This is a genomic window from Streptomyces olivochromogenes (assembly GCF_001514115.1).
GTDB lineage: Bacteria > Actinomycetota > Actinomycetes > Streptomycetales > Streptomycetaceae > Streptomyces > Streptomyces olivochromogenes.
Genome location: NZ_KQ948452.1, coordinates 111,432 through 225,423 on the forward strand (window position 1 = coordinate 111,432; position 113,992 = coordinate 225,423).

98 protein-coding genes, 1 other RNA gene and 2 pseudogenes (1 of these 101 running past the window's edge) are annotated in these 113,992 nt (G+C 70.3%); 38 read left to right on the forward strand and 63 right to left on the reverse strand.

Going from position 1 to position 113,992, the window contains the following annotated elements; translation table 11 throughout:
- Positions 1–65: 65 nt before the first annotated feature.
- From AQJ27_RS06495 to AQJ27_RS06505, 3 genes are read left to right on the forward strand one after another with little or no spacing between them, the layout of a single operon-like run.
- Positions 66–923 carry a Nif3-like dinuclear metal center hexameric protein gene (locus tag AQJ27_RS06495; RefSeq protein WP_067363156.1) on the forward strand — a complete coding sequence of 286 codons (858 nt, stop codon included), beginning with the start codon at positions 66–68 and terminating at the stop codon, positions 921–923.
- Positions 920–1,663, forward strand: coding sequence for a zinc ribbon domain-containing protein (locus AQJ27_RS06500; RefSeq protein WP_067363159.1), 744 nt, complete (start codon positions 920–922; stop codon positions 1,661–1,663). The genes AQJ27_RS06495 and AQJ27_RS06500 overlap by 4 nt, the downstream gene beginning before the upstream one ends.
- A 12-nt stretch (positions 1,664–1,675) precedes the next feature.
- Entirely contained in the window at positions 1,676–2,944 is a 1,269-nt protein-coding gene (locus tag AQJ27_RS06505) for a bifunctional RNase H/acid phosphatase (RefSeq protein WP_067363161.1), read from the forward strand.
- Between the two features lie 111 nt (positions 2,945–3,055).
- Here the strand turns inward: AQJ27_RS06505 and AQJ27_RS06510 are convergent, their stop codons facing one another.
- Complete coding sequence (locus tag AQJ27_RS06510) at positions 3,056–3,865, reverse strand: helix-turn-helix domain-containing protein (protein ID WP_067363164.1); 810 nt, start codon at positions 3,863–3,865, stop codon at positions 3,056–3,058.
- A gap of 78 nt (positions 3,866–3,943) precedes the next feature.
- Here AQJ27_RS06510 and AQJ27_RS06515 point away from each other — a divergent pair, with 78 nt between their 5' ends.
- Positions 3,944–4,996: a zinc-dependent alcohol dehydrogenase family protein gene (locus tag AQJ27_RS06515; protein ID WP_235613457.1), complete on the forward strand. Its 1,053-nt coding sequence runs from the start codon at positions 3,944–3,946 to the stop codon at positions 4,994–4,996.
- On the opposite strand, the gene eda is transcribed toward AQJ27_RS06515, so the two are convergent.
- Both eda and yaaA read right to left on the reverse strand, forming a co-directional pair.
- Positions 4,980–5,630 (reverse strand): bifunctional 4-hydroxy-2-oxoglutarate aldolase/2-dehydro-3-deoxy-phosphogluconate aldolase, encoded by a 651-nt coding sequence (gene eda, locus AQJ27_RS06520; RefSeq protein WP_067363167.1) that lies wholly within the window; start codon positions 5,628–5,630, stop codon positions 4,980–4,982. The two genes, AQJ27_RS06515 and eda, sit on opposite strands and share 17 nt — an antisense overlap.
- Before the next feature lie 146 nt (positions 5,631–5,776).
- Positions 5,777–6,559 carry a peroxide stress protein YaaA gene (gene yaaA / locus AQJ27_RS06525; protein ID WP_067363170.1) on the reverse strand — a complete coding sequence of 261 codons (783 nt, stop codon included), beginning with the start codon at positions 6,557–6,559 and terminating at the stop codon, positions 5,777–5,779.
- Positions 6,560–6,752: 193 nt separating this feature from the next.
- Here yaaA and AQJ27_RS06530 point away from each other — a divergent pair, with 193 nt between their 5' ends.
- Positions 6,753–8,189 (forward strand): RNB domain-containing ribonuclease, encoded by a 1,437-nt coding sequence (locus tag AQJ27_RS06530; protein ID WP_067363173.1) that lies wholly within the window; start codon positions 6,753–6,755, stop codon positions 8,187–8,189.
- On the opposite strand, the gene AQJ27_RS06535 is transcribed toward AQJ27_RS06530, so the two are convergent.
- Both AQJ27_RS06535 and AQJ27_RS06540 read right to left on the reverse strand, forming a co-directional pair.
- The gene (locus AQJ27_RS06535; RefSeq protein ID WP_067363176.1) at positions 8,140–8,742 is read right to left on the reverse strand and encodes a hypothetical protein; all 603 of its coding nucleotides are present in this window, start codon (positions 8,740–8,742) and stop codon (positions 8,140–8,142) included. The two genes, AQJ27_RS06530 and AQJ27_RS06535, sit on opposite strands and share 50 nt — an antisense overlap.
- Positions 8,739–9,506 (reverse strand): MerR family transcriptional regulator, encoded by a 768-nt coding sequence (locus AQJ27_RS06540; RefSeq protein WP_067363179.1) that lies wholly within the window; start codon positions 9,504–9,506, stop codon positions 8,739–8,741. Before AQJ27_RS06540 ends, AQJ27_RS06535 begins: the two co-directional genes overlap by 4 nt.
- 111 nt (positions 9,507–9,617) lie before the next feature.
- Here AQJ27_RS06540 and AQJ27_RS06545 point away from each other — a divergent pair, with 111 nt between their 5' ends.
- From AQJ27_RS06545 to AQJ27_RS06570, 5 genes and pseudogenes are all read left to right on the forward strand, one after another.
- Complete coding sequence (locus tag AQJ27_RS06545) at positions 9,618–10,445, forward strand: AraC family transcriptional regulator (protein ID WP_067363181.1); 828 nt, start codon at positions 9,618–9,620, stop codon at positions 10,443–10,445.
- Between the two features lie 112 nt (positions 10,446–10,557).
- A pseudogene (locus tag AQJ27_RS60775) lies at positions 10,558–11,274 on the forward strand (DMT family transporter); the annotation flags it as partial.
- A 136-nt stretch (positions 11,275–11,410) separates the two neighbouring features.
- Positions 11,411–11,812, forward strand: an RNA gene (rnpB, locus tag AQJ27_RS06560) — RNase P RNA component class A.
- A 748-nt stretch (positions 11,813–12,560) separates the two neighbouring features.
- A complete protein-coding gene (locus AQJ27_RS06565) occupies positions 12,561–19,328 on the forward strand; it encodes a DUF3320 domain-containing protein (protein WP_235613456.1) in 6,768 nt (2,255 codons plus the stop codon).
- 225 nt (positions 19,329–19,553) lie between these two features.
- Complete coding sequence (locus tag AQJ27_RS06570; protein WP_067363189.1) at positions 19,554–21,440, forward strand: DUF2075 domain-containing protein; 1,887 nt, start codon at positions 19,554–19,556, stop codon at positions 21,438–21,440.
- Between the two features lie 91 nt (positions 21,441–21,531).
- Here AQJ27_RS06570 and AQJ27_RS58525 read toward each other — a convergent pair whose 3' ends face one another.
- Entirely contained in the window at positions 21,532–23,331 is a 1,800-nt protein-coding gene (locus AQJ27_RS58525; protein WP_235613455.1) for an HNH endonuclease, read from the reverse strand.
- A gap of 597 nt (positions 23,332–23,928) precedes the next feature.
- On the opposite strand from AQJ27_RS58525, the gene AQJ27_RS06585 reads away from it, so the two are divergent.
- Entirely contained in the window at positions 23,929–24,744 is an 816-nt protein-coding gene (locus AQJ27_RS06585; protein ID WP_067363196.1) for an SAM-dependent methyltransferase, read from the forward strand.
- Between the two features lie 299 nt (positions 24,745–25,043).
- Positions 25,044–25,583 carry an AMIN-like domain-containing (lipo)protein gene (locus AQJ27_RS06590; RefSeq protein ID WP_235613454.1) on the forward strand — a complete coding sequence of 180 codons (540 nt, stop codon included), beginning with the start codon at positions 25,044–25,046 and terminating at the stop codon, positions 25,581–25,583.
- A 282-nt stretch (positions 25,584–25,865) separates the two neighbouring features.
- On the opposite strand, the gene AQJ27_RS06595 is transcribed toward AQJ27_RS06590, so the two are convergent.
- The 13 genes from AQJ27_RS06595 to AQJ27_RS06655 all read right to left on the reverse strand — a co-directional run bounded on the left by AQJ27_RS06595 (position 25,866) and on the right by AQJ27_RS06655 (position 39,380).
- Complete coding sequence (locus AQJ27_RS06595; protein WP_067363199.1) at positions 25,866–26,669, reverse strand: hypothetical protein; 804 nt, start codon at positions 26,667–26,669, stop codon at positions 25,866–25,868.
- 48 nt (positions 26,670–26,717) lie between these two features.
- Positions 26,718–27,263: a hypothetical protein gene (locus AQJ27_RS06600; protein WP_425275187.1), complete on the reverse strand. Its 546-nt coding sequence runs from the start codon at positions 27,261–27,263 to the stop codon at positions 26,718–26,720.
- The gene (locus AQJ27_RS06605; RefSeq protein ID WP_067363202.1) at positions 27,260–28,549 is read right to left on the reverse strand and encodes an MCE family protein; all 1,290 of its coding nucleotides are present in this window, start codon (positions 28,547–28,549) and stop codon (positions 27,260–27,262) included. Before AQJ27_RS06605 ends, AQJ27_RS06600 begins: the two co-directional genes overlap by 4 nt.
- Complete coding sequence (locus tag AQJ27_RS06610; RefSeq protein ID WP_067363205.1) at positions 28,546–29,871, reverse strand: MCE family protein; 1,326 nt, start codon at positions 29,869–29,871, stop codon at positions 28,546–28,548. The genes AQJ27_RS06605 and AQJ27_RS06610 overlap by 4 nt, the downstream gene beginning before the upstream one ends.
- Positions 29,868–30,992 carry an MCE family protein gene (locus tag AQJ27_RS06615; protein ID WP_235613453.1) on the reverse strand — a complete coding sequence of 375 codons (1,125 nt, stop codon included), beginning with the start codon at positions 30,990–30,992 and terminating at the stop codon, positions 29,868–29,870. Before AQJ27_RS06615 ends, AQJ27_RS06610 begins: the two co-directional genes overlap by 4 nt.
- Positions 30,989–32,167 carry an MCE family protein gene (locus AQJ27_RS06620; RefSeq protein WP_235613452.1) on the reverse strand — a complete coding sequence of 393 codons (1,179 nt, stop codon included), beginning with the start codon at positions 32,165–32,167 and terminating at the stop codon, positions 30,989–30,991. Before AQJ27_RS06620 ends, AQJ27_RS06615 begins: the two co-directional genes overlap by 4 nt.
- Positions 32,164–33,228: an MCE family protein gene (locus tag AQJ27_RS06625; protein ID WP_067364696.1), complete on the reverse strand. Its 1,065-nt coding sequence runs from the start codon at positions 33,226–33,228 to the stop codon at positions 32,164–32,166. The genes AQJ27_RS06620 and AQJ27_RS06625 overlap by 4 nt, the downstream gene beginning before the upstream one ends.
- Before the next feature lie 14 nt (positions 33,229–33,242).
- Positions 33,243–34,487: an MCE family protein gene (locus tag AQJ27_RS06630; protein ID WP_067363208.1), complete on the reverse strand. Its 1,245-nt coding sequence runs from the start codon at positions 34,485–34,487 to the stop codon at positions 33,243–33,245.
- Positions 34,488–34,492: 5 nt separating this feature from the next.
- Positions 34,493–35,296 carry an MlaE family ABC transporter permease gene (locus tag AQJ27_RS06635; protein WP_067363210.1) on the reverse strand — a complete coding sequence of 268 codons (804 nt, stop codon included), beginning with the start codon at positions 35,294–35,296 and terminating at the stop codon, positions 34,493–34,495.
- A gap of 3 nt (positions 35,297–35,299) precedes the next feature.
- On the reverse strand, positions 35,300–36,070 hold the full coding sequence (locus AQJ27_RS06640; protein WP_060899959.1) for an MlaE family ABC transporter permease: 771 nt from the start codon (positions 36,068–36,070) through the stop codon (positions 35,300–35,302).
- Positions 36,067–37,011: an ABC transporter ATP-binding protein gene (locus AQJ27_RS06645; protein WP_067364685.1), complete on the reverse strand. Its 945-nt coding sequence runs from the start codon at positions 37,009–37,011 to the stop codon at positions 36,067–36,069. The genes AQJ27_RS06640 and AQJ27_RS06645 overlap by 4 nt, the downstream gene beginning before the upstream one ends.
- A gap of 212 nt (positions 37,012–37,223) precedes the next feature.
- Positions 37,224–38,267, reverse strand: a complete 1,044-nt coding sequence (locus tag AQJ27_RS06650; RefSeq protein ID WP_067363212.1) for a sigma-70 family RNA polymerase sigma factor — start codon at positions 38,265–38,267, stop codon at positions 37,224–37,226.
- Positions 38,268–38,321: 54 nt separating this feature from the next.
- Positions 38,322–39,380 (reverse strand): lytic transglycosylase domain-containing protein, encoded by a 1,059-nt coding sequence (locus tag AQJ27_RS06655; RefSeq protein WP_079064838.1) that lies wholly within the window; start codon positions 39,378–39,380, stop codon positions 38,322–38,324.
- A 780-nt stretch (positions 39,381–40,160) separates the two neighbouring features.
- Here AQJ27_RS06655 and AQJ27_RS06660 point away from each other — a divergent pair.
- Positions 40,161–41,801 carry an SWIM zinc finger family protein gene (locus AQJ27_RS06660; protein WP_067363218.1) on the forward strand — a complete coding sequence of 547 codons (1,641 nt, stop codon included), beginning with the start codon at positions 40,161–40,163 and terminating at the stop codon, positions 41,799–41,801.
- 54 nt (positions 41,802–41,855) lie between these two features.
- Here the strand turns inward: AQJ27_RS06660 and AQJ27_RS06665 are convergent, their stop codons facing one another.
- Together AQJ27_RS06665 and AQJ27_RS06670 are read right to left on the reverse strand one after the other, a co-directional pair.
- Positions 41,856–42,716 carry a helix-turn-helix transcriptional regulator gene (locus tag AQJ27_RS06665; protein ID WP_067363221.1) on the reverse strand — a complete coding sequence of 287 codons (861 nt, stop codon included), beginning with the start codon at positions 42,714–42,716 and terminating at the stop codon, positions 41,856–41,858.
- 55 nt (positions 42,717–42,771) lie between these two features.
- Positions 42,772–43,584 (reverse strand): LysR family transcriptional regulator, encoded by an 813-nt coding sequence (locus tag AQJ27_RS06670; protein ID WP_067363224.1) that lies wholly within the window; start codon positions 43,582–43,584, stop codon positions 42,772–42,774.
- Between the two features lie 118 nt (positions 43,585–43,702).
- Between AQJ27_RS06670 and AQJ27_RS06675 the strand changes: the two genes are divergently transcribed.
- Positions 43,703–44,593: an NmrA family NAD(P)-binding protein gene (locus AQJ27_RS06675; RefSeq protein WP_067363227.1), complete on the forward strand. Its 891-nt coding sequence runs from the start codon at positions 43,703–43,705 to the stop codon at positions 44,591–44,593.
- Between the two features lie 155 nt (positions 44,594–44,748).
- Here AQJ27_RS06675 and AQJ27_RS06680 read toward each other — a convergent pair whose 3' ends face one another.
- Together AQJ27_RS06680 and AQJ27_RS06685 are read right to left on the reverse strand one after the other, a co-directional pair.
- Positions 44,749–45,753, reverse strand: coding sequence for a Gfo/Idh/MocA family protein (locus tag AQJ27_RS06680; RefSeq protein WP_067363230.1), 1,005 nt, complete (start codon positions 45,751–45,753; stop codon positions 44,749–44,751).
- A 137-nt stretch (positions 45,754–45,890) separates the two neighbouring features.
- Complete coding sequence (locus tag AQJ27_RS06685) at positions 45,891–46,655, reverse strand: SDR family oxidoreductase (protein ID WP_067363233.1); 765 nt, start codon at positions 46,653–46,655, stop codon at positions 45,891–45,893.
- Between the two features lie 162 nt (positions 46,656–46,817).
- Here AQJ27_RS06685 and AQJ27_RS06690 point away from each other — a divergent pair, with 162 nt between their 5' ends.
- Positions 46,818–47,855: a LacI family DNA-binding transcriptional regulator gene (locus AQJ27_RS06690; protein ID WP_067363236.1), complete on the forward strand. Its 1,038-nt coding sequence runs from the start codon at positions 46,818–46,820 to the stop codon at positions 47,853–47,855.
- Between the two features lie 58 nt (positions 47,856–47,913).
- Here the strand turns inward: AQJ27_RS06690 and AQJ27_RS06695 are convergent, their stop codons facing one another.
- From AQJ27_RS06695 to AQJ27_RS06710, 4 genes are all read right to left on the reverse strand, one after another.
- Positions 47,914–48,579 carry a histidine phosphatase family protein gene (locus AQJ27_RS06695; protein WP_067363238.1) on the reverse strand — a complete coding sequence of 222 codons (666 nt, stop codon included), beginning with the start codon at positions 48,577–48,579 and terminating at the stop codon, positions 47,914–47,916.
- A 285-nt stretch (positions 48,580–48,864) separates the two neighbouring features.
- Positions 48,865–50,187, reverse strand: coding sequence for a hypothetical protein (locus tag AQJ27_RS06700; RefSeq protein ID WP_235613485.1), 1,323 nt, complete (start codon positions 50,185–50,187; stop codon positions 48,865–48,867).
- A 175-nt stretch (positions 50,188–50,362) separates the two neighbouring features.
- Positions 50,363–50,695: a MazG-like family protein gene (locus AQJ27_RS06705; protein ID WP_067363244.1), complete on the reverse strand. Its 333-nt coding sequence runs from the start codon at positions 50,693–50,695 to the stop codon at positions 50,363–50,365.
- A 62-nt stretch (positions 50,696–50,757) separates the two neighbouring features.
- Complete coding sequence (locus AQJ27_RS06710; protein ID WP_067363247.1) at positions 50,758–51,303, reverse strand: DoxX family protein; 546 nt, start codon at positions 51,301–51,303, stop codon at positions 50,758–50,760.
- 142 nt (positions 51,304–51,445) lie between these two features.
- Between AQJ27_RS06710 and AQJ27_RS06715 the strand changes: the two genes are divergently transcribed.
- Positions 51,446–51,772 carry a hypothetical protein gene (locus AQJ27_RS06715; RefSeq protein WP_067364708.1) on the forward strand — a complete coding sequence of 109 codons (327 nt, stop codon included), beginning with the start codon at positions 51,446–51,448 and terminating at the stop codon, positions 51,770–51,772.
- 115 nt (positions 51,773–51,887) lie between these two features.
- Here AQJ27_RS06715 and AQJ27_RS06720 read toward each other — a convergent pair whose 3' ends face one another.
- On the reverse strand, positions 51,888–52,601 hold the full coding sequence (locus tag AQJ27_RS06720; RefSeq protein WP_054230873.1) for an ABC transporter ATP-binding protein: 714 nt from the start codon (positions 52,599–52,601) through the stop codon (positions 51,888–51,890).
- A gap of 84 nt (positions 52,602–52,685) precedes the next feature.
- Positions 52,686–54,158, reverse strand: a complete 1,473-nt coding sequence (locus AQJ27_RS06725; protein WP_067363249.1) for an ABC transporter permease — start codon at positions 54,156–54,158, stop codon at positions 52,686–52,688.
- Between the two features lie 337 nt (positions 54,159–54,495).
- Between AQJ27_RS06725 and AQJ27_RS06730 the strand changes: the two genes are divergently transcribed.
- Positions 54,496–55,776, forward strand: a complete 1,281-nt coding sequence (locus tag AQJ27_RS06730) for a D-alanyl-D-alanine carboxypeptidase family protein (RefSeq protein WP_079064839.1) — start codon at positions 54,496–54,498, stop codon at positions 55,774–55,776.
- A gap of 287 nt (positions 55,777–56,063) precedes the next feature.
- Here AQJ27_RS06730 and AQJ27_RS06735 read toward each other — a convergent pair whose 3' ends face one another.
- Together AQJ27_RS06735 and AQJ27_RS06740 are read right to left on the reverse strand one after the other, a co-directional pair.
- On the reverse strand, positions 56,064–56,849 hold the full coding sequence (locus tag AQJ27_RS06735; protein ID WP_067363252.1) for an SDR family oxidoreductase: 786 nt from the start codon (positions 56,847–56,849) through the stop codon (positions 56,064–56,066).
- Between the two features lie 116 nt (positions 56,850–56,965).
- On the reverse strand, positions 56,966–57,973 hold the full coding sequence (locus tag AQJ27_RS06740; protein ID WP_067363255.1) for a Gfo/Idh/MocA family protein: 1,008 nt from the start codon (positions 57,971–57,973) through the stop codon (positions 56,966–56,968).
- 110 nt (positions 57,974–58,083) lie between these two features.
- Here AQJ27_RS06740 and AQJ27_RS06745 point away from each other — a divergent pair, with 110 nt between their 5' ends.
- The 3 genes from AQJ27_RS06745 to AQJ27_RS06755 all read left to right on the forward strand — a co-directional run bounded on the left by AQJ27_RS06745 (position 58,084) and on the right by AQJ27_RS06755 (position 61,822).
- Entirely contained in the window at positions 58,084–59,448 is a 1,365-nt protein-coding gene (locus tag AQJ27_RS06745) for a multidrug effflux MFS transporter (protein ID WP_067363258.1), read from the forward strand.
- A gap of 17 nt (positions 59,449–59,465) precedes the next feature.
- Entirely contained in the window at positions 59,466–60,575 is a 1,110-nt protein-coding gene (locus AQJ27_RS06750; RefSeq protein ID WP_235613451.1) for a serine hydrolase domain-containing protein, read from the forward strand.
- A 251-nt stretch (positions 60,576–60,826) separates the two neighbouring features.
- Entirely contained in the window at positions 60,827–61,822 is a 996-nt protein-coding gene (locus tag AQJ27_RS06755; RefSeq protein WP_067363264.1) for a small ribosomal subunit Rsm22 family protein, read from the forward strand.
- A gap of 82 nt (positions 61,823–61,904) precedes the next feature.
- Here AQJ27_RS06755 and ddaH read toward each other — a convergent pair whose 3' ends face one another.
- Positions 61,905–62,726 carry a dimethylargininase gene (gene ddaH, locus AQJ27_RS06760; RefSeq protein WP_341866063.1) on the reverse strand — a complete coding sequence of 274 codons (822 nt, stop codon included), beginning with the start codon at positions 62,724–62,726 and terminating at the stop codon, positions 61,905–61,907.
- A gap of 404 nt (positions 62,727–63,130) precedes the next feature.
- Between ddaH and AQJ27_RS06765 the strand changes: the two genes are divergently transcribed.
- Positions 63,131–63,796, forward strand: a complete 666-nt coding sequence (locus AQJ27_RS06765) for a TetR/AcrR family transcriptional regulator (protein ID WP_067363266.1) — start codon at positions 63,131–63,133, stop codon at positions 63,794–63,796.
- Between the two features lie 202 nt (positions 63,797–63,998).
- On the forward strand, positions 63,999–64,739 hold the full coding sequence (locus AQJ27_RS06770) for a bifunctional DNA primase/polymerase (protein WP_067363269.1): 741 nt from the start codon (positions 63,999–64,001) through the stop codon (positions 64,737–64,739).
- A gap of 70 nt (positions 64,740–64,809) precedes the next feature.
- Here the strand turns inward: AQJ27_RS06770 and AQJ27_RS06775 are convergent, their stop codons facing one another.
- The 7 genes from AQJ27_RS06775 to AQJ27_RS06805 form a co-directional block, all read right to left on the reverse strand.
- On the reverse strand, positions 64,810–65,823 hold the full coding sequence (locus AQJ27_RS06775; protein WP_067363272.1) for an SCO2278 family lipoprotein: 1,014 nt from the start codon (positions 65,821–65,823) through the stop codon (positions 64,810–64,812).
- Positions 65,780–66,655, reverse strand: coding sequence for an iron uptake transporter permease EfeU (gene efeU / locus AQJ27_RS06780; RefSeq protein WP_067363275.1), 876 nt, complete (start codon positions 66,653–66,655; stop codon positions 65,780–65,782). The genes AQJ27_RS06775 and efeU overlap by 44 nt, the downstream gene beginning before the upstream one ends.
- A 3-nt stretch (positions 66,656–66,658) precedes the next feature.
- Positions 66,659–67,936, reverse strand: a complete 1,278-nt coding sequence (gene efeB, locus AQJ27_RS06785; protein WP_067363278.1) for an iron uptake transporter deferrochelatase/peroxidase subunit — start codon at positions 67,934–67,936, stop codon at positions 66,659–66,661.
- A gap of 12 nt (positions 67,937–67,948) precedes the next feature.
- On the reverse strand, positions 67,949–69,085 hold the full coding sequence (gene efeO, locus AQJ27_RS06790; protein ID WP_067363280.1) for an iron uptake system protein EfeO: 1,137 nt from the start codon (positions 69,083–69,085) through the stop codon (positions 67,949–67,951).
- Positions 69,086–69,275: 190 nt separating this feature from the next.
- Positions 69,276–70,121 (reverse strand): heme ABC transporter ATP-binding protein, encoded by an 846-nt coding sequence (locus AQJ27_RS06795; protein ID WP_067363282.1) that lies wholly within the window; start codon positions 70,119–70,121, stop codon positions 69,276–69,278.
- Complete coding sequence (locus tag AQJ27_RS06800; RefSeq protein WP_067364714.1) at positions 70,118–71,158, reverse strand: FecCD family ABC transporter permease; 1,041 nt, start codon at positions 71,156–71,158, stop codon at positions 70,118–70,120. Before AQJ27_RS06800 ends, AQJ27_RS06795 begins: the two co-directional genes overlap by 4 nt.
- 137 nt (positions 71,159–71,295) lie before the next feature.
- Complete coding sequence (locus AQJ27_RS06805) at positions 71,296–72,327, reverse strand: heme/hemin ABC transporter substrate-binding protein (protein ID WP_067363285.1); 1,032 nt, start codon at positions 72,325–72,327, stop codon at positions 71,296–71,298.
- 202 nt (positions 72,328–72,529) lie between these two features.
- Between AQJ27_RS06805 and AQJ27_RS06810 the strand changes: the two genes are divergently transcribed.
- The 3 genes from AQJ27_RS06810 to AQJ27_RS06820 all read left to right on the forward strand — a co-directional run bounded on the left by AQJ27_RS06810 (position 72,530) and on the right by AQJ27_RS06820 (position 76,230).
- Positions 72,530–73,999, forward strand: a complete 1,470-nt coding sequence (locus tag AQJ27_RS06810) for an HtaA domain-containing protein (protein ID WP_067363288.1) — start codon at positions 72,530–72,532, stop codon at positions 73,997–73,999.
- 62 nt (positions 74,000–74,061) lie between these two features.
- The gene (locus tag AQJ27_RS06815) at positions 74,062–75,549 is read left to right on the forward strand and encodes an HtaA domain-containing protein (protein ID WP_067363291.1); all 1,488 of its coding nucleotides are present in this window, start codon (positions 74,062–74,064) and stop codon (positions 75,547–75,549) included.
- A gap of 33 nt (positions 75,550–75,582) precedes the next feature.
- A complete protein-coding gene (locus tag AQJ27_RS06820) occupies positions 75,583–76,230 on the forward strand; it encodes a PhzF family phenazine biosynthesis protein (RefSeq protein ID WP_067363295.1) in 648 nt (215 codons plus the stop codon).
- A 393-nt stretch (positions 76,231–76,623) separates the two neighbouring features.
- On the opposite strand, the gene AQJ27_RS06825 is transcribed toward AQJ27_RS06820, so the two are convergent.
- Positions 76,624–77,274, reverse strand: a complete 651-nt coding sequence (locus AQJ27_RS06825; RefSeq protein WP_067363298.1) for a biliverdin-producing heme oxygenase — start codon at positions 77,272–77,274, stop codon at positions 76,624–76,626.
- Between the two features lie 224 nt (positions 77,275–77,498).
- Positions 77,499–78,356: a type I methionyl aminopeptidase gene (gene map / locus AQJ27_RS06830; protein WP_067363301.1), complete on the reverse strand. Its 858-nt coding sequence runs from the start codon at positions 78,354–78,356 to the stop codon at positions 77,499–77,501.
- A 59-nt stretch (positions 78,357–78,415) separates the two neighbouring features.
- On the opposite strand from map, the gene AQJ27_RS06835 reads away from it, so the two are divergent.
- Positions 78,416–78,646 carry a hypothetical protein gene (locus AQJ27_RS06835; protein ID WP_067363304.1) on the forward strand — a complete coding sequence of 77 codons (231 nt, stop codon included), beginning with the start codon at positions 78,416–78,418 and terminating at the stop codon, positions 78,644–78,646.
- Between the two features lie 264 nt (positions 78,647–78,910).
- On the opposite strand, the gene AQJ27_RS06840 is transcribed toward AQJ27_RS06835, so the two are convergent.
- On the reverse strand, positions 78,911–79,513 hold the full coding sequence (locus AQJ27_RS06840) for a hypothetical protein (RefSeq protein WP_067363306.1): 603 nt from the start codon (positions 79,511–79,513) through the stop codon (positions 78,911–78,913).
- A gap of 80 nt (positions 79,514–79,593) precedes the next feature.
- Between AQJ27_RS06840 and AQJ27_RS06845 the strand changes: the two genes are divergently transcribed.
- The 3 genes from AQJ27_RS06845 to AQJ27_RS57265 all read left to right on the forward strand — a co-directional run bounded on the left by AQJ27_RS06845 (position 79,594) and on the right by AQJ27_RS57265 (position 81,774).
- A complete protein-coding gene (locus AQJ27_RS06845) occupies positions 79,594–80,700 on the forward strand; it encodes a sialidase family protein (protein WP_067363309.1) in 1,107 nt (368 codons plus the stop codon).
- A 47-nt stretch (positions 80,701–80,747) separates the two neighbouring features.
- Positions 80,748–81,452, forward strand: a complete 705-nt coding sequence (gene npdG / locus AQJ27_RS06850) for an NADPH-dependent F420 reductase (RefSeq protein WP_067363311.1) — start codon at positions 80,748–80,750, stop codon at positions 81,450–81,452.
- A gap of 154 nt (positions 81,453–81,606) precedes the next feature.
- The gene (locus tag AQJ27_RS57265) at positions 81,607–81,774 is read left to right on the forward strand and encodes a hypothetical protein (RefSeq protein ID WP_165854110.1); all 168 of its coding nucleotides are present in this window, start codon (positions 81,607–81,609) and stop codon (positions 81,772–81,774) included.
- Here the strand turns inward: AQJ27_RS57265 and AQJ27_RS06855 are convergent.
- Positions 81,767–82,567 (reverse strand): site-2 protease family protein, encoded by an 801-nt coding sequence (locus AQJ27_RS06855; protein WP_067363314.1) that lies wholly within the window; start codon positions 82,565–82,567, stop codon positions 81,767–81,769. The two genes, AQJ27_RS57265 and AQJ27_RS06855, sit on opposite strands and share 8 nt — an antisense overlap.
- Before the next feature lie 156 nt (positions 82,568–82,723).
- Between AQJ27_RS06855 and AQJ27_RS06860 the strand changes: the two genes are divergently transcribed.
- On the forward strand, positions 82,724–86,077 hold the full coding sequence (locus AQJ27_RS06860; RefSeq protein ID WP_067363317.1) for an AfsR/SARP family transcriptional regulator: 3,354 nt from the start codon (positions 82,724–82,726) through the stop codon (positions 86,075–86,077).
- A 52-nt stretch (positions 86,078–86,129) separates the two neighbouring features.
- On the opposite strand, the gene AQJ27_RS06865 is transcribed toward AQJ27_RS06860, so the two are convergent.
- The 3 genes from AQJ27_RS06865 to panB all read right to left on the reverse strand — a co-directional run bounded on the left by AQJ27_RS06865 (position 86,130) and on the right by panB (position 89,100).
- Complete coding sequence (locus tag AQJ27_RS06865; protein WP_067363320.1) at positions 86,130–86,954, reverse strand: ABC transporter permease; 825 nt, start codon at positions 86,952–86,954, stop codon at positions 86,130–86,132.
- Positions 86,951–87,979, reverse strand: coding sequence for an ATP-binding cassette domain-containing protein (locus tag AQJ27_RS06870; protein WP_067363323.1), 1,029 nt, complete (start codon positions 87,977–87,979; stop codon positions 86,951–86,953). Before AQJ27_RS06870 ends, AQJ27_RS06865 begins: the two co-directional genes overlap by 4 nt.
- Before the next feature lie 233 nt (positions 87,980–88,212).
- Positions 88,213–89,100, reverse strand: coding sequence for a 3-methyl-2-oxobutanoate hydroxymethyltransferase (gene panB, locus AQJ27_RS06875; RefSeq protein WP_067363327.1), 888 nt, complete (start codon positions 89,098–89,100; stop codon positions 88,213–88,215).
- A gap of 250 nt (positions 89,101–89,350) precedes the next feature.
- Between panB and AQJ27_RS06880 the strand changes: the two genes are divergently transcribed.
- From AQJ27_RS06880 to AQJ27_RS06895, 4 genes are all read left to right on the forward strand, one after another.
- The gene (locus tag AQJ27_RS06880; RefSeq protein WP_067363329.1) at positions 89,351–90,943 is read left to right on the forward strand and encodes an MFS transporter; all 1,593 of its coding nucleotides are present in this window, start codon (positions 89,351–89,353) and stop codon (positions 90,941–90,943) included.
- Positions 90,944–90,995: 52 nt separating this feature from the next.
- Positions 90,996–91,616, forward strand: a complete 621-nt coding sequence (locus AQJ27_RS06885) for a TetR/AcrR family transcriptional regulator (RefSeq protein WP_075026511.1) — start codon at positions 90,996–90,998, stop codon at positions 91,614–91,616.
- A 225-nt stretch (positions 91,617–91,841) separates the two neighbouring features.
- Positions 91,842–92,900, forward strand: coding sequence for an endonuclease/exonuclease/phosphatase family protein (locus AQJ27_RS06890; protein WP_079064841.1), 1,059 nt, complete (start codon positions 91,842–91,844; stop codon positions 92,898–92,900).
- Positions 92,901–93,090: 190 nt separating this feature from the next.
- Positions 93,091–94,314, forward strand: coding sequence for an MFS transporter (locus AQJ27_RS06895; RefSeq protein WP_067363331.1), 1,224 nt, complete (start codon positions 93,091–93,093; stop codon positions 94,312–94,314).
- 182 nt (positions 94,315–94,496) lie between these two features.
- On the opposite strand, the gene AQJ27_RS06900 is transcribed toward AQJ27_RS06895, so the two are convergent.
- From AQJ27_RS06900 to AQJ27_RS06915, 4 genes are all read right to left on the reverse strand, one after another.
- Positions 94,497–96,251 carry an NAD+ synthase gene (locus tag AQJ27_RS06900; protein ID WP_067363334.1) on the reverse strand — a complete coding sequence of 585 codons (1,755 nt, stop codon included), beginning with the start codon at positions 96,249–96,251 and terminating at the stop codon, positions 94,497–94,499.
- Positions 96,252–96,514: 263 nt separating this feature from the next.
- A complete protein-coding gene (locus tag AQJ27_RS06905; RefSeq protein ID WP_067363337.1) occupies positions 96,515–98,464 on the reverse strand; it encodes a S53 family peptidase in 1,950 nt (649 codons plus the stop codon).
- 606 nt (positions 98,465–99,070) lie between these two features.
- A complete protein-coding gene (locus AQJ27_RS06910; RefSeq protein WP_067363340.1) occupies positions 99,071–99,703 on the reverse strand; it encodes a DUF305 domain-containing protein in 633 nt (210 codons plus the stop codon).
- Positions 99,704–99,708: 5 nt separating this feature from the next.
- On the reverse strand, positions 99,709–100,377 hold the full coding sequence (locus tag AQJ27_RS06915) for a DUF3105 domain-containing protein (RefSeq protein ID WP_067363343.1): 669 nt from the start codon (positions 100,375–100,377) through the stop codon (positions 99,709–99,711).
- A gap of 193 nt (positions 100,378–100,570) precedes the next feature.
- Here AQJ27_RS06915 and AQJ27_RS06920 point away from each other — a divergent pair, with 193 nt between their 5' ends.
- Positions 100,571–101,032 carry an Rrf2 family transcriptional regulator gene (locus tag AQJ27_RS06920; RefSeq protein ID WP_067363346.1) on the forward strand — a complete coding sequence of 154 codons (462 nt, stop codon included), beginning with the start codon at positions 100,571–100,573 and terminating at the stop codon, positions 101,030–101,032.
- A 109-nt stretch (positions 101,033–101,141) separates the two neighbouring features.
- Here the strand turns inward: AQJ27_RS06920 and AQJ27_RS06925 are convergent, their stop codons facing one another.
- The gene (locus AQJ27_RS06925; RefSeq protein ID WP_067363349.1) at positions 101,142–102,332 is read right to left on the reverse strand and encodes a globin domain-containing protein; all 1,191 of its coding nucleotides are present in this window, start codon (positions 102,330–102,332) and stop codon (positions 101,142–101,144) included.
- A 350-nt stretch (positions 102,333–102,682) separates the two neighbouring features.
- Here AQJ27_RS06925 and glnA point away from each other — a divergent pair, with 350 nt between their 5' ends.
- Positions 102,683–104,044: a type I glutamate--ammonia ligase gene (gene glnA, locus AQJ27_RS06930; RefSeq protein ID WP_054230834.1), complete on the forward strand. Its 1,362-nt coding sequence runs from the start codon at positions 102,683–102,685 to the stop codon at positions 104,042–104,044.
- 75 nt (positions 104,045–104,119) lie between these two features.
- On the opposite strand, the pseudogene AQJ27_RS61200 reads toward glnA, so the two are convergent.
- The 3 genes and pseudogenes from AQJ27_RS61200 to AQJ27_RS51860 all read right to left on the reverse strand — a co-directional run.
- Positions 104,120–104,408: pseudogene (locus AQJ27_RS61200) on the reverse strand (site-specific integrase); the annotation flags it as partial.
- Positions 104,409–104,417: 9 nt separating this feature from the next.
- Positions 104,418–104,786 (reverse strand): GntR family transcriptional regulator, encoded by a 369-nt coding sequence (locus AQJ27_RS06935; RefSeq protein WP_067363351.1) that lies wholly within the window; start codon positions 104,784–104,786, stop codon positions 104,418–104,420.
- 71 nt (positions 104,787–104,857) lie between these two features.
- Entirely contained in the window at positions 104,858–105,241 is a 384-nt protein-coding gene (locus AQJ27_RS51860) for an NUDIX hydrolase (protein ID WP_235613510.1), read from the reverse strand.
- Between AQJ27_RS51860 and AQJ27_RS58535 the strand changes: the two genes are divergently transcribed.
- Entirely contained in the window at positions 105,221–105,427 is a 207-nt protein-coding gene (locus tag AQJ27_RS58535) for a hypothetical protein (protein ID WP_067363354.1), read from the forward strand. The two genes, AQJ27_RS51860 and AQJ27_RS58535, sit on opposite strands and share 21 nt — an antisense overlap.
- Here AQJ27_RS58535 and AQJ27_RS51865 read toward each other — a convergent pair.
- From AQJ27_RS51865 to AQJ27_RS06975, 9 genes are all read right to left on the reverse strand, one after another.
- Positions 105,418–106,803 carry a hypothetical protein gene (locus tag AQJ27_RS51865; RefSeq protein WP_235613506.1) on the reverse strand — a complete coding sequence of 462 codons (1,386 nt, stop codon included), beginning with the start codon at positions 106,801–106,803 and terminating at the stop codon, positions 105,418–105,420. The two genes, AQJ27_RS58535 and AQJ27_RS51865, sit on opposite strands and share 10 nt — an antisense overlap.
- Positions 106,804–107,232: 429 nt before the next feature.
- Positions 107,233–107,886: a sigma-70 family RNA polymerase sigma factor gene (locus AQJ27_RS06945; protein ID WP_067363357.1), complete on the reverse strand. Its 654-nt coding sequence runs from the start codon at positions 107,884–107,886 to the stop codon at positions 107,233–107,235.
- A 20-nt stretch (positions 107,887–107,906) separates the two neighbouring features.
- On the reverse strand, positions 107,907–108,884 hold the full coding sequence (locus tag AQJ27_RS06950; RefSeq protein ID WP_067363360.1) for a DMT family transporter: 978 nt from the start codon (positions 108,882–108,884) through the stop codon (positions 107,907–107,909).
- Complete coding sequence (locus AQJ27_RS06955; RefSeq protein WP_067363363.1) at positions 108,878–109,072, reverse strand: hypothetical protein; 195 nt, start codon at positions 109,070–109,072, stop codon at positions 108,878–108,880. The genes AQJ27_RS06950 and AQJ27_RS06955 overlap by 7 nt, the downstream gene beginning before the upstream one ends.
- A 36-nt stretch (positions 109,073–109,108) precedes the next feature.
- Complete coding sequence (locus AQJ27_RS06960) at positions 109,109–110,830, reverse strand: MFS transporter (RefSeq protein ID WP_067363366.1); 1,722 nt, start codon at positions 110,828–110,830, stop codon at positions 109,109–109,111.
- Positions 110,831–110,874: 44 nt separating this feature from the next.
- Positions 110,875–111,321, reverse strand: a complete 447-nt coding sequence (locus AQJ27_RS06965) for a MarR family winged helix-turn-helix transcriptional regulator (RefSeq protein ID WP_067363369.1) — start codon at positions 111,319–111,321, stop codon at positions 110,875–110,877.
- Between the two features lie 193 nt (positions 111,322–111,514).
- Positions 111,515–112,117 (reverse strand): hypothetical protein, encoded by a 603-nt coding sequence (locus tag AQJ27_RS51870; protein ID WP_235613505.1) that lies wholly within the window; start codon positions 112,115–112,117, stop codon positions 111,515–111,517.
- Between the two features lie 116 nt (positions 112,118–112,233).
- On the reverse strand, positions 112,234–112,818 hold the full coding sequence (locus AQJ27_RS06970; RefSeq protein WP_067363372.1) for a GNAT family N-acetyltransferase: 585 nt from the start codon (positions 112,816–112,818) through the stop codon (positions 112,234–112,236).
- Between the two features lie 164 nt (positions 112,819–112,982).
- On the reverse strand, positions 112,983–113,474 hold the full coding sequence (locus AQJ27_RS06975) for an FBP domain-containing protein (RefSeq protein ID WP_067364721.1): 492 nt from the start codon (positions 113,472–113,474) through the stop codon (positions 112,983–112,985).
- A 71-nt stretch (positions 113,475–113,545) separates the two neighbouring features.
- Here AQJ27_RS06975 and AQJ27_RS06980 point away from each other — a divergent pair, with 71 nt between their 5' ends.
- Positions 113,546–113,992, forward strand: partial view of a TetR/AcrR family transcriptional regulator gene (locus tag AQJ27_RS06980; protein WP_167552111.1) — the 5' portion only. The gene runs 204 nt beyond the window's last position; 447 of the gene's 651 nt are visible here — the first part of the coding sequence; its start codon is at positions 113,546–113,548; its stop codon lies beyond the right edge, outside the window.

Here is a 113,992-nt window from a genome sequence, read left to right on the forward strand (position 1 = left end):
GTCGCGCACCCCGGGACCGGTCCGCGACCGGTGGGGCACCGGCCCGAGCCAGGTAGCCTTTCCCCGTGCCCCGTCTGTCTGAAGTCATCGCCGCGCTCGACACCCTCTGGCCCCCCGAGAGGGCCGAGGGATGGGACGCGGTCGGCACCGTGTGCGGCGAGCCCGACCAGGAGATCACCCGCGTCCTGTTCGCCGTCGACCCCGTGCGGGAAATCGTCGACGAAGCGGTGAAGCTGGGCGCGAACCTGCTGGTCACCCACCATCCGCTCTATCTGCGCGGGACGACGACGGTCGCGGCCGACACCTTCAAGGGCCGGGTCGTGCACACCCTCATCAAGAACGACATCGCGCTGCATGTCGCCCACACCAACGCCGACCGCGCCGACCCGGGAGTCAGCGACGCCCTCGCCGGGGCGCTCGACCTCCGGGTCGTACGGCCGCTCGTACCGGACCCCACCGACCCCGAGGGCCGCCGCGGCCTCGGCCGCGTCTGTGAGCTGGACCACCCGCTGACCGTTCGTGAACTCGCCGCGCGCGCCGCCGGGCGACTGCCCGCCACCGCGCAGGGCATCCGCGTCGCCGGTGACCCCGAGGCCCTCGTACGGACCGTCGCGGTCAGCGGCGGCTCCGGCGACAGCCTCTTCGACGACGTGCGCGCCGCGGGCGTCGACGCCTTCCTCACCGCGGACCTGCGCCACCACCCGGCGTCGGAGGCCCGCGCCCACAGTCCTCTCGCGCTGCTCGACGCGGCGCACTGGGCCACCGAGTGGCCCTGGTGCGAGCTGGCCGCCGCCCAGCTCGACGAGATCTCCGACCGCAAGGGATGGGGCCTGCGGGTCCACGTCTCCAAGACGGTCACCGACCCCTGGACCGCCCACGCGGCGTCCACCGAAACACCTAACGCAATGGGAGCCCCCAACTGAACGCCGCGCCTGCCGACCAGATCCGACTTCTCGACGTCCAGGCCCTCGACGTACGCCTGCAGCAGCTCGCGCACAAGCGGAGGTCCCTTCCCGAGCACGCCGAGATCGAGTCGCTGAACAAGGACCTCACTCAGCTGCGCGACCTGCTCGTCGCCGCGCAGACCGAGGAGAGCGACTGCGCCCGCGAGCAGACCAAGGCCGAGCAGGACGTGGACCAGGTGCGCCAGCGTGCCAACCGCGACCAGCAGCGCCTGGACTCCGGCGCCGTCACCTCCCCCAAGGACCTGGAGAACCTCCAGCGCGAGATCACCTCCCTCGCCAAGCGGCAGGGTGACCTGGAGGACGTCGTCCTCGAGGTCATGGAGCGCCGCGAGTCCGCGCAGGAGCGGGTCGCCGAGCTGACCGAGCGGACCTCCTCCGTGCAGTCGAAGATCGACGACGCGACCGGCCGCCGGGACGCCGCCTTCGAGTCCCTCGACGGCGAGACCGCCTCGGTGACGAAGGAGCGCGAGGTCGTCTCGGCCTCCGTCCCCGCCGACCTGCTGAAGCTCTACGACAAGCTGCGCCAGCAGCAGGGCGGCGTCGGCGCCGCGCGGCTCTTCCAGCGCCGTTGCGAGGGCTGCCGTCTGGAGCTCAACATCACGGAGGTCAACGACGTGAAGGCGGCCTCCCCGGACACCGTGCTGCGCTGCGAGAACTGCCGCCGCATCCTGGTGCGTACGTCCGAGTCCGGTCTGTAAGGGGCGCGGGGCGTGCGGGAGTTCATCGTCGAGGCGGACGGCGGTTCCCGGGGCAACCCGGGACCCGCGGGGTACGGGGCCGTGGTCATCGACGCGGCCACCGGGGAGACACTGGCGGAGCGTGCCGAGTACATCGGCATCGCCACCAACAACGTCGCCGAGTACCGGGGCCTGGTGGCGGGCCTGCGCGCCGCCCACGAACTGGACCCGGCCGCGCGCGTCCGGGTCCGGATGGACTCCAAGCTCGTCGTCGAGCAGCTGTCCGGCCGCTGGAAGATCAAGCACCCGGACATGAAGCCCCTGGCCGCGGAGGCGGCCCGCGTCTTCCCGTCCGACCGGATCACCTACGAGTGGATGCCGCGCGAACAGAACAAGCACGCGGACCGACTGGCCAACGAGGCGATGGACGCGGGCAAGCGGGGCGAGCAGTGGTCTCCGTCGGAATCGACGGCGGAACTGCTGACGCCGGGTTCTGCAGCGCCCCGAAAGGGGCGCGGGGAACTGCGCGACCAGCCACACGCGGCCCGCACTTCCACGACTTCCGTCTCCACCCCGTCACCCCGCGGCGAAGCCGCGAAGTCCGAAGACGACGCACGGGCCGCGCACAACGTGGCCACCCCGGCACCGTCGACCGGCTGGGGCTCGGCCCCCGACATGGGCGCCCCCACCACCTTCGTGCTCCTGCGCCACGGCGAGACCCTGCTCACCCCCCAGAAGCGCTTCTCCGGCAGTGGCGGCACCGACCCGTCGCTCTCGGACGTGGGCCGGGAACAGGCCGAGCGCGTCGCCGCCGCGCTGGCCGCACGCGGCACCGTCCAGGCGATCGTGGCGTCGCCACTCACCCGTACCCGCCAGACCGCCGCCGCCGTCGCCGCCCGCCTGGGACTGGACGTCGCCATCGAGGACGGCCTGCGCGAGACGGACTTCGGCGCGTGGGAAGGCCTCACCTTCGGCGAGGTGCAGGAACGCTACCCCGACGACCTGAAGACCTGGCTCGCCTCCCCGAAGGCCGAACCGACCGGCGGCGGCGAGAGCTTCGCGGCGACCGCCCGCCGTATCGCCACCACCCGCGACAAGCTCATCGCCTCCTACGCGGGCCGCACCGTCCTCCTCGTCAGCCATGTCACCCCGATCAAGAGCCTCGTTCGGCTCGCGATCGGTGCCCCGCCGGAGTCCCTGTACCGGATGGAGCTGTCCGCGGCCTCCCTGTCGGCGGTGGCGTACTACGCGGATGGCAACGCCAGCCTGCGCCTCTTCAACGACACCTCTCACCTGCGCTGAGCGACCTGGACCGGGAGGCCACCTGCGCTGAGCGACCTGGACCGGGAGGCCACCTGCGCTGAGCGACCTGGACCCGGAGGTCACCCGCGCCGAGCGACCTGGACCCGGAGGTCACCCGCGCCGGGCGGCCCGGGTCCGCAGGATCTCGGCGGTCTCCCGGTCCGCCGGCAGGAACGCCTCCAGGTGGAGCTCGGCGAGCGTCACGTCGACCGCGGTCGCGAACGACGTCAGCGTGGTGAGCAGCCTCAACTCGCCCTCCGCACACCGCAGTCGCAGCGGCACGGCGAAACCGAGATAGTCGGCGCCGGGCTCACTCGCCGGTACGTAGTCCGCCAACTCCTCGGCCAGGGAGCCGAGTCGGGGATCGGGGCTGCGCACGGCACGGGCCCGCAGGTTCTCCACGATGTGCTGCCCCCACGCGTCCAGGTTCACCACCCGCGCGCCCATCCCGCGCGGATGCAGCGCGAGCCGCAGCACATTGACGGGCGGCGCGAGCAGCGCGGGGTCCGCGCCCTCGGTGAGCACGTCGAACGCCTCGTTCGCCGCGACGAGTTCACCCCGCGGCCCCGCCACCACCGCCGGATACGGCAGATGCCCTTCGAGAATGCTGTCCAACGCCTCCCGTACGGGCTTCAGCGCGACCGCGTCGAGCGGTGACTCCGCGAACGCGGGCGCGTAACCGGCCGCCAGCAGCAGCGAGTTGCGCTCCCGCAGCGTCAGGCCGAGCGACTCGGCGAGCCGGATCACGATCTCCCTGCCGGGCACCGACCGTCCGCGCTCGATGAAACTGACGTACCGCTGGGTCGTCCCCGCCCGTGAGGCGAGCTCCAGCTGACTGACCCGGCGCGCGGTGCGCCAGCGCAGCAGCTCCCGGGCGAAGGGCGGGGGTTCGGTCACCGAGGCGGCGGTGCTGATGGTCATGGCTCAGTTGTACGTCACGGGTACGACAGTCCCGCCATACCTCACGGGGAATTGAGCGGCGTACCCCGTCCGAGCAGCATGGACGCATCCACGGAGCACACCCAGGGAGCCGACATGCGCGCCTACCACCTCGAAACGCCCGGCACCGTCGACGGCATCGCCGCGCGCGAGACGGACCGCCCCGAGCCCGGCCCCCGCGACATCCTCGTCCGGGTCCGCGCCGTCTCCCTCAACAAGCGCGATCTGCTGATCCTGAACGGCACCTATCCGCTGAAGGCCGTGCCGGACGTGATCCCGCTGAGTGACGGAGCGGGCGAAGTCGTCGCGGTGGGCGCGGAGGTGACCCGGTTCGCGGTCGGGGACCGGGTGGCGAGCACGTACTTCCCGAAGTGGATCGACGGCCGGATCACGCCCGCGCTGATCGACCAGCCCGGCGCCACCCTGCCCGGCATGCTCACCGAGTACGCGCGCCTCGACGAGAACGCGGCGGTGCGGGTGCCCGAGCACCTCGGCTGGGAGGAGGCCGCCTGCCTGCCCTGCGCGGGCGTCACGGCCTGGCACGCGCTGACGGGCGGTGACGCGGTGGTCCCCGGCGAGACGGTGCTGACACTCGGCACGGGCGCGCTCTCGCTGTTCGCCGTGCAGTTCGCGAAGATGCTGGGCGCCGAGGTCGTCGCCACGACATCGAGCCCGGAGAAGGCCGAGCGACTCAAGGCCCTGGGCGCCGACCACATCGTGCGGTACGCCGACCACCCCGCGTGGGGACAGACGGTCCGCGACCTCACGGGCGGGCGCGGCGCGGACCTCGTCGTCGAGACCGTGGGCCCGGAGACGATCGAGCAGTCGGTCCGCGCCTCGGCGCTCTACGGCAGGATCGTCCTGGTCAGCGCCAACAGCCCGCGCAAGGCCTCCTTGGAGATCACGACGGACGCGCTCGCGTCGAGCCTGGTGACGATGCGGCGGCTCTTCGTCGGCAGCCGGACCCACTTCGAGTCCATGAACCGCGCCCTCGCCCTGCACGGCACCCGCCCGGTCGTCGACCGGGTCTTCGGCTTCGACGAGGTCCACGAGGCGTTCCGCCACTACGAGTCCGGCGTGGCCTTCGGCAAGGTCGTCATCCGCGTGGCCTGAGCGCGGCCGCCTCGCGCGCCAGGCTCTCCACGCGCGCCCAGTCCTTCGCGGCGATCGCGTCCTCGGGAAGCATCCACGTCCCGCCCACGCAGCCGACGTTGGGGAGGGCGAGATAGTCCGGCGCGTAGGTGGGGCCGATACCGCCCGTCGGGCAGAACCTGGCCTGCGGCAGCGGTCCGGCGAGCGACCTGAGGTACGCCGTGCCGCCCGCCGCCTGCGCCGGGAAGAACTTCATCTCCCGCACCCCGCGCTCCAGCAGCGCCACCACCTCCGAGGTCGTGGACACCCCCGGCAGGAACGGCACCCCGGACGCCTTCATGGCGTCGAGCAGTACGTCGGTCCAGCCGGGACTGACCAGGAAGCGGGCGCCCGCGGCCACGCACTCCGTCACCTGCCCGGGCGTGATGACGGTGCCCGCGCCGACCACCGCGCCCGGCACCCCGTCCGCGATCGCCCGGATGGCGTCGAGCGCGCACGGCGTCCGCAGGGTCACCTCAATCGCGGGCAGCCCACCCGCTACGAGTGCCGTGGCCAGGGGTACGGCGTCCGCGACCTCGTTCACCACGACGACGGGAACCACGGGGGCGAGATCCAGCACGGAGACGGCGGGAACCGAGGGCAGCGGTGAGCTCATGGGCTCATCGTGCCCGCGCTCTGCAACATGCGCAAAGAGCGTTGCATATGCTGCAACGCCTCCGGCCCTGGTGCACCCGGGCCGCTCCAGCGCACCTCGTTCAGCTCCAGCGCACCCCGTTCAGCTCCAGCGCACCCCGTTCAGCTCTAGTGCACCTCGTTCACCAGCACATCGAGCGCCCAGGCCGTCCCCGCCCGCGCGGGCGCCTGCACCTCCACCTCGTACCCCAGGTCCCGCAAGGTCTCCACCAGCTCCGCCGGATCGGCGGGCGCGGCGCCCGCCGCCAGCAGACTCCGTACGATCCGCCCCTTCGTCGCCTTGTTGAAGTGGCTGACCACCTTCCGGGTGGGCGCGTGCAGCACCCGGACCGTCGCCGTCCGCCCGGCCACCTCGCCCCTCGGCTTCCACGCACCGGTGTACGCCGAGGACCGCAGGTCGAGCACCAGCCCGTCGCCGGCCGCCTCGGGGAGCGCGGCGGCCATCGGCGTACGCCAGTGCGCGCCCAGCGCTCCGAGCCCCGGCAGCTTCACCCCCATCGAGCAGCGGTACGACGGGATCCTGTCCGTCACCCGGACCGCGCCCCACAGCCCGGAGAAGACCAGCAGCGAGCGGCTCGCGCGCCGCTTGGCCGCCGTGTCCAGCGAGGCCAGGTCCAAGGCGTCGTACAGCACCCCCGTGTAGATCTCCCCGGCCGGGCGCGCGCCCGAGGTGCGCAGCTGCGTGTTCTTGGCGATCTCGCCGCGCAGGCCCTCGCTCAGTCCGAGCACCTCGCGGGCCTTCTCCTCGTCGCCGGCGCACAGCTCGGCCAGCTCGTCGAGGACCGCCCGACGCGCCTCGGTGAGCCCGGGCAGGGACAGCGACTCCAGCTTCAGCGCGGTTCCCCGGCCGGAGGGTGCCTTGCCCTCGGAAGGCGGCAGCAGCACGAGCACGGTGGTGTTCTCCTAACGGTGGGTGTGGCCCGGCGCCAGCCTAAGGGGTCCTCCCGGACGCCGAACGCGCTCGGGGCGCCGCTCGTATGCCCGTCCACTCGGGGTGCTCCCCGTATGCCCGGCCGTTCGGGCGCCGCCTGGACGTCCGCCCGCTCGGGGTGCCGCCCAGAGGCACGCGACCTACGCTCGACCCATGCCGTGCCGCCACATCCGCGCCACCTGCGTACCGGGGGCTCCTCTGCAGGCCGCCCTGTCCGCCCTGCGGACCGGTCTCGGTGTGCCCGGGAGCTTCCCGCCCGGCGTACTGGAGGAGGCCGCCCGGCCACCTCGCCTGCCGGCCCACGACGCGACGGACATCCCCTTCCTCACCATCGACCCGCCGACATCCACCGACCTCGACCAGGCGATGCACCTGTCCCGCCGCGAGAACGGCCGCGGCTACCGCGTCCGGTACGCGATCGCCGACGTCGCCGCCTTCGTCGCCCCCGGCGGCGCCCTGGACACCGAGGCGCACCGCCGCGTGACGACCCTCTACTTCCCGGACGAGAAGGTCCCCCTCCATCCGACCCGGCTCTCCGAAGGCACCGCGAGCCTCCTGCCCGACCAGACCTGCCCGGCCGTGCTCTGGACGCTTGACCTGGACGCGGACGGCCGCACGGAGAGCGTCGACGTACGCCGGGCCCTCGTCCGCAGCCGCGCCAAGCTCGACTACGCGCACGTACAGAAGTCGATCGACGACGGCACGGCGGAGGAACCGCTCGCCCTCCTCAAGGAGATCGGGACGCTGCGCGAGCGTCTGGAGGCGGAGCGCGGCGGGATCTCGCTCAACGTCCCCGAGCAGGAGATCGTCGAGACGGACGGGACGTACGAACTCGTCTACCGCGCCCCGCTGCCCGCCGACGCCTGGAACGCGCAGATCTCCCTGCTCACCGGGATGGCGGCGGCCGACCTGATGCTCGCGCACGGCACCGGCGTCCTGCGCACGCTGCCCGCCGCCCCCGACGGCGCGGTCGGCCGCCTTCGCCGCACGGCCAGGGCCCTGCACATCGACTGGCCGCACCACGTCTCGTACGCGCGGCTCGTCCGCTCCCTCGACCCGCACCTGCCGCGCCACGCGGCCTTCCTCCAGGAGTGCACGACGCTGCTGCGCGGCGCGGGCTACACGGTGTTCCGGGGCGGCGCCCTCCCCGACGTCACCTCGCACGCCGCCGTGGCCGCGCCCTACGCCCACTGCACGGCCCCCCTGCGCCGGCTCGTCGACCGCTACGCCTCGGAACTCTGCCTGGCCGCCGCCGCGGACGAACCACCCCCCGACTGGGTCCTCACCGCCCTCGACACGCTCCCCAAGGAGATGGCCGAGGGCTCCCGACGCGCGGGCACCGTGGAACGCGAGTGCGTCGACATCGTCGAGGCCGCGCTCCTCAAGGACCGGGTCGGGGACATCTTCGACGGATGTGTGGTGGACGTGATGGAGCGTCAACCCACGGTCGGCACCGTCCAGTTGGAGTCACCCGCAGTCGTCGCCCGCATCGAGGGCGGTACCGGGACGCTGCCGCTGGGGGAGCGGTTGCGGGTCCGCCTCACCCAGGCCGACCTGGGGACGGCGAAGGTACGTTTCGCGCCCGCGTGAGGGCCCGTGCGAGTTCGTCGGGGTCGTCCGCGTGCAGCCGTACGAGACGGATCCGACGCTCCCGGCCCAGGAAGGTGAAGTGCGGTACGGGGGCGGCCAGTTCGATGGTCACGTCGGTCTGGGCGCCCACGGCGAGGTTCAGTTCGCCCTCGGCGGCCTCGTGCGTGGTGCGCAGCTCGCGGCGTACCACCGCGATGTCCGCCAGGGGGATCCGCAGGTCCACGTGCGCGCGGTCGCGCACGCGCAGGTGCGTGGAGTCGAGGATGTGCGGCCGCGTCACGCAGGCCGCGTACATGCCGACGACCATCAGCACGGTGTAGACGTCGAGGACGAGGACGACCGCGTGGACGACCGGCCACCCGCGCAGCAGCACCGCCATCCCGACCGTCTCGACGACGCACACGAAGGCGAGCCCCCCCATCATGGCGCCCAGGCCCCGCGCGTATCCGAAGGGGCGGCCGTCGCCCGTGCCGTGCGTCCGCCGGGTCACCCACAGCAACAGGCTCGCGAACAAGCGCAGTTCATGCCGCAGGAGTGCGCGCGCGATCCTCATCGCCCACGCTCCGTGAACATCCGCATCGCGCGCCGGATCGCCTCCGCCTGGGCCGGGGCGACGTCGGCGTACAGGGCGCGCAGAAAGCTGTCGTCGAGGCCGGGAGCGAGGTCGTTCTCCGAGAGCAGGGAATCGGGCAGGCAGTCGGCGAGTGCCCGGGCCGCCTCGTCCACGCGCGGGTCGGCCGGGTCGTCCGGGTCGGCGTCGGCGAGCGCGTCGAGGAGCGCGTACACCTCGTGCGCCCGTGCCACGGCGGCGGGCGTCTCGAAGGCGCTGCCCAGCGCCGCCATCAGCCGCTGCCGGCTCTCGGGCGAGGCCACGGTGTCGATCAGAGCGAGCACCTCGCGGTCCCTGGTGGCCATGGGGGACTCGGGGCCGTGCGCCATCCCCGTGAGCAGCGCGGCCAGTTCGGGAGAGACGGGGCCCTCGGCGGGCAGGTTCCCCTCCCGGTCCAGCAGGGCGCGCAGCCGGTCCCGCCGCTCCCGGATCGCCGCCTCCTGCCGGGCGAGATCGGCGTCGAGCTCCTCGAGCACCTCGGCGAGATCGCGCCCCGCGTCGTCCGCGAGCACGTCCCGCACCTCGGTGAGCCCCAGTCCCAGCTCGGTCAGCCGCCGGATCCGGGCGAGCACGACGGCGTGCCGCAGCGTGTAGTCCCGGTAGCCGTTGGGGCGCCGCTCGGGCTCCGGCAACAGTCCGAGATGGTGGTAATGCCGTACCGTCCGCGTGGTGACACCGACGGTGACGGCGAGTTCTCCGATCCTCATGCCCTCAGTAGAAACGTTGACGTTGCGGCAAGGTCAAGCGAGGAGATCCCCGGCGGCATGGAAACGCGGGCCGGCGGCGTTGCACCTTCGACGAGACCAGGGGAGGCGGCCATGGGGGCAGGACGTGAAGAGGCTCGCTGGACCCGGGCCACTGTCGGCCGTGACGGCCCGCCCCTCGACCTGCTGACCGCACACTTCGACCAGCACCGCTACGCGCCGCACGCCCACGCCGAGTTCACCATCGGAGTCTGCGTCGGCGGCTCCGAGATCATCGACTACCGGGGCGGCCGCATCCGCACCGGCCCCGGCTCGATCGTCGTCCTGGCTCCGGGCGAGATGCACACCGGCGGCCCGGCCGCCTGCGACGGCTACGCCTACCGGGCCCTGTACGCCGAGCCTTCCCTGCTCACCGAGGGAATCCTGGGCAGCCCCCCGCACTTCCGGGACCCCGTCCTCGACGACCCCGAACTGGCCGCCGCCCTGCGCACCGCCCACACGGACCTGAGCGCCTGCCCCGATCCCCTGGAGACCGAGTCCCGCCTCCCCTGGCTGCTGGCCGCCCTCGCCCGTCGCCACTCCACGGCCCGCCCGGCGTGTGACACGGTCCCGGGAGCGGCCCACATAGCCCACGCCGTACGCGACCGCCTCGCCGACGAACTCCAGGCACCCCCGTCACTCGCCTCCCTCGCCACCGACCTGGGCCTGTCCCGCTACCAGCTCCTGCGCGCCTTCCGTACGACGATGGGGATACCGCCGTACGCCTGGCTGGCCCAGTACCGGGTGAACCGGGCCCGCGCCCTGCTGGAGAGCGGCCTGCGCCCCGCCGAGGTCGCCCCGCTCGTCGGCTTCGCGGACCAGGCGCACCTGACGCGCTGGTTCCGCAGGGTGCTCGGGGTGACACCGGCGGCGTACCGAACGAGCGTGTCGCCGACGGCGTAGCGCAACAGCGTTCAAGACACCTGACCGCACGGCAGCCGAAACTCCCCCCATGACTGCACGCGGCTGGTTCCTGTTCTCCCTGATGGGAGTGGTCTGGGGCATCCCCTACCTGATGATCAAAGTGGCGGTGGACGGTGTGTCCCCGTCGACGGTGGTGTTCACGCGCTGCGCGGTGGGCGCGGCGTTGCTGCTCCCCTTCGCGATCCGCCAAGGGGGCCTTACCCGGACCGTACGAACGTACTGGCGCCCGATGCTGGCCTTCGCGTGCATCGAGATAATGATCCCTTGGTGGACCCTCACGGACGCCGAGCGCCACCTGTCCAGCTCCACGGCGGGCCTGCTGATCGCCGGGGTGCCGATCGTGGGCGTGGCCGCGGCCCGCCTCTTCGGCGACACCGAACGCCTCGGCGCCCGCAGGATGACCGGCCTGGCCCTCGGCCTGTCCGGCGTCGCGGTCCTCACCGTCCCGCACCTGACCGGCGGCGACGCCCGCTCACTGGCCGAGGTACTGCTGACGGTGGTCGGGTACGCGACCGCCCCCGTCATAGTCGCCCGCCACCTCAAGAACGTCCCCTCGCTCCACCTCACGGCCGCCTGCCTGACCCTGGCGGCCCTGGTCTACGCCCCCGCGGCAGCCGCCACCTGGCCCTCCTCGCCCCCCTCCCCGCAGGTCCTGGCCTCCCTCGCCGGCCTCGGCGTCATCTGCACCGCGGTCGCCTTCGTGGCCTTCCTCGAACTGATCAAGGAGGCGGGCCCGACGCGGGCGATGGTGATCACGTACGTCAACCCGGCCGTCGCGGTCGCCGCGGGCGCCGCCTTCCTGGACGAGAGCCTGACCCCCGGCGTCCTCGCGGCCTTCGCCCTCATCCTGGCCGGCTCTGTGCTCGCGACGGCGACGGCGAAGGCGACGTCAGCGGCCGGACCAAGACGCACCCCACGCCCGGTACCATGGTCCACACGGCAGACGAGCCGGGCGGACGGCCGCGTGGAGGTCCTTGTGGACCTTCCCGAGGAACGTCCGGGCTCCACAGGGCAAGGTGGTGGCTAACGGCCACCCGGGGTGACCCGCGGGACAGTGCCACAGAAAACAGACCGCCGGGGACCTCGGTCCTCGGTAAGGGTGAAACGGTGGTGTAAGAGACCACCAGCGCCTGAGGTGACTCAGGCGGCTAGGTAAACCCCACCTGGAGCAAGGTCAAAAGGAAACACCTCGGTGTTTCTGCGCGGACGATCGAGGGCTGCCCGCCCGAGTCCGCGGGTAGACCGCACGAGACCGGCGGCAACGCCGGTCCTAGATGGATGGCCGTCTCCCCGGCCGCCGCGAGGCGCCCGGGCGACAGAACCCGGCGTACAGCCCGACTCGTCTGCCATCGGGGCTCAGCCGGGATATTTGGTTGGTCACGGGATCTCGAATATGAGGTTGACCGCGGCTGTCCGAGGACCTGCTCGAAGGCTGCACTCGAACGGGTATTCGCCTTCGGCGGGTTCGGGCCGCTGAGGATGTCGATGACGCAAGACTTCTGCTGGGCAGTGCAGGGCAAGCTGAACCGATGCGTCGACCGTCGGGGCAAGGCCGCCACCAACGGCTTGGCCGTGTGAGTCGATCACACTGCCGGACTCGGCGGCGCTGCCACCTGCGGCGTGACGCGGCGGACCCGCTGAAGCCGCGCCCCAGCAGCGCGGGAGCGCCTCCACCCTCGAGCCGTCTCCGCTGTCGTCGACCGCCGGCCTCCGAGGACCTACTGCGAGGCGTTGCACGGCCCTGTGGCGGCTGTGTCCGATGGAGGACTTGAAGCAGCAGCCCGCGCTGGCCGGGCGGCTGTAGAGGTCGTGGGACCGGGCGATGGAATCGGTTGTGTGCCATTCGCTGTTCCGGAAGGGGCTGCTGGCCAGGCACACCGAGGCCTTGTGACCGCTGAGATAACCGTTCTGTAGTTAACGCTTCACGCATTGGTGAGCTGACCGTAGAATTCCGCATCCAGGGGGATCAGCGGGACTTGTGCGGCCACCAGGACAGTACGGACGTCCGTGGCCGCGCTTTGCGTTGGTGGCAGTGGGGACTGCCGTCGGCGCTGGTGCTCCGTCGGCCCAGAAGCGACAACATCGGGGACCAGCGTGACGAACTCGCGTGACTTCGGGGGCAGCCAGGAACTCGACCGCCTCAAGGCGATGCTCGAGAGCTGGCGCACCTCTCTGGTGGACCTGAGCGGCCGCAACCGGCTGCTCAATTTTCGCCACACCAAGTCGGCGACATTGGAGATCTCGACTCCATCCGCACAGGAGCTCATCAAGGGCCTGGCCCGCGGCTGGGACTTCGCGCCGCTCCCGGACGAGGAACCGGAGGCCGGTGAGGGCTTGCGATCCAGCGATGTGGTCCTCACGAAGAAGGACGACCGCACCGACGGAATCGTCACCCAGAAGACCACCGCGCCTTCCCTCCTGCGCGCGTTGAACAGCCTTCGCACCAAAGCGACGCAGGTCTTCAACGATTACGGTCTGTGGACCCTCAACCTTGGCGTCGGCATGCTCCGCTGGCGTGAGGACGGGGCTGAGACAGGCAGCGACGCACCCCTGGTCCTGATGCCGGTGGTCATTGAGCGCGCGCGCAACGGCAGGATCCGCATCAGAGCGAGCGACGACGAGGAACCGCGCCTCAACCCGGCCCTCAAGGTGAAGCTGGAGCAATTTCATATCGACTGGACGCCGGTCGGCGAACAGGATCCTTCGGACCTGCAGGCGGTGCTCTCCGCCGCGGCTCGCGCGGTGGCGGGCAAGGCCGGATGGCAGATCTCCGACCGTGTGGTGCTCGCACTCTTCGCCTCCCACAAGGAGTCGATGTACCAGGACCTGCTGGACAACGAGGATCGCGTCCTCGGCAGTGACCTCGTACGGGCGATGGCTCTCGGTCCGAACTCCGGCCTCGCCTCCGACCGTTTCGACTTCGAGGAGATCGAGCTAGAGCGGATTGACGAACTGAGCCCGCCCGAGGACAGTCCGCTGGTGCTCGACGCCGACGCCTCGCAGCGGCAGGCCGTCGCCGCGGCCGTGGCCGGACAGTCGTTCGTCCTGGACGGCCCGCCCGGCACCGGCAAGAGCCAGACGATCACGAACATGATCGCCGGTTTGATGCACGCGGGCCGCAGTGTGCTGTTCGTCAGTGAGAAGGCGGCGGCCCTCGATGTCGTCCTCGATCGGCTGAAGTCGGTCGGACTCGACTCGTACGCCCTTGCCCTCCACAGCCACAACACCAGCCGCAAAGCAGTGGCTCATGAGCTGGGACGGGCGCTCGCGGAGGAACCGCGCGCACCGCAGCTGTCACAGCAGACCCTGGCCCAGGCCAGAGAGCTGCGCCTCGTGCTCAGCGCCTATGCCGAAGCGATGAACGAGGTCCGCGACCCGCTGGGACGGACCCTGCACGACGTCCTTGGCCGGGTCGGCCGACTGTCCGAGGCGCCGGTGGCCTACCTGAGTCATGGTGAGGACACCCGCACGGGGGCAGAGGCGACGTTTCGCGCCGAGACGCTCAGTGGCGAGGATCTGCGCCTGATCGTCGAGGCGACGAAAGCCATCTCCCATACTTGGGAGGCGGTCGCCGATCCGTCGTTCCCCTGGCGTGATCTGCGGGCCGGCCTGCCCCATCCCCGCCCCGTGCTGGAGCAGGCCCAGGCGGCGCGGGATGCGCTCGCGACGGCGACCGAACGCTACCGGGATCTCGCGCCCGACGGAGTACCACTCACAGATCAGAGCGGAATCGACCGTCTGATCCTGCTCCTACGGCTGCTCGACGTGCGGAGTCCCGTGCCGGAAGCTTGGCTGACCACGGATGCCTTCGCCGATGAGGTGGACGACCGGGTCGACGCCTTCCTGGCAGAACTGCGCAAGGTGCAGCGCACGAGCACTGTCGTCCGAGCGACAGTGGGCGAGCGGTGGCAGGAACTGTCCACCAGGCTGACGGCTGCACCGGGGGAGGCCGAGAAGACGCTTTCCGCTATGGCGCCGCGAGGCCTCGACCTTGCCGGACTCACGGAGGAGCGAGCGCGACAGTTCGCCCGGGAATTCGATGCGACCGCGGGTGTGCTGGAGCGGACCCTGCAGAGCCTCACCCGAGTCAGCCAATTGGCCGGGCTCACGAATCCCAGCACCCCTGAGGAAGCACATCATCTGTGCGACGTGATCGCCGTGGCCGGCACCGAACACCGCCCTGTTGAGCAGTGGTTGGTCCCTGATGGCTCAGCGCGGGCAGAGGAGGCGGCGGTCCGGGGCGTTGCCGACGCACTGAGCGACTTCTTCGCACGACGGGACCAGGTGCTGGCCGCCCACGCTCTCGCGACGGACCACGCGGGCCCGGGGTGGGCCGAGCTGCGCCCGGAGCTGAGCTCGGAACGACCGGCCAATGAGCAAGCGCTCGCCGCACTGGATCCGCCGGGAGCCGACATTGCGTCGCTGACCGGACGCGAGGCCGCGGAGCTGGCCGAGCGGTTCGGCACGCTCGCCGACACCCTTGAGAGGGCCGCCGAGCACGCCGACTCGGTGGCCGAGCGACTCGGGTGCGACCGGCCGAAGGCGACGTCCGAGGCGGAGGACCTGGCCACGCTCGTGGAGCTGGCCACAGCCTCGGACCGCGCGCTCGAAGCATGGCTCGACCCCCGGGCACTTTCCGGTGTCCAGGCAGCCGTCGCGGAGATCTCCTCGGCCGCCGATGACCTGGCTGCCGCGGAGGAGGCGGCGCGCGACACCTTCCTGCCCGAGGTCGTTTCCACGCCCGAACTGCCCGAAGCGGTCCACCGGCTCCTGGAGGGGCGCCAGGGACTTGCCGGCATGATGTCCAGCGGCGTCCGGGCCGACCGGAAACTCGTGGCCCGGCTGACGCACGGCGGCTCGTGGCGTAGCGAGCTGTACGACAAACTGTCACTCGCCGACGCCTGGTGCGCCGCGTACCGGAAGCTGCGGTCGCTGGCCACGACCCACACCGAGCTGATCGGCCGCTATCGGGGCACGGCGTTGCCCGATGTACCGGCACTGCGCAAGGCACTCGCGCACGCCGAAGTGGTCCACGCACTCGCGCCGGAAACCGTTGCCGACCTTTACCGCCGGAGTCTGCTCGCCACTCACCTGGCCGACGGCCGAGAGCCGCAACGCGCACTCGTCGAGCTGGGAACGGTGCTGCGCAGCCATCTCGCCACGTGGCGAAGGGATTTGGGCAGCCCGTCGCTGGCACCGCATGCGGCCGATCTCACCAAGCAGCCGCTCGGCGACGACGCTCGCTGGCTGCGCGCCCACCTCGCCCCGTTGCAACAGGCCGTCGCGCTGTTGGACACCGTGGCGTCGGTCGGTCGCCGGGACCATGGCCCCGGTTCCGAGCACACGCTTGCCTCAGCGCGTACGGCGGTCGCAGCCGCGCACGCGGCGCAGAAGGAGACGGCTACGTTCGCTGCTCAGGCCGTAACCGACCGCAACCTTCTCGGCCCCTGGTACCGGGGACTCGACACGCAGGCGGACGATCTGCACGACGCCGCGCCCAACGGTGTGACGGGCTACGAGCCCGTCGGGCAGCTTCTGCGCCGCGGCCTTGACCTGACGCGACAGCAACCGGGCCCATACGCCACGGAGCAACAGCGCGATTTGCTGGGCCGGTACGTCCCCGGAGGGCACCCCCACACCGAAGCTTTGCAGGCCGCCCTGGACTCCGCCCGGCTGATCGCCCGCCTCGCATGCGACACGCTCTCGGAACCAGCGCGCCGGACAAGCCTCGTCGAGGTACTGGCCGACGGCCGGACCCAGCCGCGCGACCTCCTCACGCAGACGGACCAGATCCGCCGTGACCTGGACCTCTGGCAGGAGTACACCGGGCAGCCCCAAGTCGCGACGGTCGGCACAGCGCTTGCCGCCCGACCCCTCGAACGAGCGGCGAGCTGGCTCCACGCGCACGTGGAGCCCTTCGAGGACGCGGCCGACCTCATCCGCTCAACCGCCCGCGTCATGGACGAGGAGACAGGCCTCACCCTGTCTCGGGCCAGGGAAGCGGTGGCCGCCGTCGTCTCCGCCCGAGCCGCCGAGTCCTCTTTCATGGAGAACGACGCCACGCACCGTAACCTTCTCGGTTCCCTCTACCAGGGCATCGATACCGACCGTGATGCGATCCTGGATGCCCTGGACTGGGCCCAGAAGGTCCGTCGTACCGCACACGGCGGCCACTCCGCGCCCCTGCCGCGAGCGGCGGCCCGGCTGATGCTGGCCGCGTCGGCCGACCCGTCCGTCGCCGACCGCGCCGGCGACTGGCGTGGTCAGCGCGAGGCACTCGCCGGGTACTTCGAGCCTGGGCGGGCTGACGAGCTGCGACGCGAACTCGACGAGTCCCTCACCGCGGCTCAGTCCCTTCTGTCCCGCCTCGACCGCGACCCCTTCGGCCCGGAAGCATGGACCAGTTGCGCCGACGCACTGACCCTGCTGCGCCGCTACCACCTCGACGGGTTGCCTGACCAGCTGGCACGCCGCGAGGTCTCCGCCGAGGATTTTCCCGCCGCTATGGAACGCGCGGTGCTCACCGCGTGGGTCGAGTACCAGCTGTCCACCGATCCGAGGCTGAAGCCGATGCGGGCCGTGGAACGCGACCAGTTGGTGGAGCGCTTCCAGAGGGCTGACCAGGGCCTGGTGGCGGCGGCACACGCCGAGGTCATCGCCGCGTGCAACTCCCGCCGTCCTCGCCGGACATCGGTGGGCCAGGCCGCCGTGATCCGCCGTGAGGCCGAGAAACAGCGTCGTCACATGCCCGTACGGCTCCTGCTGCAGCAGACCCGCGACGTCGTACGGCTGGTCAAGCCCTGCTTCATGATGAGTCCGCTGACGGTCAGCCAGTTTCTGCCGTCAGACTTCGAGTTCGATGTCGTGGTCTTCGACGAGGCATCGCAAGTGCTGCCTCAGGATGCGGTGAACTCCGTCTACCGGGGCAAGGCCCTCATCGTGGCGGGCGACCAGAAGCAACTGCCGCCGACCTCGTTCTTCAGCGCGGGCGGCGACAGCGACGACGGCGACGAGTGGGACGAGGACGCCACCGACGGCTTCGAGTCCATTCTCGACATGTGCAAGGCCAGCGGAGTCCTGCGCGGGCTGCCCCTGCGCTGGCACTACCGAAGCCGGCACGAGAACCTGATCGCTTTCAGCAACCACGACTTCTACGACAACTCCATGGTCACGTTCCCGGGCGCGCTGGAACAGGGACCGGACATCGGAGTGGAGTTCATCAAGGCGGACGGCGTCTACGACCGCGGTGGGAGCAGCGACAACACCCTCGAGGCCGCCAAGGTGGCCCAGCGCGTCATCCACCACTTCGACACCCGCCCCGAGCACACCCTCGGCGTGGTCGCGCTGTCGAAGGCGCAGGCGGAGGCGATCGAGGAGGCGGTGCAGAAGGCGAGGGCCGCCCGCCCGGACCTCGACCACCACTTCACGGAGGGCCGACTCGACGGTTTCTTCGTCAAGAACCTCGAAACCGTCCAGGGCGACGAACGCGACGTCATCATCCTCTCCATCGGTTACGGTCCCGACCACCGCGGCAAACTGCTGTCGACGTTCGGCCCCATCAACAGGGAGGGCGGCTGGCGACGCCTCAACGTGGCCGTCACCCGCGCCCGGCGCCGCATGGAAGTCATCGCCTCCTTCCACGGAGGCGATCTGCCGGACAGCGCCAACAGGAGCGTGCAGCACCTCAAGCGGTACCTGCAGTACGCCCAGCACGGTCCTGCGATCCTCCAGACCGAGGCCGCCGATCCGGACGCGGCTCCGGAGAGTCCCTTCGAAGAGGAGGTCATCGACGTCCTGCGCGGTTGGGGGTATGAAGTCCAGCCGCAGGTGGGGGTCGCCGGTTTCCGCATCGACATGGCGGTACGGCACCCGGGCGCGCCCGGCACGTACGCGCTGGGCATCGAGTGCGACGGCGCCATGTATCACTCCTCGCGATCGGCTCGGGACCGCGACCGGCTCAGGGAAGCGGTCCTGCGCGACCTGGGTTGGAGGCTGCACCGAATCTGGGGTACGGACTGGTATCGGAACCGGCGGGATGCGATGGCGCGGCTGCGGGCCTCGGTCGAGGCGGTGTGTGCGGAGGATCCGCACGCGGTGCGAGCGGCGTCCCCCGTGGGGGCGGTCGGTAGCCGCGGCGATCTCGGCAATGGTGATGGCGCGGCGGGGCTCGCGGACGGTCCCCTGAGCGCGGAGCTTGGGGAGCCTGTTGAAGTGGCGGGGGGCTCGGCGGTCCCGCGAGTGGAGTTCGTGACGGTCGACGTCGGTCCTGCGCCCTGGAGCCGTCCCTACCAGGAGGTCGACCTTGACCTGTTGGCAGAGGTACGTGACAGGTCGAGCAGCCAGCGAGGCATGTCGGGCGTGGAGTTGCAGGACCCGGACGCCCTCGACGTGGTGGCGGACGTTGCGCTGTGTGTGGTCGAGGTGGAAGGGCCCGTCGAGAAGGAAGTGATCTACACCCGGGTCCGTCTCGCGTGGGGCCTCGGACGGGCTGGTCAGGTGATCCGCGATCGCATCGACCGAGCTCTTCGCCGTCTGCTCAAGCAGGGCAAGATCGTCCACGTCGGTACGGCCTACGACAGGCCCGGCCACGAGACGGAGTTCGCCCGCACGCCGACCGAGCGGTGCGCCCGACGAGTGGCTGAGGTTCCTGTCGCGGAGCGGCAGCTCGTGCTCAGAAACGTGGTCGACGAAGGACCGGGCGTGCACCGCGAGGATCTGCTGCGGGAGGTCGCTCGCTTCTTCGGATGGGCGCGGCTCGGAGCCGATATCCGGGACGCGCTGACGGACGACATCGACGCGTTGATCGCCGCCGGGGACTTGGTCGAGTCGGAGGGCGGCCTGATGCCTGCGAAGGGTTTTTGATCCAGAGAGCAGAGGCCTTGCACTCCGGCCTCCGGACGCCAGGAGGGGAGACCGGGTAGGGCTTCTGCTGCCGCCACGGCGACCACGCGTACGACTGTCAGTACCGCCAGGTACCCTCGAACACATCGTCAACGCGGCCCGACGGGCTTCCGCTTCACTCCGGTGGAGTCTCGAAGGACATGCCCCCACCCGCACGAGTCTTTTCGTGCTGTCTGGGGGAAGTCCTTGCTGTTCCGCGCGTCCGCGAAAACGGTCGCCGTCATGGCACTCGACGGTTCGCTGTTTTTGCACCTCACTGACCAGTTCGTCCACACGCACGGCTATCGGCCGGGCGCTTCGGAAGTGCGTTCCTGGGAACGCAGCATCCCTCTTCTCGTCGCCGCGTTGAACGACGCAGGCCTGGGCGACGTCGAGGTCATGCTGGAGTACGCGCTACCGCTGAACAGCAAGCGTGCCGACGTCGTTCTCGCCGGAGTGCACCCGGTCACGGGTGAGCCGTCGTACGTCGTGGTGGAGTTGAAGCAGTGGAGCCAGGCGCTGCCTCATGAGGACGACCCCACCCTGTGCCATGTCGACGCCTACGCGCATCCGGTTCTCAACCCCATCGAGCAGGTGCGCCGCTACTGCGAATACCTCGTCAATTTCAACGGCGCGGTGGCCGAACACGGGCACCGGGTGGCCGGCGTTGCATATCTGCACAACGCCACCGAGTTCGGCGTGAGCGGATTGCGGGAGATCGAGAGTGACGGCCAGGGACTGCTTTTCACCGCGGAACGCCGAGGAGCCTTCCTCGACCACCTGCGAGCGAGGCTGAGCGACAAGCACCCGGGGGCCCAGGCGGCGGACGAACTCCGCGCAGGCGCCACGGTGCCGTCGAAGCAGCTCATGTCCGTGGCCGCCGAGGAGGTGCGGGACCGCACCCAGTTCGTCCTCCTCGACGAGCAGCAGGTCGCGTATCGCGTGGTGCTCAACGCGGTGGAGAAGTCGAAGCACGCCGACCGCAAGGAGGTCGTCATCGTCACGGGCGGCCCCGGCACCGGCAAGAGCGTGATCGCGCTCCAACTGCTCGGCGAGCTGTACCGGCGCGGAGTTCCGGCGCTGCATGCCACCGGCTCGCAGTCGTTCACCAAGACGATGCGGAAGATCGCCGGTGCCCGTAAGCGCGAAGTGCAGGATCTCTTCAAGTACTTCAACAGCTTCATGACCGCAGAGAAGAACAGCTTGGGCGCCCTGATCTGTGACGAGGCCCACCGCATCCGGGAGACCTCGGCCAACCGCTACACCCGTGCTGAGAATCGGACCGGCAGGGCCCAGATCGACGAGCTGATCGACGTCGCCTACGTACCCGTGTTCTTCCTCGACGAGCACCAGGTGGTGCGCCCCGGGGAGATGGGCACAGTGGCCGACATCGAGGAGGCGGCGGCGAAGCGGGACATCCCGTGTCACGTCGTCCCTCTGGACAGCCAGTTCCGCTGCGGCGGCAGTGACGCGTACCTGCGCTGGGTGGTACGGCTCCTCGGCTTGGAGGCCGGGGGCCCGGTCACCTGGGAATCCGACGGCCGAATGCAGCTCCTGGTCGCCGACAGCCCTCAGGAAATGGAGGGGTTCTTGGAGGCCCGACGAGCCGAGGGCTACGGCGCGCGCATGTCCGCCGGCTACAGCTGGCGCTGGTCCCCGGAGCCCAAACCTGGCGCTCCGCTGCCGGCCGACGTCGTGATCGGCGACTGGGCCCGCCCGTGGAACCTGCGCGGTGACCGATCCGTGTCCGGGGCTCCCCCGGCCGCCCTGTGGGCCACCGACCCGGCAGGCTTCGGCCAGGTCGGCTGCGTCTACACGGCACAGGGCTTCGAGTACGACTGGTCCGGCGTCATCATCGGCCCCGACCTGCTCTGGCGGGAGGATCGTTGGGTGACCGACCGGGCAGCGTCGAAGGACCCCGTCTTCAAGCGGTCCACCTCCGACGCCGACGTGGACCGCTTGATCCGCAACACCTACAAGGTGCTTCTGACCCGGGGCATGGTGGGCACGGTTGTGTACGCGACGGATCCCGAGACGCGGGAAAAGCTGCGGGAGTTGGCGGGTGGAGCGACACGACAGGCCGTGTCGGTCTGACGCGAGCCCGATCCTGCTGAGTTCGGCGCATGGAGTGGCTCACCTCTGATGCCCATCGAGGGTGGCAGAGCGGCACGGTCGTGTGACCTGCTCAGCTCCGCGTGATCCTGCTGAGTTCGCAGAGAGTTCGGTGGTAGTCCAGGTGTGCTTCGTCTATGGGATGACCGTTGCGCTGACGAAGCCGTCCCACTGATTCATCCCCGTGCGTGTGCCTCACGACGCCGTCGACATCGACGTAGATTTCGAGCCCGTCGAAGAGCACGTGGTGATTGGGGCACAGGCAGAGCAGGTTCGGCAGCTCGTCCGGACCGTCGTGAGGCGTTCCGAGACCCCGTATGTGAGCGGCCTCGCTGTACGGTCTGCGCTTGTACTGCAGGCGTGTCTCGCAGATCTGGCAGGCGTGGCTGTGCAACTCCTTGACCCGCGCGGCGATCGCGGCGTCGCGAACAAGCTGTGAGGAGGTGCGCGTCCGTCGTGCGGCTGGACCGGTCGCACGTTCGGTCGCGGCGGCACCCTCTTGGCCGTCAGAGTCCTCGTCGACCAGGCCATCAGCCGTGGCGTATCCGGCGAGGCCTACCCGATCTAGCAACTCACGCTGGTCGACACCGTCGAAGTACGTGCTGCACAGCTTGATCACGGCCTGCAGGCGGATAAGGGGGTCCCTCAGCAGCTCAGCGCTTGTGTGGGTCAGGCCGGCGACGGGCTGGTGCGTGTCGAGGGCGCCTGTTCCAGGGGCAGTACCGGCGTCACGCTCCATCCCGTGCACCTCCCAGAGGTCGCTGCCACGCAGGTGCCAGAAGGGGTACTCGGGGGTGACTTTGGAACCGGGGAGTCCGAACTCGGCGAGGAGCGGACTCACCTCCGTCCGGAAGAGGGCCCACGGTGTCAGGCGTGGCCTGTCCGCGGAAATCCGGGATATCGCCCACAGCAGGGCCAATGGCTGGTGGCGGCTGGGCGTTTTGCTTCCTGGTTGACGATGAGTGCGGAGGGAGCCGAGCCGCTCCAGCAGACCCTCCGCGGTGAGCTGGTCAGCTGTGGCTGAAGGCGGCGTCAGCGGTGACGGAACCTCCGGCCTGCTCTTCGCCGGTAGGAGTGGGAGAACGCTGCGGTAGCTCTCGGGGGACCGCAGAGTAAGGCTCCGCAGAGGTGCTCGAACCTTCATCCGGCGCAGCACGGGCGCTGCGAGGACAGGAGTGGGAAATTCCTCGACGTCACCCAGCGCCATGATGTGTTCCCAAGTGGCGTTGTCACTGTCGGCTCCCCAGACCCTCCGTGCCACAGGCGAGCTGGTGAACAGGTCGAGAATGCGTGCGCGAGCGAAGAAATGGTTCGCCGTGTAGAAATACACATCGTCACCGACGCGACGATCTCGCAGTGCCCGCACTTTTTCGTTGTTGGCTTCTGCGGTGGGAGTGGCACCCCACAATCGAGCGATTCCGTCTGGATACAGGGCATTCAGTGTGGTCGCCTGGTCCCCGAGCACATCCTGGATGTCCGAGATCCGGATGCCCTGGTGTACCGACTTGGCGAAGTTCTGTGCCCCTCGAAGCCGAGCCCCGCCGCGAGGCTGGAGGAGTATCTGTGGCTCTGCCTGCTGTGGGCGGTCCGCAGCGGTGCTTCCGTCCTCCACGGTGAAGCCGAGTGCTCGCAGACGCTGTGCCACTGTGCGTGCACCTCCGCTGAAGTCGTCGGCCGACAGCAGAGCTCCGACTGAGTACAGATGAGCTACGCCGGCTATGGCCTTCGAGTCGTAGTTGTCTCCGTCTACGACCAAGACGTATGTCAATGCCCTGCCGAAGCCGTAGCGGCGGCGGAACGTTTCGCGTCCCAAGCCCTGACACTCCGCGACTGCAGCCAGCACGCCTGCGCGCGTGATATCCCCAAGTCCCATGTCGAGGACATTAGTAGGTAGGTATGACAAGTGCCGCCGTGTGCCTGCCTGTTGCCTCGTTGCTGGCCGCCTGTGCCCTCACCTGTTGCGCATGGGGGTGCAAGCGCAAGGATCTGCTGCGACTGGCGCGGTAAGTTTGCTCGGCCAGAAGCGGAACGTTGAGCGACCTGGTGCTTCTTTGCTTCCTGCTTCATGCGACGTGTTCCCGATGACGCATCACGTGGACGGCTCGTGATCCATGAACGGCCACCAAAGGGCTCCTGCCCCGCCCATACACGGGCGACAGGGTGTCACCGAACCGCTGGCGAATCGGAGCTCGACAGACTGGAGGGACAGTCCGGAGTCACCACCGATCCTGGAACGGTTCAGTGTCCCTGTCGGCCTCGCGCACAGCGATGGCCGGATCTGAGCCGGAGTAGTCCGGCAGGCGCGCATCCAGGAGTTGCGTCCGAGTACCGAGAGCGATGCATGGATGTCAGCCCGTCCCACGACCAGCACACCAGTCGGAATACATGAACTAGTGGGCCAGGAAAGGGAGTTCGATCGTAGGATGTGCCGCGATTGATCCCCTCCCCGGTTGAAGGACGTACACGACTCATGAGCGACCCTGTGACGACGCCCGAGCCGGCGGAGCAGCAGAAGATCGATACGTCGGTGCCGCACTCCGCCCGTATCTGGAACTACTGGCTCGGCGGCAAGGACAACTACCCCGTCGACGAGGCGGCCGGTGACGCGTACACCGAGGTGTTTCCCGGGATCGTCACCATCGCTCGCTCCAGCCGTGGCTTCCTGCGTCGCAACATCGCGTATCTCGTCTCCGAGGCGGGTATCCGGCAGTTCCTGGACGTCGGCACCGGCCTTCCGACCGCGCAGAACACCCACGAGGTCGCCCAGGGGCTCGCTCCCGAGGCACGGATCGTCTACGTCGACAACGATCCGATGGTGCTCGCCCACGCCCGCGCCCTGCTGTACTCCACGGAGGAGGGCGAGACCGCCTACATAGACGCCAACGTGACGGACACAGACCGCATTCTTGAAGTCGCCGCCAAGACGCTGGACTTCGGTCGTCCCACCGCGCTCATCCTCAGCAACATCCTGGGCCATGTCGCCGACTACGATCAGGCCCGTTCCATCGTCACCCGGCTGATGGAAGCCCTGCCCTCGGGCAGTTACCTCTCCATCAACGACGGGTCGCGCGGCATCGACCCGGTCTTCGAGCAGGCCCAGGACGCCTACAACAACAGCGGCGCCGTTCCGTACAACCTGCGCTCCGTTGATGAGATCACCGCGTTCTTCGACGGTCTGGAGCTTGTCGAGCCCGGTGTCGTCTCGGTGACGGAGTGGCGTCCGGAGCCCGGTTCGGGCGTCCCGGAGGTCATCGCCGAGCACGGTGGACTTGCGCGTAAGCCGTAACGACGTAAGCCGTAACGACAGGAGTGGTGCGGTCAGGCCGACGGTACCGGGTCGGCCGTGCCGGAGGCGGTGGCCGATGCGGTCGATGTCGAGCGCACCTCACGCGATGCCCAGGCCGAGATGGAACGGCAGGAAGAACAGCACCAGGCGGCGGCGCACGCGGAACACGCTGTGGTCTCACGGGGCAGTTGGTGCCGGAAGGGCCCCTGCGCCGCAATGGGCTACCCACTGCGCACAACCTTCCGGAAGGCCGCCGGTCTGAACAGACACACACCTACGCGAGCTACCGGGGGGTAGTCATGCGACGGATAGGTACTGCACTGGCCGCGATGATGCTGGCGGGCGGCGGCCTGTTGGCCGGCACGGTTCCGGCGGTGGCCGCGCCGACGGCCGTGGACTGTGCCGTGACGTGGGGAAGCCTGGACAAGACCGGTGACTCCGTTGCCTCCAGGCGACTGACCGACGTGAGGACCGGACAACACGACTGCTTCGACCGCCTGGTCTTCGACGCCCAGGGCACGGCGGCCGACCCCATCGGCTACACCGTCCGCTACGTCGACGTACTGCACCAGGACCCGAGCGACGTCGTGGTTCCGATCAAGGGCGGAGCCATTCTGGAGATCTCGCTGTTCTCCCCGCGCTACGACCCGGCGACCGGACAGCCCTACCCGCCGCTTCCGTCCGTCGACGTCACCGGGTACCGGACCTTCCGGGAGTTCAAGTTCACAGGTGGCTCCGAGGGCTACACCCAGGCCGGACTGGGCGTCCGAGCCCGGCTGCCGTTCCGGGTCTTCCAGACGGCCAACCATCTCGTGGTGGACGTGGCGCACACCTGGTGATCCCGTACGGCCGGGGGTGCGCCCGCCTCTTGTCGAGCGGCACGTCGAATACGTCGATGCCCGCGCCTACGCCGACCAGGCCGGGCAGGCGGTGTCCGCGATCGGGGCGCTCGCCGGAGTGGCTCACCCTCGCCGAACAGGCCCGTGCAGTGCACGCCATCTGCAGCGCCTCTGGTCACGCGAAACGTCCGCACAGTCCAGAGGCCGCATCCACGAATCGCGCAGCCGTTCCTGGCGTGCAACCCGCCTCGTCTGCCCTCCAGCCCCCGGAAGGGGCAGATGTCAGAGCGCGTCGACCCCGCTCACCCTCCAGCCGTCGGACGTAAGGGCCACCGTCATCCGCACCCGGTTCAGGTCCACGCGGGAGCCCGAGACCTGGGTGCTCGTGGTCACCTGGTTGACGAAGAGGAGGACCACGGCCCGGTCGGCCGAGGCCGAGATCACGGAGGCCGCCGGGGAGCCGCCGATGGGCTGCGCCACCGTGGCCTTCACCACCCCGTGGTACTTCCTGGCCGTCGGCCCGACCACCGTCGTGGTGGTCTTCCGGTACTCGTCGCTGAAGTGCCCGGTGAGCAGGGCGCGGGCCGCGGCGAAGTCGCGGTCCAGGTGCCTGTAGTCGTACGACAGCACGACCGGCGCCGCCTGGCGTGCGGCCGCGAGTGCCTGACCGCGCGCCTGTTCGGCCCGCACGCCCTCCCGGTAGCGCCACCCGAGAACGGTGGCCGCGACCAGGCCCGCCAGGAGCAGGACACACAGGGCGGCGGTGAGCAGCCGCCGCCGACCGTGCCGCGTAGCCGTACCGGGGCCGGGCTCGCCCCCCTCCCGCGGTGGGTCCACCTCGAAGCACTTCGGCGAGGGCTCGGGCGGGTCGTCCCAGCCGTCCTCATCGGGGGCCTCGATGAGCACGGTGCGGCCGGCGGTCGGTGCCTCGGGCCGTCCCGGGACCTCCTCGTCAGTGGACGCCGGGTCCGGTTCGAGGTGGCCGCGCTCCGCGCGCTTGGCCGCCGCGCGGGCGGCCGCGGTCATGGTGTGCCGGGTGCCGGATCCGGAACCGGAGCCGCGGCTTCGGGTGGTCGTCTTCGCCACGGTCTTACTCCTCATGTCCTCATGGGTCGTATGGCGGGGAGGGCGCGGTCAGCCGACGAACTCGACGTCGGAGGTCAGCCAGCGGCCGTTTCGGTGCACCAGGTCGAGCTGTAGGCGGTAGGTGCGCGCCTCGCCCTTGGGGGCGGCGGTGTTGGTCACCTTGCTGTCGGCGACCACCAGGGCGCGGGCCGAGTGCTCGTCGGAGCGGACGATGCCCGCGTCGAGGACCTGGCCCTCGGACACGGACTCGTTCGCGGCGACGAGCTTGGTCAACTGCTCGGTCTGCGCGGCGAACTGCTTCTTGAAGTCGCCGGTGGCGCCCCGGAGGACGTTCGCGCTGTCCCGGTCGTAGTGCCGGTAGTCGAGCGAGGTGAAGTTCAGCGCCGACTGGCGGGCCGCGGCCAGGATGTCCTGGCGCCGCTGCGCCCTGTCGTGCTGGTCGTAGAGCCCAAGGACCAGCCAGATCGTCAGCGCCGTCGTGAGGACGGTCGCCACGGCGAGCGCCACCGACCACACCCTGCCCGACCACGCTCCGCTCGGCAGGGTCTTGCCCGACACGGTCACGCTCATGGTCCTGTTCATGGTCCCGCTCATGCCATCGGCCCTACTAGCAGCCATTGCCACGACTCCTTTCCGAACACCGCCTGTTGGCCGCCCGTCGAGCCGATCTCGACGGGCCTTCCGTCCGGGCCGGTCGCGGTGCCGGTCTCCGGGTCGTAAGGCGTGATGTACGGCGTCACGTACGCCGTTTGGTCCGCGCCGCCGGAAGTGGTCGACGCGCCGGGGGCGTTCTGCGCGCCCCGCACCGACGTCTTGCTTCCGCGCGGGGCCGTGCAACGCGCGTCGGTGTTCGCCTCGCGCGTGCTGGTCTCCGAGGGGTCGCGCCGCGTTGTCCCGTATCCCTGGGTGCACGGCGGCGGGTCGTCGGCGTTCACCACCAGGCCGAAGTGGGTGGTGCCGTCGCCCGGGACGACCGTGTAGCTGCCCGCGACCAGTGCCGGGAAGGTGACCAGAGACTGCTCCACGCCGGGCAGGTTGGCCAGCGTTACCTGGCCGCCGCTGATCAGATTGGCCAGCAGGACCGACAGTCGCGGTGAGATGTTCTTCAGCAGCGAGTTCACCTGCTGCGCGGCCGGTGTCGCGTTGCCGATCAGCTTGCGCAGGTCTCCGTCGCTCGACTTCAGCTGTGCCGTGAGAGCCGCCAGGTCGTGCGCGAACGACTTGATGGACGAGCCCTGGTCGGACTGCGTCTTGAGGACCTTTCGCGAGTCCTCGATCAGCGAGATCGTCTGGGGGAGTGACTCGGAGGCCGACTCCACGAGCGCGTTGCCCGAGTCCACCAGTCGGCTCAGATTCGGGCCGGTGCCCGAGAAGGCCTTGCCCAACTCGTCCACGGTGACTCGCAGATCGTCCTTGCCGACCGAGTTCACCAGCCGGTCCAGGCTCAGGACCAGGTCCGTCGTGGGCAGTGGCACGCGCGTGCTGCCGCGCGGGATGGCGCTGCCGTCGAGGAGGTATGGGCCATGCGAAGTACGTGGCTGTAGATCTACGTATTGCTCGCCCACCGCCGAACGGTTCGCCACCACGGCGAGGGTGTCCGCCGGGATACGTGGCGTGCCGTCCTTGATGTCGAGAGCGACCGAGACGCCGTCGGAGCCGGTCAGGCTCAGCGCGCCGACGCGGCCCACCGGCACCCCGCGGTAGGTGACCTCGGCGCCGGGGAAGATGCCCCCGGAGTCGGCGAAGTCCGCTCGCACGGTGTAGCCGCGGCCCAGGACGTCGTCCACCAGGCCCGTGTACTCGGCGCCGACGTACGACACCCCGACGGCGGTGATGGTGGCGAAGGCGAGCAACTGGGCCTTGACCGTACGGGTGATCACGGCTGAACCCCCTTCAGCATCAGCTCCGCGAGCGCGAGGTTGATCCCCTCGGGCAGCCCGCGTTGGGTGGTGTAGCTGCTGGTGCACACCGGCGGGCACAGCGGCCCGCCCCCGCCCGACGGGGCCGACGGGCCCGACGGCACCGAGGGGGACGACGGCAGGCTCGGTGTGCTCGGCAGCGCCGTGGGCGTCGGCACGCTCGGCAGATCGGGCATATCGGGCAGATCGGGCAGATCGGGCAGATCGGGGAGATCGGGGGGATCCGGTAGGTCGGGAGTGTCGGGCTTCTGGGAATCGCCGTTGCCCCGGCCGGAGTTGCCGCCCGTCACGTTCCCGTAGATGCCGGCCAGGTCCAGATCCGCGGTGATGTCGAGGTTGACGTAGTCCCCCTTGACGGCGTCCACCGCGTTGCGCGGGAACGGGTAAGTGGTCAGCAGCTCCAGGGAGTTGGGCAGATCATCGCCCGCCTTGTTCAGCTGCTGCAGGACCGGCCGCAGCTGTTCGAGGTTCGCGACCGTGTCGTCGTGCGAGGCGTTGACCACCTTGGTGCCCGTCTTGCCCAGCTTCGACAGGGCGGTGAGCATCCTCGTCAGATCGCGGCGCTGGTCGGCCAGGACCTTCAGCGCGGGTGGCATCGTGTCGACGGCCTGGGCGATCGTCTTCTTCTCCTTGCCGAGCCGCCCCGCGAGCCGGTCGACGGCCTCGAGGGCGTGGACGATGTCCTTCCGCTGGTCGTCCAGGCCGCCGATGAAGGTGTTGAGCTCCTTGAGCAGCGATCTGACCCGGTTCTCCCGGCCGTCCAGGGCCTTGTTCAGCTCCACGGTGATCGTCTTGAGCTGGGCCACCCCGCCGCCGTTGAGCAGCGCGGAGAGCGCGGACAGCACCTCCTCGATCTCCGGGTTGCGGCCGCTGCGGGACAACGGGACGCGGTCGCCGTCGCCGAGCCGGCCCATGGGGGCCGTGCCGGTCGGGGCGGAGAGCGCGACGTACTTCTCGCCGAGCATGCTGGTCTGCCGCAGCTCGGCGACCGCGTTGGCGGGCAGCTTCACCGAGTCGGCGACCCGCAGCCGTACCCGCGCGTGCCAGCCGTCCAGTTCGACCTTCTCGACCGCGCCCACGGTGACGTTGTTGACCTTCACCGCCGACTGCGGCACCAGGTCGAGGACGTCGCGGAACTCGACGGTGACGTGGTACGCGTGGCCGTCGGCGGCGGCTCCGCCGGGCAGCTGGACGTCGTACCAGCCGTTGAACTCGCAGCCGGACAGCAGCAGCGAGCCGACCGCGGCCCACGCGACCGCCCCGACCTTGCGCAGTGCGCTCATGCGCTCGCCCCCAGAATTCCGCCGAGCGTCCGGTCGACCGTTCCCGTCACCGCGGAGCCCTGAGGCGCCTTCGGCAGGGAGTCGAAGAGGTCTTTGAGCTCCTTGCAGTCGGGGTTCTTGCCACCTTCGTCGCCGGTCGTCTTCAGTACGGAGCACAGCAGCGAGGCCGGATCCTGTGCCTGCTGAGCGTTGTTGCGGGTGTCGAGGGTGCCCGAGGACGGGTTGTAGGCGTTGTTCAGGTTCGACAGACCCGTGGGAGCGACCTCCAACAGCTCGGCCAGCGCGGCCCGTTGGGTGACGAGCACCTTGGTCACCTTGCTGAGGCCCCGCACGTTCGAGGTCAGCGACTTCTTGTTCTTCTTCACGAAGGCGGACACGTCGCCGAGCGCCGGCCCCAGGTTCTTGATTGCGTCCGCGAGGTCCTTGCGCTCGCCCGCGAGCTGTCCGGCGACCTCGGCGAGGCTGGTGTTGAAGGACCGCACGCTCTTGTCGTCGGCGGCCAGCGCAGCCGTGAACACCTGCAGGTGCCGCACCGTGCCGAACAGGTCCGTGCGGCCGTCGGACAGCGTGGTGACGGCCTTCGAGAGGTCCTCGACCGTCTGGTTGAGGTTCTCGCCCTGGCCGTCGAGGTTGTCCGCGCTCACCCCGAGCAGCCGCGACAGCGAGCCGTCCTTGTTGGCGCCCTGGGGACCGAGCGCGTCGGCCGTCGTGTGCAGGCTGTCGAAGACGCGGTCCAGTTCGACCGGTACGGCCGTCCGCGTCTCGGGGATGACGGCGCCGTTCCGCAGGACCGGGCCCTTTCGGTACACCGGCAGCAGTTGTACATAACGGTCGCTGACCACCGAGGAGTTGATGACGGCGGCCTTGGCGTCCGCCGGCACCTTGCGGCCTTCGTCGTACTTCAGCTCCACCCGCACCCGGTCGCCCTCCGGCGTGATCTTCTCGACCTCGCCGATGCGGACGCCGAGGACGCGGACGTCCGAGCCGGGGTAGATGCCGACGGTGCGCGGGAAGTACGCGGTGACGTGTACGGACTCGGAGCGCGGCCACAGCACGTAGGTGAGCGCGGCGACGAGGGCGAGTGCGGTGACCACGGCCACGCGCCTCTTCAGGTTCTTCACTGGGCGCCTCCCGTGCGCGGCACCACTGGAGCGGCGACCAGGTTCTGGACGTAGCTGTCGAACCAGCGGCCGTTGCCGAGGGCGTTGCTGAAGACCCGGACGTAGGGCGCGAGCAGCTTGACGCTCCGGTCGAGGCTGGATTGGTTCCGTTCGAGCATCCGCACCACGGTGTTCAGGCCCTTGAGCGCGGGCCCGATCTCCTTGTCGTTGTCCTCGACCAGGCCGGAGAGCTCGATGCCGAGCGCGGCGGAGGTCTTCAGTAGCTTGTGGATCGCCTTGCGCCGCTTGCTGATCTCCTTGAACAGCTGATCGCCGTCCTTGACCAGCGCGGTGAAGTCCTCGGAGTGCTCGGCCAGTACGCCCGTGACACCGTTGGCGTGGTCGAGGAGTTCGCCCAGCGCCTTGTCGCGCGAGGCGACCGTCCGGGAGATCTTCGACAGGCCCTTGATGGATGCCCGTACCTCGGCGGGCGAGTCCTGGAACGTGGTGGAGATGGTGTCCAGGGCCTTCGCCAACTGGTCGGTGTCGACCTTCTCCGTCGTGGTGGTGAGATCGCTGAACGCCTGCACGACGTCGTACGCCGGAACCGTCCTCTTCAGCGGTATCTCGCTGCCGGGCCTCAGCTGTCCCGGTCCCTTGGGATGCAGCGCGAGGTACTTCGCGCCGAGGATCGTCTTGACCCGGATCGAGGCACCGGTCTCGGTGCCGAACCCCGGATCGCCCTTGATCTCGAAGGTGACCTTGACGTGGTCACCGTCCAGATCGACGTCCTCGACCTTGCCGACCTTGACGCCGGCGATCCGCACCTCGTCGCCGGGCTTGAGGCCGCCCGCCTCAGAGAAGGCCGCGCTGTACGTCTCGCCGCCGCCGATCAGCGGCAGGCTGTCGGCGTTGAACGCGGCCACGGTCAGCAGCGCGAGGAAGGTGAGACCGACAGCTCCGATCACCACAGGGTTTCGCTCACGGAACGGGGTGAGGCGCGGACGGCGGATCCGTGGAAGCCGTATCCGAGGCGGGTCGATGCGGACTTTCACCAGGGGTTCGGGGCGGCGGGGGCGGGGTGCCCGGCGCGGCAGGAGCCGTATCTTCGGGAGCTTCGGCGGGTCGATACGGACCTTGACCAGCGGCTCCGGGCGGCGCTTACGGGTCCCGCGCGGAAGGAAGTGCTTTGTCATGCGCCGCACCTCGCCCTCGCTACGTGCAGCTCGGGAGTGAGCACCTGCTTCGTCTTCGGGAGCACGATCCGGCCGTCGAAGTCGCAGAGGTAGAAGTTGAACCACGAGCCGTAGGACGCCGTCCCCGTCAGTGCGTTGAGCTTGTTCGGCAGCCGCTTCAGGACGCCCTCCACGGTGTTCTCGTTCTTGTTCAGCGTTCCGGTGAGATCGGTCAGCTCGGCGATGTCGTCCTTCAGGGGCGGACGCGCGTCCTTGAGCAGCCCCGAGGTGGCGTCCGTCAGATCGCCGATCCCCACCAGGGACTGCCCGATGGGCTTGCGGTCGGCGGACAGTCCCGAGATCACCCGACGCAGCTGCTTGAGCAGCCCGGAGAAACGGGCGCCGCGCTTGTCCAGCGTCTCCAGCACGGTGTTCAGGTTGTCGATCACCGAGCCGATCAGCCTGTCGCGGCCGGCCAGCGTCGTGGTGAGCGAAGCCGTGTGCGCGAGCAGGCTGTTGACGGTGCCGCCCTCGCCCTGGAGGGTCCGGATGATCTCGGTGGCGAGCTGGTTGACGTCCTGCGGGCTGAGCGCCGCGAACAGTGGCTTGAAGCCGTTCAGCAGCGCGTTGAGGTCCAGCGCGGGCTGGGTGCGCGACAGCGGGATCGTGGCGCCGGGCTTCAGCCGGGTGCCGTCTCCCGCGCCCTCGGTCAGGGCGACGTAACGCTGTCCGACCAGGTTCCGGTAGCGGATGACCGCGCCGGTGCTGTTCAGCAGCGGCCGGTCCTCACCGACAGTGAAGGTGACCTCCGCCAGCGTCCGGTCCTTGATCCGGAGGCCCTCGACCTGGCCGACCCGCACCCCGGCCACCCGGATGTCGTCGCCCTTCTCCAGGCCCGTCACGTCGCTGAACACCGCGTGGTACGTGTGCTCGGGGGTGAAGGAGATGTTGACGATGGTGGCGGCGAGCAGGGCCGTCGCCAGGATCGTCACCAGGGCGAAGAGGCTGAACTTGATCAGCGGGGCGGTGGCCTGCCGGGCTCCTGACGTCCTCGTGGACCTCGTAGTCCTCGCGGTCTTCATGATCCTCGTGATCCTCATGCGACGCTCACCGCCGTCCCGCGCGCCATCGGTCCGAACAGCAGCGTCGCGACCGGCGGTACCTCGTCGGTGGGCACGCCCATGACGGGCGCGACGAGCGAGCCGACGGCGCGCTGTTCGGCCCGGGTGGCGGAGACGCCGCCCGGAACGGGCGAACTGCCCTTCGCCGAACCGTCATTGAGGTGGACCCCGGGCGCGGGCACCGGCGGATGGGGCAGGTCGCGGCAGTTGGGCCCCGACCGATCGTCGTAGCGCGGATACTCGCCGGGTTCGTACGCCCCCTGCTGGCGGACGACTTCGAGCGTGATGTGCATCTTGCCGCCCCGGAAAGCCTGCTCGGATGCCTGCTCCTCGCGCACCAGGCCGGCAAAGAGGCACGGGTACTCGGGTGAGTAGTGGGCGAAGAGGTCGAGCGTGGGGCGGGAGACCCGGCCCAGGGTGATCAGCCGGTCGCCGTTCGCGTCGAGGAAGTCGTCCGCGGTGCCCGCGGCAGTGGCCGTCGTGGTGAGCGCGGACGCGAGCCGGTCCCGCTGCTCGACCAGGGTGCGGCTGGTGGTGACGGTGTTGCGCAGGATCTCCATCAGGTCGGGAGCCGCGTCGCCGTACACCTCGGCGACATCGGCCAGCCGCGCGAAGTCCTCGGTGAGGGACGGCAGGTGCGGATTGAGCCGGTGCAGATAGCCCTCCACGCGCGTGAGGTTGTCGCCGATCCGGTCGCCGCGCCCCTCGAGGGCGGTGGCGAACGCGGAGAGCGTGGCGTTGAGCTTGCCGGGCTGCACGGTCCGCAGCAGCGGCAGCAGGTCGTTCATCAGCTGCTGGAGCTCTATGCCGACGCGGGTGCGGTCCTGGGTGATGACATCCCCGGCGCGGATGGGCCGAGCTGATGAATGCGCAGAGCGCGCGGGCGCGACCAGGTCGACGTACTTCTCGCCGAACAGGGTCTTGGGCAGCAGGCGTGCGTGCACGTCGGACGGGATGGACGCGACGTACTCCGGCTTGAGCGCGATGTCGAGCGTCGCCTTCGTCCCGTCGGCGTGGACCGCGCGCACCTCGCCGACCAGCAGCCCGCGCAGCTTGACGTCGGCGCGGGGATCGAGCTGGTTGCCGATGCTGTCGGCCTCCAGCTCGATCCGTACGGCCGGGGTGAACACCTGCTGGTAGACGGCGACGGACAGGGACAGCAGCAGCGCGAGCACGGCGAGGAACACGACGCCGTACAACCGCAGTCTCAGCACTCTCATACGGCTCACCCCGCAATCCGTACGGTCGTGTTGGCGCCCCAGATCGCGAGCGACAGGAAGAAGTCCAGGACGTTGATCGCGACGATCGAGGTGCGCACGGCACGGCCCACGGCCACGCCGACGCCCGCCGGGCCGCCGCTCGCGTAGTAGCCGTAGAAGCAGTGCACCAGGATGATCAGGACGGCGAAGACGAGCACCTTCCCGAAGGACCACAGCACGTCGGCCGGCGGCAGGTACTGCTGGAAGTAGTGGTCGTAGGTGCCCGCCGACTGCCCGTAGTAGCCGGTGGTGATGGTGCGGGCGGCAAAGTACGAGGACAGCAGCCCGACCACGTACAGCGGGATCACCGCCACGAAACCGGCGATCATCCGGGTGGTCACCAGGAACGGCAGCGAGGGCACGCCCATGACTTCCAGGGCGTCCGTCTCCTCGCTGATCCGCATCGCGCCCAGCTGCGCCGTGAACCCGGCACCCACCGTCGCGGACAGGGCGAGCCCCGCCACCAGTGGCGCGATCTCCCGGGTGTTGAAGTACGCCGAGAGGAACGCCACGAAGTTCGAGGTGCCGAGCTGGTTGAGCGCGGCGTAGCCCTGGAGGCCCACCTCCGTGCCGGTGAAGAACGACAGGAAGGCGATGACGCCGACCGTGCCGCCCACGACGGCGAGGGCGCCGCGTCCGAAGCTCACCTCGGCGAGCAGCCGCAGGATCTCCTTCTTGTAGCGGCGTACGGTGCGGCCCGTCCACGCCAACGAGCGGCCGTAGAAGGACAGCTGGCTGCCCAGTTCCTCCAGACGATTCAGCAGCGCCATGACTCAGCCCCTCTGCGGAACGACTTGGAAGTACACGGCGGTCATCACGAAGTTCGTCACGAACAGCAACATGAAGGTGATCACCACCGACTGGTTCACCGCGTCGCCCACGCCCTTCGGGCCGCCCTTCGCGTTGAGTCCCTTGTACGAGGCGACGATCGCGGCGATCGCGCCGAACACCAGCGCCTTGATCTCCGCCGCCCACAGGTCGGAGAGCTGGGCGAGCGTGGTGAAGGAAGCGAGATACGCGCCCGGCGTGCCGTTCTGCAGGACGACGTTGAAGAAGTAGCCGCCCGCGACGCCCACCACCGACACCAGGCCGTTGAGCAGCACCGCCACCACCATCGACGCCAGGACCCGCGGGACGACCAGCCGGTGGATGGGGTCGATGCCCAGCACCTGCATCGCGTCGATCTCCTCGCGGATCTTCCGCGCCCCGAGATCCGCGCAGATCGCCGTGCCGCCGGCGCCCGCGATCAGCAGCGCTGTGACGATCGGCGAGGCCTCCCGCAGCACCGCGAGGACCGAGGCGGCCCCGGAGAAGGACTGGGCGCCGAGTTGCCGGGTCAGGCTGCCGATCTGCAGCGCGATGACCGCGCCGAAGGGGATGGACACCAGGGCCGTCGGCAGGATGGTGACGCTCGCGACGAACCAGGCCTGCTGGATGAACTCCCGCGCCTGGAACGGCCGTCGGGGCATGGTCCGGACGACGTCCAGCGCCATCGCGAAGAGGTTCCCCGAGTGCCTCAGCGCCCCGGTGGGTGACAGCCTCATGCGCCGGTCACCGCCTTCCGGTGCAGCTCGGCCTCGCGCCTCGCGATCGCCTCCCAGCGGGGCGGACGGGCGATGCCGGGGCCCGGCATCAGGCGCGGCGTCATGTCGTTGCCGACGTGGCGGGGTTTGCGGTCCGCGTCGCCGAGCCGCGCCAGCTCCTGCTCGACCTGCGCGGCGTCCTTCTCCTCCGCCATCCCGATCGGCCCCTGCATCCGGCCGTTCAGAAACTGTCGTACGACGGGCTCGTCGCTGGTCAGCAGCTCCTCACGGGGCCCGAACATGACCAGCTCACGGCGGAACAACAGCCCGATGTTGTCCGGCACCTGGCGGGCCGAGGCGATGTCGTGCGTGACGATCAGGAACGTCGCGTTGATCTGCGCGTTGAGGTCGACGATGAGTTGGTTGAGGTACGCGACGCGCACCGGGTCGAGGCCCGAGTCCGGTTCGTCGAACAGGATGATCTCCGGATCGAGGACCAGCGCTCGTGCCAGCCCGGCCCGTTTGCGCATCCCACCGGAGATCTCGCCGGGCAGCTTCCCCTCCGAACCGATCAGCCCGACCATGTCCATCTTGTCCAGCACGATGCGCCGGATCTGGCTCTCGGACTTGCGGGTGTGCTCGCGCAGCGGGAAGGCGATGTTGTCGTACAGGCTCATCGAGCCGAACAGCGCGCCGTCCTGGAACAGCACCCCGAACAGCTTCCGCACCTCGTACAGCTCGTGCTCGCGCAGCTTGGTGATGTCCCGGCCCGCGACCTTCACGGAACCCCGGTCCGGCTTCAGCAGTCCGACGAGCGTCTTGAGGAACACCGACTTGCCCGTGCCCGAGGGGCCGAGCATGACCGAGACCTCCCCGGCGGGCAGCGTCAGTGAGACGTCCTGCCAGATGACCTGGTGACCGAAGGACTTGGTCAGCCCTTCCACACAGATCTCGACACCCATCCGGTCCACCCTTCGGCCGTGGAGCAGCTCCGACATCTGCTCTACGGGGAGGGGCTGGGCGTCCGTCGCGACGGAGGCGGATTTTTTTCGGGGTCTTGCGGCCGGGTTTCCGGCGGCTCGACGGCCGCGCTTTTCCGCTGGTTCTACGGCAGTCCTTTTTCCGGCGGTTCTGCGGCAGCTTCAGGCGGTTCTACGACAGCTTTCCGGCGGTTCTACGGCAGCGCGGTCGGGGTCGGTACGTCGAGCGGGGCGGAGGACGTGGCGGGAGCCTCCGGGAGGGCCGGAGGCGTCGTCGGGACCGTGTACGTGGCCGGCAGATCGGGGAGTCCGGGCACGCTCGGCAGGTCGGACACGCCGGGGACGTCGGGGACGGACGGCACTGGCGACAGCGAGGCGTCCGGCAGCGGTGGCACCGACAGAGGCAGCAACGACCGGTCGTCATCGCCGGGCGGCACCGTCGGCGTCGCCGCGTGGGACGCCGAGGCGGCCGACAGATCACGGGCGTTCGGTGCGGCCACCGGGCCGACGCCGTCGGGCCGGACGGTCTGCGTGGTCGCCTGGGCCATGCGGGACACGGAGGGTCGGGGAGCCGTGCCCTGCCTGTCCCCGTCGTGGACGTACGGCAACACGAACCCCGCCACCACCAGGGTCGCGGCCGTCGAGGTCACCGCCACGGCCTGCGCGTGTCCGCCCGCGCGCAGCTTGCCGCGCCCCCACAGGAACAGGACGAGGCCCAGCGTTCCGGCCAGCGAGTTGCGCAGCGTGCGCCGGGCCCGGGCGAGCAGCGACTCGACGGTGCGATAGCTCAGCCCCATGCGCACGGCGACCTGTCCGACGTCGAGGCCCTCGGACTTCAGCCGGAGCGCCTCGGCCTGGCGCGCGGGCAGCTCCCCGCTGCGCACGGCCAGCCACCTGGCCTCGGCCCGGTCGCACACCGCCTCCTCGACGGGCACCGGACCCGGCGCGGCGAGCGTGGGGCTGCGGTGTACCTCGGCCTCACGGTTGACCTGGCGATACCGATCGACGCACAGCCGCATGGTCACGGTCGTCAGCCAGCCGCCGAGGCGCTCGTCGTCCAGGTCGGGGCGCTCCGCGGCGCGGAGCATGGCCTCGTGCACCGCGTCCTCGGCGTCCTCCGGGCTCATCGACCTGCGCCGGGCCACCTTGAGCAGTTGCTCGCGGTGGCTCCACATGCGCTGCCAACGGTCGTGGGCCGCCTGTATCTCCGCAGGCATGTCCGGCATGTCCGTCGCCATGAGGGCCCCTTTGCGCTCACCCGCCGGTCCTGTGCCGTCCGGCGGGTGGTGACATTACCGCCCGGTAGTCGCGGTTGTGGAGGGGGCGGAGGCCGTCGAGTCCCCGCTGTTACTGGTCAGCGGACCGCCGCTGGGCAGCAGGTCGTCGCCGGGCAGTTCGATGTCCGTGACGGGCGAGGGGAGTTGGGGCTTCTCCGGCGGAGTGGCTCCGCCCGCCGGACGGGACGTGCCGGGGGTCGGCGAGGGACGTGCGGACGGTGTCGGGGAGGGGACGGCGCTCGGACGGGCGGACGGTGTCGGCGAGGGCTTCGGCGTGGACGGTGGCCGCGACGGCTCCGGGTGCGCCGAAGCCCTCGCGGAGCTGTCCGGCACCACCCGGTACCCATCCAGGAAGTACGCGTACCAGGCCCTGACCGTGCGCAGATACGTCTCCGAGTGGTTGTAGCCGAGGACCGCCCGGTCCAGCTCGGCCGGGTCGGAGAGGTCTCGTCCGCCCGCACACAGGTAGTGCCCGGCGGCGAGCGCCGCGTCGAAGACGTTGTCCGGGTCGGCCCGCCCGTCGCCGTTGCCGTCCGTGCCCCAGCGGGCCCAGGTCGACGGGATGAACTGCATCGGTCCGACCGCCCGGTCGTAGGCCGCGTCCCCGTCGTACGCGCCGCCGTCGGTGTCCCGCATGACGGCGAAGGCGCCGCCGTCCAGCCGCGGCCCGAGGATGGGCGCCACGGTCGTACCGTCCGCTGTCACCCGACCGCCGCGCGCCTGACCGGACTCCACCTGGCCGATCGCGGCCAGCAACTGCCACCGCAGCCGGCAGCCGGGCGCGGTGCGTGCGAGTTCCGTCTCGGCGTGCCGGTAGGCGGCGAACACGCTCGCCGGCAGCGCGGCACCCGCCGCCGACGCCTCGCCCCTGCGTTCCCGGGTCCGCAGCGGCGGGAGGTCGGTGCGGTACCGGGTGTCGCCCGACACGCTCGGCCCCTGCTCGGCGGGCGCCTGCCGTGGGGGTACGGGGGCCCGTGCCGGGACCGCCCCCGGCGCCTGTGACGCGGTCAGCGCCGCCATGGCCGCCGCCGCGATCGCCGTACCCCTGGCGCCTCTGACTCTGTGCCCTGCCACGTCGCGTTCCCCTCCCTGTGAGCTGATGTCGTCTGCTCTACGGGGCGGGGCGGCGGGTCCGTCGCGCGGAGCGGGCCGATTTCGGGAAACGGGGTCCGCACGCGCGTCCGTCAAGATCTCCCCGGGCGGCCGGGGCGGTGCGGTCTCGAGGACCCGGCGGACGCGTGGCCGACGCGAGGGCTTCGCGGTGTCAGGCCAGTGTTTGCGCGGGCCGGCCGAGGACTTGACCCCTGCAAGCCGCACCGAGCCCGGCTTGCTCGATGAGCTCCTCGGCCGCGCGTCCTTGATCGCGGATCCGCCCTTCCCTAATGACGCCTTCCGTAATCAGTTTGCTGCCTCTGGTGCAGCCCCGGTTGAGGGCTGAGCGGGGGATGCGGAAGCAGTGAGCACAGGGCGTGGAAGACCGATCTCCGCCCACACGACCTTGCCGGACGGCGGCCATGGCTCAGTGCCCCACCGGGCCGTCAGCGCGTCGACGAGGAGCAGCGGGCTCTGACGCACCACTAGGGGCTTCGAATCAACAGTTCATAGCTGGCTCCGTATGCACGGCAGGTCAGCCGCGTACCAACAGTTGGGGCGCACCTTGTCTGTCCGTCGCGTGGCAGGATCGCGGTTACGGCTTCCGGAGCCGTGTGCGCAGTTCCACGCCAACCAGCCAATTGCTCCGCTCGCAGAGAGCTCGTGCTCCTTCCTATCTTTGAGCTGACGGGACATCAAGTACGTAACCTGGGCAGGGTGGATAGAGCTAGGCGCAGCCTCACCGAGGCGAACCTCAAGGCGATGGCAGGTCCTCGTTCCTTCGAGCGCGGGCTCGGGTATCTCGATGCGGTGTCCGGGGTTGAGGTCGGTGACGGCTGGGTCAGCGCGACCGTCCACGGTACGGAGCGGTACGAGGTGGAGCTGGCCTTGGACGGGCCCGGCGGGTTCGGCGGCGAGTGTGACTGTCCGTACGGACTGGAGGGCAACTTCTGCAAGCATCTGGTCGCTCTCGGTCTGACCGTGATTGCTCAGTCGGAGAGCCTGCCGCGGCAGCGCGAGGCGGCCCGGACCCGTGTGCGGGACCTTGACGTCTGGCTGTCCGGCCTCTCCAAGGACGAGTTGCTTGCCCTGGTGCGGGAACAGATCGACGCGGACCGGCAGTTGCGGCGTCGGCTGGAGCTGCGGGCCGTGAGTGCGCGCGGGGACCTCGCCGCGGTCCGGGAGCGCATCCGTGAGTTGTTCGACATCGGCCCGTTCGCGCAGTACGGGTACGTCGAGTACGGCGATGCCCGCGCCTACGCCGACCAGGCCGGGCAGGCGGTGTCCGCGATCGGGGCGCTCAGCGGCTCGGGGCGGGCCGCCGACGCGATCACCCTGGCGCGGGAGGCGATGCGGCTGCTGGCCGAGGCGGTGGAGAGCGTCGACGACTCCGACGGAGGGCTCGGGCAGGTCGGCGCGGCCCTCGCCGACGCCCATCTCGACGCGTGCCGTGTGGCGCGCCCCGACCCGGAGGAGTTGGCCCGCTGGCTGGTCGGCCATGTGCTCGGCGACTTCGACGGCATCACCGATATCGATCCGCTCGACTACGCGGATGTCCTCGGCGCAGGAGGGATGAGCGTCCTGCGAGAGCTGGCGACCCGGGCGTGGCGGCGCAAGCGCACCGGCTGGGCGGAGAAGTACCTCATGGAGCGCCTGGCCAAGGCGGGAGGCGATGTCGACGCGGTGATCGCCGTGCACGCGGCCGACCTCGCGGCGAACGGCCACACGCATCTGGTCATCGCCCGCGAGCTGGACACGGCAGGACGCTCCGACGAGGCGCTGCTCTGGGCGGAACGCGGCGTCCGGGAAGCCCGGGACCTCGGCGCCGTCGACACCGCCCTCGTCGACGATCTCTGTGGGCGTTACGCGCAGGCGGCCCGGCTCCCCGACGCCGTCAGCCTGCGCCGCGACCACTTCGGCGCCCGGCGCTCCCTGCTCGCTTACCAGCAACTGCGCGCCGCCGCACGGGCCGTTGACTGCTGGCAGGCCGAACGCGTGGGCGCGCTGGCGTTGTTGCGCGAGGATGCGGGGCGGCGGCACGGGGGTTGGTACGGCGGGCCCGTCCTGGTTGACGCTCTGCTCGACGACAAGGATGTCGAGGCCGCCTGGCAGGCCGCCATCGAAGCCGATGCTCATGACCGGCAGTGGCTCACACTCGCCGACCAGGCCTGCGCAGCCCGTCCCGCCGACGCGCTCGGCGTTTACCTGCGCCTGGCCGAGCCGCTCACGCTGCAGACCGGCAACGCGGTTTACGAGCAGCTCGTCAGCATGCTGCTCGGCATGCGCGACTGCCACCGCCGTCTGGGCACACCGGACGAGTTCAGCGCGTATGTCGCCGCCCTGCGCACCACCCAGAAACGCAAGCGGAACCTCATGCGCCTGATGGAACAACACGGTCTGTGAGCAGGGGCGGCGGCAGCCGCACGCCCCAGCTCACCCATCAGACCCTGGGTGGCTTCAGCCCGAGGTGCCCCGCCCTGCCTCCTGGCCCCCCGCCGCCCAGGACGCGAGGAAGCGCAGGCCCTCATGCGTGGGCGTGTCGGGGGTGGCGGTCCAGATGATGAGTTGTTGGTCGGGGTCGGTGCTGGCGGTGAGGGTGTCCCATTCGAGGACGAGGGTGCCGGCGATCGGATGGTTGAGGGTCTTGGTGCCGGTGGTGCGCGCGGCCACGTGGTGGGCGGACCACCAGCGGCGGAAGTCGGGGTCCTGCTCGGAGAGGTCGTTCACGAGGGTGGTGAGGCGGGGGGAGCCGGCGTTGTGGGCGGCCTCCATGCGGAGTTGGGCGACCGTCGTGCGGGCCGTGGTCTCCCAGTCCGCGTACAGCTTGCGCATGGCGGGGGAGAAGACCATTCGGGCGTAGTTGCGTTCCTCGGCAGGGATCTGGGCGAAGTCGCCTATCAGGGCGGCGGCCAGGGGGTTCCACGCCAGTACGTCCATCTGGCGGCCCAGGACCATGGCGGGGATGGAGACGAGGTCGTCGAGCAGCCGCCGTAACTGCGGCTGGACCTTCTGCACGCCTTGCGGGCGCGGGCGGGCGGGCTCTTTGCCGGCCAGCTCGAACACGTACGCGCGCTGGTCCTCGTCCAGGTCCAGGACGCGGGTGATGGCGTCCAGGACGGGCTCGGACGCCTGGATGCGGCCCTGTTCCAGGCGCGTGTAGTGGTCGGTGCTGATCGCGGCCAGCATGGCCACTTCCTCCCGGCGCAGGCCCGGCACCCGCCGGACGGTCCCGCCGGGCAGCCCCACGGAACGGGGGGTGAGCTCCGCGCGCCGGGCCCTGAGGAATTCGCCCAGTTCGGTGGATGCGTTGCGCGTCATGGCCCCTATTTTCGCAACTTTCGCAGGAACCCGGGCGGCGACCCCGGAGGGAGCGTCAGGAGCGGTGTTCGGAGAGTGCGTGTGTCGCCGTGGTCAGGAAGTCGTTCAGGTGTCCGTCGCGGCGGCTCTCGAGTACGGCGAGGCAGATCTCGGTCAGTGGGGCGTCGGTCACCGGGCGGTTCACGAGGTCGGGGCGTGCGTACGAGCGGGCGACACTGCGCGGCAGCAGTGCGATGCCGCGCCCGGCCGCGACGAGTTCGAGTTTCTCCTCGACCGTCGCGGTGCGGCGCGCCTGGAAGTCCAGGATCGTCTCGCCTTCGAGGGCGGCCAGGGTCAGTCGGCGGCGGGACGCCAGGGGGTGGGTGGTGGGGAGGCATACGACCTTCGGTTCGCTGCCCACCGGGATGGTGTGGATCCCCTCCGCGTCGAAGGGGTGGCGCAGGAAGCCGACGTCGGCCCGGCCGTCCCGGAGCGCCTCGCTCTTCTCGTACCAGTTCAGGTGGAGCAGTTCGATCTCGACGTCGGGGTGGGACCGGGCGAACGCGCGGACCGCGGGGGAGACGCTCAGACCGGGGGCGAAGCCGACGACCAGACGGTCCTCGCGGGCGGCGCCGTGCACCCGGCGGGTGGCGGCCTGCGCGGCGGCGAGTACGCCCGGCGCGTCTTCGTAGAGTTGCCGGCCGGCCGGGGTCAGACGCACGCTGCGGGTCGTACGTACCAGCAGCACGCAGCCCAACTCCTGTTCCAGCGCACGGATCTGACGGCTCAGTACGGGCTGTGCGATGTGCAGTTGTGCGGCGGCGCGGCCGAAGTGCTCGTGCTGCGCGACGGCCGCGAAGTACCGCAGTTTGCGCAGGTCCAGATCCATGCCCTGAGGGTATCAATGTGCCCGAAGAGGTATTGGACGCGTGATGTGCGGCGCGCGCAGAGTGACCGGGTGTGGTGTTCGGGCAGCCCGTTCGCCGTTCCTCAGGAGGTTCCTTTTCGTGATCGTCATTACTGCGCCCACCGGGCAGATCGGCCGCCAGGTCCTCGACATCGTCCTGGGTGACGTTCTCGACGGCGGGGAGTCGGTTCGCGTGATCGCGCGCGATCCCTCCCGGCTCGCGCCGCGGGTACGTGAGCGGGTCGAGGTCGTGGTCGGCTCGCACGGCGACCCCGACGTCGTCGACGCGGCGTTCGCCGGAGCGGACAGCGTCTTCTGGCTGGCGCCGCCGAACCCGCGGGCCGCGCGGGTCGAGGACGTCTATGTGGACTTCAGCAGGCCCGCTTGCGACGCCTTCAAGAGGCAGGGGGTTCGACGGGTCGTGGGGATCTCGGCACTGGGGCGCGGGGTGCCAGGGAACGCCGGGCTGGTGTCGGCGTCCCTGGCGATGGACGACCTGATCGCGGGTACGGGGGTGGGCTACCGGGCGCTGACTTTGCCCTCGTTCATGGACAACATGCTGCGCCAGGTCGAGGCGATCACGAGCCAGGGCGTGTTCTTCCAGCCCGTCGCCGGGGACCTCAAGGCGCCGACCTGTGCCACCCGCGACATCGCCGCCGTGGCCGCCGGGCTGCTGCTCGACCACTCCTGGAGCGGGCAGGACGAGGTCCCGGTGCTCGGGCCCGAGGACCTGTCCTTCGAGGACATGGCCCGGATCATGTCCGAGGTGCTGGGGAGGCCGGTGCGGTTCCAGTACGTCCCCGTCGAGTCGTTCAGGGACACACTGACGCGGCGGGGGATGTCCGAGGCGATGGCGCAGGGCATGGCGGACATGATGACGGCCAAGGACCGTGGCCTCGACAACGCCGAACCGCGCACCCCCGCGGCCACCACTCCCACCACGTTCCGCCAGTGGTGCGAGGAGATCCTCAAGCCGGTTGTTCTCGCCTGACGGCCGCGACGCACGAGGGCCGCGACGCGCGGGGGCCGCGACGCGCGGGGGCCGCGACGCACGAGGGCCGCGACGCGCGGGGGCCGCGACGCACGAGGGCCGGACGGCGGCCCCGAGTCCTCGCGCGCGCCGTCCGGCCCTGCTGCGTCCGGCGGTCAGACCTCGCGTACCTCCTCCAGGCGTACGGGCCGGTGCTCGGCCAGCGAAAGGGCGCAGGCCTCGGCGATCCAGCCGGCCTCGATGGCGTCGGCGACCGTGCACGGCGAGGTGGCGCGGCCCGCGACGACCTCCGTGAAGGCGGTGAGTTCGGCGCGGTAGGCGGGGGCGAACCGGTCCATGAAGAAGTCGTGCGGCGGGCCCGCCGGGAAGGTGGCGCCGGGCTCGACGGAACGCAGCGGCAGCTTGTCCTCCAGGCCCACGGCGATGCTGTCGCGCATGCCGTGCAGTTCCAGGCGGACGTCGTAACCCCGCGCGTTGTGGCGGGAGTTGGAGACCAGGGCGATGGTGCCGTCGTCGAGGGTGAGGATCGCGGAGGCGGTGTCGACGTCACCCGCCTCGGCGATGTACTCGGCACCCCGGTTGCCACCGGCCGCGTACACCTCGACCACCTCGCGGCCCGTGACCCAGCGCACGATGTCGAAGTCGTGCACGCTGCAGTCGCGGAAGATGCCCCCGGAGACCGCGACGTACGCGGCGGGCGGCGGCGCCGGGTCCAGCGTGGTGGACCGTACGGTGTGCAGCTTGCCGAGTTCGCCGCTCACCACGGCCTTGCGGGCGGCCGCACAGCCCGCGTCGAAACGCCGGTTGTAGCCGATCTGCACCTCGACACCGCTGTCCCGGACGCTTTCCAGCACGTCGAGGCTCTCCTCGACGGTCCGCGCCACCGGCTTCTCGCAGAACACCGGGATGCCCGCCTTGACCGCGGCGAGGATGAGCGCGGGGTGCGCGTCGGTGGCGGCCGCGATGACGATGCCGTCGACCCCGGCGGCGAGCACCGCCTCGGGGGAGTCCACCGCCGTCGCCCCGAACCGCTCCACCGCCGCCGCGGTGGCCGCCGCCACAGGGTCGCTGACGACCAGGGTGTCCACCGCGTCGAGCCCGGCGAGGGTCGCCGCGTGGAAGGCGCCGATCCGGCCCAGTCCCAGGATGCCGATACGCATGAGATTGCTCCTAAAGCCAGTGAGGGTGTGCCCGCCGAGAGGGGGAGGCGAGAGGGGAGGGGAGGAAGGGAGAGGCGAGAGGGGAGGGGAGGGGAGGGGGGGAGGGAACGAGGGGGTGTGCGGTGAGGGGCAGGGGATCAGTCGAGTCCGCCGAAGACGATCTGGTCCCAGTCGATGACCGAGCCCGTGACCACACCACTGCGGTCGGAGAGCAGGAAGACGACGAAGTCGGCGATCTCGTCGACCTGGCCCAGCTTGCCCATCGGCTGGGTCTTCGCCGCCTTCTCCCGCCAGTCGTCGCCCGCGCCGTGGAAGGTGCGCTGGGTCTCCTCCTCGCCCTCGGTGTCCGTCCAGCCGATGTTGAGGCCGTTGATCCGGACCCGGTCCCAGCGGTGCGCGTGGGCGGCGTTGCGGGTGAGGCCCATGAGCCCGGCCTTGGCGGCGACGTACGGGGCGAGGAAGGACTGCCCGCCGTGGGCCGAGGACGTGATGATGTTGACGACGGTGCCCGGCGCCCCGCGGTCCACCAGGTGCTGGACGGCGGCCTGCATCGCGAAGAACGGCGCCCGCAGATTGATCGCCACGTGCGCGTCGAACAGTTCCGGCGTGGTGTCCAGGAGCGTGCCGCGTGACGTCAGTCCGGCCGCGTTCACCAGGCAGTCGATCCGCCCGTGGGCGGCCACGACCTGCTCGACACTGCCACGCGCCTGCGCGGGATCGGTCAGATCGGCCCGTACGAACGTGGCACCGGTCTGAGCGGCGAACTTCTCGCCGAGCTCGGTGCGGCGCCCGGTGAAGGCGACCGTGGCACCCTCGCGCAGCGCCGCGCGCACGATGCCCGCGCCGACGCCCTGGCTGCCGCCGTTGACGAGGACGACCTTGTCCTCGAGCAGTTGGTTCATGAGTGTGCTGCCGCCTTCCGGCGCGGTGACATTTCTGCCAGTCTCATGAGGTCGGGACCGTCAATCAATCCGCAGAGAACCATCAAAAACCCCTCATTGATCTCCTCGATCTTGATCTCCTCGATCTGATCTCCTCGATCACGGGACGCAGCGAAGGAACCCATGGGACATCCGTATACGATCCGCGAGATCGCCCGGCAGGCCGGCCTGAGCGAGGCGACGGTCGACCGGGTCCTCAACCATCGGGGCGGCGTGCGCGAGAGCACGGCGCGGGAGGTGCAGCAGGCCATCAAGGACCTGGACCGGCAGCGCACCCAGGTCCGCATCGGCGGCCGCACCTTCATGATCGACATCGTGATGCAGACCCCGGAGCGGTTCTCCTCGGCGGTACGCGACGCCCTGGAGGCCGAACTGCCGTCCCTGCACCCGGCGATCGTCCGCTCACGGTTCCACTTCCGTGAGACGGACCCCGCGGCGGAGCTGGTGAAGGACCTCGACAGGATCGCCGCGCGCGGTTCTCAGGGAGTGATCCTCAAGGCCCCGGAGGTCCCCGAGGTCACCGCCGCGGTCGGCCGGCTGGTGGCGGCCGGCATCCCGGTGGTCACGCTGGTGACGGATCTGCCCAGCAGCCCGCGGCTGGCGTACGTCGGCATCGACAACCGGGCCGCCGGAGCCACCGCCGCCTACCTGATACGCCAGTGGCTCGCCGACCGTCCGGGCCATGTGCTCGTCACGATCAGCCGGGGGTCCTTCCGCAACGAGGAGGAGCGCGAGATGGGTTTCCGCAGCGGGATGCGCGGCGGCGGGCCCCTGCGCCGACTGGTCGAGGTCACGGACAGCGACGGGCTGGACTCCACTCAGCGGGCCCTGGTCCTGGCGGCTCTGGAGCGGGATCCGGAGATCAACGCCGTCTACTCCATCGGCGGTGGCAACACCGCGACCATCGACGCCTTCGCGGCGCTCGGCCGGGGCGTGCTGGCCTTCGTCGCGCACGACCTGGACCACGACAACACCCGGCTGCTGGCGGAGGGGAAGCTGTCCGCGGTGCTTCACCACGACCTGCGCCAGGACATGCGGCGCGCCTGCCAGACCATCATGCGGGCCCAGCAGGCGCTGCCGGACGAGGGTCCGTTCCTGCCGTCGGTGATCCAGGTGGTGACGCCGTACAACATGCCGCCGTACAACGTGCCGACGGTGTGAGCACCCCGTACCCGCGGGTAGGGGACGGATCCCCTACCCGCGGGATACAGGCGGACGTCTACGCGGTCGGGCCCAACGGCTGTCCCGCGGGGCCGCTCTCCCGCGCGTGCGCCGCGCCGCCGATGTCCGTGCCCGCCCAGGACAGCGCCGTCCAGCCTTCCTCGGGGGAGCCCTCCAGGATCACGATGTCGGTGTTGTCGAGCCGGTGGTCGGCCGCGAAGGACATGTCGACGTTGTGCGCCCGAGCCGCCGTCCACACCCGGATCGCGGCGCCGTGGCTGACCATGGCGACGCTGCCCGCGCCGGTCGCCGCGGCCTCCGCGACCACCGCGTCGAACCGGCCCAGCGCCTCGGTGCCGTTCTCGCCGCCCGGCATCCGCAGCCCGGTGTCCCCTGCCACCCAGGCGAACGCCGTCGTGAAGTACGTCCTGGCCGCCGCGGTGTCGCCGCGCATCATCTCCAGGTCCCCGGCCTCCAGCTCACGGATGCCGTCGCGTACGACCATCTCGAGGCCGCGGGCGCCCGCCAATGGGGCGGCCGTCAGCTGGGTGCGGGTCAGTGTGGAGACGTACAGCAGGTCGATGTCCACGTCCGCGAGTGTCTGGGGCAGTGCGGCGGCCTGCTTCTCGCCGAGGTCGGTCAGACCCGGGCCGGGGACGGCGGTGTCCAGGAGGAAGGCCACGTTGGACGGGGTCTGGCCATGGCGGATGAGGATCAGGCGCATACGGTCACCTTCTCAGACGGCGCTACGACGGACGCGACGGCCCGGGCGGGCGGTGCAGCCCTGCGGGGCAGAGTCGGCCCGCAGGGCAGAGCCGCCCTGCAGGACGGAGCCGCCTTGAAGGGCAGGCCCGCCCTGCAGGACGCAGCCGCCTCGAAGGGCAGAGCTGCCCCGTAGGACGGAGTAGCCCCGCAGGACGGAGCCGCCTCGCAGGGAAGAGCCACCCCGCAGGACGGACCCGCCCCGCAGGGCAGACCCGCCCCGTGCCCCGGCCGCCCGCCCCGTGCCTCAGCCGCCGATCGTGAACCAGGTCGCCCGGGACTTCTTCCACTCGGGGTGGGTGAGGTCCTTGGCCTCCGTGCCGTCGCCGTACAGGTCGGCGGAGCCGTCGTCGGTGATCAGCTGGGCGCGGGCGCCCGGAACGGTGAGGTCCGGGACGTCGACGACCGACTCCCAGCCGCCCGGGTCCGACGTGGGCAGGTCGAGCCGCTTGACCGGGGCGTGCGCCGGGTCGCCGTCCCAGGAGTAGAGGGCGTACGGGTCGGAGTTGTCGTCGGCGGCCCAGGAGCCCGCGACGATCAGGTACTGGTTCGCGGCGTTCTTGCGCAGGTCGCGCACGGAGAGGCCGCCGAGGTCCAGCTCGATCGGCGTCCCGAAGACGGCCGTGGCACCGCTGCCGACCACCTTGTCGATGTTCGTGACGGGTACGAGGAGCGCCTTGCCGTCGGCGACCGCCGGGGCGAGCGGCGCGCGGAAGCCGAGGTACGCCGTCGTCGTCGACCCCGGCGCGAACTCCAGCCCCTCCACGTTGAACCCGTCGATCTGCTTGGGGACCTGCCCGTCGGCGGTGCCCGCCGCGAAGCCGTAGCGGTCGCCGTGGGCCTCGTCCCAGGCGACGAGGTCGTCGCGGAGCTTGCCGTACGAGCCGCCGTACGACAGCACGGTGGCCGCGCCCGAACCGCTGACCTTGGTGGTGAAGACGGTGTTGCGGGCGGACTTGTACTCGCCGTCCTTGTTGTTGCCCAGCGAGCCCGTCCAGTAGATCGTGTCGCCGACGCGCGCGGCGCCCTCGATGTCGATCTCCTTCGAGACACCGAGGTTCGAGCTGAAGTCCCAGGTCTTCACGGGCGCGCCCGAGGCCGAACGGTCGTACAGGCGCAGGGTGTTGGACTCGTCGTCCGCCACCACCGCATAGCCGCCCCCGACGTCCACGGCGGCGGAGGCGTCGCTGGAACCCGTGAAGTACCTGCTGTCCGCGGCCTGTTGGACGGCGGCCGACGCGGCGTAGTGCAGGGTTTTGGTGGCGGTCTGGCCGTCCACGCCGGTGACCTTCACGGTCAGGTCGGTGTAGCCCCGGCCGCGCGCGGCGACGGCGACCTGGCGGGTGGCGCCGGTGCCGGTGACCGTGACGTCGGCGGTGGTCGCCACGGAGGTCTTGCTGCTCTTGGTCACCGTGACCGTCAGGGCTCCGGCGTCCGCGCCGCTCTGTGCGACCGTCACCTTCACGACCGGATCCCCGCTCGCCCCCACCGCGCCGGACAGATAGGCCGCCGACAGCGACAGCGTCGGAGTCCCGAAACTCGCCGCTCGGGCCTGGCTTCCCAGCCCCATGGCGGCGAGCGCGAGCACCCCACTGGCAACGGCGAGCGTCCTGCGGCCACGGGGGAGAAGGTAGTCCTGCACGGGGACCCTTTCGTCGGCGTGATGTCGACGAGAAGGCTCGGCCGTCCCCACCAACTGCCGACGGCCCGCACACGTCCACGGGGTGAACAAGTGAGGGCGCGGCTCACGGAGTTGGATCAGTCCCGAGCGACCGCTCCGTGACGCCCGCCAGATGGGCCATGAAGACCTCCCGCGCGTCCGGCGTCAGCGTGCGCAGGGCGACCAGGGCCGTGATGACGACGTCGCAGAGCTCGGACCGTACGTCGTCCCAGGTGTGGTCGGCCCCCTTGCGCGGGTTCTGGCCGGTCGCGCCGATCACCGCCTCGGCGACCTCGCCGACCTCCTCCGACAGTTTCAGGATGCGCAGCAGCAGGCCCTCCCGGCCGCCGTGCGTGCGGTGGGCGTCCAGCCAGGAGTGCAGGTGGTCGATGGATTCCCAGACGTCGTCGTCAGCCATGGGGCAAGCTTCCCGCACCGTCGGCCGTGCGCCCCGGTCCACGCGTGCCTCCGCGCATGCGCCTACTCTTCGAACAGGGCCTCCTGTTTGCCCTCGGCCGCCTCGCGCACCCTCTTGTTCCGGGCGCCGACCACGGCCAGCGTGGCCGCCGCCGTCACGCCGAGCGCGAGGGGGACCATCCAACAGCGGTTCACGGTGTGGCCGAGCGCGTGGTCCAGCGAGAGGCGGCCGGGGCCCGCCACCGCGAGGCCCGCCGCCGTCAGGGCCAGCGACGCCGCGTACTCGTAGCCGCCGTTCATCGCGAAGAACCCGTTGGGCAGATGCACCGCGGCCGCGCCCACCATTCCCCCGGCCGCCGCCGCACCCGCCGCGGGGGTCGCGAGGCCCAGCGCCAGCAGGGTGCCCCCGCCGGCCTCGGCCAGCCCCGCCGCCACCGCGCTCGCCTTGCCGGGCGTGTAGCCCATGGCCTCCATGGCGGTCCCGGTCCCTTCCAGGCCGCCCCCGCCGAACCAGCCGAACAGCTTTTGCGTCCCGTGCGCGGCCAGCACTCCGCCCGTGCCCAGACGGAGCAACAGCAGTCCCAGATCACTTCGGTCGTAACAGGTCACGGTGGCTCCCAGAGCAGACGGACGGCGGCAACGGTCAACGGTTCCTCCCGTGTCTCCACCGTCGCACCGATGACGTGTGACCGACGTGTTCGGGGTGTCGTTCGGGTGGCGGGCGCCCGGGACCGGTGTGAGGGTGACTCCCATGACGATTCAGGTAGCGAAACTCAGCGACCCGGCCGTCCGGGCCTTCGTCACCGCTGTGAACGCCCATGACCGTGACGCCTTCCAGGCCGTCCTCGCACCCGGCGCGACCATGTCCGACGACGGTGCCGACCGGGACCTCGCCGACTGGACCGATCGGGAGATCTTCTCCTCCCGCGGCCACATGGAGGTCGACAACGAGTCGAACGGCGGCCGTGCCCTCATCGCCCGCTACAACAACGACACTTGGGGCGAGATGAAGACGAGGTGGAGCTTCATCGTCGACGACGGCGGCAGGATCACCCGCTTCGAGACCGGCCAGGCGTAACCTGTCGGCCTCTACCAGCTGCACCTCTCGGGCGCGACGCGCGAAGGCCGCTCACCGCCGCGCAGCCGGCCGAGGCCGACCGCGTGCTGGGACGGTGAGCGGCCCCGGGACGCGTCTACTGCTGGACGTACTGCTGGGACAGGGGGCGCCGGCCCCCCTGCTCGGTCAGTGTGATCTGCCCGGCCTTGATGGTCGCCAGGCGCGGCGCCCGGCGGGCGATCGACGAGTCGTGGGTGACCATGATGAAGGTCAGCCCGTACTCGTGCCACAGCCCTTCCAGCAGGCCCATGATGTCGTCGCGGGTGCCCTCGTCGAGGTTGCCGGTCGGCTCGTCCGCGAGGAGTACCTTCGGCTTCTTGACCAGCGCGCGGGCGATGGCGACACGCTGCTGCTGACCGCCCGACAGCTCGGACGGCGCATGCGTCAGCCGCTCGCCGAGACCGACCGAACGCAGCGCCTCGGCGGCCCGCTCGCGCCGTTCCGCGGGCTTCACCCCGAGCGGTACGAGCGCGGTCTCGACGTTCTCCTGCGCGGTCAGCGTCGGGATGAGGTTGAACGACTGGAAGATGATGCCGATCTTCTCGGCACGCAGCCGGGTCAGCTTGGCCTCGCTGATGGAGGCGAGGTCGACGCCGTCCAGCTCGACACTGCCGGCGGAGGGACGGTCCAGGCCGCCGATCATCTGGAGCAGGGTGGACTTGCCGCCGCCCGTGGGGCCCTGGATGACGAGCTGGTCGCCGTCCTCGATGGTGAGGTCGATGCCACGCAGCGCCTCCACCGTGTCCTTGCCCCGCGTGTAGCGCTTGGTGACGCCGGTGAGCTTGTACATGAGGTTCTCCGAAGGTGAAGCAGGCGTTGAAGTGGGAGAGGGGAGAAGAAGGGGTGGGGCGCGAACGGGATCGCCCGCGGGGGACTAGGAGACGCTGCGCAGCGCGTCCGCCGGACGCATCCGCGAGGCGCGCCAGCCGCCCATCGCACCGGCGATCAGACCGCCCGCGATGGCCAGGCCCGCGGCGAGCGCGATGGTGGTCACCGAGACCGGCGCGGAGAGCGCGATCTCCATGGTGTTCTTGACCGCCTGCTGCCCGGGGCCGCCGCCGCCGGGGCCGCCGCCCATGCCGCCACCGCCGCCACCACCGGTGTTGCCGAGCTCCGCGGTCAGCTTCGGGCTGATCGCCGTCACCGCGTACGCCGCGCCGAGGCCGATGGCGATGCCGAGCGCGCCGCCGATCAGACCGTTCACGATGGACTCGCCGACGACCTGCCGGGTGACCTTGCGGGAGGGCCAGCCGAGCGCCTTGAGGGTGCCGAACTCACGCACCCGGCGGGACACGGCGGAGGAGGTCAGCAGCGCCGCCACCAGGAACGCGGCCACGAGCACCGCGATGGACAGCCACTTGCCGACGCTGGTCGCCAGGTTCGAGGCGGTCGACAGGGAGCCGGAGACGGTGGAGGCGAGGTCGGCGGAGGTGGTGACCGTCGTACCCGAGATGTTCTTCTGGATGGTCGTCTTGACCGTGGTGATCTGCTTGGAGTCGGTCGCCTTGACGTAGATCGTGGTGACCTTGTTCTTCGCGTCGCCCAGCGTCTGCGCCTGCTTCAGCGGCAGGTAGACGTCGGTCGTCGACTCACTGCTGTCCGGCGTCGCGATCCCGATGACCGTGTACTTGGTGCCGGAGATCTTGAAGGTCTTGCCGACCGTGTACTTGTTCTCCTTGGCGTACGACTTGCTGACCACCGCGACCTTCGCGTCGGTCTGCGTCGCCGTGAAGGTCTTGCCCGAGGTGATCTTCGAGGTGGCGAGCGGGCCGAGGTCCTGGTTGGTGACGTCGACGCCCGCGACCGAGTACGAGTTCACGTCGAAGGAGGCGCCGCCGCCCTGCACCTGGGGCGCTCCCGTGCTGCCGCCGCCCTGGCCGCCGCCGGGGCCGCCCTGCTGGGAGGAGCCGCCGGACGTCGAGGACTTCGCGGTGCCCTGGGTGAAGGAACCGTCGACCTTGGTGACGTTCAGGCTCAGCGCGCCCACCGCGCTCGCCACGCCCTTCTGCGCGGAGACCTTGGTGACCAGGGAGGAGGCCAGGGACTGTCCGCCCTGCGTCATCACGCGGTCCGAGCTCTGCTTGGTGGAGCTGCTCGACTTGGCGTTGAAGTCGAACTTCGGTCTGCCGGACGAGTTGCTCGAAGGCGCCGCCTGGGCCTTGGTCACCGTCATGTCGGTGCCGAGCCCGTACAGCGACTTCAGGACCTTGTCCTGCGCCTGCTGCATGCCGGCCGACACCGAGTTGACGGTGATGACCAGCGCGATACCGAGCGCCAGACCCATGGCGATCACCAGGGCCGCCTTCTTGCGCCGGCTCAGCTCACGCTTGAGATAGATGCCAAACATCCCGTTCCCCAAAGGTTCTTGGCGCCCGCTGTGGGCGCGGCCACAAGCTATGGAGAAACCTTTGAGCGGGGCTGAGTAAGAGATGTGTGAGAGCTGAGAAAGTAGGGCCCGGAATCAATATTCCGTAAGACAGCTGATTCCTAAGGTCCGGAGGGGCTATTGCCAGGAAACCCCTGTTGGGTGGGGTGCTGAGGGCAGGAGTCGGCCGGACGTAGGGGCAGGGGTGTTCCCTCGCCCTGCCTTTGGGTGCGCTGTGGCCCTTCTTTGGGACCCCGGCGCGTGGCGACTTCGAGACCCCGGCGTACGGACGTGCGAACTTCTTTTGTACGGTCCCGGGATGCGCGATTCCTCTCCCGTCCCCCCGCGTGCCGCTCAGCTGTCCCGCCGTGCCGCCCTCGGCCTCGCCGCGGCGGTCCCGCTGGCCGCGGCCTCTCCGGCGTCGGCCGCCACGCCCGTGATCGGCGGTGAGCGGCTCGCCCGCGCCGGCGTCCAGGTAGGCGCCGCCGCGGGGCTGCCCAAGCGGCTCACCGCACGCTCCTGGCTCGTCGCCGACCACCAGAGCGGCGAGGTGCTCGCCTCATACCACGCGCACACGCACCTGGCGCCCGCCTCCACGCTGAAGATGCTCTTCGCGGACACCGTGCTGAAGAACTTCGAGCGGACCGAGCGGCACCGGGTGACCGACGCCGACCTCGCGGACATCCCCGCGGGCTCCAGCATGGTCGGCGTCAAGCCCGGCATCACCTACACCGTCGAGCAGTTGTGGCTCGGCGTCTTCCTGCGCTCCGGCAACGACGCGGTGCACGTCCTCAGCCACATGAACGGCGGCCTCGCCAGGACGGTCGCCCAGATGCAGGCCAAGGCCCAGGACCTGCAGGCCCTGGACACCCATGTGGTCAGCCCCGACGGCTTCGACCACAAGGGGCAGGTGTCGTCCGCGTACGACCTGACGCTCTTCGCCCGCCACGGCCTCGCCGACGCCGACTTCCGCGCCTACTGCCACACGAAGACCGCGAACTTCCCGGCCGGCGGCAAGAAGACCTTCCAGATCCAGAACACCGACCGCCTGCTGACGGGCGCGTGGGGTGTGCCGACGTACGACGGACTCATCGGCGTGAAGAACGGCTACACCAGCAACGCCGGCAACACCTTCACCGGCGCAGCGACCCGCGGCGGGCGGACCCTCCTCGTCACCGTGATGCACCCCAAGAGCGGCGGCAGCGGCGTCTACGAGGAGACGGCCGCGCTGCTCGACTGGGGGTTCAAGGAGGGCGCCAAGGCCCGGTCCGTGGGCACCCTCGTCGATCCGCTCAGCGAGGGCGGCGCCTCCGCGGCCCCCACCCGGAAGGCGGCCAGGGCGGCGGCCGGAGCGCCCGCGGCGGCCGCGGACGGCGGCGGCTCGTCGTCGTGGGGGCTGGTCGGCGGGGCCGGGGGAGCGGTCGCGCTGCTCGCGGGCGGGGCGTACGCGTGGCGCAGGCGGCGGCGTGTGGCCGGGGACGAGGCCCCGGACGGACGCCAGGAACGTCATGACGGTCAGGATCGTCGTGACGGTCGGGATCGTCGTGACGGTCGGGATCGTCGTGACGGTCAGGAACGTCAGGAGCGTCACCAGGGCTGACCGCGGTCGCCGCTGGGGGTCGGCCGTTATTGGGACAGCCGTTCCGAGGCCCGGAGCTCACCTCACGGTCCCACGCGAGGTCCACCCCCACCCGGGCCGCGGAACGGCTGCCACCACCCCCCTCGGTGTGGACCGTGGTCGTACCGAAGTCCTCCACTCCAAGTGTGAAGCTCTGGTGGAGAAGCCACGAGCATAAGCCCGCCACCGGCCCGAACGGTACGGAGATTCAGCTTCCGTTTGTGTAGGTTGAGCCGTTGACGAGCCGTCGACGAGCTGTCCGGGGCCCGTCAGCCACGCCCGACATACGGCATCGCGGTGGCCAGTACCGTCGCGAACTGCACATTCGCCTCCAGCGGCAGCTCCGCCATGTGCCGCACCGTGCGTGCCACGTCCGCCACGTCCATCACCGGCTCGACCGCCGTCTCCCCGTTCGCCTGCAACGCTCCCGTCTGCATGCGCTCGGTCATGTCGGTCGCCGCGTTGCCGATGTCGATCTGACCGCAGGCGATCCGGTACGGACGCCCGTCCAGGGACAGCGATTTGGTCAGCCCCGTCAGCGCGTGCTTGGTCGCCGTGTACGCCACCGACAGCGGGCGGGGCGTGTGCGCCGAGATCGAGCCGTTGTTGATGATCCGGCCGCCCTGCGGGTCCTGCTCCTTCATCTGCCGGTACGCGGCCTGCGCGCACAGGAACGCGCCGTTGAGGTTCGTGTTCACGACGTGCTGCCATGCCTCGTACGGCAGTTCCTCGACCGGGACACCGCCGGGCCCGAACGTCCCCGCGTTGTTGAAGAGCAGGTCCAGCCGCCCGAAGCGCTCGCGCGCGGCGTCGAACAGGGCCGCCACGTCGTCGGGGCGCGAGACGTCGGTGCGTACGACGAGGGAGGGCGCCTCGGGGACGAGGGCGGCCGTCTCCTCCAGCGTCTCCGGCTTGCGTCCGGCGAGCGCCACCGACCAGCCGGTGCGCAGCAGTTCGACGGCCACCGCACGGCCGATGCCGGAGCCCGCGCCGGTCACCACCGCGATCTTCGCCTGCGAGGCGGGCAGGGCGTTCGAGTCGTTGAGGGCATTCATGGGCCCGCAGCGTAATCGGGAGGGGCTGCCGTGCGGTGTCGGCGTCCTGGTCGGACCGTTCTGGTCGAATCGTCCTGGGCGGACCGTCTTGGGCGGACCGTTCTGGTCGGCCCCTCCTAGTCGGTCTCTCCGGGGTAGCGGACGCCGATCTGGGCGCGGATCGTGTCGAGCGTCCGCATCACGGCGAGGCTGCCGTCCAGGGGGACGAGCCGTGACTCCTTCTCGCCGGCCCGCAGGGCGCGCATCACCTCGGCGGCCTCGTGCTTGAGGCTGGTGCGCGGGCCGTGCGCCGGGTCGGCCGTGAACTCCTCGGGGTCGCGGCCGTCGCGGTGCAGCACGAGCCGGTCCGGGAAGAAGAAACCGCCCGGGACGTCGATGCGGCCCTCGGAACCGGTGACGGAAGCGGAGACGGGGGTGCCGCCGTTGACGGAGCAGTGCACCGAAGCGAGAGCGCCGCTCTCCCAGGTGAGCAGTGCTCCGGTCTGGAGATCGACGCCCTCGTCGGAGAGCACCGCTCTCGCGGTGATGCCCGAGGGCTCCCCGAGCAACAACTGAGCGAACGACACCGGATAGACGCCGAGATCGAGCAGCGCGCCACCGCCCTGCGCGGGGTCCCGCAGCCGGTGCGACGGCGGGAACGGGCCATTGATCCCGAAGTCGGCCTGAATCGTGCGGACTTCACCGATCACACCGTCGTCGACGAGACCCTTGAGCCGCCGGACCAGCGGATTGCAGTACATCCACATGGCCTCCATCAGGAAGCGGTCGTGCTCCTTGGCGAGCGCGACGAGTTCCTCCGCCTCGCGCACGTTCAGCGTGAACGCCTTCTCGCACAGCACATGGCGTCCCGCCTCCAGACACATCCCGGCGGCGACCCGGTGCGCCGAGTGCGGAGTGGCGACGTACACGACGTCGACGTCCTCGTCCGCCGCGAGCGAGGCCCAGTCCCCGTAGGCCCTCGGAATCCCGAACCGCTCGGCGAACGCCTTCGCCGAGGCGTCCGTCCGCGAGGCCACGGCCACGACCTCGGCGTCCGGCATGTCCACCAGATCCGCCGTGAAGGCCGCCGCGATCCCGCCGGTCGCCAGAATCCCCCACCGCACCCGCTCGCCCACGCCCGTCATTCCCGGCCCTTCGCTCTGCCACTCGCTCTGCCACGTGAAGTTCTGTGACCCCGAACACTCCGTTCGAACTGAGAGCATAGGTGGCGGATTACTCGAAGAGGGAGGGGCTCATGCCCGAGCGCGGGCACACCAGGCGGGACCCGAAGGGCACGGAGGCCCCGGAGGGGCACATACCGAACACGGCGGTGGCCGACGCACCCGCGGTGGCCGACGCACCGGCGGCGCCCCAGGCGCCGGACCCCGGTGCACTCCGCCGCACCGGACTGCTCGTCACCCTGATCCTCGGCGGACTCACCGCCACGCCCCCGCTGTCGATGGACATGTACCTCCCGGCCCTGCCGGAGGTCACCCGCGCACTGCACGCCCCCGCCGCCACCGTCCAGCTCACGCTGACCGCCTGCCTCGCCGGGATGGCGCTCGGCCAGCTCGTCGTCGGACCGATGAGCGACAAATGGGGCCGCAGACGCCCGCTCCTCGTCGGCCTCGTCGTCTACGTCCTCGCCACCGCCCTGTGCGCCCTCGCCCCGAACGTCGAACTCCTCGTCGCCTTCCGCCTCGCCCAGGGCCTCGCGGGTGCGGCCGGCATCGTGATCGCGCGAGCCGTCGTACGCGACCTGTACGACGGCATGGCGATGGCCCGCTTCTTCTCCACCCTCATGCTGATCTCCGGCGTCGCCCCCGTCGTCGCGCCCCTCATCGGCGGCCAGATCCTGCGCGCCACCGACTGGCGGGGCGTGTTCGTCCTCCTCACGGCGGTCGGCATCGCACTCACCGCGCTCGTCTGGCGGAAGCTCCCCGAGACCCTCGAGCCCGCGCAGCGCCACGGCGGCGGCGTCGGTGAGGCGCTGCGCGCCATGCGCGGACTGCTCGCCGACCGCGTCTTCACCGGCTACACGCTGGCGGGCGGGTTCGCCTTCGCGGCACTGTTCGCATACATCAGCGCCTCTCCTTTCGTGATCCAGGAGATCTACGGCGCCTCCCCGCAGACCTTCAGCCTGCTCTTCGGGATCAACTCCGTCGGCCTGGTGATCGTCGGCCAGATCAACGGCAAGATCCTCGTCGGCAGGGTCAGCCTCGACAAGGTCCTCGCGGTCGGCCTCGCCCTCATCGCCCTCGCCGCGACGGCGCTGCTCCTGCTGTCCACGGGCGTCTTCGGCAAGGCAGGACTCGTCCCGGTGGCCGCGGCCCTCTTCGTCCTCATGTCCGCCATGGGCCTCGCCATGCCCAACACCCAGGCGCTGGCCCTGATGCGGGTACGGCACGCGGCCGGTTCCGCGTCCGCGCTGCTCGGTACCTCCTCCTTCCTCATCGGCGCGATCGCCTCCCCGCTCGTCGGCATCGCCGGGGAACACACCGCGGTCCCGATGGCCGTCGTCCAACTGGCGGCGGTACTGGTGGCGATCGTCTTCTTCGTGGGACTGTGCCGTCCCTGGCAGACGGGACACACTGCGGACGGAAAGGCGGCGGGCAGCTGAGCGCACCGAGACTGCGCGTGGACACCCCGGAACGGGCCGGACTCGACCCGACGGAACTGCGCCACCTCGTACGGGACGTCCGCACGCTCACCCGTGGGCCGCGCCCCTGGACGGCGGGCCTCGTGCTGGTCGCGGGCCGCGGCCCGGTCATCGCCGTCGAGGAGGCGGCGGGCTGGGCTGTGCGCTACTCCTCGTACGACGAGAAGACCGACACCGGGGTCGAACTGCCGCCCGGGGACCGGCGGCCGATGACCGTCGACACCCCCTTCGACCTGGCCTCCCTCACCAAGCTGTTCACGGCGGTCGCCGCGGTGCAGCAGCTGGAGCGGGGCACGCTGGGGATCGACGCGCGGGTGGGGGCGTATCTGCCGGAGTTCCGCGCGGCCTCCGCCCACGACATCACCGTACGACAGCTGCTCATGCACACCTCCGGGCTGCGCCCCGAACTCCCGCTGTGCGACTGCCCGGACGACGCGGCGCGCCTCGCCCTGCTGCGGGCCGAGGCCCCTTCGTCGCCGCCGGGCGAGTACGTCTACTCCGACCTGAACCCGCTCCTCCTCCAGCACGTCCTGGAACGCGTCACCGGCCGCACGCTCGACGTCCTCGTCCGCGACGGGATCACCCGGCCGCTCGGGATGACCGCCACGTCCTTCGGGCCGTGCGCGGGGGCGGCGGCGACCGAGGACCAGCGGCGGCCGTGGGGCAAGGCGGACCGGGGGATGCTGCGGGGGGTCGTGCACGACGAGAACGCCTGGGCGCTCGGTGGGGTGGCCGGGCATGCGGGCCTCTTCTCCACGGCCCACGACCTGGCGATCTTCTGCAGGACCCTCCTCGCGGGCGGCTCCTACGGCCCCGCCCGCATCCTCGGCCCCGACCTCGTCGAGCTGATGCTCACCCCGCCGGGCCTCGGCTTCGCCGTCGACCAGCCCTGGTTCATGGGTGCGCTGGCCGGGCGGGGCGCCGCGGGGCACACCGGTTTCACCGGTACGTCCCTCGTACTGGACCCCGCGACGGACACGTTCCTGGTGCTCCTCGCGAACACGGTGCATCCCCGCCGACGCGCGCCGGACAGCGCGCCCCGGGCGGAGGCGGGGACGCGGCTGGCGCGGGCGGTACGGGGAGCGTGAGCGGGGGTTCTGTTCACTGCGGGTGCGTCGTGGCTGGGCGGTAGTTGTTTGGCTGCGGGCCGGTGGGGGCTGGTCGCGCAGTTCCCCGCGCCCCTCAGAAGCGCTGGCGCGCATCTTTCAGCCCGTCCGGCGTTTGAGGACGAGGCCGTTCAGGCCGATCGGGGGTTTGGGGGCGGAGCCCCCAAGTGAGGATGGGACGGGTAGGGGCGGCGGGGGCGGGAGACCCGTTGCGGCGACCGTAGAATCGGCGGGTGAACGTCCCCGTACATCCCGCCGAGACCCTGCGTACCGCCCTCGCCGGACTCCTCGACGGCCTCCCGCCGAAGGCGGCCACACAGGCGGTCGACCGGCTGATCGCGAACTACCGGGGAACGACCCCCACCCACACCCCGGTCCTCCGCGACCGCTCGGACGTGGTCGCGTACGCCGCCTACCGCATGCCGGCGACATTCGAGGCAGTGCGATCGGCGCTGGAGGCGTTCGCGGACACGGTCCCGGAGTGGACGCCGGCGAGCCACGTGGACGTCGGCGGCGGCACGGGCGCCGCGACCTGGGCGGTGAACGCGACCTGGGCGGGCGCCCGCCCCGTGACCGTGCTCGACTGGGCCGAGCCCGCCCTCGCGCTGGGTCGCGAGATCGCCGCGGCGAACCCGGAACTGAAGTCCGCCGAATGGCACCGCTCTCGTATCGGATCGGCGCTCACCATCGAGAGCACTGATCTCGTCACCGTCTCCTACGTCCTCGGCGAGCTCACCGACGCCGACCGCGCCTCCGTCGTGACCGCCGCCGCGACCGCCGCCCAGGCCGTCGTGATCATCGAGCCCGGTACGCCCGACGGCTACACGCGCGTCATCGAGGCGCGGGACCGTCTGATCACCGCCGGGTTCCACGTCGCCGCCCCCTGCCCGCACAGCGCGGCCTGCCCGATCGTCCCCGGCGAGGACTGGTGCCACTTCTCCGCCCGGGTCGCGCGTTCCTCCCTGCACCGTCAGGTCAAGGGCGGCTCCCTGCCCTACGAGGACGAGAAGTTCAGCTACGTCGCCGCCACCCGCTTCCCGCCGGCCCCGGCCCCCTCCCGCGTCGTACGCAAGCCGCAGATCCGCAAGGGCCAGGTACTCCTGGACCTGTGCGGCCCCGACGAGGCCCTGCACCGCGAGACGGTGACCAAGCGTCACGGGCCGCTGTACCGGGCGGCCCGCGACGCGGACTGGGGCGACGCCTGGCCACCGCCGCCCACGGAGGACTAGCAGCCGGAGCTCAGCACCTCAGCACCTCGGCTCCTCAGCACCTCAGCTCCTCGGCTCCTCGGCTCCTCCGCTCCTCCGCTCCTCAACACCTCAGCTCCTGTGTGCAGCACTTCACGCTGCCGCCGCCCTTGAGGAGCTCGCTCAGGTCGATGCCGACGGGCTCGAAGCCGCGTTCCCGCAGCGGACCGAGGAGCCCCGTCGCTGCCTGCGGCAGCAGCACGTGCAGGCCGTCCGAGACCGCGTTGAGGCCGAACGCGGCGGCATCCTCGGCACCGGCGACCAGCGCGTCGGGGAACAGTCGCCGCAGCACCTCCCGGCTGCCGGGGGAGAAGGCGGGCGGGTAGTACATGACCTCGTCCGTCGTGTCGTCGAGGACGGCGAGGGCGGTGTCGAGGTGGTAGTAGCGGGGGTCGACCAGGTCGAGCCCGATCACCGGTCGCGCGAAGAACTCCTGGGCCTCGCCGTGCGAGAGGGGGCTCGCGCGAAAGCCACGGCCGGCGAGTACGTAGGAGGCGGTGACCGCGAAGTCGCCCTCGCCCTCGTTGACGTGGACCGGCTCGTGGACGTGCGGGAAGCCGTGCGCGCGGAACCACTCCAGGTGGGCCGCCGCCTCCGGTTCGCGCTCGCGGTGCGCGAAGCGGGCGCCCAGTACCCGGCCGTCGACGACCGTCGCCCCGTTCGCGGCGAAGACCATGTCCGGCAGGCCGGGGCGCGGGGTGAGTTCCTCGACCGTGTGGCCGAGCGCGAGGTAACGGCTGCGCAGGTCCTCCCACTGGGCGACGGCGAGCGGCACGTCGACCGGCTTGGCGGGGTTCATCCACGGGTTGATGGCGTAGGTGACGTCGAAGTGTGCGGGTGGGCACATCAGATAGCGCCGGGGTGTGGCGCGGCGGGGAGGCTGCAAGGAGGGCTCCTCACGTACCGCAGGGGCAGGTGATGCCCATGGTGCGGTCCGCGGGGCCCGTCGGCCCCCTGGCGAACGGGTGGACTTCGCGGGGCCACGACGGTTCTCGCCCCCGCCGCCCCTACCCGTCCCGTCCGTACCTGGGGGCTGCACCCCCAGACCCCCGGGTGGGTTCGTCGGCTGCGGGCCGGTGGGGGCCGATCGCGCAGTTCCCCGCGCCCCTGGGGGGCCGGGGCTGCGCCCCAGGCCCCCCATCGGCCTGACGGCCTCGTCTTCAGACGCCGGACGGGCTGAAAGATGCGCACCGGCGCTCTTGAGGGGCGCGGGGAACTGCGCGCCCAGCCCCCACCGGCCCGCAGCCGGTCACGAGACGCCCCGTCTTGTCATCCTGTTAGATTCGCCCCATGGCCCACACGCCCCGCCCCGCCGCCAAACCCACCCCCGCCAAACCCACCCCTGCCAAACCCACCCCCGACTCCACCCGCCGCAGCGAGAAGTCCCGTCGGGCGATCTTCGACGCCGCCCTCGCCCTCGTCGGCGAGGTCGGCTACCCCAAGACCACGGTCGAGGGCATCGCCGCCCGCGCGGGCGTCGGCAAGCAGACGATCTACCGGTGGTGGCCCTCGAAGGCCGCGGTGCTGCTGGACGCCTTCATGGACCTCGGCGAGCGGACCGCTCGTGAGGCGGGCCACGAGTCGTATGACATCCCCGACACCGGCGATCTCGCGGCCGACCTCAAGCAGGTCCTGCGCGCCACCGTCGACGAACTGCTGGACCCCAGGTTCGAGATCCCCGCCCGCGCCCTGGCCGCCGAAGGCCTCGTCAACGAACCGCTCGGCGCCGAGTTCGTGGCGGGGCTCCTCGAACCCCAGCTCCAGCTCTACGTGAAGCGGCTGCGGTCCGCCCAGGACAAGGGCGACCTGCGCCCGGACATCGACCCCCGCATCGCCCTGGAACTCTTCGTCTCCCCGCTCGCGCAGCGCTGGCTCCAGCACACCGGTCCCATCTCGTACGCGTATACGGACACCCTCGTCGACTACGCGCTGTACGGCCTCGCTCCACGGGGATGAATCATGCCAAAGCGCCCCGGATGGGGGGCTCTGTCCATTCGGGGCGCAGGAGGGTGGGACCATAGAGGTTGTCGAAGGCGTTCGTCGGCACGATTGGTTGAGAACGTGAACGCGAATGACGTGAACGCGATGAACGTGAACGTGATGGACGTGGACGCCGCGACACGACCGCTGTCGGCACAACTGCTTGGCTAGGGGATTGATGAGCGCAGAGTTCGGCCGCCGCTCCGGTGCGCAGGGCAGGATCTCCCAGTGGCTGCGTGGTCGCCGTCCGAAGGGTGCGACAGAGATCGCTGCCGACGGCGGCCGTGAGGCCCTGCTGATCGCCGCTGCCGCCGCGGGGCTGCCGCTCGCGCAGGCCGCGTACCCCTCCGGCTACCGCTGTTCCTGTGACCGCGTCGGCTGTCCCACCCCCGCGCGCCACCCCGTCTCCTTCGCCTGGCAGACCCAGTCCACGACCGACCGCGCCCAGATCGAGCGGTGGGTCCGGCATCAGCCGCAGGCCAACTTCATCACCGCGACCGGCATGGTGCACGACGTCCTCGACGTGCCCGTGGACGCGGGCCGCAAGGCGCTGGAGCGGCTGCTCGCCTCAGGTGTGGAGGTGGGGCCCGTCGCGCAGAGCGGTGACGGCCGCATGTTCTTCTTCACACTCACCCGCGGTACGCCCGAGGACGAGGACGAGTGGTGGCCGTGCGAGCTGGACTCGCACCCCGAGACGACGGACGAGCACCCCGGTCTGCGCTGGCACTGCCGAGGCTCGTACGTCCTCGTGCCGCCGGCCCAGCTCCCCGGTGGTCTGACGGTCGACTGGGTACGGGGCCCGGAACACCCCCTCCCCGACCCCCTGAGCCTGCTCGAGGCCCTGACGGACGCCTGCGCCCGTTACGTGGGCGAGAACGAGTCGGACGACCAGCTGGCAGCCTGGCCCCACCGCAACTAGTCCACCGAACCTGGCCATCGCGACTGGCCCACCGGAACCGGCCTCACCGGAACCGGCCGAGCCTCCCCGGCTACCCGCCCTTCGCCCCCGTCAGCCCCTCGATCCGCCCCAGTACCGCCACCTGTCGCTTCTGCGCGCTCTTCCCGGGGTCCAGGACCGCCTGGTTGGAGACGAACTCCAGGGTCAGGGACTGTTTGATGTCACCGGTGGTCAGGGCCTTGACGTCCGCGCTGGGGGCCGGGATCTCGGTGCCCTGCGCGGCGGTCTGCTTCTCGAAGCGGCGGGTGGTGAAGAAGACCAGCGCGCCGCCGTCCGCGGTGCGCAGCCCCACCGGGGCGTAGTCGCCGGAGGTCAGCGGCTCGTCGATGTACTGCCGGGCGAGACCGGGCTTGGCGGCGTTCTTGGCGCGCTGGGTCCGCCACTGCGAGGTGTGCAGGCCCGGCGCGAAGGTGTCGCCGCCGCTCTGCAGATACGTGGTGTACGACTGGCTCAGCCTGTTCGGCTCGACGGCGAGAGCCGTGTCGTCCCCGGTGACGGGCTGCGCCCAACCGTCCTTGTCCTGCTGGAACTTCGGTACGTCGGCGGCGGCGAGGACGGTCAGATACGAGGCCTGCCACACGTCGTTCGCGCTGCCCCGGGTGAAGACGAGCAGCCAACGGTAGCCCGCCACACCCTTGTTGGCCGCGGCGTCGGCCACGAACCAGCGCGGCCAACCCGCCTTCGCCGGTATCGAGAACTTCGCGTCGGTCAGCGACAGCGGCGAATAGGACGGGTTGCCGCCCGGATTGTTCTTCTGCCCGGCCGTCAGCTTCGCCCCGTCGATGGCGCCCAGGGCGCCGGTGACGCGGTCCGCGTCCAGGGAGCTGTCGTTCGCCTTGTCCGCCTTGTTGTAGGCGGCGGTGAAGTCCTTGAGCGCACGGGCGGCCTCGGTCCGGGTTGCCGTCGGTACGACCTCCCGCTCCCCGTGCACCACCACGCAGCCGCTCGCCGTCAAGGACAGAACGGTCACCGCCCCCGTTGTCAGGGCGAACCGGTTGAGACTACGAAGCCTTCGTGGGCTGCGACCCGCGCGATCCCTGCTCATCAGGTACCTTCACCTTCCCCTTCCCGGAGGCGAACCCTACCGGGGCGAGGAAGATCGCGAGTGTCGGGACCAGGTACAGCGCCCACACCGTGACCTGAAGGACCGTCGGGTCGGGCTGGAAGTTCAACACGCCCTTGAGGAGCGTGCCGTACCAGCTGTCCGGCGGGATCGTGCCACTGATGTCGAAGGCGAGATTCCGCAGCCCCGGGATCCAGTCGGCCTCCTGCAGGTCGTGGACGCCGTACGCGAGCACACCCGCCGCGACCACCACCAGCATGCCGCCGGTCCAGGTGAAGAACTTCGCGAGGTTGATCTTCAGGGCGCCCCGGTAGAAGAGCCAGCCGAGGAGGACCGCGGTGGCCAGGCCCAGGGCGACACCGATCAGCGGGCGCGGGGTGCCGTCGCTCGCCGCGTGCACCGACGCCCACACGAACAGCGCCGTCTCCAGGCCCTCCCGGCCGACGGCCAGGAACGCGGTCGCGACCAGCGCGCCCGTGCCCATCGCCAGCGCCGCGTCCAGCCTGCCGTGCAGTTCGGACTTCAGATGCCGGGCGGTGCGCCGCATCCAGAAGACCATCCACGTCACCAGGCCGACCGCGACGATCGACAGCGAACCGCCGAGCGCCTCCTGCGCCTCGAACGTCAGCTCCTGGGAGCCGAACTCGAGCGCGCAGCCGAAGCCGAGCGCGAGCGCGATCGCGACGCCGATGCCCATCCAGATGGGCTTCAGGGCGTCCTTGCGGTCGGTCTTCACCAGGTAGGCGATGAGGATGCAGACGACGAGACTGGCTTCCAGCCCCTCGCGCAGGCCGATCAGATAGTTGCCGAACACGGGCTACGCCTCCTTGGAGAACAGCGCGCGCCCCCACCAGTCGTCCTTGTCGAGGACGCCGGGCGGGACGGCGAAGACCGCCGAACTCACGTGCTGGATGTACTCGTTGAGCGCGTCGGAGCGCGCGAGGCTGCGCTGCACCGGGATGAAGCCCTTGCGCACGTCACGCTGGTAGGCGAGGAAGAACAGCCCGGCCTCCAGCCTGCCGAGGCCGTCCGTGCCGTCCGTGAAGGAGTAGCCGCGGCGCAGCAGGGTGACACCGTCGTTGGAGTCGGGATGCGCGAGCCGTACGTGCGCGTCGGGCTTCATCGCCTTCAGGAACGGCTCGTCGCGCTCCTTGGCCTTGCCGACCGGCGCGCCCTCGCCCTTGTCCCGGCCGAAGACGTCCTCCTGCTCCTGCAACGAGGTCCGGTCCCAGGTCTCGATGTTCATCCGGATGCGGCGCGCCACGAGGTACGAGCCGCCGGTCATCCAGGCGGGACCCTCGCCCTCGCCCACCCACACGAACTTCTTCAGCCGGTCCGGCTCGGTGCCCGCGATGTTGCGGGTGCCGTCCTTGAACCCCATGAGGTTGCGGGGGGTCTGGGCGTCGGGGGTCGTCGAGGAGGTCTTGCCGAAGCCGAGCTGCGACCAGCGGACGGCGACCTTGCCGAAGCCGATCCGGGCCAGGTTGCGGATCGCGTGCACGGCGACCTGCGGGTCGTCCGCGCAGGCCTGGACGCACAGGTCGCCGTCGCTGCGCGACTTCTCCAGGTTGTCACCGGGGAACGGCGGCAGGTCGACGAGGGCCTCCGGCCGCTGCCCCGTCAGCCCGAACTTCTCGCCGTACTTCTCGAACAGCGAGGGCCCGAAACCGATGGTCAGCGTCAGCCGGGACGGCTTGAGGCCCAGGGCCTCGCCGGTGTCGTCCGGCGGTGCCTCGGCCAGTCCGCCGTACGCGCCCTCACCGACCGCGTGCCCCGCGGTCATCCGGCGCGCGGCGGCCGTCCAGTCCTTCAGCATCTGGACGAACTCGGCGCGGTCGTCCGTCTTCACGTCGAACGAGGCGAAGTGCAGCCGGTCCTGCACCGGCGTCGCGATGCCCGCCTGGTGCGCGCCGTGGAAGGCGACCGCGGCGCCGGTCTCGGCACCCGCCGGGTCCACGTCGTTGCCGGTACGGGTCATCGCCACCGCGCCGCCGGCCGCGGCGGCCCCGAGCGCGAGCCCGGCACCGCCCCAGCCGATCAGCGAACGCCGGGAGGGCGAAGGTCCGCCCGCTGCTTGTGTGGTGTCGTTCGTCATGATGCGCCCCGCCTACTTCACAACAACCGCGGCGAGCTTGGACAGCGGCTCGGCAAGCGCGTTGACCGCGTCCGAGAGCTCCTTGCGCTGGTCCTTCGTGACCTTGTCGTACGACACGAAGCCATCAGAGGTCTTGTCCGTGCGGTACTTCTCCAGCAGCGTGTTCAGCGCCGAGAACTGCTTGTCGAGCTCGGTGGTCAGCGCCTTGTCGTTCTGCTGTGCGACCGGCTTGAGCAGCTCGTACGACTTCTGCGCGCCCTCGACGTTGCCCTTGAAGTCGCTGAGGTCGGTGTGCGAGTAGCGGTCCTCCTCGCCGGTGACCTTGCCGGTGGCGACCTCGTCGAGGAGTTCCTTGGCGCCGTTGGCCATGGAGGTCGGGGTGATCTCGGCCTTGCCGACCCGCTTCTGCCAGTCCTTCAGGTCGGTGACCAGCTCATCGGCGAGGGTCTTCTGCTCGGCGCCGACCTTCTTGTCCACCCAGAGGGCCTTCTCCAGCGCGTGCCAGCCGGTCCACTTCTGGCCCTTTTCCAGGTCGTTGACGCGGGTGTCGGTCTTGGGGTCGATGTCCCCGAAGGACTCGGCGATCGGCTCGGTGCTCTCCCAGCCGAAGCGGGAGGGGGCGTAGGCCTGCTTGGCGGCCTCGATGTCGCCCGCCTTGATGGCGTTGGCGAACGTCTCCACCTTCGGGATCGTCGCGTCGGCCTGCTCCTGCGCGTACTCGCGGTAGGCGGCCACGGCCTTGTCGAGGCGCGGGTCGCGCTTGGCGACCGTGCCACCGGTCACGGCGAGCTTCTGGCGGACGCCGAGGCCCTTCATGCCGGGGCGGCAGGCTATCTCGTACGAACCGGCCTTGACCTCGGCGGTCAGCGTGTACTTGGTGCCCGGGCCGATGTTCTCCTTCTCGGAGACGATCCGGTCGTCCGGGAAGAGGATCTCGACCTCGGTGGCCTTCGAGCCCTTGTTCTCGATGTTCAGGGTGACCTGGCCGGCCGGGACGGACTTCGAGGAGGTCTCGCACTTGGAGTCGGCGGCGGTCACCTGGATCGCGTCACCGGACCCGGCGTCGCTCTTCTCGGTGCAGCCCGTGACGGCGGCCAGAGCGGCCGCGGTCGCGGCGGCGGTGACAACTGAGAGTCGGACGGCTCGCATTCAGGCTCCAAGAGAACGACGGACAAACCAGGCGGAAGGTCCCCGCTGGCATGGTGAGGCTGGCCTAACTTACCTGAGGCTTACCTCACTCCTACCCACCCCTACGGTGATTCAGCTCTCACAGTTGACCCACAGACACGGCCTGATCACGGTGGCTCAAACTGAACCCCATGGAAAGGTCAAGCAATGGTCAAGCGTCTCGCTCGGCGGTCACGGCGCCCCGTTCGGGAGACACCAGGACGGCACCCGTCCGGGGGTGCGGGAACACCTCAACTGACTGGCGGTAGACCTCACTCAGCAACTCGCCCGTGAAAACCTCGGCCGGCGGTCCCTCGGCGGCGACACGACCGGCGCACAGAATCGCCACCCGGTGCGCGTACGCGGCCGCGAGCCCCAGATCGTGCAACACCACGACCACCGCGTCACCGGCGTGCGCCCTTGCCCGGCACACCCGCAGCACCAACTCCTGGTGCCTGAGGTCGAGGGCGGCGGTCGGCTCGTCGAGCAGCAGCACAGGAGCGCGCTGGGCGAGCACCCGGGCGAACGCGACCCGCGCCCGCTCACCCCCGCTGAGCGCGGAGAAGGGACGCGACGCGAACCCGGTGACCTCCGTGGCCGCCATGGCCTCGGCGACGGCCACGTCGTCGTCCTCCCGGCTCGCGCCCGCCCAGGGCGCCCGGCCCATCCGTACGACCTCCTCGACCGTGAACGGGAAGGAGAGCGTGGCCGACTGGGGGAGCACGGCCCGGCGCAGGGCGAGTTCGGGCGCCGACCACTGCGGGGCGGGGCGACCGTGGATCCGTACCACTCCCTCGGCGGCGCGCAGATCGGCGGCCAGGGCTCCCAGCAGCGTGGACTTTCCCGCCCCGTTGGGACCGACCAACGCGAGGACCTCGCCCGCGCGGGCGGTGACGTCCACACCGCGCAGGACCTCGTCGGCACCCAGACGCACCCGCAGGCCCTCGGCTTCGGCGAGTACGGCGCCGGGGGCGGCCGGGGGAGGGGGTACGGGGCGCGCCGCACGCGGGAACCTCATGCCCAACCTCCTTGCCTGCGGCGGGTCCTGCGCAGCAGCCAGAAGAAGAACGGGCTGCCGAGCAGGGCGGTGAGGACGCCGAGCGGGAGTTCGGCGGGCTGGGCGACGGTGCGGGCCGCGAGGTCGGCCGCGAGCAGCACGACGGCACCGCCCAGCGTGCTGCCCGGGATCAGGAACCGGTGTCCCGGCCCCGCCACCATCCGCAGCAGATGCGGCACGACCAGCCCCACGAAGGCGATGATCCCGGAGACGCTCACGGCCGCCGCGGTGAGCAGCGCGATGACCAGGACCAGGACGATCCGCAGTCGCTCCACGTCCACCCCCAGGTGCCGGGCCGGGCGTTCACCGAGGGCCAGCAGGTCGAGGCGGCGCGCGTACAGCGGCGCGAGCGCGAGGCCGACGGCCGCGCACGGCAGCACGGCGAGGACCTTCGGCCAGGTCGCCTGTGCCAGCGACCCGAGCTGCCAGAAGGTGATCTGGCTGACGGCCGCGGTGTCCGCGAAGAAGAGGAAGAGCCCGATCAGCGCGCCCGTGAAGGCGTTCACGGCGATCCCGGTGAGGATCAGCGTCACGACCTCGGTCCGGCCGCCGGAGCGCGACATCGCGTAGACGAGCAGCGCGGTGGCGAGCCCGGTGACGAAGGCGACGGCGGGGACCGTCCAGGTGCCGAGGAAGTTCAGGCCGAGCGCGAGGGAGGCGACCGCGCCGACCGCCGCGCCCGACGAGACGCCGATGACACCGGGTTCGGCCAGCGGATTGCCGAACACGCCCTGCATCAGGGCGCCCGCGCAGCCCAGCGAGGCACCGATGAGCAGCGCGAGCACGATCCGCGGGAAGCGGACGTTCCACAGCACCGACTCGGGGACCCGGCCGAGCGCGGAGCCGCCGAGGCCGACGCGGTGGGTGACGGAGGAGAGGACGTCGCCGGTGGGGATCGGATAGGCGCCCAGCCCGGCGGCGACCGGGACCAGGACGAGCAGCGCGACGACGAGGCCGACGGTCAGGAGCCAGGCGCTGCCACGGGTCTTCTCGCGCACGGCCTTCTCACGTACGGCCTTCTCGTGAACGGCCTTCTCGTGAACGGGGTTCTCGCGCTCGGGGTTCTCGCGCTCGGGGGGCTGGGCCCGCCGCGCCGGAGTGCCGACCGCGACCGCGTCCGCGTCCTTCGCCACCGTCACCTGGCATCCCCGTACAACTGCTCCACCAGCGACTTCAGCACCTGGTCCGTGCGCGGTCCGTAGTTGAGGAGCACCCCGTCCTCGATCGAGACGACCCGGCGCTCCATCCCGGCCGGGGTCTGCGCCACCCCGGGGATCCTGACGAGCCCGTCGATCCCGCCGACGGACTCGAGTCCCTTGGTCATGACGAGGATCGCGTCCGGCGCGGCCTGCGCCAGCGCCTCGGTGGTGATCGTGCTGAAGTCCTTCTTCAGCCCCGACTCCGCCCCCGCGTCGATCGCCCCCGCCGCTTCGAGCAGCGAGGTGGCTCCCGAGTCCTTGCCGCCGATGAGATAGACGGAGGCGGAGCCGCGCAGATAGAGGAAGGCGACGCGCGGATGATCGGCGTGCGCCGGAATCCCCTTGCGCACGGCGGCGATCCGCCGCTGCGAACGCTCGGTCAGTCGCTTCCCCGCGGCCGGCACGCCGAGGGCGTCGGCCACCGCCTCGATGCGCGGACCCACGTCGTCGAGGCCCTTGGCCGGGGCGACGACGAGGACCGGGACGCCCGCGTCGCGGATCTGCTCCATGGCCTCGTCGGGCCCGGTCGTGGTCTCGGCGAGGACGAGGTCCGGCTTGAGGGAGAGCACGCTCTCGGCGGAGACGTCGTGGCCCCGGGTGACGACCGGGAGCTTCCCCGCCTGCGCGAAGGTGGCGGTGATGTCACGGGCGACGACCCGGTCGCCGAGGCCGAGAGTGAAGGCGATCTCGCTGAGGCTGCCGGAGAGGGGGACGATCCGGTCGGCCGCACGGACCGTCACCCGCTTCCCGTCGAAGGAGTGGACGGTGACGGGCAGTCGGGGATCCGGGGCGGCGCTCAGGGGCTCGACACGGTTGGCGGAGGGGGTTGCGGACGTCTTCGTCCTCTTCCCCGCCGCGGTGCTCCCGGCGGAGCCGGCACATCCGGTCGCGGCCAGGGTGAGGGCGAGTGCGGACAGCAGCGCGCCCGCCAGTCGCGCGTACGGCCGTCGCGCGGCGCGCGTGCGCAAGCCTCGCGCCGCCACTCGTCCGCGCAAGCCTCGCGCCCCCACTCGTCCGCGCCGGCCTCGCGCCGCCACTCGTGTGCGCAAGTCCTGCGCCGTCCTCGTCATTCCGCCGGATCCTCTCGCTCCTCTTCCGACCCCCGTTGCGCGTAGCTTAGGTTAGCCTTACCTTCCTCGCTACTGGCTCGTCGGATTCCGGAGGACATCCATGCCCCTGCGCCTGAGGGCCCCGGTCGCCGTGGTGTGCACCGCCGTACTGGGCGCCCTGCTGGGAGCGCTGCTCCCGGTCACCGCCGCCCATGCCGCGAGCCGCGCAGTGCAGGGCGGCCGGCTCGACTGGGGCATCAAGTCCTCCTTCCAGGGCTATGTCACCGGGCCCATCGCCAAGGGGAGTTACTCCCTGACGGGCGGCGCCGCGACCGTCGGCAGCGGCCAGTTCCGCTTCCACTCCGCCACCGGCGCCTACGACGGCGCCACGGGCGCCTTCCGGGCTTCCTTCTCGGGCGGAGTCCACTTCCTCGGACACAAGAAGGACGACGGGACGTACGAGCTCGACCTCACCCTGAGCCGTCCCACCGTCCGTATCGCGGGCGGCGGGGGCACGCTCTACGTCGACATCACCAGCAAGGCGAAGGGCACCGGGACGGTCACGACGTCCTCGCAGGTGCCCTTCGCCTCCCTCTCGCTCGGCGGTATCGACATGAAGGGCGGCGGCACCGCCGTCCGCCTCAACAACCTTCCCGCCACGCTGACTTCACGGGGCGCCGCCTCCTTCGCCGGTTACTACACGGCGGGCACGGCCCTCGACCCCGTGACCCTCTCCGCGGACGTCCGGGCCGCGCCCACCGCGTCGAACACCCCGAAGGCGACGAAGTCCCCCGCCCCGAAGCGGACGTCGAAGGACACCTCGGGCGCGATCGGGAGCGGCGCCGTCGACTGGGGCGTGCGCCGCACCTTCCGCGAGTACGTCACCGGAGACATCGCCGAGGGGAAGTGGACCCTCACCGACGGAGCCCAGGACGGCGGCGCGCTCTTCCGCTTCCCCGCGGGCAAGGGAACGTACGACCAGAAGAAGCGCACCCTGGACGCCACCTTCGAAGGCGCGGTCCGCTTCACCGGGAAGCACGGCCTCGACCTGCGGCTGAGCGGTGTGCACGCCACCGTCGAGGACGGCAGGGGCACGCTCTACGCCGATGTCACGAGCGTGGACTTCAAGGCGGCGAAGGTCCCGCTCGTGACCTTCGCCCCCGTCGCCGCCAAGGACTTCACACCGAAGGCCGGACTGGTCGAACTGGCCGAGGCGCCCGCCGAGCTGACCGCCCAGGGTGCCAAGGCCTTCGGCGGCATGTACCAGGCCGGTACCGAGATGGACCCCGTCACCCTGTCCGCAGCCCTCACGGACGACGCCCGCCTCCCCGCCCTCCCCGACCTGGGCAGCGCCGAGTCGCCCACGCCGGAGACCGAGAGGAAGACCGCCACCGCCGGCCCGAGGACCGAGAACACCGCGAGCAGCACCTCGGACGGCACCCCTGTCCTGCCGATCGGGCTCGCCGCGGGCTCACTGCTCGCGGTGACCGTCGCCTTCGCCGTCGTCCGCAGACGCCGTACGCGCCCGGCATCGGCATCCACCCCCGCCTCCGCCACCTCCGCCCCGTCCGATTCCGCGGACGAGGACTGAACCACTCGCTGCCTCCGCCTGTCGGGCGGAGCCGAGTCCATCCCCAGAGGAGACCCACGACCATGGCCGCCAACCGCCGCCGCCCTCTCGCTCTCGCCGCCGCCGTGGCGGTCGCCCTGGGGGCCGCGGCCCTCGCCGTGCCCCACGCGTCGGCAGCCGAAGCCCCCCTCAAGGACTACGAGTTGACCTGGGGCATAAAGCAGTCGTACCGCGCCTATGTGACCGGAATGGCGGCCGGCACCTTCACCCCCACGGACGGGGCGACGCAGGCGGCCGACAACGGCGCGTTCACCTTCACCGGCGGCACCGGCAGTTACGACTCCACCACCCACGCGGTGAGACTCGGCTTCGCGGGCAGCCTGAAGATCGCCTCCGCGGCCCACCACTTCGAACTCACCCTGTCCGACGTCAGGTTCGACAGCGGCGCGGCCGAGATCACCGCGGACGTGACCAGCAACGGCACCACACAGAACGACGTCCCGCTCGCCGACGTCACCGTGACCCGCGAGATGACGGGCATGACGACCACGCTCACCAAGGAGGCGGCGACCGTCCTCGGCAGCGCGAGCTACGAGGGGGCGGCCGGGGACCCGCTGACGGTCACGCAGAAGGTGACGCAGAGCCCGACGCCCACGGGGTCGAACTCGACCTCTCCGACCCCGAGTTCGACCCCGACACCCACGTCGACGGGATCAGGGACCCCGTCCTCGTCCCCGTCGACGACGATCTCGTCCTCAGCCTCCACCTCCACCTCACCCTCGGCCACGGTTCCCGCTTCCGAGAGCCCCGCCGCGCAGGGCGAGATCGTCGACGGCACACTCGGCTGGGGAGTGAAGCAGTCCTTCCGGACGTACGTCGTGGACGGCGTCGCCAAGGGGAAGGTCACCGCGTCCGGCGGCGCGACCCAGGCCACCGGCAACGGCGCCTTCACCTTCCCGGACGCCTCCGGCACCTATGACACCGACGCCGGCACCCTTTCTGCCTCCTTCGCGGGCGCCGTGAACTTCAAGGGACATGAGGACAACGGCAGTTACGGCCTCGACCTCACCTTCAGCGACCTCAAGGCGGAGCTCGACGGCGGTTCCGGCGAACTGACGGCCGACGTCGACAGCCTCGGCGAGAAGTCCGAGGACGTGGTCCTCGCCGACCTCGAGGCCGACTCCACCGAGCTGACCGTGCGGGACGACGTGATCGCCTTCGACGACGTCACGGCCACCCTGACCAAGGCGGGGGCGGAGGCGTTCGGCGGCTTCTACCCGGCCGGCACCGAGCTGGACCCGGTGAACCTGTCGCTGGCGGTGAGCGAGGACGCCCAACTGCCGGGCGATGACGGTGAATCGGACAACAACGGTTCGACCCCATCCTCCTCTTCCTCCTCGGGCACCACCGGCGGCACGGGGACGACCGGATCCACCACGGGCGGTGTGAGCGGGGCACTCGCCTCCACCGGCTCGGAGGTACCGCTCGGCGCGCTCGGTGCGGCGGCGGCGATGACGGTCGCGGCGGGCGCGGGTGTGGTGGTCGCGGTGCGCAGGCGGCGCACGGCGTAAACGAGTGGGCACGGGTGATGTTTGAATGCGCGGGTGACTGATTTCGACGTACTGCGCGTCTTCTGCGGGCCCGGTGGTGAACACGGCAACGAGCTCGGTGTGGTGCGCGAGGGTTCGGTGATGCCGGATCCGGAGGAGCGGCAGGCGTTCGCCGCGAAGCTGGGGTTCAGCGAGACCGTGTTCGTCGACGACCCCGAGCGCGGGGTCGTCGACATCTACACCCCGACCCTGCGGCTGCCGTTCGCCGGGCATCCCTGTGTCGGGGTGGGGTGGCTGCTCGACATTCCCGAACTGGTCACGCCCGCCGGGATGGTCGGGGTGCGGCTGGACGGGGAGTTCAGCTGGATCGAGGCGCGGGCGGAGTGGGCGCCGGGGCGTACGTTGCGGCAGTACGGGTCCGCCGGTGAGGTCGACGCGCTGGCCGTGCCGGAGCCGGGGGAGTGGGTGTACGCCTGGGCCTGGGAGGACGAGTCGGCCGGGCGCGTACGGGCCCGAGGCTTTCCCGGACGGGACGACGGCATCGTGGAGGACGAGGCGACGGGGGCGGCGGCGCTGCTGCTCACCGACCGGCTGGGCCGGGCCCTGAACATCGTCCAGGGCGCCGGCTCCCAGATCCTCACCGCGCCGCAGCCGGGTGGGTGGGTGGAGGTGGGGGGCCGCGTACGACTGCTCCGAGCCTGAACGTCCCTCCGGGTGCGGTTGTCGCCTGCGGCCCGGTGGGGGCCGTTCGCGCAGTTCCCCGCGCCCCTACGGGATCGGGGCTGCGCCCCGAATCCCCGGCTGCGTGGGGTTCGTCGGCCGCGGCCCGGTGGGGGCTGGTCGCGCAGTTCCCCGCGCCCCTAGGGGATCGGGGCTGCGCCCCGGATCCCTGGCCGCGTGCGGTTCGTCGCCTGCGGGTGCGTCGTGGCTGGTCGCGCAGTTCCCCGCGCCCTTCAGAAGCGCTGGCGCGCATCTTTCAGCCCGTCCGGCGTTTGAGGACGAGGCCGTTCAGGCCGGGCGGGGGTTTGGGGGCGGAGCTCCCAAGGATGGGACGGGTAGGGGCGGCGGGGGCGGAAGAAGTCGTTGGGTGCCGGGTCAGGCGGTGAGGGGGAACTCCTCGCCCAGGGCGTGGAAGACCGCCGTGTTGAGGGCGAACGCCCGCCTGCACTCGGCGACGATCCGCTGCCGCTCCAACTCGTCCGCCCGCACCCCGTCCAGCAACTCGCGATACCCCCGCTTGAACGCGGCCGGATTACCGATGTCCTCGAAGACATAGAAGCGGACGCCGTCACCCTTCCGAGCGAAGCCCCAGGTCTGTTCCGCCTTGCCCCGGATGATCTGACCGCCTGAGAGGTCGCCGAGGTAGCGGGTGTAGTGGTGGGCGACGTACCCGCCGGGCCACTCGCGTGCACACTCGGCGACCCGCGCCGCGTACGCCTCGGTGGCGGGCAGCGCGGTGAGCGTCGCCCGCCAGTCCGCACCCCGCAGATGCGTGAGGTCACGCTCCAGCGCACCGCGACGCAGCAACTCCGTCCGGATGAAAGGCCCGGTCACCGGATCGGACGCCAACCGCTCGGCGTCCGCCTCCAGCGCCTCGTACACGAACCACAACTGCTCGGTGTACCGCGCGTACGCCTCGACACCGAGCCTGCCGCCGAGCAGGTCGCTCATGAACGTCGAGGTCTCAGCCTCCATGTGCTGCTCGTGCGACGCGGTGCGGATCAGCGTCGAGAACGCCGTATTCATGGGACCTCCGGTGCCGAAGAGGACGAGAGCCAGTCAGAATCTTGTATGGTTAGGCTTACCTAAGTCAATGGGTTCTCGACAGTTTACCGACAGCCTGTCGGTAAAAACGTACCCCGTCGGGCGACAAAAAATGCCCGCCCTGTGATCAGGGCGGGCGAGGTGTGACGAGCGATGAACCACGAGCTAAGAGCAGCTATGGGCAGCTATGAGCTATGAGCACGTGGCTACGGCAGCGTGAGGATCTCCGTACCGCTCTCCGTGACGACCAGCGTGTGCTCGAACTGCGCCGTCCGCCTGCGGTCCTTCGTCACGACGGTCCACCCGTCGTCCCACATGTCGTAGTCGTGCGTACCGAGCGTGAGCATCGGCTCGATCGTGAAGGTCATCCCGGGCTGGATGACGGTCGTCGCGTGCGGACTGTCGTAGTGCGGGATGATCAGTCCTGAGTGGAACGAGGAGTTGATCCCGTGCCCCGTGAAGTCCCGCACGACCCCGTATCCGAACCGCTTGGCGTACGACTCGATCACGCGCCCGATGACGTTGATCTGGCGGCCCGGCTTGACCGCCTTGATCGCGCGGTCGAGGGATTCACGGGTCCGCTCGACGAGGAGCCTCGACTCGTCGTCCACGTCCCCGACCAGGTACGTCGCGTTGTTGTCGCCGTGGACGCCACCGATGTACGCCGTCACGTCGAGGTTGATGATGTCGCCGTCCCGCAGCACCGTGGAGTCGGGGATGCCGTGGCAGATGACCTCGTTGACCGAGGTGCACAGGGACTTGGGGAAACCGCGGTAGCCGAGGGTGGACGGATAGGCGCCGTGGTCGCACATGTACGCGTGCGCGACCCGGTCCAGCTCGTCCGTCGTCACGCCCGGCGCGATGAGCTTCGCCGCCTCGGCCATCGCCTGCGCGGCGATCCGCCCGGCGATCCGCATCGCCTCGATGGTCTCGGGGGTCTGTACCTCCGGACCGGTGTACGGCGTGGGGGAGGGCTTGCCCACGTACTCGGGGCGCCTGATGTTTCCCGGAACGGGACGGGTGGGAGAGAGCTCTCCTGGTACGAGCAGCGACTGGCCAGACATGCCAGCGAGTCTAACCAGCGGGCATGGGGGCACTATGTCCGTGGCGAAAGGAGCAGGTCATGGCCCTCTTCAAGAAGCGGACCGTAGGGAAGCCGGGCGAGTGGTACTACTGCCTCGTCCACCAGAAGGTGGAGGAGGGCCCCGAGTGCCCCGCGAAGGACCGCTTCGGCCCGTACACCACCCGCGAGGAGGCCGAACACGCGATGGAGACCGCCCAGGAGCGCAACCTCGAGTGGGAAACGGACCCCAAGTGGCACGACGCAACGGGCCCGGCCCCAGAAGACGACTGACAAGGCCCGCGACACCGGCCACCGAGACGCCGGGTGCTCAGCCACCGGGACGACGTGAGGGCGCTGAGCCATGGGGCGGCGCGCGGACCCGCGGGCGCCGACGGCGGCCGGCCCCCGCGGGCGACCCGCACCACCCGAGCGACCGTCACGGGTGGTGCGGGTGGTGCGGGTGGGAAGGCATTGCCCGGCCCCGCTCCCACGCGGACCGCACCCCCGACCCAGATCGACGCCCGTACCCCCGTCCGTCCGGCCGCCCGCCGGGATCTACCACCGCGCCGCGGGCGGCGCCGTCAGCTGGTCTGCGAGGCGGGAGAGCCGGTCGCGGAACCGGCGCCGCCCCCGAGGTGAGGGCAGGGAGTTCTCCCCGGCCGCCGCGCTGACGAGGTGCTGCACGGTGTCGAGGTCGAGTTCCTGATCCGGCGGCACGGTCAGCGACTCGTGCGCCATCGCCCCCAGCTCCCGGTCACCGGCGTCGAGCGCGAGCACGGTCGCCCCGGCCCGCCGTGCGTCATGGACCCGCTCCAGGAGCGGCGCCCCGGGTGCGGCGGGCGACACCACGAGCAGCGTCTCGCCGCGCCGCGCCGCCTCGATACGGCCGAGGCCCACGGCGAGATGGGCCGGGTCCGAGGCCCGCGCCCCGTGCCGCACCAGCGTCGGCGACAGCTCCGGCGTCCCCGACCAGGCCGCCTCGTCCACCAGATGTGCGGCCAGGTGCCACGGCTCGTACTCCGCCGTGCCCACGAGGAGCAGCCCGCCCCCGTACGACACCACGGACCCTCGCAGGCCCTCCGCGAACCGCCGCGTGGCACCCAACCACTCGGTCCCGGCGAGGACTTCGCGCAGCAACGCGACCCGTACGGCATCCATGCGCACGCATCCTGCCGCAATCGTCAACTGATCAGGCGGAGTTCACCATGAATTCGCCCAAGTGGGGCAGATCCCGGCGCATGACGGAAACAACCGGAACCACCACGGCAACAACCGCGGTCACCAGCATCCCCTTCCACGCGGGCCGCGAAGGCTACGCGAGCTTCCGCATCCCCGCCGTCGTCACCACCCGTACGCCCACCCTGCTCGCCTTCTGCGAGGGCCGGGTCGACTCCGCCGCCGACCACGGCCACATCGACATCGTCCTGAAGCGGTCGACGGACGGCGGCCGCACCTGGGGCCCGCTCCAGGCCGTCGCCCGGAACGGGAAGGACCTCGCGGGCAACCCCGCCCCCGTCGTCCTCGACACCGGCCGGATCCTGCTCGTGCACGTCCGCGCAGCCGCCGGCGCGACCGAGGACGCCATCCTGCGCGGCAGGGTGAAGCCCGCCGACGGGCGCCGCGTCTGGGTGCAGCACAGCGACGACGACGGCGTCACCTGGTCCGCCCCGAAGGAGATCACCGGGCAGGTGAAGAAGGCGGACTGGCGGTGGTACGCGACCACGCCCGGGCACGCCGTCCAGCTCGGCACCGGCCGGGTCGTCGTCCCCGGCAACCACACCCTGCCGCCCACCGGTACGGACACCGGCACCGAGGCGAAGTACAACAGCGGCCACTGCCTGCTCAGCGACGACCGCGGCGAGACCTGGTCCCTCGGGTACGTCGACGAGAACACCGACGGATACGTCAACGCCAACGAGACGACCGCCGCCGAACTCCCCGACGGGCGCCTCTACTTCAGCACCCGCAACGACTCCCCGTCCCCCGGCAATCGCGCGGACGCCCACTCCACGGACGGCGGCAGGACCCTGGTCAAACCCTTCCGGCCGCAGGCGGGCCTGGTCACCCCCGTCGTCCAGGGCAGCCTGCTCCAGCTCCGCGACCCGGACCTGCTGCTGTACTCGGGGCCCGCCGACCCCGCCGCCCGCGCCCTGATGACCGTCCGCGCCTCCGCCGACGGCGGCACCACCTGGCGGCCCGCGCACACGGTCGACGGACTGCCCGCCGCCTACTCCGACCTCGTCCGCGTCGACGGGGCGACCGTGGGGCTCCTCTACGAGACGGGCGACTTCGGGCCGTACGAGACGATCACCTTCCGCCGAATCCCCGTGACGGCCCTCACCTGAGCCCCCGAAGCCCCCGAGGCGGGAACCGCGACACGTAAGGTCGGCCCATGACCTCTACTGACAGTGCACAGAAGGCCCCCGCGAAGGACCCCTGGGACCTTCCCGACGTGTCCGGACTCGTCGTCGGCGTGCTCGGCGGCACCGGCCCCCAGGGCAAGGGCCTGGCCTACCGGCTCGCCAGGGCCGGCCAGAAGGTGATCATCGGCTCGCGTGCCGCGGAGCGCGCGCAGAGCGCCGCCGAGGAGCTGGGCCACGGTGTCGAGGGCGCCGACAACGCCGAGTGTGCGCGGCGCAGCGACATCGTGATCGTCGCCGTACCGTGGGAGGGCCACGGCAAGACCCTGGAGTCGCTGCGCGAGGAGCTGACCGGCAAGCTCGTCGTCGACTGCGTCAACCCGCTCGGCTTCGACAAGAAGGGCGCCTACGCCCTGAAGCCGGAGGAGGGCAGCGCCGCCGAGCAGGCCGCCGCCCTGCTGCCGGACTCCCGGGTCGCGGCCGCCTTCCACCACCTGTCGGCCGTCCTCCTCCAGGACCCGGAGGTCGACGAGATCGACACCGACGTGATGGTCCTCGGTGAGGAGCGCGCGGACGTCGAGATCGTGCAGGCGCTGGCCGGCCGCATCCCCGGCATGCGCGGTGTCTTCTCCGGCCGGCTGCGCAACGCCCACCAGGTCGAGGCACTGGTGGCGAACCTGATCTCCGTGAACCGCCGCTACAAGGCCCACGCCGGCCTCCGGGTGACGGACGTATAGCGGGCGTACGGGCATGGGGGACATGAGGGACACTGGACGCCGTACGACCTCGTAGATCTCGTAGATCTCGTAGGTCTCGTAGATCTAGATCTCGTACGACGTCATAGATCTCGTACGACCTCGTCCGAACCGTCCCGACAGGAGCCGACCCCCCATGCCCCGCCTCGCCCTCTACGCCCTCGCCGTCTGCGTCCTCTCCGTCGCCGCGGCCGTCGTCTCCTTCGTCCAGGGCAGCTGGCTGGGGATCGTGTGGGTGCTGCTGGCCGGACTGTCGTCCAACATGACCTGGTACTACGCGCGGCGCGGCAGGTCCGTCAGCTGACCGAGCAGAACTCGTTGGTGCCCTGCCAGAAGCGGTAGAACTCCTGACCGCAGTACGTCTGGATCTCGTTGATCCCCAGGCTGTCCAGGATCGAGTGGATCACGTCGAAGAAGGCCGTGTTCACCGACGGGATCCACAGCACCGCGAACACGAACAGCAGACCGAACGGGGCGAACGGCTCCACCTGGCGCTTGACGTTGTACGACAGCCAGGGCTCGATCACGCCGTAGCCGTCCAGGCCCGGGACCGGCAGGAAGTTCAGCAGCGCGGCGGTGACCTGGAGCAGGGCGAGGAACGCCAGCGCGTACTGGAAGTCCCGCGGCACGCCGTCCAGGGCGTGCAGCCAGAACGGCGCCGTGCACACGACGGCGAACAGCACGTTCGTCAGCGGACCCGCCGCCGAGATCAGGCTGTGCTTCCAGCGGCCCTGGATCCTGTTCCGCTCGATGAAGACCGCCCCGCCCGGCAGGCCGATCCCGCCCATGATCACGAAGATCACCGGCAGCAGGATGCTCAGCAGCGCATGCGTGTACTTCAGCGGGTTGAGCGTCAGATAGCCCTTCGCGCCGATCGAGATGTCACCGCTGTGCAGGGCGGTGCGCGCGTGCGCGTACTCGTGCAGGCACAGGGATACGATCCAGGCGGCCGTCACGAAGAGGAACACGGCCACACCAGGCTGCTCGGCGAACCCGGTCCATGTCGCCCACCCGGTCACCGCCATCACGGCCACGATCCCGACGAAGACGGGGCTGATCCTCCGGTCGCTGCTGCGACGGGAAGCGGCGGTGGTCATGGGGCTCCTCGGACTGGTACGCATGGTGCTTGGCCTGCCCGACCGTACCGGGCTCAGGGGGAAAACGTCTCGCGGTCGGGCATTGGTTCCGGAGAGGGTGGGGGCCTGAGACAGTCAGGCCACCGGAGACAATGGACCCCCATGCCACCGGAGACAATGGACCCCGTGCGCTACCGCATCCTCGGCACCACCCAGGCACTCCGCCCCGACGGCACGCCCGTCGTGCTCGGCGGGGCGCGGCTGCGCGCCCTCCTGACCGTGCTCGCGCTGCGGCCCGGACGGACCGTGCCCGCGGCCGTTCTGGTGGACGAGGTGTGGGACGGCGATCCGCCCGCCGACGCACCGGGCGCGCTCCAGGCCCTGGTGGGACGGCTGCGCAGGGCGCTCGGGCCGCAGGCGGTGGACTCCGGGGACGGCGGCTACCGGCTGGCCGCGGGCGCCGACGACATCGACCTGCACCGTTTCGAGCGGCTCGCGGGGGAGGGCGTTCGCGCGCTCGCCGACGGCGACCCCACGAAGGCGGCCGAGGCCCTCGACGACGCCCTCGCCCTGTGGCACGGGCCGGCCCTCGCGGACCTCCCGGACCGGGCCGCCGAGTCGGCCCGCTGGGAGACCCGCCGTCTCGACGTACGGCGTGCCCGGTTCACGGCGGCCCTCGCCCTCGGCCACGCCGAACAGTCCCTGCCCGAGCTCACCGCCCTGTGCGACCTCCATCCCCTGGACGAGCCCCTGCACGTCCTGCGTCTGCGCGCCCTGCGCGACGCGGGCCGCCCCGCCGAGGCCCTCGCCGCCTACGAGTCCGTACGGGAGCTGCTGGCCGACCGCCTCGGCTCCGACCCCGGCCCCGAACTGCGCGCCCTGCACGAGGAGTTGCTCAGCCCGGCCGACGGTGGCGGCAGGGCGCACGCCCAGGGGCCGCGACCCCGCTCCGCGGATCGGGCCGAGAGCCGGGCCGAGAGCCGGACCGAGAGCCGGACCGCACCGGCCGGGCGTGGCCGCTCCGCGTCCCCGCCCCCCGGCAACCTCCGCGCCCGGCTCACCTCCTTCGTCGGGCGGGCGGCGGACATCGACACGATCCGGGAGGATCTCGCGGCGGCTCGGCTCGTGACGTTGCTCGGCCCCGGTGGGGCCGGCAAGACGCGGCTGTCCCAGGAGGCGGCGGAGAGCGTGGCGGACAGCGCGCCGGACGGCGTGTGGCTGGCCGAACTCGCACCGGTCGACGACCCGACAGCCGTGCCCGAGGCCGTGCTCACCGCCGTCGGAGCCCGCGAGACCGTGCTGCGCGGCGCCGGCGCGGAGGAGATGCGGGCCGCCGCCGACCGGCACGACGACCTCCATCGGCTCGCCGAGCACTGCGCCAAGCGCCGCATGCTGATCGTCCTCGACAACTGCGAGCACGTCGTGGACGCCGCCGCGCGTCTCGTCGAGGAGCTGCTCGAGCGGTGCCCGGGTCTGACGGTGCTGGCCACCAGTCGCGAACCCCTCGGCGTACCGGGGGAGTTGCTGCGCCCCGTGGAGCCGCTGCCGGAGCCGTTCGCGCTGCGGCTGCTGGCCGACCGGGGGGCCGCCGCCCGTCCGGGATTCCGGGTCGAGGACGACCCCGAGGCCACCGCCGAGATCTGCCGCCGCCTCGACGGACTGCCCCTCGCCATCGAACTCGCCGCCGCCCGGCTGCGGATGCTCACCCCGCGTCAGATCGCCGACCGGCTCGACGACCGGTTCCGCCTGCTGACCTCCGGCAGCCGTACCGTCCTGCCGCGCCAGCAGACCCTGCGCGCCGTCGTCGACTGGTCCTGGGACCTCCTCGACGAGGACGAACGGGACGTGCTGCGGCGGCTGTCCGTCTTCGCGGGCGGCTGCGACCTCGCCGCCGCCGAGGCCGTCTGCGGACCGGCCGCCCTGGAAGCGCTCGGCTCACTCGTCGACAAGTCCCTCGTCGTGGCCGCCCCTTGGGGGGACGGCGAGATGCGCTACCGGCTCCTGGAGACCGTCGGCGAGTACGCGGGCGAGCGGCTCGACGAGTCGGGGCAGCGCCCCGCCGCCGAGCGCGCCCACCTCACGCACTACCGCGAAGTGGCCCGCACCACCGACCCCCGGCTGCGCGGCCCGGGCCAGCGCGCCGCCATCGCACGGTTGGAGACCGAGTCGGAGAACATCCGCGCCGCCCTCCAGCACGCCGTCGCCGCCCGCGACGAGCAGGAGGCGCTCTGCCTGGTCCTCTCCCTGGCCTGGTACTGGCAGATGCGCGATCTGCGGCAGATGGCCCGCCACTGGTCCCGCGAGGTCATGGCCCTGGGCCCGGACCCCTTCGCCGAGCCCGCGCGGCCGGCCGCCCCGCTGCTGGAGGGCTGCACCGACACCCCGCCGCCGATGCGCCCCGAGGTCCTCGAAGAGGCCCGCCGCGGTGTCCACCTCGTCCATCTCTCCTGCATGGACATGGACATGGCGGCCTGGGACTCCCCGCAGGCCAAGCGGAAACTGCACGTCATCAGCGAGACCTACCGCCCGGGCCAGCCGCAGACCTGCCGCAGCCCCGGCAACCTCTGGTTCTACGCCGTGATCCTGACCGGCGCCATCGAGCGGATGCGCGCCGTCATCGACGCGACCGTCCAGACCTGCCGCGAACTCGGCTACGAGTGGGAACTCGCCGTCGCCCTCCAGATGCGTGCCAACATCCTCGCCAACCGGGCCACCTGGGCGGGCGACGCGACCCGGGACGCCGACGAGGCACTGGAACTCTTCACCCGGCTCGGGGACGCCTGGGGCGCCGCCGAGGCGCTGTCCGCACGCGGTGAGGCCCACGAGCGCCAGGGCGAGTTCACGCTCGCCGCCGCGGACTACACGGAGGCCATGACCCACGCCGAAGGGCTCGGCGCGCACGCCCAGACGGCCGTCCTGAGCACCCGGCTCGGCGGTGTGCTCATCGAGTCCGGCGACACCGAACGCGGCGAGCGGTTGCTGCTGGAGGTCCTGGAGCGCGGCGACGGCGCCTACAACGAGGCCATGCCCGCCTCCCGGCTGTACCTGGCGATGTGGCTGGCCCGCAGCGGCCGGGTCGCCGAGGCACGCGAACACATGCGGATACTGCGCGAGAACTTCGAAGCGGTCACCTTCGTGGTCTTCGACGGCTTCGTGGTGGGCGTCGAGGCCTGGCTGGACGCGCTCGAGGGGCTGCACGAGTCCGCCCTGGAGAAGGTGCGGCAGGCGCTGGCGCGGGCGAGCGACCCGTTGTCGCAGATCATCGCCCCGCACATGCCCTCCGCGCATCTGACCACCGCCGCCATCGCCCTCACCGGCCTGGACGGCGGCCGCCGCGTCCGCGACGCGGCCGTGCTGCTCGGGGCCGCCGACCACATGCTGCCGCCCGGCCACTTCGTGGGCCCGATGGAGGACCAGGTGCGCGCACAGGCGGAGGCCGACGTACGGGCCGTACTGGACGACGCGACGTACGAGGCCGCGTACGCCGAGGGCGGCGGGCTCTCCCTGGAGGAGGCCGCCGCCCTCGTGTGACGCGGACCGGGGGTGACACGGACCGGGGTTTGCGTGGTCCTGTGCGCGAACGTCAGCTCTTGGTGCGGAACTTGTGGATCGCGATAGGCGCCATGACCAAGGTGAGCCCTGCCGTCCAGGCGAGGGTCACCCACAGGCTGTGCGTGACCGGGCCGCCCACCATCAGGCCGCGCGTGGTGTCCGCGAGCGCGGACAGCGGGTTGTAGTCGGTGAAGTTCTGCAGCCAGCCGGGCATGGTCCGGGTCGGCGAGAAGATGGACGAGCCGAACTGCAGGGGCATCAGCACCAGGAAGCCCATCGCCTGCACGGACTGCGCGTTCTTCATCGTCACCCCGAGGACCAGGAAGATCCACATCAGGGACGAGCCGAAGAGGACGGAGAGCCCCACGGAGGCGAACAGACCCGGCCAGTTCGTGATGTCGAAGCCGACCAGCACGCCGACGATCATGAGGATCGTCGTCGCGACGAGCATCCGCATCAGCTCTACGACGATCTTGGCGAAGAGCACGGAGCCCTGGCCGATCGGCAGGGTGCGGAAGCGGTCCATCACCCCCTTCTGGAAGTCCTCGTTGAAGCCGGTGCCGACGGCCGTGGCGATGTTCATCGCCGTCATCGCCATCAGACCCGGCACCACGTACTGCACGTACCTGTCCTGCCCGCCGCCGAGCGACTGCCCGATGGAGCCGCCGAAGACGTACACGAACAGCAGGGTGAAGATGACCGGCATCAGGACGGCGTCGAACATCGACTCCGGGTCCTGTCGGATCCACAGCAGGTTGCGGCGGACGAGCGCGCCGATGTGGCGGGCGTGCGCGCGGGGCGAGATACGGGGGTCGCCCTTCGCGGCGAGGGGGGCTTCGGCGACGGCGGTACTCATGCGGAGACCTCCTCGTAGGCGCGGGTGGGGGCGGCGTCCTGCGGGGCACTGGCCTTGTGGCCGGTGAGGGACAGGAACACCTCGTCCAGGCTGGGCAGTTCGGTGGAGATGGAGCCGATGGTGATGCCGCGCGCGGTGACCGCGCCGACCACGGCGGTGAGCTGTTCGTCGCTGAGGATCGGGACCAGCACGGTGCCGGTCTCGGTGTCCACGACCGAGGCGGCGAGACCGGTGAGCCCCAGCTCGTCGAAGAGCGAGGCCAGCGGGCGCAGCTCCAGCGGGTCCACCGGGCGGATGCGCAGCGTGCGGCCGCCGACCCGGGCCTTGAGCTCGTCGATCCGGCCGCTGGCGATGACCTTGCCGCGGTCGATGACCGTCAGCTCGGAGGCCAGCTGCTCGGCCTCCTCCATGTACTGGGTGGTGAGCAGCACGGTGGCGCCGTCCGCGACCATCCGCTTGACCTCCTTCCACACCTCGTTGCGGGTGCGCGGGTCGAGCCCGGTGGTCGGCTCGTCCAGATAGAGGACGGACGGGTGGCCGATCATGGAGGCGGCGAGGTCGAGACGCCGGCGCATACCGCCGGAGTACGTCGATGCCGGGCGCTTGGCCGCCTCGGTGAGCGAGAAGCGCTCCAGGAGCTCGTCGGCGCGCCGGCGGGCGTCCTTGCGGGGCAGGTCGAGCAGCCGCCCGATCATGTAGAGGTTCTCCCAGCCGGGGAGCTTCTCGTCGACCGAGGCGTACTGGCCGGTCAGCCCTATCACGCGGCGCAACTGGCGGGGCTGCGTGAGCACGTTGTAACCGGCGACGGTGGCCTGGCCGGCGTCGGGGGTGATGAGGGTGGACAGGATACGGACGAGGGTGGTCTTGCCGGCACCGTTGGGACCGAGCACCCCGAGGACGGTTCCCTCGCGGACGTCCAGGTCCACGCCGTCCAGAGCCTTGGTCTCGCCGTAGTGCTTGACCAGCCCCCGCACGGAGACGGCGCTGCGGGCGCCGCTGTCGGGGTTCTTGTCGATTCGCGTCATGCCCATCAAGGTGCCAGCGCCCACCGACAAACCACCTACAGCTCGCCTACAGCGCCGTACGCTCGCCGATATATCGCCGACAGTGGTGGGTCTTTACGGGGGTCTGGGGGCGGAGCCCCCAGGGGATGGGAACGGGTAGGGGCGGCGGGGGCGAGAACAAACGGGCGCAGCCCGCCGACGGGGGAAATCGGCGGGCTGCTTGGTGCCGCAGTGGTTCAGTGACCGTCCGGCGCTCAGTGGACCGAGTGCTCCTCAAGAGGGAACGTTCCGCCGACGACGTCGTCCGCGAACGCGCGCACCGCGTTGCCCATGACCTCGCGCAGATCGGCGTACTTCTTCACGAACTTCGGCACCCTGCCGCCGGTGAGGCCGAGCATGTCGGTCCACACCAGGACCTGCGCGTCGGTCTCCGGACCCGCGCCGATGCCGACGGTCGGGATGTGCAGGGTGCGCGTGACCTCGGCGGCGAGCTCCGCCGGGACCAGCTCCAGGACGACCGCGAACGCGCCCGCGTCCTGGACCGCCTTGGCGTCGCGCAGCAGCTGCTGGGCTGCCTCCTCGCCGCGGCCCTGGACGCGGTAGCCCATGGAGTTCACGGACTGCGGGGTCAGGCCGATGTGCGCCATCACGGGGATGCCGGACTCCACGAGCAGCTCGATCTGGCGGTGCGAGCGCTCGCCGCCCTCCAGCTTCACCGCGCCGACCCCGGCCTCCTTGACCAGGCGGGTGGCGGAGCGCAGGGCCTGGACGGGGCCCTCCTGGTACGACCCGAAGGGCAGGTCGCCGACGATCAGGGCGCGGCTGGTGCCGCGTACGACCGCGGCGGACAGCATCGTCATCTCGTCGAGGGTGACGGGGACGGTCGTCTCGTACCCCAGGTGGCAGTTGCCCGCCGAGTCGCCGACGAGCATGACCGGGATGCCGGCCTCGTCGAAGACGGACGCGGTCATCGCGTCGTAGGCGGTGAGCATCGGCCACTTCTCGCCGCGCTCCTTGGCTGTGGTGATGTCGCGGACCGTGATGCGGCGGGTGCTCTTGCCTCCGTACAGCGCCTTGCTGCTGTCGGTGGTCGCCCGCGCACCCTCCGCGGGCTGCTTCGGGGCAGCCGAAAGCTGCGTCATCGCAACGGCTCCTTCTGTCATCTCGAGGCGCCCTGACGGCGTCCCCGGACCCCCTACATGGTGGCACCTCGTGCCACCGGGGGCCAGACCGGGTCGAGCGATGTACGTCTCGGGTGGACCCGCGGCATACGACTCGGGTGGACCCGCGGTATACGGATCGGGTGGACCGTAGACCCATCTCTTCGTAAGGTCTCTGTAAAGGATTTACGATACGAGACGGTCCCGTATCGGAAATCGCTAGGCTCGGCCCATGACAACTCCCGCAGCCCACGTCGAACGGCGCGTGCCCGAAGCGGTCCATCGGCGCCGCTGGGCCATTCTCGGCGTGCTCATGCTCAGCCTGTTGATAGTGGTGCTGGACAACTCCATCCTCAACGTCGCGATCAAGACGATCTCGACGCCGGCGCCCACCGGACTCGGCGCCACCCAGAGCGAGCTGGAGTGGGCCATCAACGCCTACACGCTCGTCTTCGCGGGGCTGCTGTTCACCGCGGGCCTCCTCGGCGACCGGCTCGGCCGCAAGAACGTCCTGCTCGCCGGACTCGCCGTCTTCGGCAGCGGCTCCGCGCTGGCCGCGGAGGCCGGCTCACCCGTCCAGCTCATCGTCTTCCGCGCGCTGATGGGCTTCGGCGCCGCCTTCGTGATGCCCGCCACCCTCGCCGTCCTCATGAACGTCTTCGAGCGCGAGGAGCAGCCCAAGGCCATCGGCATCTGGGCCGGCGGTGTCGGCATCGCCATCGCCATCGGCCCGATCACCGGCGGCGTGCTCCTCGCCCACTTCTGGTGGGGCTCGGTCTTCCTGATCAACGTGCCGATCGTGCTGCTCGCGCTCGGCCTGATGTTCTGGCTGGTCCCGGACTCGCGCGACCCGAGCCCCGGCCGCATCGACCTCGTCGGTGTCGTCCTGTCGGTCATAGGGCTCGTCCTGCTCGTCTACGGCATCATCAAGGGCGGCCAGCTCGCCTCCTTCACCGACGCGAAGGTCCTCGCGACCATCGGCGCCGGAATCGCCGTCATCGTCTGCTTCGTCGTCTACGAGAAGCGCAGCGACCATCCGTCCATCGACATCTCCTACTTCAAGAACAAGGTCTTCTCGGCCGCCATCACCGCCATCGCGCTCGTGTTCTTCGCGATGATGGGCGTGACCTTCTTCTCCGTCTTCTACACCCAGAGCGTGCGGGGCTACTCGCCGCTGAAGACCGGTGTGCTGCTGCTGCCGCTCGCCGCGGCCCAGCTCTTCTTCGCACCGCGCGCCCGCCTCGTCGTCGACCGCTTCGGCAACCGGGCCACGTGCACGGCGGGCCTGCTGCTGCTCGGCGCGATGCTCGGCGCCTTCGCGACCCTGGACGCGGACACACCGATCTGGCTCCTCGAGGTCATCTTCTTCCTCATGGGCACGGGCATGGCGCACATCATGACCCCGACCAGCGTCGTCATCATGCAGGCCCTGCCGCGCGAGAAGGCCGGCTCCGCCTCCGCCCTCAGCAACGTCTTCCGTCAGGTCGGCGGCGCCCTCGGCATCGCGGTCCTCGGCTCGGTCCTCTCCTCGGCCTACCGCAACGGCATCGAGGACAAGCTCACCCTCCTGCCGGCCGGCCTGCGGCACACCGCGGGGGAGTCCATCGAGGCCACCCTCGGCGTCGCCGCCAAGCTCGGCCCCCGGGGCGACGCCCTCATCACCCCGGCCAACGACGCCTTCCTGCACGCCATGCACGTCACCGCCCTGTGCGGTGCGGGCATCGCGCTGGTCGGTGCCGTCATCGTGGCCCTGTTCCTGCCCGGCCGCAGTTCGACCCCGCAACAGGGCAAGGAGGAGACGGAGTTGGTGGCCGCCGAGCACTGACGGGGCGCAGCAGGGAGAATTGCGCCAGCACCACCAAGGAAAGGAGCGACACGTGAGCCTCGCGGACAGCCCAGCCAGGCAAGAGGGGTCCCCCCGGGGGCGTCCCCGCAGCGAGGCCGTGGAGCGCTCCATCATCGAGGGCGCGATAAAACTCCTGGAGGACGGCGTCCCCCTCGCGGAGATCTCCATCGAACGCCTGGCCAGGACCGCGGGCGTCGGCAAGGCGACCATCTACCGCCGTTGGAGCGGCAAGGAGGAACTCTTCGTCGACGTCATGCGCGCCACCGAGCCCCCGGACACCGAACTCCCGGGCACCTCGATGCGCGACGACCTGATAGCCCTTCTGGAGCCGCTGCGCCAGCGGGGCCTGGCCAGCCGCTCCTCGGCGCTCCTGCACAACGTCTACGCCCAGATCAAGTCCAGCCCCAAGATCTGGGCCGCGTACCAGGCGATCGTCATCGAACCGCGGCGCCTGACCACCTTCGAGGTCCTGCGCCGCGGACAGCGGGACGGCGAGCTCCGCGACGACGTGGACATCGAGGTCATCAACGACCTCTTCGTCGGCCCCATGCTGGTACGCGCCGTCATGCGCCCGGACGCCGAACTCCCCGAGGACCTGGCCGAACAGATCGTCGACACGGTACTTGCGGGACTGCGTCCCGACCGGCCCTAGTTCGTCCTCTCGTTCATCCTCGCATTCATCCTCTCGGCCGATGCGCCGAATGTGCGCGTTTCGTCACAGAGGCCGCGCTCCGCCCCGTATTCGGAACTCCGAACACCGAGTTGTTCGTCCTCGTGCCCGTACGGCCGTCCCCGGACGGCGAGATCGACGCCGATCATCCCCTAGGGTCGTAGCCGAGGGGCTGACGGTGTGCACGGCAGGTTGTGAGGCGACGGTATGGCGCAGGCGTACGTGACGGAGACGGGCAGCGACGGCTCGGGACCCGAGCGTCGAGGTCCCCGGCTTCGGCGCCTGCTGGACAAGCTCCGGCGCTCGCTGGGCTCCTGGCGCGGCGACCGCGGCATCTGGCGGCGCGGACTGATCCTGGCCGCGCTCGCCCTGATCCTCGCCCTGGTGATGCTGCTGCACGCGCAGATCCCCAACCGGATCGGCAACCTCGGCAGTCTCACCGAGACGTTCCTGCCGTGGCTCGGCATCCTCATCCCCGTCCTGCTGGTTCTCGGCCTCGTACGGAAGTCCGCGAGCGCCCTGATCGCCGTCGTGCTGCCCGCGATCGTCTGGCTGAACCTGTTCGGCGGACTGCTCACCGACCGGACCGGTGCCGGCGGCGACCTGACCGTCGCCACGCACAACGTCAACGCGGAGAACCCGGACCCTTCCGGTACCGCCCGCGACGTGGCCGCGTCCGGCGCCGACGTGGTGGCCCTGGAGGAGCTGAAGGCCACGGCGGTCCCCACGTACGAGAAGGCGCTCGCCCCGACATACAGGTACCACTCCGTCGAGGGCACCGTCGGGCTGTGGAGCAAGTACCCGATGACCGGCACCGAGCCCGTCGACATCAAGCTCGGCTGGACGCGTGCGATGCGCGCCACGGTGACGACCCCGAACGGCCAGGTCGCGGTGTACGTCGCCCATCTGCCCTCGGTCCGGGTGAAGCTGCAGGCCGGGTTCACCGCCCGCCAGCGCGACCGGAGCGCCGACGCGCTCGGCGAGGCGATCGCCGCCGAGTCACTGCAGAAGGTCGTCCTGCTCGGTGACCTCAACGGCACGATGAACGACCGCGCGCTGAACGCCGTCACCTCGCAGATGCGCTCCACCCAGGGCGCGGCGGGCAGCGGCTTCGGGTTCAGCTGGCCCGCGTCGTTCCCGATGGCCCGGATCGACCAGATCATGGTCAAGGGCATCGAGCCGGTGACCTCCTGGACCCTGCCCAGGACCGGCAGCGACCACCTCCCGATCGCCGCCCGGGTCAAGCTCGCGGCAACCGGGTCTTAACCTCCTGGAATACTGGGCCTGCGAGACTTTGTTCCACAGGTGAACTTAGAGAGCCCGTGCACACCGGTGTGCACGGGCGCGTCCGTGCGCGCATGTGCCCCAGGCCACTGGGGCGCACGCCCACGAACCCGGGCTCGTCCCCGCCCGTCCTGTTCTCCTCTTTGCACTCCGCTCCTCTGAAAGGCCCCTCATGCCTCTGGCCCTGCTCGCCCTAGCCGTGGGCGCCTTCGGCATCGGTACCACCGAGTTCGTGATGATGGGCCTGCTGCCCGACGTCGCGGACGACCTCCACATATCCATCCCCAGCGCCGGACACCTCGTCTCGGCCTACGCCCTCGGCGTGGTGATCGGCGCCCCGCTGCTCGCCGCGGCCACCGCCCGGATGTCCCGCCGCAAGGTCCTCATCGCCCTGATGGGGCTCTTCGTGGCCGGCAACGCGCTCTCCGCCTTCGCCCCCGACTACCACTGGCTGCTCGCCGCCCGCTTCGTCAGCGGTCTGCCGCACGGCGCCTTCTTCGGCGTCGGCGCCGTCGTCGCCACCAACCTCGTCGCCCCCGAGCGCAAGGCGCGCTCCGTCTCGCTGATGTTCCTCGGCCTGACCGTCGCGAACATCGCGGGCGTCCCCGTCGCCACCTTCATCGGCCAGCACTTCGGCTGGCGTGCCACCTTCCTCGGCGTGAGCGCGATCGGTCTGGCGGCGATAGCCTCGCTCGGGTTCCTGATCCCGCGCGACCACACGCACGGCCCCACGGGCGGCCTGCGCGGCGAACTGGCCGCCCTGCGTTCGCTCCCCGTCTGGCTGGCCCTCGGTACGACGGTCGCGGGCTTCGGCGCCCTCTTCTCCGCGTACAGCTACATCACGCCGATGCTCACGGACTCCGCCGGGTACGCCGACTCCAGCGTCACGCTGCTGCTCGCGCTGTTCGGCGTCGGAGCGACGGTCGGCAACCTCGTGGGCGGCCGCCTCGCGGACCACTCCCTGCGCGGCACCCTCTTCGGCGGGCTCGTCTCGCTGGTCACGGTCCTCGCCCTCTTCCCCGTCCTCATGAGCGCCCAGTGGAGTGCGGCCGTCGCGGTCGCCCTCCTCGGTGCCGCCGCCTTCATCACCGGCTCGCCCCTCCAGCTGATGGTCATGGAGAAGGCCTCCGCCGCGCCGTCCCTGGCGTCCTCCGCCAACCAGGCCGCGTTCAACCTCGCGAACGCCGGCGGTGCGTGGATCGGCGGCATCGCGCTGGCCGCGGGCTTCGGTACGACGTCGCCCGCGCTGGCGGGTGCTCTGCTCGCCGTCCTCGGCCTCGCGGTCGCCGCGACGGCGTACACCGTGGACCGCCGCCGCGCCGAGGTCCCCGCCCCCACGCCGGGCCGCCTGGTCGCAACCCACGTTCCCCCGCACCCGGAACACGCGAATCACTGACCTGCTTCGCCCGTAAGCGCCGGACGAGCGCAGGCTTTCAGGGGCGCGGGGAACTGCGCGACCAGCCCCCACCGGCCCGCGGTCAAAGAACTCACCCGGGGGGTCTGGGGGCGGAGCCCCCAGGTCCGGGACGGGACGGGTAGGGGCGGCGGGGGCGAAACACCCCCGCCGCCCCTACGGCGTCACGCGTGCTCGCGCCACCGATTGGTGATCGGAAGCCGCCGGTCCTTCCCGAACCCCTTGGCGGAGATCTTGGTGCCCGGCGGATACTGCCGGCGCTTGTACTCCGCCGTGTCCACCATCCGCAGCGTCTTCACCACCAGCTCCCGGTCGAACCCCGCCGCGACGATCCCGTCCGCCCCCTCGTCCCGGTCCACATACCGCTCGAGGATCGCGTCCAGCACGGGATAGTCGGGGAGGGAGTCCGTGTCGACCTGGTCGGGACGGAGCTCCGCGCTCGGCGGCTTGGTGATCGAGTTCTCGGGGATCGGCGGGGTCTGCCCCCGCTCGGCCGCCGACCGGTTACGCCACTCCGCCAGCCGGAAGATCGACGTCTTGTACACGTCCTTGATCGGCCCGTACGCGCCCACGGAGTCGCCGTACAGCGTCGAATACCCCACCGCCAGCTCGGACTTGTTCCCCGGCGCCAGCACGATGTGCCCCTCCTGGTTGGAGATGGCCATCAGCATCGTGCCCCGCAGACGCGACTGGAGGTTCTCCTCGGCCAGCCCGGTCAGCCCCAGCGACGACATATACGCGTCGAACATCGGCTCGATCGCCACGGTCCGGAAGTTCAGCCCCGTCCGCCGCGCCAGCTCCGCCGCGTCCCCCTTGGAGTGGTCGGAGGAGTACTTCGACGGCATCGACACCCCGTACACGTTCTGCGCACCCAGCGCGTCGCACGCGATCGCGGCGACCAGCGCCGAGTCGATGCCGCCGGACAGTCCGATCAGCACGGACCGGAACCCGTTCTTCGCGACGTACGCCCGCAGCCCGACGACCAGCGCCGAGTAGACCTCCTCGTCGGCGTCGAGCCGCTCCGCGTACCCGCCGGCGAGCTCCGCCTCGTACGCGGGCAGCGGCTCCTCCGACAGCACCAGCCGCTCGATGCGCAGCCCGTCGTCGACGACACCCGTCACCGGCTCGGCGGCGCCCGCCGGCAGTTCCAGGTCCAGTACGACGCACCCCTCCGCGAACTGCGGCGCGCGTGCGACGACCTCCCCGTCCCGGTCGACCACGATGGAGTCGCCGTCGAAGACCAGCTCGTCCTGCCCGCCGATCATGGCGAGGTAGGCGGTGGTGCAGCCGGCCTCCTGGGCCCGCTTGCGCACCAGTTCGAGGCGGGTGTCGTCCTTGTCGCGCTCGTACGGCGAGGCGTTGATGGACAGCAGCAGTCCGGCTCCGGCGGACCGGGCGGCCGGCACGCGCCCGCCGTCCTGCCAGAGGTCCTCGCAGATGGCGAGGGCCACGTCGACCCCGTGCACCCGCACGACCGGCATGGTATCGCCGGGCACGAAGTAGCGGAACTCGTCGAACACGCCGTAGTTCGGGAGGTGGTGCTTGGCGAAGGTCAGCGCCACCCGGCCCCCGTGCAGCACGGCGGCGGCGTTCTGCGGGGCGCCGGCCGGCTGCCCGTACTTCGGCTGGGCGGTCTCGGACCGGTCGAGGTAGCCGACGATCACCGGCAGCTCCCCGAAGCCCTCGTCGGCCAGCCGCGCGGCCAGCGCGCGCAGCGCCGCGCGGGAGGCCTCGACGAAGGACGACCGCAGGGCCAGGTCCTCGACGGGATACCCGGTCAGCACCATCTCGGGGAACGCCACCAGATGCGCTCCCTGCTCGGCGGAGTGCCGGGTCCAACGGACGATCGCCTCGGCGTTGGCGGCGAGATCGCCGACGGTCGAGTCGATCTGATTCAGGGCGAGGCGTAGTTGAGGCACGGGCCCAGTGTAATCGTCAGAGCGACACAATGGGGTGTGGGGCGCCCCACGTGCAGACGCCCGGACCTCCGGCGCGGCGGTGCGGTGCGGTGCGGTGAACAGCGTCGGCCGTCCCCACCGCGCCAGGCTCCTGGTCGGCCCGTCCGGGCGGCTTACCCTCACGGGGTATACGGCCCCGCTGGGCCGTCCGCCCGCCCGCCCGGAAACGCGGACGCCCGCCCCTCGACGAGGGGCGGGCGCAGCGGAGATGCGACGGAGAACCGTCAGTGACCGTGGTTGGAGCGGTACGACTCGACGTAGCCCGAGGTGGGCGTGCCCACACCGGTGACGTCGTCGTAGCCGCGCACGGCCTTCAGGGAGCTGTCCTTGCCGAGGCTGCGGACGGAGGTGAGCAGACCGCCCGACGCGTCGAAGGAGTTGGCGAAGTCCACGCGCGCCACGGCGAGTTCGGAGCCCGTGGGGGTGTCCGTCACGTCGTGGTAGGCCTTGGAGCCGTACTTCGCGTAGATCGACGGGTTGGCGAAACCGATCGCCTTGCCGCCGCGCGCCTCCTGGGCCAGGGCCTGGACCGCCGCGATCACCGGCGCGGCGAGCGAGGTGCCGCCGATCCGGTACTCGCTGTACTGCTGGGACCCGTCCGGGAAGGTCTGCGTCTGGCCGACCTTGAAACCGGTGTTGGGGTCGGCGACCGCCGCGATGTCCGGCACGGTGCGCATGGCCGTCGTGCCGTTGGCCTTGGCGAGCGCGCCGGGCACGACAGCCTTCTGGTAGAAGGGCTGCGCCACGGTCTTGCTGGTGCCGCCGCCCGCGCCCGAGGTGAACGCGCCCGGGAAGCCGGTCCAGCTCTTGCCGTCGGCCGCGAGCGAGGCCTTCTCGGTGCCCCAGCCGGTCTCGAACTGGTACTTGTCGCCCTTGCCGACCGCCAGCGACGTACCGCCGACCGCCGTCACCCACGCCGAGTTGGCCGGGGTGTCGACCTGCTTCGTGCCGGTGTTGGCGACCTCGTCACCGTTGTCACCGGAGGAGAAGTAGAAGCCGATGCCCTCGACCGCGCCGAACTGGAAGGTCTGGTCGTAGGCGGCCGCGAGGTCCGGCGTCTGGTTGGCCTCGATGTCGCCCCACGAGTTGGAGACGATGTCGGCCAGGTGGTTGTCGACGATCTTGTTCAGCGAGTCGAGCAGATCGTTGTCGAAGCAGGACGCGGCACCCACGTAGGTGATGCTCGCGTCCGGAGCGACGGCGTGCACGGCCTCGACGTCGAGGGTCTCCTCGCCGTACCAGCCGGCCGCCCCGCACGCCTCGGTCTGCGTGTAGGTGCCGGGCAGCACCTGACGCAGCTGGCTGCTGCTGTACGCCGAGTCACCGTGCTTCTTGGCGTACGTGGCCGCGTCGAACGCGATGGTCGGCGAGGCGTACGCGTCGGTGATGGCGACCCGCACACCCTTGCCGGTGCGCTTGCCCGCGCCGTAGGCGGCGCGCAGCTGCTTGCCCGTGTAGCCCTGGATCGCGTACGGGATCTTCGTGCCGTACGCGTCAGGCAGGGTGCTCGCGGTGTTCGAGCCGAAGTACGAGGAGAACGGTCCGGCGTTCTTGAAGACCGCGTCCGGGGGCGGCAGCGTCTCGTCGTGCGTCGCCTTGTGCGGGGCGTTGTCCAGGCCGGTGACGGTCAGGACGGCGCCGTTGAGGGCGGCCGGCGCGGAGGCCGTCTTGGACGGCGCGCGGTAGGTCTTCTTGCCCTTGGTGTAGTTGTGCAGCTGGGTGCCGAACGCCTTCTCGGCGGCGGCCACGTCACCGGTGACGGAGACGTAGTGCTGCGTGGTGCCGGTGACCTTCAGGCCCGCCGACTTCAGCCACGAGGTCACCGCGGCGACCTGCGCCTTGGTGGCACCGAAGCGGGTCTGCGTCTGCTTGGCGCTGAGGTACTTGCCGTACGAGGCCGAGTTCGGGTCGGACACGGCCTTGGCGTACGCGGCCAGACCGGCAGCGTTCCGGCCGGCCAGGTAGACCCGGGCGGAGACCTGGGAGTTGTCGGACGCGGCCCCCTTGTCCGCCTTCGCCGTGGCCCACGCGGGCTTGGTGCCCGTGAGGGTGTCCCGGCTGGGACCGTCCGCGGCGTTGGCCGTGGGTATACCGAGCGCCAGCGCGCCGGCGAGCAGCGGCAGTGTCGCTGCCATGCTCACCCCGGCGCGCATGGTGGCGCGATTGGATCTCATAAAACCCCCTGCGATGCGGTTCGTCGCATGTGTGGTCGTTCGTGATGTGCGAAACCGTGTGCCGGAATTGAGGACGCACGGAATGGATCACGCTGGGGTCACTCTGGCGATGAACCGTTCATGCCAGGGGAATGAGAAGGCCAAGGAAACACCAAGTGGCCGCGAATAAAGGGTGTTTGGGGCGGTATGACGTCACCCTCGCCCCGGGTGTAGGGATATCCCTCGTTTTCTTGTAAAGGGGTTCCCAACTTCTGTATGCGTATTGCGACATCGGCGGGTTCGTGGTTCGCCCCGGCGACGGCAAGCGCTTCGCGGTTCGGGGTGTGCGGCGACTTTGAGGCGGCCGGGACGACTGGGAAGGCTGGGGTGGCAGGGGCGGCCAGAGCGGCAGGGGTGGCAGGGGTGCCAAGGTGTAAGGGTGGCAGGGGTGCCGAGGGCGGCGCGGTCGTCTTCGGCCCCGCGGCGCGGCCATGCCCGCCCACATCCGGCCGACCGGCGTGGTCACCCACCCGGCGGAGAAAGACGGACGGGTCCGGGATTCGACACCCCGGACCCGTTCACGCACAGTCGTTCACACGCGGCCGTTCACGCCCAGCCGTCCTCGGCCTAGTCGCGGGCCTTCGCGCCCCGCTCCTTGAGCATGTCCGCCATCAGCTGGATCTCCGACTGCTGCGCGTCGACCATGCCCTGGGCGAGCTTCTTCTCCACGCCGACGGTGCACTTGGCGACGCAGCCCTCGGCCATGTGGATGCCGCCCTTGTGGTGGTCGGTCATCAACTGCAGATAGAAGACCTCCGCCTGCTTGCCGTTCAGCGTGTTCAGCTTCTTCATCTCGGTGTTGGTCGCCATGCCGGGCATCAGCGCGCCGTCCTTGCCGGACGCCATGTCGCCCATGCCCATCCACGTCATGGGCGCGTCCGCCGACACCTTCGGCAGCTCCCACAGGTCGAGCCAGCCCAGCAGCATGCCGCGCTGGTTGGCCTGCGTCTGCGCGATGTCGTACGCGAGCCGCCGTACCTCCACGTCGTCCGTACGGTCGCGCACGATGTACGACATCTCGACGGCCTGCTGGTGATGGACCGCCATGTCCCGGGCGAAACCCGCGTCCGCCGAGTCGGCCGACGGCACCTTCGTCCCCGAGGACCCCGAACCGTCGCTCTCGGCGACCGCGTACGTGATCGCCCCGGCGGCCACCAGCACCGCCGCCGTGGTCCCCGCGATCCAGCCCACCTGGCGCATCTGGCTCACTGCGACAGACCGTTGGTGCAGGCGGCGCCCGGCTCGGGCGTCTGCTTGCCCTGCACGAACTCCGAGAAGAACTTGTCGACGTTCGGGTCGCTCGAGCTCGTCACCGTGCGCTGCTTGCCCCACGCGCTCAGCATGATCGGGTCCTTCTGGTCCTCGACAGGGCTCATCAGGGTGTACGGCGTCTTCTTGACCTTCGCTTCGAGCGCCTTCACGTCGGCGTCGGAGGCCTTGCTGTTGTACGTCACCCACACCGCGCCGTGCTCCAGCGAGTGCACGGCGTTCATGTTGTTGATCGCCTTGCCGTAGACGTCGCCGTTGCAGTTCATCCACACCGGGTTGTGGTTGCCGCCGACCGGGGGCTCCATCGGGTACTTCACGGTCTTGGTGACGTGGTTGCGGGCCAGCGTTCCCGACCAGGTCTCCACGCCGTCCTTGCCCGTGACGAAGTGCCCCGAGCCACCCTTCGAGTCGCTCGCCGAGGTGCTGCTGTCGTCGGACTGCGACTTGACCAGGACGACACCGCCGACGACGAGACCGGCGACTATGACCGTGCTGGCCGTGATCGTGAGGATCCGGTTACGACGCTCCCGGGCACGCTCGGCCTTGCGCATCTCTTCTATGCGCGCCTTGCGCTGCGCGGAGGTGGTGTTCTTGGCGGAACCCATGGCGAGTCCTTATGGGGATGGGACGGTCGGGTCCGCTGATCGTAATGGGACGAGGGTGCCCAGTACGAAGGGAGGGCACAGAATGTCCAAAGGAGACACCCTGTGGCGCAGCCCCGCAAAGGTGGGAGGCGGCGCTGTCCGGATGATCCGTGGATAATTTGAGCGGCAGATGCGTATTAACTACGCTGGCGGCATGAGGCTGCTGCGCTCCACCGACCTGGCCCTGCGTGTCCTGATGCGGCTCGCCGTCGCCGACGGGTCGACTCCCACCACCCGCGAGGTCGCCGCGGACATGGATGTCCCCTATACCCATGCCGCGAAGGTCGTCGCCGAGCTCCAGCACCTGGGACTGCTCGCGGCCCGCCGCGGCCGCGGCGGCGGCCTCGGCCTCACCGAAGCGGGGCGTACGGCTTCGGTCGGCGCGATCGTCCGCACCTTCGAGGGCGACGGTGACGTGGTCGACTGCGAGGGGGCCGCGCCCTGCCCGCTCCACACCGGCTGCCGACTGCGGGGTGCGCTGCGGCGGGCTCAGGAGGCGTTCTTCGCCTCGCTGGACCCCCTGACGGTGGCGGACATGGTCGCCGCACCCACGGGGCCACTGCTGCTGGGGATCTCCGGCAGGCCGATCTCGGCTTTGACATCCGATGACGACTGACACCTAGCGAAATCTGTTATCTGTCATCTGATATCTGACGTCTGATATCTGACACCTGACACCTGAAGTCCGCCGCCTGCTATCTGCCGCCCGCCGTCAGTCATCCGCCTCAGCCCTGCGCAAGCCAGAGATCCGGCCCGAACACCTCGTAATGAATGTCGGCCGGAGCCACCCCCTTGTCGATGAGCTGCCCCCGTACCGCCCGCATGAAGGGCAGCGGCCCGCACAGGTACGCGCGTGTGCCCGACGCGACGGTCACGGAGGAGAGGTCCGCGCGCCCGGGGCGGCCGGCGCCCTCGGCGTCCTGCTCGTACCAGAAGTGGACGGCGGCGTCCGCGAGCTTCGCCGCGTACGCCTCGTGGTCGGCGCGCAGCGCGTGGTCGGCGGGGGAGCGGTCGGCGTGGATGACCGTGACGGGGGCGCGGTGTCCGGTGAGCGCGAGCTGTTCCAGCATGGCGATCATCGGGGTGACGCCGATGCCGGCGGAGGCGAGCAGCACCGGCGCGTCCGTGTCGTCGAGCACCAGATCGCCGTACGGCGCGGAGAGCTCGATCGTGCTGCCGACGTGCACACGCGTGTGGAGGTGGTGGGACACCTCGCCGTCGGGGCCCGAGGCCTCGCCCCGCACCCGCTTGACGCCGATCTGCCGTACGGGGGAGCCGGGGGCGCTGGAGAGGCTGTACTGGCGTATCTGGTGGGCGCCGTCCGGCAGCTCGACGCGTACGGACACGTACTGGCCCGCCCGGAAGTCCGGCAGCGGCCCCCCGTCGGCCGGGCGCAGCCGGAAGGTGGCGACGTCGGCGGTCTCCTCGACGCGTTCCACGACCTGCCAGACCCGCCATCCACCCCTCCCGTCGCCGTGCTGTGCGTACAGCCGCCGCTCGATGGCGATGAGGGCGTTCGCCATCAGCCAGTAGACCTCGTCCCAGGCGGCCTCGACCTCGGGCGTGACCGCGTCGCCGAGGACCTCGGCGATCGCCGCGAAGAGGTGCTCGCGCACGGTCGCGTACTGCTCGGGGGCGATCCCCAGGGAGGCGTGTTTGTGCGCGATGCGGTTCAGCAGCACGTCGGGGCGTTCGTCCGGCCGCTCGACGAGGTGGGTGGCGAAGGCGGCGATGGATCCCGCGAGGGCCCGGCGCTGGGTGCCGGAGGCCTGGTTGCCGCGGTTGAAGAGGTCGCGGAGCAGTTCCGGGTGGGCGGCGAAAAGCCTCTCGTAGAAGCGGTCGGCGATCTCGCCGATGGCGGCGCCGACGGCGGGGAGGGTGGCGTGGACCGTGGCGGAGGACTGCTCGGACAGCATGGGGGGCTCCTCAAGTGCCTGGGGCGGAACGGCAAGTGCCTGTGACGGAGCGGGGGTTGTGCTCCCCGTTTCTGCTCTGCACAGTAATAAAACTTGCATCTGAGATGCAAATTAAAGCTCACAAGGAGAGAGTCTGGGGGCCGACCATTACAGACAGGCGGATGAGCAGGCAGTATGGGCACCAGAGCAGGACACCTGCCGTACGCGAGGCGTTCAGACCGCGGTCGCCCGGGCGATCATGGTCCGCAACGCGCATGAAATGGTGTTGTGGTGGGATGCTCAGGTGCCCCGACCGTCCCCGAGGCGTGGGAGCAGGCGGCCTGACCAGCAAGGATGGGTGGAAGCGGAAGATGGACAAGCAGCAGGAGTTCGTGCTCCGGACACTGGAGGAGCGGGACATCCGGTTCGTTCGGCTGTGGTTCACGGACGTGCTGGGCTTCCTCAAGTCGGTGGCCGTGGCTCCGGCCGAGCTGGAGCAGGCCTTCGACGAGGGCATCGGCTTCGACGGCTCGGCCATCGAGGGCTTCGCCCGTGTGTACGAGTCCGACATGATCGCCAAGCCGGACCCGTCGACGTTCCAGGTGCTGCCGTGGCGCGCGGAGGCCCCCGGCACGGCCCGCATGTTCTGCGACATCCTGATGCCGGACGGCTCCCCGTCCTTCGCGGACCCGCGCTATGTCCTCAAGCGCGCCCTCGCGAAGACCTCCGACCTGGGCTTCACCTTCTACACCCACCCGGAGATCGAGTTCTTCCTGCTGAAGGACCGCCCGCTGGACGGCTCGCGCCCGACCCCGGCCGACAACTCCGGCTACTTCGACCACACCCCGCAGAACGTCGGCATGGACTTCCGCCGCCAGGCGATCACCATGCTGGAGTCGATGGGCATCTCGGTCGAGTTCTCCCACCACGAGGGCGCCCCCGGCCAGCAGGAGATCGACCTGCGCTACGCCGACGCGCTCTCCACGGCCGACAACATCATGACGTTCCGCCTGGTCATGAAGCAGGTCGCGCTGGAGCAGGGCGTCCAGGCGACGTTCATGCCCAAGCCCTTCTCCGAGCACCCCGGCTCTGGCATGCACACGCACCTCTCCCTCTTCGAGGGCGACCGCAACGCGTTCTACGAGTCGGGCTCGGAGTACCAGCTTTCGAAGGTCGGCCGCTCCTTCATCGCGGGCCTGCTGAAGCACGCGGCGGAGATCTCCGCCGTCACCAACCAGTGGGTCAACTCCTACAAGCGCATCTGGGGCGGCTCGGAGCGCACCGCGGGCGCCGGCGGCGAGGCCCCCTCGTACATCTGCTGGGGCCACAACAACCGCTCCGCGCTCGTCCGCGTCCCGATGTACAAGCCCGGCAAGACCGGCTCCGCACGCGTCGAGGTCCGCTCCATCGACTCGGGCGCGAACCCGTACCTGGCCTACGCCCTGCTCCTGGCCGCCGGCCTGAAGGGCATCGAGGAGGGCTACGAGCTCCCGCCCGGCGCCGACGACGACGTCTGGGCCCTCTCCGACGCCGAGCGCCGCGCGATGGGCATCGAGCCCCTGCCCCAGAACCTCGGCGAGGCCCTCACCCTCATGCAGCGCAGTGAACTGGTCGCCGAGACCCTCGGCGAACACGTCTTCGACTTCTTCCTGCGCAACAAGAAGTCGGAGTGGGAGGAGTACCGCTCCGAGGTCACCGCCTTCGAGCTCCGCAAGAACCTGCCGGTGCTGTAAGCGCAGGTCAGCGCGGCTTTCCCGCCAGAACGGCACGTAGGGCCGACGGTCACCGACCGTCGGCCCTACGGCGTCTTACAGGCCCTGGGCCGTCTGTGGGCCGTCAGGCGGTGAATCGGTGCCCGTGTACATGCTGTCCACGGCCTTCCGGGTCCGGCTGTCGCTGCTCGGCATGAACTGCGTGTATACCCGGAGCGTGAACCCCGGACCGGTGTGCCCGAGGTACGTAGTCAGTGCCTTGATGTTCTCGCCGGCGTCCAGCCGGCCGCAGCCACGGCAACGTCACTTCCACCGGAGGGACCGTCTCCCGATGCCGCTCGAGTACGTGGGCGACGCGGTGGGACAACGGCACGTCGCGCACCTTTGCAGTGGCTCAGCGAGCAGCGATTCGGAGACCGGACAGGCCCACTCCGTCAGCTCCGGCAAGCTGCGGACGCTTCTCTCGAACCGGCGCGGTGCGGACCGTCCGCACCTTGCCCTGCCCCCTACTTGCCGGCACGCCGGCGGCTTCCAGGTTGTCGAGAGCCTTGGTCACCGTGGGCCGCGAGACTCCGAACCTTGTAGCCAGCGCGGACGCGCTCGGGAAGGCTGCCCCCACCTCAAGGCCCTCATCCGCGATGATGTCGCGCATCAGGTCCGCGGCTGACGGAAGCTCCGTCAGCTCCGGGTCGTTCGCGACCGGAGCCTTCACCGCGTCCGCGACCTTGAGAAAGGTCCCCCGAGGACTGGCATGCTCCGACACTCGCCCTCCCTCTCCCTGTGCCATCAAGCCGGATGCACCTCTTCCTCGGCGCGGAGACTCGCCTGCGTGCCTCAAGGGCTGGGCAGGTGACCGAGTGCGTGGGCAAGAGCCAGCGCAGCCAATGACATTCCGTCCTCAATGCGCCCCTGGGCTACCCAATGCCATAGCTCTCGGATGTGGAGCCAGCGCACGGCGGCAACTTCTTGCACGTCAACTACTTGCCCTGTGGGCTCGTTGACCCGTGCGAGCACTACGGCAACCCGGTTCGCCAACATTCCTGAATCTGGTGTCATAACGCCCAAGAGTTCGAATTCAGTGTCTTGCACACCAAGCTCTTCGTGGAGTTCCATCCGGGCAGTGACGAGGGGGTCGTGATCGTGGGAGAAACCGCGAGGAAAGCCCCACTGCCATGATCCCACCGGGTAGCGATATATGTGAACGAGTCCGACATTCATTCCATGGATGGGCAGTATCACGACGCCTGGACCTTCGCCACGGTTTGTGATTCTCAGGTACCGGCCATGGGTGCCGTCCGGGAACTCCACCTCGTCATCGAAGACCTCGGAGAAGCGATTCGCGTAGGCGAGGACCTCGCGCTTTCGGCGGATGGGCTCGGGGCCTCCCGGGTTTCTCAAGACTGATAGCCCCTCACGTCGACGACTCTTCCGAGTGCATGGGCTCGGCGCCGCGTGCCCTGCCAGCGGCGGGCGGACTGAACTCCCTCTTTGGTCATGGTGGGGGCAAGTGCCCCGATGGCTATTGCGGAGAATTCGAGAACGCTCGGAAATTGCCAGAGCGCGGCCGCAATTGCAGGTCCGGTGGCACCACTTCCGGTAAGGAAGACCTGAACTCCAAATTTTCCTACGAGGCCGGCATCACCCTGACCGCCGAGGATGGAGGCGACGCAGGCAAGATGAGCATCAAGTGCCTTTCGGGCGGCTGTAGCGTTCTCCGCCGCAGCCAACTTGTCCATCCCTTTCCAGAAGGGCGACCGGGCCCGGCCTGAACCTCCCCGCTGCGCCCGAGCATCAAGGAGGGCGGCGATTGCGTCTACCGCATTATCCCGCAGATTCGAAAACTGGCCGAGGGTCCGACTCTCCGTGACGGTTGCTTGCGAATTGAGCCGCACCTCGAACAGTGGATGTTCCTCTGATTCGCCTGCCGATACGTCCTGATGTGGCAACCAAGCTGGTCGGTACGTTGCGGAACGATATTGCGCGATCGCCAGCTCTTGCGCGATCGCGCGTGAGATGAGGATCCGATCCCCGACGGATACGTCAGTACTGAAGGTCGCGGGCGCAATTCCGATAGAATCAGCCACGATCACATTGTGCAAGGTGTCAACGAACTCGATTACTAGATTGAGAGTACTTTTGCTTCCGACGATTTCCTCCGGTGTCCGACGATCCGGATCGTCGGGCCACGGGTCTGGGATTCGCAAACGACTGCGTTCATTGAACGCCCCAGAACGCGTAGGATCAAGACGGCGAATCGCGCTCACGAGCTCCGCATGTACCTCACGGAAGGGTTCGGGAAGAGATTGCGCCGCTCGGCCCATCGGGGATGTCTCCGCAATGGTGGAGGTGAGCAGCTCTCCCAGCCCCAATGGTGCAGCTGGGGGATTCGCCCTCACTCGGGGCAGACCTCGGAATTCCGTGCGAATCTCGTTCAGCGCCTGCGCCCGGATGTCTCCTATCCAGTCGCTGTTGAGTAGGCGATCAAAGCTCTCGGACTGCCAGCGAACATGATGAGAATCAAGACCGTATTGTTCCGGCTTGTGGAGTTCCGGTAGCAAAGAACTCAAAAATGGATGATTCTTGTCGAAGGCGCGACCAAGAATGCTTGTTGCGGCGTCTTCGAAGGAATTTGCCCTGAAGAGATGAAGCCGAAAGGGGTGTTCGTTGATGGCTGTCGCATTGCGGGCCTGTAGCACTGTGTGTGCGACACTGAGGAATCCAGTGGAATCAAACGCATAAGACTGTGGAACGACGACATCGCGCCCAAGTGCAAGCGTCATGAGTACTTCGATAAAGACCTGAAGCTCGTGGTCGTCCCGTCGCTGCCGCTCGGAGTCCGAGATGCCAGTCGGACCTGGCCAGGGCATCCGAACAGAGTCGAGTGACTCCAGGTACTGGAGATCTTGACCGCTTGAGAGAGTCATATCCGCCCCTGAGGTGCCAAGCCAGCCCCGCCGCTACTCAACGCTACCGCCAGTCGCCCCGGAGTGTGCACATGAAGCTGCGCTCCCGGCAGATTTCTACGCCCGTCAACTAGGGCCTGCCCACGGTCTTGACGGGCGTCTGCCTGACATGACGAGCGCCCATCAGTGTGGGACGGATGTCGGCTGAGTGTGCCATTTGGTGTGGTCAGCCACGGTCAATGACGGCTCGCAGCAGTCGAGATGCGTCGTTGACCGTGGCTGCAGTCCATGCGTGCGGGACTTTCCCTAGGCCGCAGGTGGGAGCGGGGTACAGGGATCGACTCGGGCGCGGCGCGCGCCGGGACTCAGGCAGGCGGGGGCCTGGCCATGCCGGCGCGTGGTGTGTTTCTCGACGAGTCCGTGCTCGCCTGCGTAGTCCTGCAGCAGTTGCCGCAGGTGGTGCCGGGCCCGGTAGATGCGGGAGCCGACGGTGTTCGTGGTCACGCCCGTGAAGTCGGCGGTCTCCTGATAGGTGAAGCCCTCGACGTCACAGAGGTAGATGGTCACCCGTTGCTCGGGGGAAAGGGCGCGCAGGGCTGCCCGGACGTCCGGGTCGCCGAGGCGGTCCAGCACCTCGGCCTCGGCCGAGCGCAGTCCCGGCGGCATGTGGGACTCGGCGTGGACCTGCTGCCAGTCCTCGATCTCGTCGGTGCGGCTGCGCGGCGGCTCGCGCCGTGCCTTGCGGTGGTTGTTGAGGAAGGTGTTGATCAGGATGCGGTCGAGCCAGGCTCTGAGGTTGGTGCCCTGCTGGAACTGGTCGAAGTGCGCGTATGCCTTGGCGTAGGCCTCCTGCACCAGGTCTTCGGCGTCGTCCGGATTACGGGTCATGCGCAACGCGGCCAAGTACATGCGAGGGCGGAATTCCAGGGCACATGCGAAGCCGGTGATGGACGTGGGCATCGATGGTTTCCTCCTTCGACTCACTGCACGTGCGTTGCCGTTCCGCGGGGTGTGGGCCGTACATGAGCCGCCGCGTGGTCCGAGGCGCTCGTCGTTGGGGTCTCGTCGTCCGCCGGCGTGGCCGTGTCCGACGTGCCGGCCGGCTTGCCGGACAGGGTGTGGTTACGGGACAGGCGGGTCACAGCCGTCGCCGCCAGTGCGAGGCAGAGGAGTTGGAGGGGCAGCCACCAGCCGCCGCGCAGGGTTTCGCCGTAGAGGGTGATGCCCAGGGTGAGGCTGACGAGGGCGTCTCCGAGGGTCAGTGCCGGCTGGGAGGCGATCAGTGGTCCGGACTGTAGGGCGTTCTCCAGCAGGAACAAAGAGCACACGCCCGTCGCGGCGAAGGCGTAGGTCTGCCAGGAGGTGAAGAAGGCGGCGATGCCCTCACGGCTGAGGGTGTCGGTGGAGGACTTCATCAACGCGGCGGTCAGGGCGTAGCCGATGGCGGCGGCCAGACCCATGCAGGCGGCGCGGCTTGGGCCCACGCGGCGCCTGACCGCGAGGGTGCACAGCACCGCCATGGCTCCGAGGCAACAGGCCATCACCGCTGTCCACAGTGAGGCGGGGGCTTGGAGGGTGCCTCCGCCGGGTGCGGCCGCGAACAGTCCCAGGCAGAGACTGACGACGATGCTGCCGACAGAGAGCCAGGTCGCCCGGGGCATCGGGTGACGGAAGGCGATACCCGCGACGAGCAGGGTGAACGGCAACTCCAGCAGGAAGACCGGCTGTACGACGGCCAGGGGGCCGGTGGCCAGTGCGGCGCCCTGAAAGAGTGCCGCGAGGAGGACGCCTCCGATCCCGAGCACCCAGACGGGCGTGCGGAGCAGGTCCCACATCAGGCCGATCCGGAACCCGTCGGACCGCGGGACGATCAGGGCGGCCCGACGCTGCATCACGTTTCCAAGAGCGTTGCTCGCGGCCGCGAGCACGGCGCAGACAAGCGACACGGCGATCAGCACGACGACCTCCTCTGGGCGGACGGCGGACGACGGACGGCGGACGGCAGCCGAAGTTCACGTTCGCGGTCCCGGCGGCGCTCACCGCGCGGGAGGACGTTCGCGCCGATGGCGATGGCGATGGCGATGGCGATGGCGGTGATCAGCACCGAGGTCCCCAGCGTGTACGCGATCGCGTTCGCCGCACCCACGTTGTCTCCTTCTTGCCGGCGCCGTGCCCGTCCGCGCTACGCGCTCTTGGTGCGCAGCTCCTCCAGTGACGCTGCCGTCAACCGGTGTGGTGTCCGGCCGGGTTCGACCAGGACGACGGTGGAGGCCGCGGCGTGGGTCAGCGCGGCGGTGAAGCTGCCGTCGGTGAACTGTGCCACCGGTCCGCGCGGGGACCGGCCGATCGCGATCGTGTGTGCTTCGACGTCGGCGGCGTGCTGGGCGAGGACCCTGCCGGCCGTGGCGTGGTCACCGATGCTGGTGAGTACCTGGCCGGTGGCGGTGACGCCGTGTGCGGCGAGGTGGTTGAGGTGGGCGAGCACTGCGGCGCGTGCGTGGTCGGCGTCCTCGGTGTCGATGGCCTGCTCCTCGATCACGGCGGTCTCACGGACGTGGACGACCTCCAGCGTGCTGTCGGTGTCGCGGGCGATCGCGGCGGCCTCGTCGACGATCAGGGCGGCGTCCTCGGTGGCGCCGACCGCCACGATGACCGGGCGGTACCCGGGCTCCGGGGTGGCCCCGACACGCTCGAGGGTCGGGCGCACCGTCTCGCCGTGGGCCTCGTTCTTCTCCGCAGCGCTGACCAGCTTGTGGCCCGAGGCGAGGACGAAGACCGCGAGGATGAAGGCGGCGCCGCCGAGGTAGAACGGGACGCTCAGGCTGGTGGCGTCGGCGAGCTTGCCGGCGACGAACGGAGCCAGGCCGCCTCCGATGAACCGGACGAAGCCGTAGGTCGAGGAGGCGACCGATCGCTCGACCGGGGAGACGAGCATGACGGCCTGGGTGGTGAGGGTGTTGTTGATACCGATGAACGCGCCGCTGACGATGACCGCGACGATCACGGCGACGGGGCTGTTGACGCCGACGGCGATGACCGTCATGACGATGCCGAGCCCGATCAGGTTGCCGTAGAGCACCGGGGCGGTGCCGAAACGTGCCTGCAGGCGGGGGGCGACGAACACGCTGAAGGCGGCGACCAGTAGGCCCCAGCCGGTGAAAACCAGGCCGAGCTGCTGGGCGTCGAGCTCCATGGGGTACGGCGCGTAGCCGAGCATGGTGAAGAATCCCCAGTTGTACAGCAGCGCCATGATGCCCATGGTGAGCAGGCCGCGGTGCCGCAACGCCTTGAGCGGGGCGGCCAGTGAGCTGCGGTGCTCGGGTTTGGGCAGCGCGGGGACGAACGCGATCGTGGCGATCAGGGCGACGGCCATGAGTACGGCGACGCCGAAGAACGGTCCGCGCCAGCTGATGGTGCCCAGTTCACCGCCGAGCAGCGGGCCGACCGCGATGCCGAGACCGAGTGCGGCTTCGTAGAGGATGATCGCTCCGCCGAAGCCGCCGCTGGCCGAGGCGACGATGACCGCCAGGCTGGTGGCGATGAACAGGGCGTTGCCCAGGCCCCAGCCTGCGCGGAAGCCGACGATGCCGCCTATCGAGCCGGAGGCGCCGGCGAGTGCGGAGAACACGACGATCAGTACCAGGCCTATGACCAGCGTGCGCTTGGCGCCGATCCGGCTGGAGACCCACCCCACCACGAGCATCGCGACCGCGGTCACGACCAGGTAGCTGGTGAACAGCAGCGACACCTGACTCGGTGTGGCATGGAGGTTCTTCGCGAGCGAGGGAAGGATCGGGTCGACCAGGCCGATGCCCATGAACGAGATGACGCAGGCGAACGCCACGGCCCAGACAGCACGTGGCTGCTTGAACAGGCTCGCCGTTGTCCCATGCGTTGCGCTCATTGCCTATTTTCTCCCGGAAGGTTGTCTCTCATCGATGCCGACGGTCACTTCGACGCCTGGGCCTGGATCAATCGGGCGAGCGCGGGGAGGGCGATGGCCACCGCGGACCGCTCCTGCGGATCAAGCCGGTCCATCAGCTCGCGCAGAGCCTCCGCGCGCTCGGCATGCCGCTCTCTGACCACGTCGGCTCCGGCGTCGGTCGCTTCGACCAGCACGCCTCGCCGATCGTCGGTGCTCGCGATGCGGCGCACCAGCCCGTCGCGTTCCATGCGCGTGACCAGCTGGGTCATTCCGGGCTGGGAGACGCCCTCTCCGCGTGCCAGCTCGGTCACCCGCTGAGGTCCCTCGCGGCCGAGGCGGCCCAACACGGACGAGGCCGCCGAGCTCAGACCTCCGGCCGTGCTGACCTGACGCACGTACCGGACCAGCTGCTCCAAGGCGACGATGAGCTCTTCACCGGAGCCACCGGGATCCATAACGTTGTTATGCATAACTGCATTATGAAAGTGGGGTGAGTCGATCGTCAATGTGACCTGGATCTCACTCCTGATGGGTCGACAGCCCCTGATCCGCCGTCAGGAGCGGTACGTCTTGGCGAGGGTTTCCTGGACCGGGTCCTCGGCGAGGTGCCGGCGGGATCGTGGCGAGCGCCGGGTTGCGGTGGGTGAAGGTTCTTGGCGCTGCCTACTGCTTAATGAATAGCCGGCCAGATGTAGAGCATCGCGACGACGCAACCCGTGAACGAAAATGCGACCCAATATAAAGAAAAAGTATTCGGGTCGTCGGTGCGGCAATGACGTTCCTGTACTGCGGAGTTCGGCGCAGAGCCGCCCGTTCGTCCACACGACGGGTCGGTGTACCCAGAAACGCATCGGGCGCCGCAGAGCCGAAAAGGATGTTGAACGTCTCCAGTTGATAGGACCAGGCCCCGTCACATCTGCCGACGAACCGGTAGTTGATCTGCCATTGCAGCCACTGGCCGGGAGCCAGGCGAACGGCGGGCGGGCGTCGGTTGCGTCGTGGCATGGCAAACATGGTTGCCTCTGGTGGATCCACGCGCAGCACCCCATCGACCTCGCGGAGGATCGTCCCCGGCGCCGACAGATCCCGTACCTGCATATGAGGCTCGAAGGAATCGGACTCCCGCATGGCGACCTCGTGGAGGGCGGAACTCAGACCGGGAGGCAGCAAGAAGACCGTCGGGGCGGCGTTCCTCAGGGCAGCTTCAGGACCGCCGCGCGACTTCTTCGTCCATGACGTGCGCACCCGTTGAACGACGGCATCCATGGGCTCGATCATCCGGCATGACGCCGCACCGCGGCCACCGAGTTATGTGCCGTGCCAGACCTGTGCCAGATCGGGCGGGGAACAGCGTGCGGAGACGCCGAGGAGACGTTCCACCTTCAGGCCGCGGTTTTGGCGGTGACCCGGGCGCGCAGTGTCTCGCGGACGGTGGGCCATTCGTCGGCGAGCAGGCTGTAGTACAGGGAGTCGCGGCGGGTGCCGTCCGGGCGGCGCATATGGCTGCGCAGGGTTCCTTCGTGGACCAGACCGAGGCGGGCCAGGGCCTGCTGGGACCGCACGTTGAGGTTGTCGGTGCGCAGGGCCAGCCGGGCCAGGCGCAGGTCTTCGAAGGCGTGGGCGAACAGCAGCAGTTTGGACTCGACGTTGTAGGGGCCGCCCCAGCAGGAACGGTCGAACCAGGTCGCGCCGATCTCGGTGCGGCTCTCGGCCAGGTCGAGGTCGTACATGCTGGTCGAACCGATCACGGTGCCGTCGTCACGGCGCTGCACCGCGAAGCAGCGCCGCGTCGGGTCCGCTGTCATCTCGCCGAGCCACTCGCGCAGTTGGGCCACGGTCTCGGGTCGTGCCCGGGGCATCCACCGCCAGACCTCGGGATCGGACGCCGACGGGAAGAGGGCCTCGGCGTGGTCGGGAGACAGGCGGACGAGGCGGACGACAGTGCCCTCAAGCGGCTGGTTGGTCACCGGAGCAGAATAATCCGGTGGCCGGTGGCGATCTCCTCCTCATGGGCCTCCACGTGGGCCTCCGCATGGGCCTCCGCATGGGCCTCCACGCGGGCCTCCTCGCAGGTCTCCTCATGGCCTCCTCGCGGGCCTCCTCGTTTGAGTGCGACAGGGGCCGTACGGCGTCACGCCGTCACCTTCGTGAGGAACGCCGCCAGGTTCGTCACCGTTCGTTGGATCTTCTCCTCCAGGGTGAGTGACTCGTGCAGGCGGGCGCCGGCGCCCGCGTCCTTCTTGCCTCGTACGTACAGGGAGCAGGAGAGGTCGCTGCATATGTAGGCGCCGACCGAGTTGCCCTGCTGGCCTGCCTTGCCCGCCTTCGGGGCGACCATCAGGGAGACGCCGCCGGTGTGGGTGGTCAGGCACATCGAGCACATGCTGCGCCGGGTCTGCCAGGAGGTGGGGCTGGGGCTGCGCAGGACCAGGGCCTTCGGGTGGCCGTTCAGTTCGAGGACGAGGTAGGCGCGTTCGGGGGACTGGGGGTCTCGCCAGCCGAGGTAGTCCAGGTCGTCCCAGGGGTGGTCGGCCAGGTCGCGTGGGACGGACAGACGCTTCGCCTCGCCCTTGGTGCAGTTCACGAACGCGGCGCGGATCTCTTGTTCGGTCAGCGGCTTCATGAGGGACATGGTAAATTGCCTAAAAATCTTAGGCAAATATATTAGTCGTTGTGGTGAATGGGAGGAAGGTTATGGCTCGCGTCGGGCTGACCACGGAACGTCTGGTCCTCGCGGGGGCGGAGCTGGCCGACGAGGTCGGCTTCGATCAGGTGACCGTCTCGGAGCTCGCCAGACGCTTCGACGTGAAGGTCGCGAGCCTGTACTCGCACGTGAAGAACTCCCAGGACCTCAAGACCCGGATCGCCCTGCTCGCACTGGAGGAACTCGCCGACCGGGGCGCCGCCGCGCTGGCCGGACGAGCGGGCAAGGACGCCCTGGCCGCTCTCGCGAACGTCTACCGCGACTACGCCCGGGAGCATCCCGGCCGCTATGCCGCCGCCCAGTTCAGGCTCGATCCGGCAACGGCCGCCGCCAGCGCCGGTGGGCGGCACGCGCAGATGACGCGGGCGATCCTGCGTGGCTACGCGCTGACGGAGCCGGACCAGACACACGCCGTCCGACTGCTGGGCAGCTTCTTC

Excerpts from the sequence above, each read along its gene's own strand:
- AQJ27_RS06540 (WP_067363179.1), bottom strand. The coding sequence starts at position 9,506 with ATGAGGATCGGAGAACTCGCCGTCACCGTCGGTGTCACCACGCGGACG.
- AQJ27_RS06890 (WP_079064841.1), top strand. The coding sequence starts at position 91,842 with ATGGCGCAGGCGTACGTGACGGAGACGGGCAGCGACGGCTCGGGACCC.
- AQJ27_RS06895 (WP_067363331.1), top strand. The coding sequence starts at position 93,091 with ATGCCTCTGGCCCTGCTCGCCCTAGCCGTGGGCGCCTTCGGCATCGGT.
- AQJ27_RS06960 (WP_067363366.1), bottom strand. The coding sequence starts at position 110,830 with ATGAGCGCAACGCATGGGACAACGGCGAGCCTGTTCAAGCAGCCACGT.
- AQJ27_RS51870 (WP_235613505.1), bottom strand. The coding sequence starts at position 112,117 with ATGGATGCCGTCGTTCAACGGGTGCGCACGTCATGGACGAAGAAGTCG.
- AQJ27_RS06925 (WP_067363349.1), bottom strand. The coding sequence starts at position 102,332 with ATGCTGTCCGAGCAGTCCTCCGCCACGGTCCACGCCACCCTCCCCGCC.
- AQJ27_RS06865 (WP_067363320.1), bottom strand. The coding sequence starts at position 86,954 with ATGAGTACCGCCGTCGCCGAAGCCCCCCTCGCCGCGAAGGGCGACCCC.
- AQJ27_RS06810 (WP_067363288.1), top strand. The coding sequence starts at position 72,530 with ATGCCCCTGCGCCTGAGGGCCCCGGTCGCCGTGGTGTGCACCGCCGTA.
- AQJ27_RS06835 (WP_067363304.1), top strand. The coding sequence starts at position 78,416 with ATGGCCCTCTTCAAGAAGCGGACCGTAGGGAAGCCGGGCGAGTGGTAC.
- efeB (WP_067363278.1), bottom strand. The coding sequence starts at position 67,936 with ATGACGAACGACACCACACAAGCAGCGGGCGGACCTTCGCCCTCCCGG.
- AQJ27_RS06910 (WP_067363340.1), bottom strand. The coding sequence starts at position 99,703 with ATGCGCCAGGTGGGCTGGATCGCGGGGACCACGGCGGCGGTGCTGGTG.
- AQJ27_RS06880 (WP_067363329.1), top strand. The coding sequence starts at position 89,351 with ATGACAACTCCCGCAGCCCACGTCGAACGGCGCGTGCCCGAAGCGGTC.
- AQJ27_RS58525 (WP_235613455.1), bottom strand. The coding sequence starts at position 23,331 with ATGGGACTTGGGGATATCACGCGCGCAGGCGTGCTGGCTGCAGTCGCG.
- AQJ27_RS06665 (WP_067363221.1), bottom strand. The coding sequence starts at position 42,716 with ATGACGCGCAACGCATCCACCGAACTGGGCGAATTCCTCAGGGCCCGG.
- AQJ27_RS06535 (WP_067363176.1), bottom strand. The coding sequence starts at position 8,742 with ATGAGGATCGCGCGCGCACTCCTGCGGCATGAACTGCGCTTGTTCGCG.
- AQJ27_RS06705 (WP_067363244.1), bottom strand. The coding sequence starts at position 50,695 with ATGGCTGACGACGACGTCTGGGAATCCATCGACCACCTGCACTCCTGG.
- AQJ27_RS51865 (WP_235613506.1), bottom strand. The coding sequence starts at position 106,803 with ATGACGCTTGCACTTGGGCGCGATGTCGTCGTTCCACAGTCTTATGCG.
- AQJ27_RS06855 (WP_067363314.1), bottom strand. The coding sequence starts at position 82,567 with ATGACCACCGCCGCTTCCCGTCGCAGCAGCGACCGGAGGATCAGCCCC.
- AQJ27_RS06515 (WP_235613457.1), top strand. The coding sequence starts at position 3,944 with ATGGACGCATCCACGGAGCACACCCAGGGAGCCGACATGCGCGCCTAC.
- AQJ27_RS06735 (WP_067363252.1), bottom strand. The coding sequence starts at position 56,849 with ATGAATGCCCTCAACGACTCGAACGCCCTGCCCGCCTCGCAGGCGAAG.
- AQJ27_RS06795 (WP_067363282.1), bottom strand. The coding sequence starts at position 70,121 with ATGAGGTTCCCGCGTGCGGCGCGCCCCGTACCCCCTCCCCCGGCCGCC.
- AQJ27_RS51860 (WP_235613510.1), bottom strand. The coding sequence starts at position 105,241 with ATGAATGTCGGACTCGTTCACATATATCGCTACCCGGTGGGATCATGG.
- AQJ27_RS06715 (WP_067364708.1), top strand. The coding sequence starts at position 51,446 with ATGACGATTCAGGTAGCGAAACTCAGCGACCCGGCCGTCCGGGCCTTC.
- panB (WP_067363327.1), bottom strand. The coding sequence starts at position 89,100 with ATGACGCAGCTTTCGGCTGCCCCGAAGCAGCCCGCGGAGGGTGCGCGG.
- AQJ27_RS06915 (WP_067363343.1), bottom strand. The coding sequence starts at position 100,377 with ATGGGTTCCGCCAAGAACACCACCTCCGCGCAGCGCAAGGCGCGCATA.
- AQJ27_RS06545 (WP_067363181.1), top strand. The coding sequence starts at position 9,618 with ATGGGGGCAGGACGTGAAGAGGCTCGCTGGACCCGGGCCACTGTCGGC.
- AQJ27_RS06965 (WP_067363369.1), bottom strand. The coding sequence starts at position 111,321 with ATGCATAACAACGTTATGGATCCCGGTGGCTCCGGTGAAGAGCTCATC.
- AQJ27_RS06765 (WP_067363266.1), top strand. The coding sequence starts at position 63,131 with ATGGCCCACACGCCCCGCCCCGCCGCCAAACCCACCCCCGCCAAACCC.
- AQJ27_RS06660 (WP_067363218.1), top strand. The coding sequence starts at position 40,161 with ATGGCAGGTCCTCGTTCCTTCGAGCGCGGGCTCGGGTATCTCGATGCG.
- AQJ27_RS06585 (WP_067363196.1), top strand. The coding sequence starts at position 23,929 with ATGAGCGACCCTGTGACGACGCCCGAGCCGGCGGAGCAGCAGAAGATC.
- AQJ27_RS06625 (WP_067364696.1), bottom strand. The coding sequence starts at position 33,228 with ATGAAGACCGCGAGGACTACGAGGTCCACGAGGACGTCAGGAGCCCGG.
- AQJ27_RS06690 (WP_067363236.1), top strand. The coding sequence starts at position 46,818 with ATGGGACATCCGTATACGATCCGCGAGATCGCCCGGCAGGCCGGCCTG.
- AQJ27_RS06920 (WP_067363346.1), top strand. The coding sequence starts at position 100,571 with ATGAGGCTGCTGCGCTCCACCGACCTGGCCCTGCGTGTCCTGATGCGG.
- AQJ27_RS06630 (WP_067363208.1), bottom strand. The coding sequence starts at position 34,487 with ATGAGAGTGCTGAGACTGCGGTTGTACGGCGTCGTGTTCCTCGCCGTG.
- AQJ27_RS06620 (WP_235613452.1), bottom strand. The coding sequence starts at position 32,167 with ATGACAAAGCACTTCCTTCCGCGCGGGACCCGTAAGCGCCGCCCGGAG.
- glnA (WP_054230834.1), top strand. The coding sequence starts at position 102,683 with ATGGACAAGCAGCAGGAGTTCGTGCTCCGGACACTGGAGGAGCGGGAC.
- AQJ27_RS06945 (WP_067363357.1), bottom strand. The coding sequence starts at position 107,886 with ATGCCCACGTCCATCACCGGCTTCGCATGTGCCCTGGAATTCCGCCCT.
- AQJ27_RS06860 (WP_067363317.1), top strand. The coding sequence starts at position 82,724 with ATGGACCCCGTGCGCTACCGCATCCTCGGCACCACCCAGGCACTCCGC.
- map (WP_067363301.1), bottom strand. The coding sequence starts at position 78,356 with ATGTCTGGCCAGTCGCTGCTCGTACCAGGAGAGCTCTCTCCCACCCGT.
- AQJ27_RS06720 (WP_054230873.1), bottom strand. The coding sequence starts at position 52,601 with ATGTACAAGCTCACCGGCGTCACCAAGCGCTACACGCGGGGCAAGGAC.
- efeO (WP_067363280.1), bottom strand. The coding sequence starts at position 69,085 with ATGCGAGCCGTCCGACTCTCAGTTGTCACCGCCGCCGCGACCGCGGCC.
- AQJ27_RS06825 (WP_067363298.1), bottom strand. The coding sequence starts at position 77,274 with ATGAATACGGCGTTCTCGACGCTGATCCGCACCGCGTCGCACGAGCAG.
- AQJ27_RS06730 (WP_079064839.1), top strand. The coding sequence starts at position 54,496 with ATGCGCGATTCCTCTCCCGTCCCCCCGCGTGCCGCTCAGCTGTCCCGC.
- npdG (WP_067363311.1), top strand. The coding sequence starts at position 80,748 with ATGACCTCTACTGACAGTGCACAGAAGGCCCCCGCGAAGGACCCCTGG.
- AQJ27_RS06680 (WP_067363230.1), bottom strand. The coding sequence starts at position 45,753 with ATGCGTATCGGCATCCTGGGACTGGGCCGGATCGGCGCCTTCCACGCG.
- AQJ27_RS06590 (WP_235613454.1), top strand. The coding sequence starts at position 25,044 with ATGCGACGGATAGGTACTGCACTGGCCGCGATGATGCTGGCGGGCGGC.
- AQJ27_RS06700 (WP_235613485.1), bottom strand. The coding sequence starts at position 50,187 with ATGGGGCTGGGAAGCCAGGCCCGAGCGGCGAGTTTCGGGACTCCGACG.
- AQJ27_RS06775 (WP_067363272.1), bottom strand. The coding sequence starts at position 65,823 with ATGAGCAGGGATCGCGCGGGTCGCAGCCCACGAAGGCTTCGTAGTCTC.
- AQJ27_RS06740 (WP_067363255.1), bottom strand. The coding sequence starts at position 57,973 with ATGACGGGCGTGGGCGAGCGGGTGCGGTGGGGGATTCTGGCGACCGGC.
- AQJ27_RS06600 (WP_425275187.1), bottom strand. The coding sequence starts at position 27,263 with ATGAGCGGGACCATGAACAGGACCATGAGCGTGACCGTGTCGGGCAAG.
- AQJ27_RS06840 (WP_067363306.1), bottom strand. The coding sequence starts at position 79,513 with ATGGATGCCGTACGGGTCGCGTTGCTGCGCGAAGTCCTCGCCGGGACC.
- AQJ27_RS06905 (WP_067363337.1), bottom strand. The coding sequence starts at position 98,464 with ATGAGATCCAATCGCGCCACCATGCGCGCCGGGGTGAGCATGGCAGCG.
- AQJ27_RS06815 (WP_067363291.1), top strand. The coding sequence starts at position 74,062 with ATGGCCGCCAACCGCCGCCGCCCTCTCGCTCTCGCCGCCGCCGTGGCG.
- eda (WP_067363167.1), bottom strand. The coding sequence starts at position 5,630 with ATGAGCTCACCGCTGCCCTCGGTTCCCGCCGTCTCCGTGCTGGATCTC.
- AQJ27_RS06635 (WP_067363210.1), bottom strand. The coding sequence starts at position 35,296 with ATGGCGCTGCTGAATCGTCTGGAGGAACTGGGCAGCCAGCTGTCCTTC.
- AQJ27_RS06610 (WP_067363205.1), bottom strand. The coding sequence starts at position 29,871 with ATGAGCGCACTGCGCAAGGTCGGGGCGGTCGCGTGGGCCGCGGTCGGC.
- AQJ27_RS06845 (WP_067363309.1), top strand. The coding sequence starts at position 79,594 with ATGACGGAAACAACCGGAACCACCACGGCAACAACCGCGGTCACCAGC.
- AQJ27_RS06645 (WP_067364685.1), bottom strand. The coding sequence starts at position 37,011 with ATGGGTGTCGAGATCTGTGTGGAAGGGCTGACCAAGTCCTTCGGTCAC.
- AQJ27_RS06670 (WP_067363224.1), bottom strand. The coding sequence starts at position 43,584 with ATGGATCTGGACCTGCGCAAACTGCGGTACTTCGCGGCCGTCGCGCAG.
- AQJ27_RS06745 (WP_067363258.1), top strand. The coding sequence starts at position 58,084 with ATGCCCGAGCGCGGGCACACCAGGCGGGACCCGAAGGGCACGGAGGCC.
- AQJ27_RS57265 (WP_165854110.1), top strand. The coding sequence starts at position 81,607 with ATGCCCCGCCTCGCCCTCTACGCCCTCGCCGTCTGCGTCCTCTCCGTC.
- AQJ27_RS06975 (WP_067364721.1), bottom strand. The coding sequence starts at position 113,474 with ATGAAGCCGCTGACCGAACAAGAGATCCGCGCCGCGTTCGTGAACTGC.
- AQJ27_RS06640 (WP_060899959.1), bottom strand. The coding sequence starts at position 36,070 with ATGAGGCTGTCACCCACCGGGGCGCTGAGGCACTCGGGGAACCTCTTC.
- AQJ27_RS06695 (WP_067363238.1), bottom strand. The coding sequence starts at position 48,579 with ATGCGCCTGATCCTCATCCGCCATGGCCAGACCCCGTCCAACGTGGCC.
- AQJ27_RS06685 (WP_067363233.1), bottom strand. The coding sequence starts at position 46,655 with ATGAACCAACTGCTCGAGGACAAGGTCGTCCTCGTCAACGGCGGCAGC.
- AQJ27_RS06725 (WP_067363249.1), bottom strand. The coding sequence starts at position 54,158 with ATGTTTGGCATCTATCTCAAGCGTGAGCTGAGCCGGCGCAAGAAGGCG.
- AQJ27_RS06770 (WP_067363269.1), top strand. The coding sequence starts at position 63,999 with ATGAGCGCAGAGTTCGGCCGCCGCTCCGGTGCGCAGGGCAGGATCTCC.
- AQJ27_RS06650 (WP_067363212.1), bottom strand. The coding sequence starts at position 38,267 with ATGGCGACGGACATGCCGGACATGCCTGCGGAGATACAGGCGGCCCAC.
- AQJ27_RS06510 (WP_067363164.1), bottom strand. The coding sequence starts at position 3,865 with ATGACCATCAGCACCGCCGCCTCGGTGACCGAACCCCCGCCCTTCGCC.
- AQJ27_RS06530 (WP_067363173.1), top strand. The coding sequence starts at position 6,753 with ATGCCGTGCCGCCACATCCGCGCCACCTGCGTACCGGGGGCTCCTCTG.
- AQJ27_RS06870 (WP_067363323.1), bottom strand. The coding sequence starts at position 87,979 with ATGACGCGAATCGACAAGAACCCCGACAGCGGCGCCCGCAGCGCCGTC.